This window comes from Adhaeribacter sp. (assembly GCF_057359045.1).
In genome coordinates, this window is sequence record NZ_JBMQUD010000124.1 from 115,343 (window position 1) to 230,685 (window position 115,343).

87 protein-coding genes and 1 tRNA gene (2 of these 88 running past the window's edge) are annotated in these 115,343 nt (G+C 43.8%); 54 read left to right on the top strand and 34 right to left on the bottom strand.

Translation table 11 applies throughout. From position 1 onward, the window contains the following. Both ACO1R6_RS19385 and ACO1R6_RS19390 read right to left on the bottom strand, forming a co-directional pair. Positions 1-120: the 5' portion of an ROK family transcriptional regulator gene (locus ACO1R6_RS19385; protein ID WP_486266747.1), read on the bottom strand. It extends 1,107 nt beyond the left edge of the window; the window shows 120 of its 1,227 coding nt (coding positions 1-120); the start codon lies at positions 118-120; its stop codon lies beyond the left edge, outside the window. A gap of 217 nt (positions 121-337) precedes the next feature. After that, positions 338-1,957, bottom strand: a complete 1,620-nt coding sequence (locus ACO1R6_RS19390) for a DUF4127 family protein (protein ID WP_486266749.1) — start codon at positions 1,955-1,957, stop codon at positions 338-340. A 715-nt stretch (positions 1,958-2,672) separates the two neighbouring features. On the opposite strand from ACO1R6_RS19390, the gene ACO1R6_RS19395 reads away from it, so the two are divergent. The 10 genes from ACO1R6_RS19395 to ACO1R6_RS19440 all read left to right on the top strand — a co-directional run bounded on the left by ACO1R6_RS19395 (position 2,673) and on the right by ACO1R6_RS19440 (position 19,820). Then, positions 2,673-3,869, top strand: a complete 1,197-nt coding sequence (locus ACO1R6_RS19395) for a n-acyl-d-glucosamine 2-epimerase (protein ID WP_486266750.1) — start codon at positions 2,673-2,675, stop codon at positions 3,867-3,869. Position 3,870: 1 nt separating this feature from the next. Beyond that, positions 3,871-5,130 carry a sugar MFS transporter gene (locus ACO1R6_RS19400; RefSeq protein ID WP_486266751.1) on the top strand — a complete coding sequence of 420 codons (1,260 nt, stop codon included), beginning with the start codon at positions 3,871-3,873 and terminating at the stop codon, positions 5,128-5,130. Between the two features lie 76 nt (positions 5,131-5,206). Beyond that, on the top strand, positions 5,207-5,452 hold the full coding sequence (locus tag ACO1R6_RS19405) for a hypothetical protein (RefSeq protein WP_486266753.1): 246 nt from the start codon (positions 5,207-5,209) through the stop codon (positions 5,450-5,452). Positions 5,453-5,522: 70 nt separating this feature from the next. Further along, entirely contained in the window at positions 5,523-8,630 is a 3,108-nt protein-coding gene (locus ACO1R6_RS19410) for a SusC/RagA family TonB-linked outer membrane protein (protein WP_486266755.1), read from the top strand. Positions 8,631-8,634: 4 nt separating this feature from the next. Then, positions 8,635-10,329: a RagB/SusD family nutrient uptake outer membrane protein gene (locus tag ACO1R6_RS19415; protein WP_486266756.1), complete on the top strand. Its 1,695-nt coding sequence runs from the start codon at positions 8,635-8,637 to the stop codon at positions 10,327-10,329. Between the two features lie 158 nt (positions 10,330-10,487). After that, positions 10,488-12,212, top strand: a complete 1,725-nt coding sequence (locus ACO1R6_RS19420; RefSeq protein ID WP_486266757.1) for an FAD-dependent oxidoreductase — start codon at positions 10,488-10,490, stop codon at positions 12,210-12,212. Between the two features lie 307 nt (positions 12,213-12,519). Continuing rightward, a complete protein-coding gene (locus ACO1R6_RS19425; RefSeq protein WP_486266758.1) occupies positions 12,520-14,649 on the top strand; it encodes a hypothetical protein in 2,130 nt (709 codons plus the stop codon). Positions 14,650-14,709: 60 nt separating this feature from the next. Next, positions 14,710-17,817, top strand: a complete 3,108-nt coding sequence (locus ACO1R6_RS19430; protein ID WP_486266759.1) for a PQQ-dependent sugar dehydrogenase — start codon at positions 14,710-14,712, stop codon at positions 17,815-17,817. Between the two features lie 153 nt (positions 17,818-17,970). Then, positions 17,971-18,573: a DNA-3-methyladenine glycosylase gene (locus ACO1R6_RS19435; protein WP_486266760.1), complete on the top strand. Its 603-nt coding sequence runs from the start codon at positions 17,971-17,973 to the stop codon at positions 18,571-18,573. Positions 18,574-18,809: 236 nt separating this feature from the next. Next, on the top strand, positions 18,810-19,820 hold the full coding sequence (locus ACO1R6_RS19440; protein ID WP_486266761.1) for a glycoside hydrolase family 43 protein: 1,011 nt from the start codon (positions 18,810-18,812) through the stop codon (positions 19,818-19,820). A 246-nt stretch (positions 19,821-20,066) separates the two neighbouring features. Here ACO1R6_RS19440 and ACO1R6_RS19445 read toward each other — a convergent pair whose 3' ends face one another. Then, positions 20,067-20,303: a hypothetical protein gene (locus ACO1R6_RS19445; protein WP_486266762.1), complete on the bottom strand. Its 237-nt coding sequence runs from the start codon at positions 20,301-20,303 to the stop codon at positions 20,067-20,069. Between the two features lie 176 nt (positions 20,304-20,479). Then, the gene (locus ACO1R6_RS19450; RefSeq protein ID WP_486266764.1) at positions 20,480-21,670 is read right to left on the bottom strand and encodes a class I SAM-dependent methyltransferase; all 1,191 of its coding nucleotides are present in this window, start codon (positions 21,668-21,670) and stop codon (positions 20,480-20,482) included. Between the two features lie 288 nt (positions 21,671-21,958). Here ACO1R6_RS19450 and ACO1R6_RS19455 point away from each other — a divergent pair, with 288 nt between their 5' ends. Together ACO1R6_RS19455 and ahcY are read left to right on the top strand one after the other, a co-directional pair. Then, on the top strand, positions 21,959-22,648 hold the full coding sequence (locus ACO1R6_RS19455; RefSeq protein ID WP_486266766.1) for a DUF4397 domain-containing protein: 690 nt from the start codon (positions 21,959-21,961) through the stop codon (positions 22,646-22,648). A gap of 256 nt (positions 22,649-22,904) precedes the next feature. Continuing rightward, the gene (ahcY, locus tag ACO1R6_RS19460) at positions 22,905-24,212 is read left to right on the top strand and encodes an adenosylhomocysteinase (protein WP_486266767.1); all 1,308 of its coding nucleotides are present in this window, start codon (positions 22,905-22,907) and stop codon (positions 24,210-24,212) included. 58 nt (positions 24,213-24,270) lie between these two features. Here the strand turns inward: ahcY and ACO1R6_RS19465 are convergent, their stop codons facing one another. The 3 genes from ACO1R6_RS19465 to ACO1R6_RS19475 all read right to left on the bottom strand — a co-directional run bounded on the left by ACO1R6_RS19465 (position 24,271) and on the right by ACO1R6_RS19475 (position 26,638). Then, positions 24,271-24,675, bottom strand: a complete 405-nt coding sequence (locus ACO1R6_RS19465; protein WP_486266768.1) for a hypothetical protein — start codon at positions 24,673-24,675, stop codon at positions 24,271-24,273. Between the two features lie 89 nt (positions 24,676-24,764). Continuing rightward, positions 24,765-25,859 (bottom strand): glycosyltransferase family 4 protein, encoded by a 1,095-nt coding sequence (locus ACO1R6_RS19470; protein WP_486266769.1) that lies wholly within the window; start codon positions 25,857-25,859, stop codon positions 24,765-24,767. A 5-nt stretch (positions 25,860-25,864) separates the two neighbouring features. Beyond that, entirely contained in the window at positions 25,865-26,638 is a 774-nt protein-coding gene (locus tag ACO1R6_RS19475; RefSeq protein WP_486266770.1) for a glycosyltransferase family 2 protein, read from the bottom strand. A gap of 446 nt (positions 26,639-27,084) precedes the next feature. On the opposite strand from ACO1R6_RS19475, the gene ACO1R6_RS19480 reads away from it, so the two are divergent. From ACO1R6_RS19480 to ACO1R6_RS19555, 16 genes are all read left to right on the top strand, one after another. After that, a complete protein-coding gene (locus ACO1R6_RS19480) occupies positions 27,085-27,693 on the top strand; it encodes a sigma-70 family RNA polymerase sigma factor (protein WP_486266771.1) in 609 nt (202 codons plus the stop codon). 13 nt (positions 27,694-27,706) lie between these two features. Continuing rightward, positions 27,707-27,988 carry a zf-HC2 domain-containing protein gene (locus tag ACO1R6_RS19485; RefSeq protein ID WP_486266772.1) on the top strand — a complete coding sequence of 94 codons (282 nt, stop codon included), beginning with the start codon at positions 27,707-27,709 and terminating at the stop codon, positions 27,986-27,988. Between the two features lie 6 nt (positions 27,989-27,994). Then, the gene (gene gmk, locus ACO1R6_RS19490) at positions 27,995-28,564 is read left to right on the top strand and encodes a guanylate kinase (RefSeq protein WP_486266773.1); all 570 of its coding nucleotides are present in this window, start codon (positions 27,995-27,997) and stop codon (positions 28,562-28,564) included. A gap of 8 nt (positions 28,565-28,572) precedes the next feature. Next, positions 28,573-29,145: a nicotinate (nicotinamide) nucleotide adenylyltransferase gene (nadD, locus tag ACO1R6_RS19495; RefSeq protein WP_486266774.1), complete on the top strand. Its 573-nt coding sequence runs from the start codon at positions 28,573-28,575 to the stop codon at positions 29,143-29,145. 1,077 nt (positions 29,146-30,222) lie between these two features. Beyond that, entirely contained in the window at positions 30,223-33,489 is a 3,267-nt protein-coding gene (locus ACO1R6_RS19500) for a SusC/RagA family TonB-linked outer membrane protein (protein ID WP_486266775.1), read from the top strand. A 32-nt stretch (positions 33,490-33,521) separates the two neighbouring features. Then, positions 33,522-35,123, top strand: coding sequence for a SusD/RagB family nutrient-binding outer membrane lipoprotein (locus ACO1R6_RS19505; protein ID WP_486266776.1), 1,602 nt, complete (start codon positions 33,522-33,524; stop codon positions 35,121-35,123). A 61-nt stretch (positions 35,124-35,184) separates the two neighbouring features. Then, the gene (locus ACO1R6_RS19510; protein ID WP_486266777.1) at positions 35,185-35,811 is read left to right on the top strand and encodes a hypothetical protein; all 627 of its coding nucleotides are present in this window, start codon (positions 35,185-35,187) and stop codon (positions 35,809-35,811) included. A 139-nt stretch (positions 35,812-35,950) separates the two neighbouring features. Continuing rightward, positions 35,951-38,767, top strand: coding sequence for a M14 family metallopeptidase (locus ACO1R6_RS19515; RefSeq protein ID WP_486266778.1), 2,817 nt, complete (start codon positions 35,951-35,953; stop codon positions 38,765-38,767). 151 nt (positions 38,768-38,918) lie between these two features. Next, positions 38,919-41,735, top strand: a complete 2,817-nt coding sequence (locus ACO1R6_RS19520) for a M14 family metallopeptidase (protein WP_486266779.1) — start codon at positions 38,919-38,921, stop codon at positions 41,733-41,735. A 417-nt stretch (positions 41,736-42,152) separates the two neighbouring features. After that, complete coding sequence (locus tag ACO1R6_RS19525) at positions 42,153-43,478, top strand: M20/M25/M40 family metallo-hydrolase (RefSeq protein WP_486266781.1); 1,326 nt, start codon at positions 42,153-42,155, stop codon at positions 43,476-43,478. Positions 43,479-43,518: 40 nt separating this feature from the next. Then, positions 43,519-44,961, top strand: coding sequence for an amidohydrolase (locus ACO1R6_RS19530; RefSeq protein ID WP_486266782.1), 1,443 nt, complete (start codon positions 43,519-43,521; stop codon positions 44,959-44,961). Between the two features lie 252 nt (positions 44,962-45,213). Beyond that, a complete protein-coding gene (locus tag ACO1R6_RS19535) occupies positions 45,214-45,828 on the top strand; it encodes a deoxynucleoside kinase (RefSeq protein WP_486266783.1) in 615 nt (204 codons plus the stop codon). Positions 45,829-45,990: 162 nt separating this feature from the next. After that, positions 45,991-47,829 carry a glycosyltransferase gene (locus ACO1R6_RS19540; protein ID WP_486266785.1) on the top strand — a complete coding sequence of 613 codons (1,839 nt, stop codon included), beginning with the start codon at positions 45,991-45,993 and terminating at the stop codon, positions 47,827-47,829. Positions 47,830-48,351: 522 nt separating this feature from the next. After that, positions 48,352-48,909: a YfiT family bacillithiol transferase gene (locus ACO1R6_RS19545; RefSeq protein WP_486266787.1), complete on the top strand. Its 558-nt coding sequence runs from the start codon at positions 48,352-48,354 to the stop codon at positions 48,907-48,909. Between the two features lie 196 nt (positions 48,910-49,105). After that, entirely contained in the window at positions 49,106-49,672 is a 567-nt protein-coding gene (locus tag ACO1R6_RS19550; protein WP_486266788.1) for a DUF4136 domain-containing protein, read from the top strand. Positions 49,673-49,763: 91 nt separating this feature from the next. Next, complete coding sequence (locus tag ACO1R6_RS19555) at positions 49,764-50,066, top strand: Dabb family protein (RefSeq protein WP_486266789.1); 303 nt, start codon at positions 49,764-49,766, stop codon at positions 50,064-50,066. A gap of 426 nt (positions 50,067-50,492) precedes the next feature. On the opposite strand, the gene ACO1R6_RS19560 is transcribed toward ACO1R6_RS19555, so the two are convergent. After that, positions 50,493-51,881, bottom strand: coding sequence for an ammonium transporter (locus ACO1R6_RS19560; protein WP_486266790.1), 1,389 nt, complete (start codon positions 51,879-51,881; stop codon positions 50,493-50,495). Between the two features lie 832 nt (positions 51,882-52,713). On the opposite strand from ACO1R6_RS19560, the gene ACO1R6_RS19565 reads away from it, so the two are divergent. From ACO1R6_RS19565 to fbaA, 4 genes are all read left to right on the top strand, one after another. Next, positions 52,714-53,052 carry a P-II family nitrogen regulator gene (locus tag ACO1R6_RS19565; protein ID WP_486266792.1) on the top strand — a complete coding sequence of 113 codons (339 nt, stop codon included), beginning with the start codon at positions 52,714-52,716 and terminating at the stop codon, positions 53,050-53,052. Between the two features lie 43 nt (positions 53,053-53,095). Next, the gene (locus ACO1R6_RS19570; protein WP_486266793.1) at positions 53,096-54,418 is read left to right on the top strand and encodes an ammonium transporter; all 1,323 of its coding nucleotides are present in this window, start codon (positions 53,096-53,098) and stop codon (positions 54,416-54,418) included. 157 nt (positions 54,419-54,575) lie between these two features. Further along, the gene (locus ACO1R6_RS19575; RefSeq protein WP_486266794.1) at positions 54,576-55,922 is read left to right on the top strand and encodes a lysophospholipid acyltransferase family protein; all 1,347 of its coding nucleotides are present in this window, start codon (positions 54,576-54,578) and stop codon (positions 55,920-55,922) included. Positions 55,923-56,096: 174 nt separating this feature from the next. Continuing rightward, positions 56,097-57,176 carry a class II fructose-bisphosphate aldolase gene (gene fbaA, locus ACO1R6_RS19580; RefSeq protein WP_486266795.1) on the top strand — a complete coding sequence of 360 codons (1,080 nt, stop codon included), beginning with the start codon at positions 56,097-56,099 and terminating at the stop codon, positions 57,174-57,176. Positions 57,177-57,238: 62 nt separating this feature from the next. Here fbaA and ACO1R6_RS19585 read toward each other — a convergent pair whose 3' ends face one another. After that, positions 57,239-59,713, bottom strand: a complete 2,475-nt coding sequence (locus ACO1R6_RS19585; protein WP_486266796.1) for a glycoside hydrolase family 31 protein — start codon at positions 59,711-59,713, stop codon at positions 57,239-57,241. A 296-nt stretch (positions 59,714-60,009) separates the two neighbouring features. Here ACO1R6_RS19585 and ACO1R6_RS19590 point away from each other — a divergent pair, with 296 nt between their 5' ends. The 5 genes from ACO1R6_RS19590 to ACO1R6_RS19610 all read left to right on the top strand — a co-directional run bounded on the left by ACO1R6_RS19590 (position 60,010) and on the right by ACO1R6_RS19610 (position 66,508). Next, entirely contained in the window at positions 60,010-61,068 is a 1,059-nt protein-coding gene (locus tag ACO1R6_RS19590) for a glycosyltransferase (RefSeq protein ID WP_486266797.1), read from the top strand. 430 nt (positions 61,069-61,498) lie between these two features. Then, entirely contained in the window at positions 61,499-61,753 is a 255-nt protein-coding gene (locus tag ACO1R6_RS19595) for a peptide deformylase (RefSeq protein WP_486266864.1), read from the top strand. Between the two features lie 197 nt (positions 61,754-61,950). Then, positions 61,951-62,604, top strand: coding sequence for an ABC transporter ATP-binding protein (locus ACO1R6_RS19600; protein WP_486266798.1), 654 nt, complete (start codon positions 61,951-61,953; stop codon positions 62,602-62,604). Between the two features lie 492 nt (positions 62,605-63,096). Then, entirely contained in the window at positions 63,097-63,873 is a 777-nt protein-coding gene (locus ACO1R6_RS19605) for a hypothetical protein (RefSeq protein ID WP_486266799.1), read from the top strand. Positions 63,874-64,597: 724 nt separating this feature from the next. After that, positions 64,598-66,508, top strand: coding sequence for a RecQ family ATP-dependent DNA helicase (locus tag ACO1R6_RS19610; protein ID WP_486266800.1), 1,911 nt, complete (start codon positions 64,598-64,600; stop codon positions 66,506-66,508). A 150-nt stretch (positions 66,509-66,658) separates the two neighbouring features. Here ACO1R6_RS19610 and ACO1R6_RS19615 read toward each other — a convergent pair whose 3' ends face one another. Together ACO1R6_RS19615 and ACO1R6_RS19620 are read right to left on the bottom strand one after the other, a co-directional pair. Continuing rightward, positions 66,659-67,852, bottom strand: a complete 1,194-nt coding sequence (locus ACO1R6_RS19615; RefSeq protein ID WP_486266801.1) for a phosphoglycerate kinase — start codon at positions 67,850-67,852, stop codon at positions 66,659-66,661. 113 nt (positions 67,853-67,965) lie between these two features. Further along, positions 67,966-68,901 (bottom strand): glycosyltransferase family 2 protein, encoded by a 936-nt coding sequence (locus ACO1R6_RS19620; RefSeq protein WP_486266802.1) that lies wholly within the window; start codon positions 68,899-68,901, stop codon positions 67,966-67,968. A 284-nt stretch (positions 68,902-69,185) separates the two neighbouring features. Here ACO1R6_RS19620 and ACO1R6_RS19625 point away from each other — a divergent pair, with 284 nt between their 5' ends. Further along, positions 69,186-71,567, top strand: coding sequence for a D-alanine--D-alanine ligase family protein (locus tag ACO1R6_RS19625; protein WP_486266803.1), 2,382 nt, complete (start codon positions 69,186-69,188; stop codon positions 71,565-71,567). Positions 71,568-71,668: 101 nt separating this feature from the next. Here the strand turns inward: ACO1R6_RS19625 and ACO1R6_RS19630 are convergent, their stop codons facing one another. From ACO1R6_RS19630 to ACO1R6_RS19645, 4 genes are all read right to left on the bottom strand, one after another. Continuing rightward, positions 71,669-71,929 carry a hypothetical protein gene (locus tag ACO1R6_RS19630; protein WP_486266804.1) on the bottom strand — a complete coding sequence of 87 codons (261 nt, stop codon included), beginning with the start codon at positions 71,927-71,929 and terminating at the stop codon, positions 71,669-71,671. Between the two features lie 217 nt (positions 71,930-72,146). After that, positions 72,147-72,220, bottom strand: a tRNA-Ala gene (locus tag ACO1R6_RS19635). Between the two features lie 128 nt (positions 72,221-72,348). Continuing rightward, positions 72,349-75,678 carry a TonB-dependent receptor gene (locus tag ACO1R6_RS19640; protein WP_486266805.1) on the bottom strand — a complete coding sequence of 1,110 codons (3,330 nt, stop codon included), beginning with the start codon at positions 75,676-75,678 and terminating at the stop codon, positions 72,349-72,351. 297 nt (positions 75,679-75,975) lie between these two features. Further along, positions 75,976-76,611: a C40 family peptidase gene (locus tag ACO1R6_RS19645; RefSeq protein WP_486266806.1), complete on the bottom strand. Its 636-nt coding sequence runs from the start codon at positions 76,609-76,611 to the stop codon at positions 75,976-75,978. Positions 76,612-77,092: 481 nt separating this feature from the next. Here ACO1R6_RS19645 and asnB point away from each other — a divergent pair, with 481 nt between their 5' ends. The 3 genes from asnB (at position 77,093) to ACO1R6_RS19660 (ending at position 81,444) form a co-directional block, all read left to right on the top strand. After that, a complete protein-coding gene (gene asnB / locus ACO1R6_RS19650) occupies positions 77,093-78,997 on the top strand; it encodes an asparagine synthase (glutamine-hydrolyzing) (RefSeq protein WP_486266807.1) in 1,905 nt (634 codons plus the stop codon). Between the two features lie 126 nt (positions 78,998-79,123). After that, the gene (locus ACO1R6_RS19655) at positions 79,124-80,470 is read left to right on the top strand and encodes a UDP-glucose dehydrogenase family protein (protein WP_486266808.1); all 1,347 of its coding nucleotides are present in this window, start codon (positions 79,124-79,126) and stop codon (positions 80,468-80,470) included. A gap of 5 nt (positions 80,471-80,475) precedes the next feature. After that, complete coding sequence (locus ACO1R6_RS19660; protein ID WP_486266809.1) at positions 80,476-81,444, top strand: UDP-glucuronic acid decarboxylase family protein; 969 nt, start codon at positions 80,476-80,478, stop codon at positions 81,442-81,444. A gap of 97 nt (positions 81,445-81,541) precedes the next feature. Here ACO1R6_RS19660 and surE read toward each other — a convergent pair whose 3' ends face one another. Continuing rightward, positions 81,542-82,318: a 5'/3'-nucleotidase SurE gene (gene surE / locus ACO1R6_RS19665; protein WP_486266810.1), complete on the bottom strand. Its 777-nt coding sequence runs from the start codon at positions 82,316-82,318 to the stop codon at positions 81,542-81,544. 261 nt (positions 82,319-82,579) lie between these two features. On the opposite strand from surE, the gene ACO1R6_RS19670 reads away from it, so the two are divergent. Beyond that, entirely contained in the window at positions 82,580-83,485 is a 906-nt protein-coding gene (locus tag ACO1R6_RS19670) for a magnesium transporter CorA family protein (RefSeq protein ID WP_486266811.1), read from the top strand. 179 nt (positions 83,486-83,664) lie between these two features. Here the strand turns inward: ACO1R6_RS19670 and ACO1R6_RS19675 are convergent, their stop codons facing one another. Together ACO1R6_RS19675 and ACO1R6_RS19680 are read right to left on the bottom strand one after the other, a co-directional pair. Further along, positions 83,665-84,855, bottom strand: a complete 1,191-nt coding sequence (locus ACO1R6_RS19675) for a lactonase family protein (RefSeq protein WP_486266812.1) — start codon at positions 84,853-84,855, stop codon at positions 83,665-83,667. A gap of 175 nt (positions 84,856-85,030) precedes the next feature. Continuing rightward, entirely contained in the window at positions 85,031-86,263 is a 1,233-nt protein-coding gene (locus tag ACO1R6_RS19680) for a DEAD/DEAH box helicase (RefSeq protein ID WP_486266813.1), read from the bottom strand. 388 nt (positions 86,264-86,651) lie between these two features. Here ACO1R6_RS19680 and ACO1R6_RS19685 point away from each other — a divergent pair, with 388 nt between their 5' ends. After that, positions 86,652-88,214 (top strand): PAS domain-containing hybrid sensor histidine kinase/response regulator, encoded by a 1,563-nt coding sequence (locus ACO1R6_RS19685; RefSeq protein ID WP_486266814.1) that lies wholly within the window; start codon positions 86,652-86,654, stop codon positions 88,212-88,214. A gap of 115 nt (positions 88,215-88,329) precedes the next feature. Here ACO1R6_RS19685 and ACO1R6_RS19690 read toward each other — a convergent pair whose 3' ends face one another. From ACO1R6_RS19690 to ACO1R6_RS19710, 5 genes are all read right to left on the bottom strand, one after another. Continuing rightward, positions 88,330-88,794, bottom strand: a complete 465-nt coding sequence (locus ACO1R6_RS19690; RefSeq protein ID WP_486266815.1) for a peptidylprolyl isomerase — start codon at positions 88,792-88,794, stop codon at positions 88,330-88,332. A 101-nt stretch (positions 88,795-88,895) separates the two neighbouring features. Beyond that, positions 88,896-89,834: a ribosome small subunit-dependent GTPase A gene (rsgA, locus tag ACO1R6_RS19695; RefSeq protein WP_486266816.1), complete on the bottom strand. Its 939-nt coding sequence runs from the start codon at positions 89,832-89,834 to the stop codon at positions 88,896-88,898. Then, entirely contained in the window at positions 89,816-91,066 is a 1,251-nt protein-coding gene (locus ACO1R6_RS19700; protein WP_486266817.1) for a 3-deoxy-D-manno-octulosonic acid transferase, read from the bottom strand. The genes rsgA and ACO1R6_RS19700 overlap by 19 nt, the downstream gene beginning before the upstream one ends. An 88-nt stretch (positions 91,067-91,154) precedes the next feature. After that, the gene (locus ACO1R6_RS19705) at positions 91,155-91,787 is read right to left on the bottom strand and encodes a peroxiredoxin (RefSeq protein WP_486266818.1); all 633 of its coding nucleotides are present in this window, start codon (positions 91,785-91,787) and stop codon (positions 91,155-91,157) included. Between the two features lie 808 nt (positions 91,788-92,595). Next, positions 92,596-93,024, bottom strand: a complete 429-nt coding sequence (locus tag ACO1R6_RS19710) for a winged helix-turn-helix transcriptional regulator (protein WP_486266819.1) — start codon at positions 93,022-93,024, stop codon at positions 92,596-92,598. Positions 93,025-93,150: 126 nt separating this feature from the next. On the opposite strand from ACO1R6_RS19710, the gene ACO1R6_RS19715 reads away from it, so the two are divergent. Both ACO1R6_RS19715 and ACO1R6_RS19720 read left to right on the top strand, forming a co-directional pair. Further along, complete coding sequence (locus ACO1R6_RS19715) at positions 93,151-94,044, top strand: NmrA family NAD(P)-binding protein (RefSeq protein WP_486266820.1); 894 nt, start codon at positions 93,151-93,153, stop codon at positions 94,042-94,044. A gap of 706 nt (positions 94,045-94,750) precedes the next feature. Continuing rightward, a complete protein-coding gene (locus tag ACO1R6_RS19720; RefSeq protein WP_486266821.1) occupies positions 94,751-97,741 on the top strand; it encodes a serine hydrolase domain-containing protein in 2,991 nt (996 codons plus the stop codon). Positions 97,742-97,867: 126 nt separating this feature from the next. On the opposite strand, the gene ACO1R6_RS19725 is transcribed toward ACO1R6_RS19720, so the two are convergent. Beyond that, complete coding sequence (locus tag ACO1R6_RS19725; protein WP_486266822.1) at positions 97,868-98,374, bottom strand: YciE/YciF ferroxidase family protein; 507 nt, start codon at positions 98,372-98,374, stop codon at positions 97,868-97,870. 397 nt (positions 98,375-98,771) lie between these two features. On the opposite strand from ACO1R6_RS19725, the gene ACO1R6_RS19730 reads away from it, so the two are divergent. The 4 genes from ACO1R6_RS19730 to ACO1R6_RS19745 all read left to right on the top strand — a co-directional run bounded on the left by ACO1R6_RS19730 (position 98,772) and on the right by ACO1R6_RS19745 (position 103,307). Continuing rightward, positions 98,772-99,431, top strand: coding sequence for a hypothetical protein (locus ACO1R6_RS19730; protein WP_486266823.1), 660 nt, complete (start codon positions 98,772-98,774; stop codon positions 99,429-99,431). A 286-nt stretch (positions 99,432-99,717) separates the two neighbouring features. Next, entirely contained in the window at positions 99,718-100,578 is an 861-nt protein-coding gene (locus ACO1R6_RS19735; RefSeq protein ID WP_486266824.1) for an NmrA family NAD(P)-binding protein, read from the top strand. Positions 100,579-100,738: 160 nt separating this feature from the next. After that, positions 100,739-102,457 (top strand): sensor histidine kinase, encoded by a 1,719-nt coding sequence (locus tag ACO1R6_RS19740; RefSeq protein ID WP_486266825.1) that lies wholly within the window; start codon positions 100,739-100,741, stop codon positions 102,455-102,457. Between the two features lie 100 nt (positions 102,458-102,557). Next, positions 102,558-103,307: a LytR/AlgR family response regulator transcription factor gene (locus ACO1R6_RS19745; protein WP_486266826.1), complete on the top strand. Its 750-nt coding sequence runs from the start codon at positions 102,558-102,560 to the stop codon at positions 103,305-103,307. A 144-nt stretch (positions 103,308-103,451) separates the two neighbouring features. Here the strand turns inward: ACO1R6_RS19745 and ACO1R6_RS19750 are convergent, their stop codons facing one another. Then, a complete protein-coding gene (locus ACO1R6_RS19750; RefSeq protein WP_486266827.1) occupies positions 103,452-104,729 on the bottom strand; it encodes an exo-beta-N-acetylmuramidase NamZ family protein in 1,278 nt (425 codons plus the stop codon). 55 nt (positions 104,730-104,784) lie between these two features. Next, positions 104,785-105,504, bottom strand: a complete 720-nt coding sequence (locus ACO1R6_RS19755; protein WP_486266828.1) for a hypothetical protein — start codon at positions 105,502-105,504, stop codon at positions 104,785-104,787. A 182-nt stretch (positions 105,505-105,686) separates the two neighbouring features. Here ACO1R6_RS19755 and ACO1R6_RS19760 point away from each other — a divergent pair, with 182 nt between their 5' ends. After that, positions 105,687-107,333 carry a S8 family peptidase gene (locus ACO1R6_RS19760; RefSeq protein WP_486266829.1) on the top strand — a complete coding sequence of 549 codons (1,647 nt, stop codon included), beginning with the start codon at positions 105,687-105,689 and terminating at the stop codon, positions 107,331-107,333. 134 nt (positions 107,334-107,467) lie between these two features. Here the strand turns inward: ACO1R6_RS19760 and ACO1R6_RS19765 are convergent, their stop codons facing one another. Genes ACO1R6_RS19765 through ACO1R6_RS19780 form a run of 4 tightly spaced genes read right to left on the bottom strand, consistent with a single transcriptional unit; the run spans position 107,468 to position 109,888 of the window. Further along, on the bottom strand, positions 107,468-108,136 hold the full coding sequence (locus tag ACO1R6_RS19765) for a response regulator (RefSeq protein WP_486266830.1): 669 nt from the start codon (positions 108,134-108,136) through the stop codon (positions 107,468-107,470). Between the two features lie 5 nt (positions 108,137-108,141). After that, positions 108,142-108,936 (bottom strand): sensor histidine kinase, encoded by a 795-nt coding sequence (locus ACO1R6_RS19770; protein WP_486266831.1) that lies wholly within the window; start codon positions 108,934-108,936, stop codon positions 108,142-108,144. Continuing rightward, positions 108,906-109,562: a hypothetical protein gene (locus ACO1R6_RS19775; RefSeq protein ID WP_486266832.1), complete on the bottom strand. Its 657-nt coding sequence runs from the start codon at positions 109,560-109,562 to the stop codon at positions 108,906-108,908. The genes ACO1R6_RS19770 and ACO1R6_RS19775 overlap by 31 nt, the downstream gene beginning before the upstream one ends. Before the next feature lie 35 nt (positions 109,563-109,597). Continuing rightward, entirely contained in the window at positions 109,598-109,888 is a 291-nt protein-coding gene (locus tag ACO1R6_RS19780; RefSeq protein ID WP_486266833.1) for a hypothetical protein, read from the bottom strand. Positions 109,889-110,314: 426 nt separating this feature from the next. On the opposite strand from ACO1R6_RS19780, the gene ACO1R6_RS19785 reads away from it, so the two are divergent. From ACO1R6_RS19785 to ACO1R6_RS19800, 4 genes are all read left to right on the top strand, one after another. Beyond that, the gene (locus ACO1R6_RS19785; RefSeq protein ID WP_486266834.1) at positions 110,315-111,112 is read left to right on the top strand and encodes a LuxR C-terminal-related transcriptional regulator; all 798 of its coding nucleotides are present in this window, start codon (positions 110,315-110,317) and stop codon (positions 111,110-111,112) included. Positions 111,113-111,295: 183 nt separating this feature from the next. Then, positions 111,296-111,655 (top strand): hypothetical protein, encoded by a 360-nt coding sequence (locus ACO1R6_RS19790; RefSeq protein ID WP_486266835.1) that lies wholly within the window; start codon positions 111,296-111,298, stop codon positions 111,653-111,655. A gap of 27 nt (positions 111,656-111,682) precedes the next feature. Continuing rightward, positions 111,683-111,820 carry a hypothetical protein gene (locus ACO1R6_RS19795; RefSeq protein WP_486266836.1) on the top strand — a complete coding sequence of 46 codons (138 nt, stop codon included), beginning with the start codon at positions 111,683-111,685 and terminating at the stop codon, positions 111,818-111,820. A 567-nt stretch (positions 111,821-112,387) separates the two neighbouring features. Then, entirely contained in the window at positions 112,388-112,729 is a 342-nt protein-coding gene (locus tag ACO1R6_RS19800) for a hypothetical protein (RefSeq protein WP_486266837.1), read from the top strand. 17 nt (positions 112,730-112,746) lie between these two features. On the opposite strand, the gene ACO1R6_RS19805 is transcribed toward ACO1R6_RS19800, so the two are convergent. The 4 genes from ACO1R6_RS19805 to cysC all read right to left on the bottom strand — a co-directional run. After that, a complete protein-coding gene (locus tag ACO1R6_RS19805) occupies positions 112,747-113,175 on the bottom strand; it encodes a BLUF domain-containing protein (RefSeq protein WP_486266838.1) in 429 nt (142 codons plus the stop codon). A gap of 179 nt (positions 113,176-113,354) precedes the next feature. After that, a complete protein-coding gene (locus ACO1R6_RS19810) occupies positions 113,355-113,798 on the bottom strand; it encodes a BLUF domain-containing protein (RefSeq protein ID WP_486266839.1) in 444 nt (147 codons plus the stop codon). 163 nt (positions 113,799-113,961) lie between these two features. Next, positions 113,962-115,068 carry a hypothetical protein gene (locus ACO1R6_RS19815; protein ID WP_486266840.1) on the bottom strand — a complete coding sequence of 369 codons (1,107 nt, stop codon included), beginning with the start codon at positions 115,066-115,068 and terminating at the stop codon, positions 113,962-113,964. A gap of 123 nt (positions 115,069-115,191) precedes the next feature. Further along, positions 115,192-115,343: the final stretch of an adenylyl-sulfate kinase gene (gene cysC, locus ACO1R6_RS19820; RefSeq protein WP_486266841.1), read on the bottom strand. 445 nt of this gene lie beyond the right edge of the window; the window shows 152 of its 597 coding nt (coding positions 446-597); its start codon lies off the right edge, out of view; its stop codon occupies positions 115,192-115,194.

Here is a 115,343-nt window from a genome sequence, read left to right on the forward strand (position 1 = left end):
AATGGTGGTGTTGCCGGCATTGGCAAAGTACGCCACAATGGCTTTTTTCTGGTTTAAATTTTTATAAGCTACGCCACTTACCGTTTCGGTATTCAGTTCTTCAAAAAACGTTTTATGCATAATTCAAGTGCTAAAGCTTGCCCCATACTAAAGTAAGTTGCGGCAGTTGTTGTAAAATAAGTTTTTTAGCCTGGTTGTTTACAATGCGCCAGAAAATATATAGTTGTTGGGGTGCTGAAAATAATATTTTAACCCGAAATGGCTGGCTGCCGGCATATTGGTTTAACCTGAATAGTATAAGCCAAATGGCCAGCGTAAGCCTTCCAGGTCGGGTTTGTTATTTTTGATTAGTTGTGTTACAGGTTAAGTTAAAATCAATTTCGGCTTCAAAAGTACGGTTCCAGGGTAACGTAAATTTTAAGTTTTCCGGCGAGGTACATTTTACGTTTTTCTGGATTTGGTTCGCTGCTTTGCTGTAATAATCGGGCATCAGGTTGTTTAAAGCAGTTTGCAATAATTTCGTACAATAAGCTTCGGCATCGCGGGCAGTAGTTGGTTGCAAATAATTAGAGCTGGAATTTTGCTGCTTTAAATAGGTGTTTACCTGGGCCCGGACCAAATTGTGGTAATAATAATCGTCGATGACCCGGTGCAGGGTAAACCAGTTTTGGGCCGTCCAGATGCGGGCGGCAATATTTTTATCTTTTAATAATTTGGTTTGCGCCACGCCAAAAACAATGCCTTGCGGCAGGGCTGTACCAATGGTGTTGGCGGCGGTATTCCAGGAGGCATAGCCGTTTAACTGCGACAGCACATTCTTTTTTTGCAGCGCCATGGTAAAATCGGTATCGCCGCCTTGTACGTTGCCTTTGGGGTCGATGTCGGCCACAATTACCCGCTTGCCTTGTTTTACTCTTGCTTCTATTTCATTCGCAAAGGTTTTGGCGCGGCCGGCCTCAAAGCGCGAGGCAAAAACATAAAAGAGTAAATCGGCGTCGGCTTCGGTTTCTACTTCGCGGGCACCGGTAGCTTTTATGTGGTAACTTACGGTTTGCCGCAGCGGTTTATCTTCAAAGGCCATTACGGCGTTGGCCTGATTCTCAGAAGAATAAACGGCTTTAATTTTAGGCGTTACCTGGAAATGAATATTCAGGGCGCGGGCCAGCAACAGCATGGCCACTTCGTCGGCACCCGGCTGTACGGCAATTTTCTGCGTCAGGCCCAGCCGCTTGGTTTCGGCAATTAATTTTTCACGATCGGCTACGTGAATACCATGGGGCTTGGCATCGTCTTGCGACAAAATTAAATAATCCATAATGCCGGCTTGTACCAGCGAAATAGCTTTTAAATTGGTTTTTAAATTACGTTCGCGGGCACTTTTGTAATCGGCCAGCCCTTCGGCCGGAATGTCCTTTTCCAGTTGTGCGGTTTCAGCTTTTGATTTGGCATCGGTGGCTACCGAAATTTCAGCCCAGTTAGCCAGCTTTTCGCGGTAAGCTTCGTTTTTGCCGTCGGCGGTAGGAGCCAGGCGCATAATTACGTTCTGGCCGTAAATTAAAAGTTTGGGAGCTCTTTTTTTCAGAGTGCTTATTATCTCCAGCCGGTTTAAAGCAACCTCAGATTTTACCTGGTGTACCCGCGAGCCTACCAAACCGCCGTATGCCAGCATATCCAGCGCAATAATAGCCGCATCGTATGTTTTTAAATCTTGTTTATTTAACCAGCTAATAATTTTATCAGATTGGCCCACTGTGGTATAACGGCCCAGCAATTCGCGCGGAGGCGATATTACTTCGGCATCGCCAATTAAACCCATGCGCTCGGTAAACTGCAGGCAGGGTGGACGGTCGTCGAGGGGTACCAGTAATATACGGGCTTTGTATTTAGCCGGCGTTTGCGCTATGGTTAAAAAAGGAAATAAAAGAAAGAGCAGCAAAAAGGCAGGGTAGTTTTTCATGCGTTTATTTATCTGGGTTGGATTGGGGTTAAGTGTGATATTATTGGAACATACTTTCTAAGGCAAGGAACAGGTGGCTTTAATTTAAGATATGGAACGGCTTTTAGATTTACTTAATGCTTTGAATCCTGTACGCCTGCCTGATAATGGCCAAAAAAGCACCACCTAAACATGCTTTTAGTGCTTCATGATTACAGCTGGCCCTTAAAATTTAAGCAATAGTAAAAATTATTTGTCTAAGTTATTAATTTTTTTTAAAAAGTAATATAGGTTAATAAAATATCTGCACGGTTTAGCTGCATGTGTTTAGTTTAGCGCGTCTGTTTAATATATATTTAATTTTTGCGAATTTACAATTAGTTTAAATTTGTAGATGTTTTGCTGAATTAATATCAATAGTTTGGAGATTAAGGTTAAAATTTAATAGCAGGTGGCTTTTAAATGTGTCAATATTTAAGATTGTTGTTTTAAATATACTTAAAAAATAATTTAAAAAAGTTTTGATGTTTGTTAAAATAATTCCTTATTTGAAACAACATTTAAGGCGATGCTACTTGTTTAACTTCTATAGATTGGTTGGCTATATACCAATAAGTAGAGTGAAGTAGGGTAATTGAGATGTAGATTTCTCCTGAATTGTAGCGTCTGGGCATTGGACCAATGCCGGAGGTAAATACCTGTTTTTTACTTATACAAATACAAATAATCCTACGCAATGCTTATAAAAGATTACGCGCAGCTATACAAAGAAAACTTACTCGAAGATGTTATTCCGTTTTGGCTGAAGCACTCTCCTGATACGGAGTTTGGCGGGTATTTTACGTGCCTGGACCAGACAGGAAAAGTTTTCGATACCGATAAATTTATTTGGTTGCAGGGCCGCCAGGTGTGGTGCTTTGCCATGCTCTACAATCAGGTCGAGAAAAAACAGGAGTGGCTGGACTTGGCTATTCAGGGGGCAGAATTTCTGAAAGCCCACGGCCAGGATGCCGAAGGCAACTGGTACTTTTCGCTAACCCGCGAAGGCAAACCGCTTATGCAGCCGTATAATATTTTTTCCGATTGCTTTGCCGCTATGGGTTTTGGTCAGCTTTACCAGGCTACCAATAATAAAGCTTATGGTCAACTGGCCGTAGAGACTTTTCACCGGATTTTGCGCCGGCAAGAGAATCCCAAAGGTCTTTATACCAAGGCTTATCCGGGTACGCGGCCGTTGCAGGGCTTTTCCTTGCCCATGATTTTGTGTAACCTGGTACTGGAGATGGAGCACCTGCTGGCTCCCGAATTGGTAGAAAGCACCATCCAGAAAGGTATCCAAACGGTAATGGAGGTGTTTTACCAACCCGACTTAGGCCTGATTCTGGAAAATGTAACTCCCGAAGGTAAGTTCTCTGATTCTTTTGAAGGTCGTTTGGTAAATCCGGGGCACGGTTTAGAGGCCATGTGGTTTATTATGGATTTAGCTACCCGCCGCAACGACCAGGCACTTATTAAAAAAGCGGTAGATATTGCCATTCAGTTATTGGAGTACGGCTGGGACCAAAAACACGGCGGTATTTTTTATTTTCTGGATGTAAAAGGTTATCCGCCGCAGCAACTGGAGTGGGACCAGAAATTATGGTGGGTACACATTGAAGCCATTGTAACGTTGCTCAAAGGCTACTGGCACACCGGCGACGAACGGTGCTGGCAATGGTTCGAGAAATTACATAATTATACCTGGCAGCACTTCCCCGATCCTGAAAATGGCGAATGGTTTGGTTACCTGAACCGCCAGGGCGAAGTATTGTTGCCTTTAAAAGGCGGTAAATGGAAAGGCTGTTTTCATATTCCCCGCGGTTTGTACCAAAGCTGGAAAACCCTGGAAGCCATTGCACAAAAATATCCTAATTTAACCTTGCAGGAAAAATAATATGGCAAATGCACCGCTGCAACCGGTAGTTCTGGCCGAACCCGCAGACCAAAAAAATACAAATTACACCCCGGCGCTGGTGGCGCTGGCGGTGTTGTATTTCATGAATGGGTTTATTACCTGCCTGAACGATACCCTGGTTCCTTTCTTTAAAAAAGGGTTTACCTTAACGTATTCCCAATCATCGCTCGTGCAGTTTTACTTTTTCCTGACGTATGGCCTGATGTCTTTTCCGGCTGGAAAAATTGTAGAGCGGATTGGCTATAAAAATGGCATGGTGCTGGGTTTTGCCATTGCCGCAGTGGGCGCATTATTATTTTTGCCGGCTTCATGGTTGCACCTGTACGAATTGTTTTTAGCGGCCTTGTTTATTCTGGCCATTGGTATTGTGGTATTACAAGTGGCCTCCAATCCTTACATTACCGTTTTGGGTCCGGCCCGGACCGCCTCTTCGCGGTTAACTTTAATTCAGGCGGTGGGTTCAATTGGCACTACGGCGGCGCCGTTGTTTGGTGCACATTTTATTTTGTCCCGGCTTTCTGAGTCGGCTTCATCCAGCCAGGCTTTGCAGTATCCGTACATTGGCATTGCGCTGATGCTCATTGCTATTGCCGTGGTGGTTTATAAATTAAAGCTACCGGTCGTAACCGCGGCCGCTCCGGCTAAAAATAATGCGGCTCCCACCGACCAAAAAAGTATCTTCTCTTTCCGGAATCTGAATTTTGGTACTTGGGCAATATTTGCCTTTGTGGGCGCCGAAGTTTCGATAGGAACCTTCCTGACGAATTACATCTCTGATACGCTGCAGGTGCCGGAAGAACAGGCAAACACTTACGTGGCTTTTTATTGGGGAAGTATGCTGGTGGGACGTTTAATTGGCGCTTATTTACTTAAAATTTTACGTCCGGCTTCTGTGCTGGCGGCTTGCGCGGTAATGGCTATAACTTTGGTAATCATTTCCATAAATGCTACCGGTTATGTGGCCATCTGGTCGATGATTGCGGTTGGGTTTTGCAATTCCGTTATGTTTGCGATTATCTTTTCTTTGTCGGTAAACGGCTTAGGCCGGTTCACAACCCAGGCATCCGGCATTTTATCTACAGCTATTGTGGGTGGGGCCGTTATCTCGTATGGCCAGGGTTTATTAAAAGACCATGCTACCTGGGCAATTGCTTTTATGGTACCGGTTGCCTGTTACATGTATATTTTATTTTTCAGCCTGAACGGGTATAAATCGAGATATAACAGCGATGGCGCTTAAATAATGGGGGCTAAATCCGGCAGACATTACTAAGCCAGATCAGTTGGTTAAAAAAACCTTTTGGCATTAATAAATATTGTCGAAAGGAGGAGCTGGGAAATTATATCGCAATATTTGGTTGCTAGATGGTATTTTGATGCTGGCTAATATTAACCGCTATTCCGGTACCGATTTTATGTTGGAAGCTGTTTCGTATTTCGGTTTTAAAAAGAATCGGGCGCTATTGGTGTTATCACCACCAATTCTAAAGCTTTTGCCAGACTTATGCGCTGGTGAAAACAAACACAATGGTTGCGATTTCAGCCATTTTATAAGAGGCTAAACCGCTTCTTGCATATAGATTCTTTAGTAAAAATATTTTACACCTTTTATAACCATTAATCCCTAAAACAATGCCTAAATCATTTACTCAAAGGTGGTTACTGAGTTGGCTGCTCGTAATCATGCTTATTATTTGCCAGGGAGCTACGGCCGTGGGGCAAAGCCAGACCATTAGGGGTAGGGTTACCGATGCCAATGGCGCGGCCTTACCCGGTGTAACTGTGTTGCAAAAAGGTACGGCAAATGGCGCTGCCACCGATACCGAAGGGCGTTTCCAGATGGCGGTAAGCCAGGCTAACGCTACCTTGGTATTTACCTTTGTGGGCTTCGAAACGAAAGAAGTAACGGCCAGTGGCGCCACTGAATTAAAAGTTGTTTTACAGGAATCTTCCAAAGCCCTGAGCGAAGTAGTAGTGGTGGGGTATGGTACCCAAAAGAAAGTAAACTTAACTGGTTCGGTAGCAGTGGTAGACGGCGAAGCCCTAACCAAACGCCAGGTAGCTTCTACCTCTTTGGCGCTGCAAGGTGCGGCACCCGGCGTTACGGTAACGCAGCAATCGGGGGTACCGGGCGGCGATGCCGGGGCTATCCGGATTCGGGGTATTGGTTCGATTAATGCCGGTTCTAACCCGCTGGTATTAGTTGATAACGTAGAAATGAGCTTAGATGCCATCGACCCCAATAATATCGAAAGTATTTCGGTGTTAAAAGATGCCTCGGCGGCCGCTATTTACGGTTCGCGGGCTGCTAACGGAGTAATATTAGTTACTACCAAGCGCGGTAAGCAAGGCATAAATATTAGCTATAACGCTTACCTGGCCAAACAAACGCCAACCGATATGCCCGAAAAGGTAAATGCCCTGGAGCACATGCGTTACTGGGATATTGCCCAGGCCAATAGCGGCTTACAGCCGGCATTTACGCAGCAAATTGCGGCTTACGAGGCCTCGGGACCCGATAATTTTACCCGTTTTAATACCGATTGGCAAGATCTGGTATTAACCAACAATGGGATGATGCAAAACCACAACCTGAATGTTTCGGCGGGAACCGACCGGGTGAAAATTTTTGCCTCCGGCACTTTTCTGGACCAGAATGGTTTAACAGCCAACACCGATTACCAACGCACCGACTTGCGCTTTAATACCGACGTGGCCGTAAGCAAAAAATTATCGGCTTCTATGGATTTGGTTCTAAACCGGTCTAACCGCTTGTGGCCGGGCCAATCTAACCCAACCGCCATTATCCGGTATATGCTGGGTTTGCCAGCCATTGTGCCGGGCCGTTACAATACCGGCGAGTGGGGCGAAGGGTGGTCGAATGCTAACCCGGCGGCCCAGGCCGAGGATGGCGGTTTTAGCCGCAGCATTACCGATTCCCGGATTATTAAAGGTACTTTAACGTACAAGCCCATCGAAGGCTTAGAAATATTAGGTACGTATAGCGCTAATTATTATACCGGTCATTTGCGCCAGTTTACCGACCAGTATCAGATTTATAATGCCGAGCCCAGCAACAATACCCTGGTATTTGCCCGGCCCTGGCCTGCGTTAAATTCCCTGACCGAAAACACTTCTGAAAATTATCAGAATTTATTCCGGGCGCAGGCTACTTACACCAAAGCCCTGCAAAAACATAACTTTACCGTATTGGGTGGTTTTAGTACCGAAGATTTCCGCTCTACCAATATTAATGTGTCGCGGCAAAATTTATTATCGCCCGACCGGCCTTACCTGGATAGCGGCGACCCCAACGGGCAAACCTTGAGCGGCGGCGAAAACCGGTACGCAATGGTTTCGGCGTACGGCCGCCTGAACTATAATTTCGACGAAAAATATTTGTTGGAGTTAAACGGTCGCTGGGATGCTTCGTCCCGGTTCCGCGAAAATAACTGGTGGGCTTTGTTCCCGAGCTTATCGGTGGGCTGGCGCTTATCGCAGGAAAATTTCTGGAGCGGCATTGCCAATATTGTAAACGATGCCAAAATCCGCGGTTCTTATGGTTCTTTGGGTAACCAGGCCATTGCCCGGGGCGGTGCCCAGGATTATTATCCTACCTATTCCTTGTTCCAATCGGGCGCGGCCTATAATTATTATTTCAACAATGCCGTTAACGCCGGCTACGCTTTAACGGTGGCCGCTAACCCCGAAATAAAATGGGAAACTTCTAAAGTATTGGATGTGGGTGCCGACCTGGCTTTTCTGAACAACCGCTTAACCCTTACCGCTGATTATTTCCGGCGCGAAATTGTAGATATGCTGCAAGTGGTGCCCATTCCGAGTTACGTGGGCCTGACCGCACCGTTTGTAAACGTAGGCATCATGCGCAACACAGGCTGGGAATTATCGGCAGGCTGGCGCGATAAAATAAATGATTTTAATTACCAGGTACAGGTAAACGTATCGGATGTTAAAAACAAAATTATTGATAACGGCGGCACCGACCAGATTAGCGGTTCTAAAATTACCCGCGAAGGCTACGCTTATAACTCTTACTACGGCTACATTGCCGATGGCTTGTTCCAGAGCAACGAAGAAGTAAAAGAATTCAACGCCCTCGATGGCAACCCGGCTACGCCATACCTGGCCGCCAACTCTGCGGCCGGAGATATTAAATACCGCGACGTAAGCGGACCAAACGGGGTGCCCGATGGTAGAATAGACGAAAAAGACCGGGTTATTTTGGGTAATAATTTCCCGCGTTACGAGTACAGCTTAAACCTGGGAGCACAGTGGAAAGGCTTAGACCTGACGGCTTTCTTCCAGGGCGTAGGTAAACGCGATAATTATTTGTCCGGTACCGGCTCACAGCCTTTTTACTCGGCCAGTTTCCAGGGTACCATGTTTAAATACCAGGAAGATTTCTGGTCACCCGAAAACACCGGTGCCGCTTACCCGCGCCTGACGAACAACAGTATCCCGAATAATTATTATGCCTCTTCTTACTGGATTAAATCCAGCGCTTATCTCCGCCTGAAAAACCTGGTATTGGGCTATACTTTACCTACCAGCCTGGCAAGTAAAGTAAAACTAAAATCGGCCCGGATTTATGTAAGCGGTCAGAATTTAGTTACCTGGGATAAGTTCTTCCCCGGCTTCGACCCCGAACAAATTGATACCGGCGGCGAGTTCTACCCCATCATGAAAACTTATACCCTGGGCATTAATATTAATTTATAAAATAATGAAACGTAAAATTGTATATATAGCTTCTTTATGCCTGGCCTTAACAGTAGTGCCGGGGTGTAAAGATTACCTGGCCGAAGCACCTTTAGATGCCCCGGCTACCGGCGAGTTTTTTAACAACGAAACCGAAATGAACGGCGGCTTAAACGCCGTTTATAAATCGGTTTATTGGAACACCGGTAACACGGCTTACCAGTCGATGATGGATGGTTGGACCGATATTGCTTTGATGCGGGCTGTAGACTTAGGCGAAGGTAACTTTGATACCTTCAACGGACAGGCAGCCAGTATCTGGCGTTTGGCTTACACCACCATTCAGCGGGCCAATACCATGATCGAAGGCATGGAAAAAGGCAAAGATAAAGTTTCGGCAGCCAACTATAACCGCATGCAGGCCGAAGCACGGGTACTCCGGGCCTGGGCTTACCACTATCTGGTTTTTATGTTCGGCGATGCGCCTTTAATTACCAAACCTTTGGTGCCCAGCGAATTTTATACCCAGGTGCGTGCGCCCAAAGCCGATATTATTAAATTTATTTACGACGAATTAGATGCCGCTAGCCAGGTATTGGCCTGGGCGCCTACCCAACGCGGCCGCGTAAGCAAAGCCATTGCGTTGGGTATTAAAGCCCGCACGGCTTTGTACAACAAAGAATATCCGTTGGCGGCCGAAAGCGCAAAGCAAATAATAGACAATGCAGGCTTAGGCTTAAATCCTAAATTCCAGGATTTGTTTACCAAAGCCGGGCAGGAACCCAATGCCGGTAAAGAAATTATGTGGGAAATTTTGTATACCAACGCCGATGCACCTAACCAGAACTGGGTGCCATTGGGTAGTATTTCCCGCGCCGCCGGCGGGCAGTCGGGCCGGTTCCCGCAACAGCGCCTCGTAGATATGTTTGAAGCGCGCGATGGCAAACGCATCGACGAATCGGCGGTTTACAACCCTAACAACCCGCGCGTAAACCGCGATCGGCGCTTAAAATATACTGTAGCCATGCCGGGCGATACCATCAGCATGAATTTAAATACCCTGGTGTACGATGTTTATAAAAATACCACCTCGTTCCGGAACGCCGATGGTACCTGGACCACCAAAGCCAATGCCGATTTTGACAATGCTTTTGGTCCGGCTAAAAGTGGGGTAGGCTTGCTGCACGCCAAGTACACCCAAACCAACGAAAATGCCTTTGCCGCTTACGTAAACTTTATTTTAATGCGTTACGCCGAAATATTGCTTACCTACGCCGAGGCCAAAATAGAGCAAAACCAAATAGATGCCTCGGTGGTTCAGGCCATTAACCTGGTGCGCCGCCGGGCCGGGCAACCCGAAGTAGAAGCAACCATCCAAACCAGCCAGGATAAATTGCGCCAGCTTATCCGGCGCGAGCGCGTAGCCGAGTTAGCCATGGAAGGTTTCCGGTGGTTTGATGTCCGGCGCTGGGGAATTGCCGAAGTAGTAATGCCGCAACAGGTAATGGGTATTGCCAAAAGCCCAACGGCCATGCCGCCAACGCCTAACTTTAAATTAACGCCGGTACACGATTTAAATAATATTCCAAATTATAACGGGCAGGAAAGTTTGCGTTTTACCCGCGAACAACGCTTCTGGTACCCTAAACTGGAATTGTTGCCGGTGCCGCAAACCGAAAGAGATATTAATACCAACCTGAGCCAGAATCCGGGTTGGTAAGCACTTAAAATTTTTGAATAATGCCTGCGCCCCGGTTTAAAACGGTGGCGCAGGTATATTTTTTTCTTAATCGGAACCAGATTCTTTTATTACTTACCAAAGCAATCTGATATTGCCAAAAATTACCAACTAAAAGTAGCTTATAATTTAACGTATAAATGAAGCGTAGAAATTTTATTCAACTCTTATCGGCAGGCAGCGGCGCTGTTGCTTCGGCCGGTTTAATTAGCTTGCCGGGTACGGCGCAGGCTGCCGCCGGAAGTTTTAGCGCTAAAAAAAGCCGTCAGGAGTATGCCGCCGATGTAGTAGTTGCCGGCGGTGGCCTGGGTGGGTGTGCTGCCGCTTTGGGGGCCTTGCGGAATAATTTAACCGTAATCTTAACCGAAGAAACCGATTGGATTGGTGGCCAGATTACCCAGCAAGGTGTACCGCCCGATGAGCACATGTGGATAGAAACCCACGGAGCTACCAAACTTTACCGTGATTTCCGGACAGCCGTGCGGGAATATTATATCCGGAATTATCCTTTAACCGAAGCTGCTAAAAGCCGCAAAAATTTAAACCCCGGCGACGGAACCGTTTCTAAACTTTGCCACGAGCCCCGTGTGGCGCTGGCGGTTTTACACCAAATGCTGGCCCCTTACATTAGTGCTAAAAAGTTAACCTTGTTGCTGGAGCACAAAGTGGTAAGCGCCGATGTTACCGGGAATAAAGTACGCGCATTAAAAGCCGTAGACCAGCGTAGCGGCCACGAAGCCGTACTTACCGCCCCGTATTTTGTGGATGCTACCGAACTTGGTGATTTATTGCCTTTAACCGGCACTGAGTTTGTAACCGGAGCCGAGTCGCGCCAGGAAACCGGTGAGCTGCACGCGCCGGAAAAAGCGGCCCCGGATAACCACCAGGCTTTTACGGTTTGTTATGCCATAGATTACGTGCCCGGAGCCAACAACATTATCGATAAACCCAAAGAATATAATTTCTGGCGGGATTTTACCCCTAAAATGAAAACACCTTGGGCTGGTAAATTATTAGACCTGGATTATTCTGACCCCAGAACTTTAAAACCTAAAAACCTTGGGTTTCACCCGCTGGGCGAAAAAACCGGCGATATGTTAAACCTCTGGAACTACCGCCGCATTATTAACAAAGATAATTTTACACCTGGTTTTTATCCCGGCGATATTACCATTGTAAACTGGCCGCAAAACGATTATTTTCTGGGCAACTTAACCAGCGGCGAGAAAGAATTTAAAAAACACGTAGATCGCGCCAAACAGTTAAGTTTATCGCTGCTGTATTGGCTACAGACCGAGGCCCCACGTCCGGACGGCAAACAAGGCTGGGCCGGGTTACGGTTACGGAATGATATCATGGGCACCGCCGACGGACTGGCCAAATATCCGTACGTACGCGAAGCGCGCCGCATTAAAGCCTTATTTACCGTAAAAGAAGAACACGTAGGCGCCGAAAACCGGGCTTTAATTACCGGTAAAAAAACCGGCAATACTGCCCCGGATTTCTACGACAGCGTAGGCGTGGGGTATTACCACATCGACCTGCACCCCAGCAGTGGCGGCGATAATTATATAGATTTTGGTTCTTTGCCTTTCCAGATTCCGTTAGGGGCCTTAATTCCCCAGCGCATGGAAAATATATTGCCCGCGAATAAAAATATTGGTACTACCCACCTGAGCAATGGTTGTTACCGGTTGCACCCGGTAGAGTGGAGCATCGGCGAATCGGTGGGCATGCTGGTGAGCTATGCGCTGGATAAAAAAGTAATACCACGGGCCGTGCGCGAGCAAAAATCCATGCTCGAAGATTTCCAGCGTCTGGTGCGGTCGCAGGGCATTGAAACCCACTGGCCCGAAAAAAATTAGATAAGCGCCTGCTTGGATTAAATGCCTGCCGGGAAAAACATCCGGCCCGGGTAGCCATGAATGCCATTTTTACAACACAAAATAAGTACTTTTTGTAAGGGTGTTCCGGCTAATAAATTTCCAAATAACAGGTGTTGGGTTTAATTGCCGGCACCCGCGGCTGTACAAACCATTATTTGCTTTAAATATTTAAGTAACAGGATAAAATAACCCTACACTACTTATTTATGCATAGAACTAAAAGCGAATATTTTAAAAACTTATTACTTCTTACTTAAAACTGACCACTTACTTACTTCCAGATAACATGCGTTCAGGGTATATTAAAATTTTCCTGTTATTAGTTCTTCTTAGTTTTTATGGACGCCCGGCGGTAGCTAAGACCGGCGACGAAATTATTATTTGCGCTGAAGGTAAAAATGATATTACGGCTATTCTGGAGGCAAATAATTATACGTATAAATTGTATGCTAATCCGTTGGAGGCCGTTAAAGCAGCAAAAAAAGGAAGTGGCGTATTGTTTCTGGCTGGCGGGTATCCTGAGAAAAAAGTAAGTTTGCCCGACCAAGTATGGGCGCAAGCCAACCGCAAAAAATTAAAGTTGTATGTAGAGTATCCGGCTACTACCCCTAAATTGCCCGTTACCGATTCTTTATTGCATACCCAACTGGAGCGGGGCATTATTACCACCCGTAAAATAAAAGGAGCCGATTCGCTGAGCTTGATTGGCATTCATAACAGCTCGGTGGTAAAAGCAAACAGTAAGCAGGCTTTATTGGTAGTGGGCAAAGTAGCCGGTTTTGATAAGGCGCAGTACGGTATTTCTGACGTAGAAACGTACCCGTTGTTATTTGTGCATAACAACACCTTGGTAGCTACCACTAAATTAAGCAATTCTATTACCGGCCGTTTTGGCCCGATGGATCATTTACGCCCCATTTGGGAGCATATTTTCTCGTGGCTGGCCCCAACTACGCCATGGAACTTTAAAAATTGGCCGCTGCAAGTGGCGCCCATGTTTAATGCCCAGGAAAAACTGCCCGCCAATGCTACCCAGCAGGCCATGAAAAAAGGAGTAGACTGGTTTTATAACGGCCGCTTTTTTGTGCATCCTACCTGGGAAGCCCTGTTTCTGAAAAGACAAGGCAATGGCTTGGATGTGGCCGGGCCGCCCATGGATTTATCTTTACCGTCCGGCGACGGTTCTTTGGGCGTACTGGAAGGGCATCTATCGCGTATTCAGGCCGATGGTTCGCAAATATACCGTTACTGGATGCGCGCCGATTGTAATGCCGAGGTAGCCTTTGCCTTAACCACCGTAAACGATCCTAGCCGTAAAAACAACGAAGTAGCTGCCAACTTACTCGATTATATTTTTAAGACATCTAATTTACGCGCTGGTAGTCGCAACGACAAAAACAGTGTTTCTTATGGCCTGGTGGGCTGGGCTACTACCCACCCGCACGTGTATTACGGCGACGACAATGCCCGCGTAATCTTAGGTGCCATGGGGGCTGCTGCGGGCTTAAAAGACAATCGCTGGAACCAATATATTGCCGAAGCTATTTTGGGTAACTTCCGGACTACCGGTAAAAATGGTTTCCGGGGGCCACGCCTCGACGATACAAAAATAAATAAGCAAGGACTGAAAGCCGTGCAGGAAGGAACGGTTATTAATCCGCATCCGCATTTTGAAGCCTGGATGTGGGCTTGTTACTTGTGGTTATACGATAAAACCGGCTACAAACCATTGCTCGACCAGGCCAAAAAGGCCATTGCCATTACCATGGAAAAATATCCGGATTGGAAATGGACCAACGGTATTCAGCAGGAAAGAGCCCGCATGATATTGCCGCTAGCCTGGTTGGTACGGGTAGAAGATACGCCCCAACACCGGCAGTGGCTGGCTACTGTGGCCGATCGGTTACTTCAGAATTTAGATGCATCCGGAGCTATCCGGGAAGAATTAGGCGCGGCGGGTTCGGGACAGTACGGCGCTACTAAAACCAATGCGGCTTACGGTAAGCACGAAGCACCCTTAATTGCCGAAAACGGCGACGAAGTAGCCGATATGTTATACACCACCAACTTTGCTTTTTTTGCTTTAAACGAAGCTGCCACCGCCACCAACGATAAAAAGTACCACGATGCGGTAAGTAAAATTGCGGATTTTCTGGTGCGCATACAGGTGCAAAGTAAAACCCACCCCGATCTGGATGGTGCCTGGTTCCGGGCTTTTGACTACAAACGCTGGGAATATTGGGCTTCTAACGCCGATGCGGGCTGGGGCGCCTGGGGTACCTTAACCGGCTGGACCCAAAGCTGGATTGTAAGCACACTGGCCATGAAAGACCAACAGAAAAGCCTCTGGGAAATAACCCAACATTCAACCATCAAGCAAGAAGCTTTACCGGCTATTAAAACCATGCTAAAGTAAAAGTCTGTTCTGTTGCTGCCGGTTTCTAGCATTACTGGTCTGGTTTATTATTTTTGCGAAATGAGAATAAGTTTATTATTGCTGTTGGTTGTTGCGTTTTTAACTACCTGCACTTCCGGAAACACTTTACGGAACGTAAACACCAAAGCACCGGCTACCCGGGTTTTAATTTATTATAATGCCGTAGCCCCGGAGCAGGAAAGCGAGTTGCAGGAAATAGCGGCCAAGGCGCGTTGGCAGCTGAATAAAGCCAACGACGTAAGTTATTTGGCGGAAGATTCTTTGGCCAACTACAGCAGTATTGTACTTTCTTTTTCGGCGATATCTACCCTTAACCACAAAGCCATTACTTCTTTAAAACGCTACCTGGAGGCCGGTGGGGGTGTGGTGGCCATTAAAGATACGGTTCACGCCCAAACCGGTTGGCCCTGGCTGGCTTCCTGGAATACTTTTGCAACGGGCCAGGAGTTGCGCCAGGATAACGGCAACGTGCAACTGCTGCCGCAACCGTTTACCTCTGCGCAGTTACAAAAAGCCATAACTTACACGGCAAATAAAAACGCCCGCCCGGATTACCGCCAAGCCACTACTTTACCGGTGCCCGATGCCAGCCGCTATACCTACACCGTTTTAAGCCAGGGCATGGACGAGCCGAACCAAATGGCCATTTTACCTAATTACGATGTATTATTTGTAGAGCGGAAAGGTGGGGTTAAGTTGTATGTAGCCGCTACCAAAGAAACCAAAACCATTGCCAATTTTAATGTATTCAGTGGCATCGAAGACGGATTGCTGGGCGTAACGCTCGACCCGAATTACGCCCAGAATAACTGGGTATATTTTTACTATGCCGTAGCCGGCGAGAAAGCCGTTAACCGGTTGTCGCGTATGGAATTGCGCAACGGCAATTTAATCCGCGAATCCGAAAAAATATTACTCGAAATTCCAACCCAAAGGCAGTATTGCTGCCACATGGCCGGTTACCTGGCTTTTGGCCCCGATGGTTTATTGTATTTATCGACCGGCGATAACACCAACGCCGAAGATACAGAAGGCTATATTCCGATTGATGAACGCCTGGGCCGGCAACTGGCCGACGACCAGGCAACGGCCGCCAATACGAATGATTTACGCGGTAAAATATTGCGCATTAAACCCGAGCCCGACGGCACGTATTCTATTCCGGCCGGCAATTTATTTCCGGTAGGCACGCCCAAAACCCGTCCCGAAATATATACCATGGGCCACCGCAACCCGTACCGCTTTTCCATAGACCCGAAAAATGGTTACGTATACTGGGGCGACATTGGGCCCGATACCAAAGTGCCAGCATCGGAAGGAACTTTAAGTTTCGACGAAATAAACCAGGCACGTAAACCCGGTTTTTTTGGCTGGCCTTATTTTTTGGGCAACAACGAGGTGTTTCCGTACTACGATTACGCCACCAAAAAAATCCGTCCCACGGTTTTCGACCCCAAAAAGCCGCTGAATAATTCGCCGAATAATACCGGTTTGCGTGAGTTGCCTCCGGCCCAGCCCGCTATGATTTGGTACGGCGATGGCGTTTCAAAAAAGTTTCCGTTGGTAGGCAAAGGCGGCGAAACCGCTATGGCCGGGCCGGTTTATTACAGCAGTTTGTTCGCGCAGGCCAAATACAAATTATCCGACTATTACAACGGCAAGCTGTTTATTTACGATTGGGTAAGACGCTGGTTTATGGCCGTTACCCTCGACGAGAATGATAATTATTTGCGCATGGAGCCTTTTCTGGACCACCTGACCTTTGTAGCGCCTACCGATATGCAGTTTGCGTCTGATGGTTCGATTTATATTCTGGAGTACGGCAGCAACTGGTTCGCGAAAAACGCCGATGCCCGCTTAATCCGGATAGAATACGCCGAAGGTAACCGCCGGCCGGTGGCCAATATTCAGGTAGATAAATTAAACGATGCCGTGCCTTTTAATGTAAGTTTGTCGGCGGCCGGCTCTAAAGATTACGACCCCAACGACCAATTGCAATTTAGCTGGCGTATAGATGGCCAGGAAATTACCGGCGAAAAACTTAACTACACCTTGCAAAAGCCCGGCGTGTACCCGGTAACCTTAACCGTAAAAGACAACCACGGCGAAAGCAACACGGCCACCGTGCAACTAAAAGCCGGCAATGCCCCGCCAGAAATTCAAATGGCCACTACCGCTAACCAAACTTTTTACTGGGATAACACCAAACTCGATTATAAAGTAAAAGTAAGCGATGTAGAAGATAAAAATATCGACCCCAAACGCGTACAGGTAACTTTTAATTTTATGCCGCGGGGCAAAGATATTGCCGTGGCGCTTACCAACCCCCAGGGGCCGGGCAATATGCAATATCTAAAAGGCCAAACCTTGCTCGCCAATTTAGATTGTAAAGCGTGCCATGCCTTAGATAAAGCTTCGGTTGGGCCCAGCTATACCGCCGTAGCCGCCCGGTATGCCGGCAAAACCGGTGCCACGGCCCAACTGGCCCAGAAAATTATTAAAGGTGGCAGCGGCAATTGGGGCCAGCGTACCATGTCGGCCCACCCCGATTTATCGCCAAACGACGCGCAGGAAATTGTGCAATATATTTTATCTTTAAAAGAAACAGCCGCTACTTTGCCGTTGCAGGGCACCTTACCTTTAACAGCGCATGTGGGCAAAGGCAACGAAGGCTCGTACCTGTTACTCGCCAGCTATACCGATAACGGGGCCAACGGCATAGAACCTTTGCAGGCCCGCCGCCACTTTACCTTGCGCAACCCGCTGGTGCAGATAGAAGATTTCGACGAAGGCAACGTGCGCTTAGGCACCAACACCACGCAGTTTTTAACTTATGCTACCAATATTAAGCACAACAGTTTTGTTAAATTTAACCAACTGGATTTAGCCCAGGTCAAAAATTTGAAATACCGCGTTTTAACCAGCGGCGCAGGCGGCAAAATAGAGGTGCGATTAGGTAAACCCGATGGCACTTTGGTGAGTACCCTAACTATACCGGCCGGCAAGAAAACCGAATGGCATGAATTAACCGCCCCGCTTACCGGCCTGCAAAATGGCCCGCAAACTATTTACTTTGTGTTTGCCAATCCCGAAAACAAGCAGCAAAATTTATTTAACCTCGATTGGGTATATTTCTCGAATAAATAATAACTTTTCTGGTAATAAAACCCGGCAGCTCTACAAAACTGCCGGGTTTTCTTTTTTAAGGCTATTTCTTTTTATACTGGCTATAAGGTGTTGTTAAAACTATTCAGCAAATTATCCGAATAATTCCCTTATTCACTTGCCATTTTATTTTTGATGACGAAACTCCCTGCTGAATTTTATACCCGGCCAGATGTAGTACAAATTGCCAGAGAACTTATCGGGAAGTATATATTTACTTGTATTGATGGGGTTTTAACCGGTGGCCTAATTGTAGAAACGGAAGCCTACGCTGGCGAGAACGATTTGGCTTGTCATTCGCATTCGGGTAAGCGTACCGCCCGCACCGAGATTATGTACCACCAGGGCGGCGTGGCGTATACCTATTTAATTTACGGCATTTACACCTTATTCAATATTATTACCAATGTAGCCGGCAAAGCCGATGCCGTTTTAATCCGGGCCATTGAACCCACCGAGGGTATTCCGGAAATGCTTCTGCGCCGAAACCACCTTAAAATCACGCCCAAACTTACCGCTGGTCCCGGGTTGGTAACCATAGCTTTGGGTATAAATAAAAAACATTACGGCACCAATTTAACCGGTAACCTTATCTGGCTGGAAGACCGCCAAAATATTATTTCTGATGACCAAATAATCGCCAGCCCCCGGGTAGGTGTGGCTTACGCCGGTACCGATGCGTTGCTACCCTGGCGTTTCCGGCTGCAAGATAATAAATGGACCAGCCGGGCAAAGTAAGGTTTCGTTATTAGCTATTAGTCTTTGTGGGAACATATATTGCTGATTCTTCCAACAGGTGCCTCTAGCAACTAAGTAGCTGACAAAATTAGGTATATATTTTCAGATGTGCTGAAAGCTCCCCACTGGTTTTAGGAGGGATGGTAAATTTGGGGGCATTATTTTTAACTATTTATTTCTGACGTTCAGGAAGAGAAAGAAATAAAGTACTAAATTGGGTTAAACTTTAACACACAATGGTTTATAAAAGAGTTTTACTCCTGCTAACCTTACTAAGCCTAAACCTGCCCCTGGTTTTCGCGCAAAACAGAACCCCGACCGTAAGACATGATGTGCCCTTAGACTCCATCCGGCTGAGCGACCCTTTTATAATGGCCGACCCCCAAACGCAGATGTATTATATGACCGGTACCGGCGGGATGTTGTGGAAAAGCAAAGACTTAGCAAAATGGACTGGTCCTTACCGGGTAGTACAGCATGACCCTGCGTCTTGGATGGGCAAGAACCCCATGATTTGGGCAGCAGAACTGCATCCGTACAAAGGAAAATATTATTACTTTGGCACCTTTACTAACCGGGAGGTAAAAATTGATACGGTAAAAGGAAATGTAATTGAACGCCGCGCCTGCCATGTTTTAGTGAGCGACAAACCCGACGGACCTTTTGTGCCCATGCAAGATCCTGCTTATCTGCCCGCCGACAAACCCACCCTGGATAATACCCTGTGGGTAGACAAAGACGGCAAACCTTACATGCTTTACTGTTATGAATGGCTGCAAAACTGGAATGGAACCATTGAAAAAATAGCCTTAAAACCAGATTTAAGCGGTACCGTAGGAGAGGGGAAAGTTCTTTTCCGGGCCAGTGATTCGCCGTGGAGTAAGGAGCGCAACGCCGATGGCAATAATGTACCAAACAAAGTAACGGATGGCCCTTACGTCTTTCGTACCCGAACCGGAAAACTGGGTATGATTTGGACCAGCTGGATACACGATGTTTACGCGCAAGGCGTGGCTTACTCCCAAAACGGAACTTTAGATGGCCCCTGGGTTCAGGAAAAAGAGCTGATTACGCCGCCAAATTTTGGCCATGGCATGTTGTTCCGCACTTTCTCCGGAAAATTACTAATGGCGGTTCATAGCCACAAAAGTGTCAACGGGCGTTATATCCGCATTCCCAATCTTTTTGAAGTAGACGATTCCGGCGATAAAATAGTAGTGGGTAAACCTTTTAAGGGTAGTAAATAATATTTAATGAATTTTCTAGAAACAGCGCAAAACCCGTCTGATAATTGAAGTTTACCAAAGGGTACTATTAATTTAAGGAAGAGAACATCTTCTCCTGGGCCCGTACCCCTACAGGCAGGAAGTTGGATTTGTGTTATCTTATTCTTAAGGTTTGTGAGGGCTCCATCTAAGGGTGAACGCTATTAAAATCCAATTAAGGTAAAGCCTGAACGGTGGCAGGTAGATTACGCCAATCGGAGGTTGGCTTTACAAAAATGCGTAGTGCGCTAGCGCTAACCCTACGCATAGCGGGGTAGCCTTCAGCTTTCTTTTAAGCACCACTGTTTTATCCAGGCGTTGCCCCGGTGTAACCGATTGGCTTACCAGTAAGGTTACTGCCCGTAGCCGTTCCACTACCGGTTGGGATAGCCAATATTTAAAATCTTCATCTTCCGGAATTTCTTTCATTGGCCGCGTGGTTGCCACTAACTGTATATCGCGCATATAGGCTGTATGAAGTTAATAATAAATTAAATATACGCAATTTTGGGTAAAAAAGCCAGGATGGTACTTTAAGTGCTTTCTGTAAGGCAATTTTCCTACTGGTAACTAGCTTTAGCTAGTGGTTTTGAGATTAATTATTATTTAGGGAAATAAATTTGATTTATCCTGTTCACCGCTCAAGCTTTCTCGCAAACCAATATTACCGGCTTCTGATTTAAATCGGTGGTAGCAAATAAATACATATTGCCGCCTTCTTTCAGGCCGGTTTTGGTGCGGATTTGGGCTACGGTTTCGGGGAAGTTGCGCACGGTAATGTTGGCTTTTTTGGCGGGTATTAGCGGCAGGAGTTCTTTCTTTTGGTACCGGCTAATCTGTTTTAACCGGAATATCCGGCCCGGAAAGTCGGTTACTAAATTATCGGCAGTATACAAATGGCTGTTGCGGTGCAGCTTATTTAACCCATAAGCCTGGGCCAACGATTTAAAGCCGCCGCTTTTCAGAATGGCGGCATTGGGTTCGTAAATATAAGTTTGGGGCGGGCTATAAGTTACGGTTGCGTTTTCTTCATCGGCGGAGCTAAAACCAAAATATTGGTTTTCTTTAGTTGCGGATAAATTATGCGTTTGAATGTTGGGGGTAATACCGGCTTGGGCGGTTAAATGGTAAAGTACTTCTTTTACCTCGTTTTCTACGGCTATTACGTAAATTTTATGCACCTGCGGCAAATCCAGAAGGGCCTGGTTAATATCCAGCATAGGCGAGGTTTTTAAAAGAATATTTTCCCCTTTCTGCCATAATACAGGCAATAGTGCCAGTACATCGGGTTCACAATCGGTTAGTTGATGTACTTTTTGGTTTTGGGTGTCGCGGCGGGCCGGGTCCAGGTAAATCCAGTCGGCGGAGCCATCGTAAGTATTCAAAAATGCGGTTGCCTCGGCCGTATGGAAGGTAATATTTTCAGCGCCCAATATCCCGGCATTATAGGCCGCTATGGAAGTAAGTTCCGGATTGCGCTCTACATAAATAACCTGCTTTACCTGCCGGGCGAAAAAATAACTGTCGATGCCAAAGCCGCCGGTTAAATCAATTAAAATATTACCACCTACTAAATTGGCTTTAAAAGCAGCCGTTGTTTCGGAAGAGCTTTGCTCCAGCGATAAAGTTTTGGGGTAAACAATATGTAGGTTCTGGTGCCAGGTAGGTAGCTTTAGTTTTATTTTCTGGCGGGCCTGGATGTAATGCACCAGTTCTTTTAAAGGTAAATGCCGGTAGCGGCTACCCTGCAGCAGCAATTGGGCCGGATTAGCCAGCTCGTGTTCTTTTACAAATTCCTGATCTTCTAACGTAAGCGGCTTTACCTCAGTCATTAAATAATCTTTTATTAATCAGTATTCTCTCAGAGTTGTTGTGGCTTTAGAGCCGCTCCCGATTTTATTTAAAGGCAAACCCTTTAATAGCTTCACGACAGCCTTAGAATCTCTTCACCCCACAAAATTACTTTTATAACCGATTTATAGGTAGCAATAAATAATCAAAAAGAATATGCTAAAACGATATGAATTTTTGTTTAATTATTTTTTAATAATGTTAAACAAAATAAATAGATACCGGTTCTAATTTTGTTTAATATAAATAATCAACTAAAAAATAAGATTATGAAAAAATGGTTTAAACTTTTATCACTGGTAATTTTTCCGGCTTTGTTCTTTACTGCTTGCGACGACGACGATGATACGGATGGGATGAATGCCCAAGCCCGGGTAATGGTGGTACACGCTTCGCCAAACGCGCCTGCCGTAGACGTTTTGGTAGATGATAAAAAAGTTAATTCTGCCGGTTTAACTTTCCCAAATAATTCGGGTTACCTGGCCGTAATGGCTGGTCAGCGTAATTTAAAAGTAAATGCGGCCGGTACCACCACCTCGGTTATTAACGCCAATGCCAACCTGGAAGCTGATAAAAGTTATTCGGTGTTTGCTATCAATAACCTGGCTAATATAGAAGCTTTGGTCCTGACCGATAATTTAGCGGCGCCGGCTTCGGGCAAAGCCCACGTACGGTTTGTCCATTTATCACCGGGTGCGCCGGCCGTAGATATTGCGGTTAAAAACGGGCCGGTTTTGTTTAGCAACCGCAGTTTTAAATCGGCTACCGATTTTACCCCGGTAGATGCCACCACTTATAACCTGGAAGTTAGATTAGCCGGAACTAATACGGTGGTGTTGGATTTACCCGGTGTAGCCTTGCAAAACGGAAAAATATACACCGTTTTTGCCCGCGGCTACGTGGCACCACCGGCCGGAAATACCAATACCCTGGGCGCCCAGGTAATTGTAAATAATTAACCGGCTATCTGCTGCGCTAAATATAAAACTCTGCCTGGCACAAAACCGGGTGGAGTTTTGTGTTTTATTCTGTGCAGATTAAACTCTTTTGTTTTACTTTTGTTATGAGGCTGGTTTGTAGGGACTTTAAGCAATAATATGAAAATATTAGCCAGCGTCTTGAAAGTCTATAATAAGTATTTAATTGCCTGTATATATGAGCCTTTGGAGTTCAGAACCTAATTTTGTAAATTCGCATCTCAAAAAGATAAAAACAATGGTTGAAACTTTCGTTAACTACAAAGTAAAAGATATTACGCTGGCCGAGTGGGGTCGGAAAGAAATAAGATTGGCCGAGGCTGAAATGCCGGGTCTGATGGCTATCCGGGAAGAATTTGGCGCCTCTAAACCACTGGCGGGTGCCCGTATTGCCGGTTGTTTGCACATGACTATCCAAACGGCCGTATTAATCGAAACGTTAATTGAACTGGGCGCCGAAGTTACCTGGTCGTCTTGTAATATTTTCTCTACCCAGGATCATGCTGCTGCTGCTATAGCCGCGGCCGGTATTCCGGTTTACGCCTGGAAAGGCATGAACGAAGAAGAATTTGACTGGTGTATTGAGCAAACTTTATTCTTTGGCGAAGATCGTAAGCCTTTAAACATGATTCTGGACGATGGCGGCGACTTAACCAATATGGTTTTGGATCGTTACCCGGAGTTAGCTGCTGGTATTAAAGGTATTTCGGAAGAAACCACTACCGGCGTACACCGCTTATACGAGCGCGTAAAAGCAGGTACATTGCCTTTGCCGGCTATTAATATCAACGACTCCGTTACCAAATCTAAATTCGATAACAAATACGGCTGTAAAGAATCTTTGGTAGATGCTATCCGGAGAGCTACCGACGTAATGATGGCGGGTAAAGTAGCCGTTGTAGCTGGTTACGGCGACGTAGGAAAAGGTTCGGCGGCTTCTTTACGGGGTGCTGGTGCCCGCGTAATTGTTACCGAAATTGACCCGATTTGTGCCCTGCAAGCCGCCATGGATGGTTTTGCTGTGCGGAAAATGGAAACCGCTATTAAAGAAGCTGATATTGTGGTAACGGCTACCGGTAACTGCGATATTATCCGGGAAGAGCATTTCCGTGCCCTGAAAGACAAAGCGATAGTTTGTAACATTGGCCACTTCGATAACGAAATTGATATGGCCTGGTTAAACAATAACTACGGCAGCACCAAAGACGAAATTAAGCCGCAGGTAGATATGTATACCATCGATGGCAAAAACGTGATTGTTTTGGCCGAAGGTCGTTTGGTAAACTTAGGTTGTGCCACTGGTCACCCATCGTTTGTAATGTCTAACTCTTTTACCAACCAGGTATTGGCCCAGTTAGAATTATGGACGAACAACGCCGCTTACGAAAACAAAGTGTATACTTTGCCTAAGCATTTAGATGAGAAAGTAGCCCGCCTGCACTTAGCTAAAATTGGGGTAGAGTTAGAAGAACTGAACGATAAACAAGCCAATTACATTGGGGTAGATGTTCAGGGGCCTTTTAAACCAGAATATTACCGCTACTAATTTTTGCGGATTACATATTTAAAACAGGAAAGCCAGGCATTTGCCTGGCTTTCCTGTTTTAATCCCAATCATCATCATCTGGGCAGGGTAGCTCCCAGATGCCGTTTACCATGAGTTGCGGAACATCGTAGGGTGTATAAATAGCCGGGCAGGGACCCATATCTTTTTCGTCTTCTTTTGCCAGCCGGAAAGAAAAATAGAAGGTTATACCGGGTTTGTTAAATTCAGGTGGTAAATTATTAACTTGTACCACGTTTTCAACTTCTTTTGTACCATCACCCACGGGTACTTTAACACCAATCCGGGCATTAGGGGTAAGGATTTGTACTACCGGCTTTCTGCCGCAATTGTAATCTATTATTTTTCCGCTTAAACAAACCGAAATAATGTCTTCTGTTTCGGTGCAGCCAAAAAAAGAAAGGCCAATGAGGCTAAGTAAAGCCATGCGGATTATTTTTTTCATAGAGGGGTGTGGTGTATTTACAGGTAAGAGCCCCTAGGCTACCAGAAGGTTGCACCGTAAAAAATAAATAGGTTATAATAAGAATCTAGCTACTTATTTTCTAAAATTTCCTGGTAAACGGCTAAGGTCTTAAGAGCGGTTTGTTCTTTGGTAAAGCCATTTAAGAATTCGGTGGCGTTAGATATTAACCGGGAGCGTAAGGAATCGATGGTGAGTACATTGAGGACGTGAGTGGCCAGCATATCGCTATCACGGACGGCAGCCAGCATACCGGTTTGGTTATTTTTTACAATTTCGGGAATACCCCCACCGGCCGTTGCTACCACGGGCACGCGGCAGGCAAAAGCATCCAGGATTGTGGTGCCCAAACCTTCGGTTTCAGAGGTAATTAAAAATACATCCAGTTCGGGTAATATTTCGGGAATATCGTGCCGGAAACCTAAAAACAAAATATGCTTTTGCATGTTCTTCTGCGCTACGTAGGCTTCAATTTCGGGGCGCGAAGGACCATCGCCAATAATCAGAAATTTAGCTTCTAAATCCTGGTTAATTAATTGGGTAGCGGTATCTACAAACGTAAAATAATCTTTGTGCGGCGCAATGGCCGATACGTTGCCGATTAAAAAAGTACTCAGGGGCAAATCCAGTTCTTCGTGCAGTTTGCCGTTGCGGTAACTTTCTTCAAAACGGGCTAAATCAATGCCGCTGTGGATAGTAACCAGTTTTTCCGGCTGTTTAAGCGCCGGCGCCATTACCTCCTTTATTTTATCCGATACGCAAATTATTTTCCGGATAGCGGGGTAGTTGTATTTGTAATGCGAGAGCCAGTTGCTTTTTACCGGAAAATCGACGCGCCGGCTTAGTATTATAGGTAAATGATTGCCCAATATATCGGCCCAAACACTTAGGGCATGGGAGTGCGCACTATGCACATGCACCAAATCAATGCGGTGTTGCCGGCAATAATTTTTTATTTTTTGCGCCGTAATTAAATCAACTTCATTCGCAAAAGGTAAAGCCACATGGGCAATATTATTTTCCTGGCAATATTTTTCGAATGCTGAGCCTTGCCGGCAGGCTACGTAAACTGAGATCTGGTGTTTAGGTAACTCTTGCAGCAGGTAAGCAATTTGCTGCTCGCCGCCGCGCCAGGTTTTCTCCGAACTTAAATGCAGTACTTTCATGCGCTTTATTCTTTTTCACCTTCCTGCAGGCGCCATAACTTCAGGTACCGCATAAAAACACTAACAGCCGCCATATAACTTATAATAAAACCTACTTTGCCGTCCAGAAAACCCCGAAACCACACGTAATGCCGGAAAAACCGGATAAAAGGTTTAAGAGCCAGATGGTAGAGAGTAACTTGTTCGGTTTTTTTACCGCGGTCTTTGGCCGAAAGCCAGGTATAGTGGTCCCATTTTTCTAAATATTGCCCGAGCCCGCGGTAGGTGTAGTGTTCCAATTTATTTTGCAACTGTCCTACCGCACCGGTGGCCTGTATTTCTTCGTGTACCTGCACCTCAGGATAGTGGCATTGGTCTTTCCGGAATAACCGGATAACTTTATCGTATTGCCAACCGCTGTACTTTACCTGCTGGCCCATAAAATAATTAACTCGTTTTATCCAGTAAGCTACTTTATCGGTGGCAGATTGGGTTAATATATTTTTTATTTCCGTAATTAAAGCCGTTGGTACGCGCTCGTCGGCATCTAATATAAAAACCCAATTGTGTGTAGCCTGGTTAATGGCAAAATTTTTTTGCCGGGCATGGGTATCAAAGTGCCGTTGCAGTACCCTGGCCCCCAATTGCTGCGCAATGGCTACGGTATTGTCAGTACTGTAAGAATCAATTACTAGAATTTCGTCGGCCCAATGCACCGCCTGGATGGCCTCGGCAATATTTGCTTCTTCGTTTTTAGTGGGAATAATAGCACTGATGGGTTGGCTTAAACTCGGTTGCATGCGGGGCAAAAAGTTCTGAATTGTATCAGAAATACCACAAAGGTAATTTTTAAAGCTGAACTTTCTAAATAGTGCCTTTACCTGTAACCAGAAACCAGAAATTTAAGCGGGCATGCCCAAATTTTTCAGGTTTATTAAAGTAGTCAGAAACAGGTGTTAAGGTTCCGAAAACAAAGTGGTTTTTACCGGGATTAAAAGTTTTACCAGTTATTTATAACAGCCAAGCGGGCAGATACGCTTACTTTGTTTAATTTTGCGGCAACAGGGCAAAACCGGAATAATTAGATAAAATTTACCAGCAGAGGTTTAAAATTAAAGTAAATCTTTAAATTTAAATAGAAGTTACGGTTACTAATCATAAAAATAACGTATTAGCCGTGTAATATATTTTTGTTTATTTGCGTATAGGTATCTGTTTACGTAAACTAAAGCATACATTTAACCCAATGAGCGACGAAAAAAAGAGTCAACTCAGCAAAGAAGAGAAAGATGCGCGATTTGAGGCAGAGCTTTTGCCGATCATCGATCCGCTCTATAACTTTGCTTTTCGGTTAACTTTAGACGAAGATGATGCCAACGATCTCGTCCAGGAGACCTATTTGAAGGCCTACCGGTTCTTTGAATATTTTGAACAAGGAACTAATGCCAAAGCATGGCTGTTCCGGATACTGAAGAATTCGTTTATAAACGATTTTCGGAAAAAGAGTAAACAACCAGCCAAAGTTGATTATAGTGAAGTAGAAAGTTATTATAACACCGAAGGGAACGATGGAGATGCGGAAATAGCCTCTACCTCCGATATGCGGTCCCAGAGTGTGCAGGAACTGATTGGCGATGAGGTAGCAAGTGCGCTAAATTCCTTACCCGTAGATTTCAGAACTGTAATTATTCTTTGCGATTTAGAAGGTTTTACTTATGAAGAAATGGCAAAAATTCTGGATATACCCATCGGGACGGTTCGTTCCCGATTGCACCGGGCCCGGAATTTCCTGAAAGAGAAACTGGAAGGATATGCTAAAACTATGGGATATAATAACGATGAAAATGAAGAATAACTAAACGTTAAGTATGAAGACAATTGCTACTAAGCCTAATGAAGCAACCGCCAATGCCGGTGCAAATCCAGATTGTGATAAAATAGTATCGCTGCTGGATATAATCATTGACGGGGAAGCCTCTGATGAGGATAAAACCTATTTTTTTACCCACGTTGAAACCTGCAAAGAGTGTTTTGCCGCCCACCAGAAACACGAGCAGTTGAAGCGTTTCTTGCGCGACAACATTAAGCGCAAAGTAGTGCCCACTAATTTAATGTCTTCGATCCAAACGGTTATCAAAGCCACGGTTTAAACCCTGATGCAAGGTAAAATTATACTATTTACGGCTCCTTCCGGTGCCGGCAAAACCACTATTGTAAAACATCTGCTGCAGACAATTCCAAACCTGGATTTTTCTATTTCGGCTTGTACCCGCGATAAACGCGGCCGCGCCGAAGTAAACGGCAAAGATTATTATTTTATTACCCCCGAAGAATTTCGCCAGAAAATTGAGCAGGATGCTTTTGTTGAATGGGAAGAAGTATACGAAGGGGCTTTTTACGGAACGCTTAAAACCGAAATAGAGCGCATTTGGAGCCTGGGGCACCACGCCATTTTGGATGTAGATGTAAAAGGCGGCTTAAAGATTAAAGAGTTTTACAAAGATCGGGCGCTTGCCATTTTTGTAAAGCCACCTTCTATCGAAATTTTAAGCCAACGCTTACAGGCTCGCCAAACCGATTCGGCTTCGAGCATTTCGAGCCGCGTTTTTAAAGCTAAGTTTGAGCTAAGTTTCGAAGATAAATTTGATGCGGTAATTGTAAACGAAAACCTGGCAGATGCTTTTAAAGAAGCCGAGGAGTTGGTAAATAATTTTATCAACAACTAAAGCCGGGTATGAAAGTAGGGCTGCTTTTCGGTTCGTTTAATCCCATTCATATGGGCCATTTAATTTTAGGTAATTACATGGCCTATAATACCGATTTAAGTGCCGTTTGGTACGTGGTGTCGCCGCAAAATCCGTTTAAAAAAAGCAGCAGCTTGCTGCATGAATTCGATCGGTTACACATGGCATCGCTGGCCATAGATAAAAACGACCGCCTGGGCATTTCGGATGTAGAGTTTAAAATGCCCCGCCCCAGCTATACCATCGATACCTTAACTTACCTCCAGGATAAATATCCGGGGTACCAGTTTGTATTAATTATTGGTGAAGATAATTTGCCGTCTTTCCCTAAATGGAAAAATTATGAGCGCTTGCTCGAGTTTTTCGAAGTTTACGTGTACCCGCGTGCCGGCACGCCAGCCTATACGCTGCAAGGCCATCCCAAAATAAAAATCATTCCAGCGCCCATGCTGGATATTTCGGCTACGCTAATCCGCGATTGTGTGCGCCAGCACAAATCTATTACCTATATGGTGCCGGAAGCCGTCGAGAATTACATTCATCAGAAAAAATTCTGGATTTAGTTTAAAGAAACAATATCTAAAGTTATTGCAGCTTTCCTTATTCTCTTAGGCATGTCCAGAGATAATAAGGAAAGCTGAAATAATTTAAACCCAGGTATAGTATTTATATATAATGTAAACTAAACTTTACTCCAGGTTTCTTATCTCTTTTTAAGAGCGTAGCGGCAAAAAGCTTAACCATGTAATCCTTCGATTTAGCCGTTCCTATTTATTAAATATACAGCATGATTTTATCTGGTGTTGATTCAGATTTTAAAATAATAGCGTAATATAAAATAAAGCACCAGTATGCCAGATAAGCCCAGGTTTTTGACAGCGATTAGTGTAAAAGTGATAATAAATAAAATAAATAGATTAAAAATTAATATTAATTATGGAAAATAGTTTTTTTTATGAATTATAATTATTTAATTTACTTCTGTAGTTGATTAAAAAATAAACAACAGAAATTACTTTAAGGTAGATATTTTTTAATTAAGTGTTTGCGCGCTGGTTTTCTTTAACCTTATATTTTTAAATAAATTAAGATTGGTACAAATGAAAAATATGCAGCAAAAATCCGACTTTAATTTGCTCGTTACAGAAGCAGCAAAAGTATCAGTCCCGAAAATTTTTGGAATAAGTAGTCAAAACAAAATATCTGATAATTTACCTGGATAATTTATTTATATATTTTAACTGCCTAATTTCTTAAAGAGAACCAGAAAAGTAATAAAATAAATGCCTGATGCAATTGAATCATACATTAGCGTAGGTACCAAACTGATTTTTAATTAACTGTATTTTTAAGCTTTATCAAATAAATAGAATTTTAAAGCTAGGTTATTCATTTTTTTATCGCACCCCCACCGCGGTAATTATTTAATCCAGCCAGGGAGATTGGTTTGATTAGAACTATCTTAAGCATTATCCGGAAAATGCTTTACCTGGGTATAGCCAGAAGCTTGGGTGAAAATCCATGGCTTTACTTTAACCGCAGCAACTATTACCATCATCGATTTAACCTATTGCCTTAACTGCTGGAAAAGCGGTTTAACAAGAATTTTACGTCCTTTATTTCACCCTTAAGCAATTAGTATGAAAAAAGTTTTACTTGGTTTAATAACCTTACTGCTTTGGATTGGAACCAATAACTTGCTCTTTGCCCAGGAAAAAACCATTTCGGGTAAAGTTACTTCTTCGGAAGATGGTGCAGCTTTACCAGGAGTAAGTGTATTATTAAAAGGTACAAACAATGGTACAACTTCTGATACTGATGGTAATTATAAATTAGTGGTTCCGGCTAGCGGAGGTACTTTAACTTTTTCTTTTATTGGCTACGCCTCCCGTGATATTGTTATTGGTAATCAATCGGTCATTCATGTTAAAATGGGCGAGGATACCAAACAACTCGGCGAAGTAGTAGTAACAGCGGCGGGTATTCAGCGCGAAAAGAAAGCTTTGGGTTACGCTGTAACGACGCTGGATGCAAATAAAATTGCCCAAAAATCAGAGCCGGACCCGGTGCGCTCACTTACCGGTAAAGTAGCGGGGGTAAATATTCAAAGCTCGGGTGGGGCGGCCGGAGGCGCTACCAATATTAATATCCGGGGCAATTCTTCTTTGGGTAACAATAACCAACCTTTGTTTGTAGTAGATGGGGTGCCCTTTGACAACTCTAGCTTTGGCAGCACCGACGGAACGGTAGGTGGCGCAACTATTACCAACCGGGCTTTTGACCTGGACCCGAATAATATATTAAGTATGACCGTACTGAAGGGTGCCGCTGCCGCTGCTTTGTACGGTTCGCGGGCCGCCAACGGTGCTATTATTATTACTACCAAATCTGGCAAAAAGCAAAGTCGCAAGGGCCTGGAAATTGCTTATAACACTTCTTATTCTCTGGAAACGGTGGCGGGCTTGCCGGAATATCAAACTAAATACGGCCAAGGAACAAACTTCGATTACCGGGGCGGGGTATTTGGCTCCTGGGGGCCACCTTATGCCGCTACCCAGTTTTTCCCGGGGCGGGCTACGGTACCGCATCCCTTAGCCATTAGCCGCTACGGCCAAGCCGTTTTTCCGGAGTTTTACGATGCCAATGGCATTCCTATTCAGGTGCCTTATCGATCTTTTTCTGAGACCAATGTTAAAGAGTTTTTCCGGACCGGCAGTGTGTTAGAAAATGCAATTTCTGTATCTACCGGGAGCGAAAAAGGAAATTTTACGGCAGGCTTATCCCGCACGGCCAACCAGGGCGTGGTGCCGGAAAACGAAATTACCCGCACTTCTATTAACATTGGCGGTAATGCGCAGCTGGAAAACAAATTTTATGTAAGCGGCGCCCTAAATTATGTAAATACCGACCAAACGTCGCCGCAGTTATCTACGGCAACTGCATCGGGTGGGGCGGTGGTTAACTCCATTATGGATATCCTGATGTTTGTGCCCACTAGCTACGATTTAACCGGTTTCCCGTATACCAACCCTCTTAACGGTAATAATGTGTACGATCGGGTGGGTACCGATAACCCGTATTGGTCGGTTTACAACAGCCCTTCTTTAAGTAAAGTAGACCGGTACTACGGTAACCTGGTATTAGGAGCTGATCCTTTGCCTTGGCTAAATGTGCAAAACACTATTGGGTTTAATGCCTACACCGACCGCCGCATGGTTATAAACGGTAAGGGCGGCGATTATTTCCCGAACGGGAATATTACCAGCGATAATATTTACCGCCAGGAATTAGACAATACTTTGTTGCTAACGGCTAACCAGCGGCTTACCCCAAATATTGGCTTAAAATTTATTTTGGGTAACAACATAAACCAGCGTTTAACGGAGCGGCAGGTTTCTTTTGGCGATAACATTATTTTCCGGGGCATTAACTCGCTCAACAACACCAGCACTACCATTCCGCGGTCTTTGCCTTACAACCGGAATAATTTTAAACAACGGTATTATGCTTTCTTTACCGATATTACCCTCGATTACAAAGATTTTATTTACCTGAATCTGGTAGGGCGCAACGATGTGTCTTCTACGTTGCCGGCGGATAACCGGAGTTATTTATACGGCGGGGTCAGTGCTTCTTTAATATTTACGCAGTTAATGGCTCTGCCACCTTCATTGTTGTCCTTTGGGAAAATACGGGCAGGTTACACCCGGGTAGGCAACGAGGCAACGCCTTACCAAACGCAGAATTTCTACATTGCCAACCCGGTGCTGGGGGCTGGCTCTTCTGGCAGCGGTACTATTTCGGCTCCTTTTATCGGGCAAAGTATTCTTACGCAGTCCGATTTATTGGCCAATGCCAATCTTAAACCCGAATTTATTACGGAGCTGGAGCTAGGTACCGAATTGCAGTTCCTGAATAACCGCATTGGCTTAGATGTAACGTACTATAATAAAATAAGCACGTCTCAGATCTTTACCGTTAATGCGGTGCCTTCTTCCGGCTATTCCCAAAAAGTAATTAATTTAGGTAAATCGAAGAACGAAGGCGTAGAAATAGGCTTTAATGCTACGCCCGTAAGAACTCCCAGTGGTTTTACCTGGGATATTTCCTCGGCCTTTACCCGCAACCGGAATACCGTATTAGATATAGGTTCTTTAACTGAATTGCCTTACGGCGGCTTCTCTGATTTAGGCAGCGTGCACATTGCTGGTCGGCCTTACGGCTTAATTCGGGGCTCTACCTACGCCCGCGACGATGAAGGCAATGTGCTGGTTAACCCCGCCACTGGTAAACCCATTTTAAGTGGCCGTACCGAAGCCATTGGTAACCCAAATCCGGATTTTATCTGGGGACTCACAAATACTTTCCAGTTTAAGAACTTTACCTTAAGTGCTTTATTCGATTGGAAACAAGGCGGCGATATGTACTCCTTCACGGCTTACGAATTGCTGAGCCGTGGCGTAACCCGCGATACCGAAGAACGGGAACTGATTCTGGTGGGACCGGGTGTGCTGGGTGATGTAAATACTTTACAGCCACTTCTGGATGGCGAAGGCAATAAAATTCCGAACGACATTGGAATTGCCGTGGCCGATTATTATTTCACCGGCGGCTTTGGCCCGGGCGGGGCCGACGAGGTAAATATTTTAGATGCCACGGTTTTCCGCCTGCGCGAAGTTTCGTTGGGTTACCAATTGCCCACCACCTGGCTAAGCAAAACGCCTTTTGGTTCCCTTTCCATTTCATTCAGTGGTCGCAATTTATGGTACCTGGCACCTAATTTCCCGAAATACCTCAACTTCGATCCCGAAACCAGTTCGTTGGGTGCCGGCAATTCGCAAGGCTTCGATTTTATCGGGATTCCTTCTACCAGAAGATTTGGGGTAAACCTGCGGGTAACGTTCTAACCGGTTGTTTTAACAATTAGTCTTTTGTAACGATGAAATATATTCCTAAAATAAAAATTGCTTTTTTAGTGGGTTTACTCTTTTTAGCTGGTTCGTGTAAAGATTTTGTGGATATTAACCAGGACCCGAATAACCCCACAGCCCCGGTATTGGATTTATTGTTGCCGGCTACCCAGGTATCTATGGCCGGTGCCCTGCGCGACGTAAACCAGGGTACTTCTATTCTGGTGCAACATCTGTATAGCGCTACCACCAGCCGCAACTTCCAGGACGGCACCACTTACCAGCAGTCCTGGAACGGCTTATACACCCAGACCCTGAACGATTTGGAAATAATTATTGCGCAAGGAACCACGCAGCAGCGCTGGGATTACGTGGCCATTGCCAAACTGCAAAAAGCCTATATTTATAGCCTGATGGTAGATATGTGGGGCGATGTACCGTTTTCGGAAGCTTCGCAGGGCGGAACCATTACCGACCCATCATTTGAAAACGGTGCTACCATTTACGACAGAATATTCACCCTGATCGACGAAGGTTTAGCCGATGCTAATAAAGGAGCTTTTAATATTTTGCCCGCCAGTGCCGATATTATTTACCGGGGCTCGAAAGATAATTGGATTCGGATGGGCAATTCACTAAAGCTGAAATTATTTAACCAAATTAGGTTGGTGCAAAGAGACAAAGCAGTGGCTGGAATTACAGCTTTAATTACAAGTAATGCCCCACTTATTTCTACCAATACCCAGGACTTTTCGTTCCGGTTTGGTTCTTCCGAAACGCCGGCTAACCGGCATCCCTGGCACCGCACCGAATACCAGGCCGGTAAAAATTATTACATGAGCCAGCATTTTATCGAGCGTTTATTTAATTCCGACGATCCCCGGCTTCGGTACTATTTCTTCCGGCAAACTTCTAATTATACCGTAGGGTTTACCCCAACCGGCAACGGCTACTTTGGTCGCTACACCGGCGACCCTACTGCTTCGCCGAACGATAATGCTTTAAAAGCGACCTTTGGCGTTTACCCGGCCGGCGGCCTTTACGACAGCAGCCCGATCAATAACCTTACCGCGGCCAACGTGTTTGTAACCAATAGCGGCGCCACCGGCACACCCAAAATTGTAAACAATACCGATGGTACCGGTGCTGGAGTATTCCCGTTCATTACCAACGCCATGGTAAAATTTATTTTGGCCGAAGCGACTTTAGCTTTAGGTACGCCCGGTGACCCGAAAGCGTTGTTCCAGGAAGGGATAACGGCCCATTTAAACAGCGTTAATACTATTACTACTACCTCGGGAAATTCCGCGCCTTCTATTCCGGCCGCTACTATTAATGCTTTTACAGCTAATCGGGTAGCGCAGTATGATGCAGCTGATGCGGCGGGTAAACTTAACCTGGTGATGACCCAGAAATACATTGCATTGTTTGGCAATGGCATGGAGGCATACAATGATTACCGCCGCACTGGCTTACCATTGCTACCTGCACCTCAATCGCCGCTTAATATTTTCCCGCTGCGGCTCTCTTACTCCATCACAGAATTGGCAACGAATGTGCACGTATCGGGCGATGCTTCGCAGTTGCAAACTGCCCAGCAAATCACGCCGGTATTTTGGGATCAGAATTAGAGAGCTGCTGTTTTGGGCTGTTTGCATAAATATTTCCCCCTACATAAAATTTAAATTTATCATGATAAAAAATATAGCATACTTTACTTGGTTAGGTTTGCTGGCCTTGGGGTCCTGTAAAACCAAAGATTACGAATGGGAAAATTGGTCGTACACGGCAGTACCTTTGGTAACCGTAAATACCGCCAAATCGGCATTGCCTACCGTGGCTACCGCCAATACCTCTTTTTTTAATTTAGGCGATGCCAATCTGGCCAACCAACAGTTTGAATATGTTCTGAACTGGGAAGGATTTGGCAAGGCCGAAGTACAATCAATAGAAGTGTATTTGGGTTTTAACAAAGCCCCGGCTTCTGGTAATCCGGCTTACCCGATTGTAATTTCGCAACCGGGCGGTGTTTACCCCAGTGTAACCCAATTTCCGTTACCCAGCCGGGTAGGTGCTGCCGATAAATTGTACGAGACCGTAACCGAATTTCCCAAAACTTTTACCGTAACGGCCGGGCAAATGGCGGCTTTTACCGGTACAAACCTGGGTACCGTAACACAAAATGATTATTTTCTATTTAAATTTATATTAAACTTGAAAGACGGCCGGCGGATTGTAGGTTTCCAGGAAAACGTGTGCGACGAAGCCCGGGGCGAAATTGGCGATTGCCGGGTAGGGGTGCGGTTCAGAAGACAGTAGAAGCAATAAAAAATAATTAAGCGTGCGTGCAGTAGCACTGGTAAATGTTTACCAGAGGCTATAGTATCTAGGCGCTGAACCCTTATAACAGCTTAGATTTAACTATATCTTATACTTATTTCACCTAAAAACTTTATCTATGGTTAGTAAACGATTATATATCTTGGTTCTGGTGCTATTGCTGCAAGCCGCTGCTGCCTGGGCGCAGAAAATACCTTCGCCCAAAGAGCATTTTGGCTTTAACATCGGCGACGATTACCAGCTAACCACTTATACCCAAACAGAGGCCTATTTTAAAAAGCTGGCGCAATCTCCCCGGACCAAGCTGGTCGACATTGGGCTTACGGAAGAAGGCCGCCATCAATATATGCTGATTGTTTCGTCGCCGGAGAATATTCAAAAGCTGGAGCGGTATAAAGAAATTTCCCGGAAGTTGGCGCATGCCGAAGGCTTGACCGATGAGCAGGCGCAGGCTTTAGCAGCTGAAGGCAAAGCCGTTATTTGGATTGATGGCGGTTTGCACGCTACCGAAACGGTAGGGGCGCACCAACTCATTGAAACCATGTGGCAACTGGTAAGCCGCGAAGATGCGGAAACAAAACGCATCTTGGATCAGACAATTATACTGCTAGCCCACGCTAACCCCGATGGGCAGGAACTGGTGAGTAACTGGTATATGCGCGAGCGTAAACCAGAGAAAAGAACTTTAAATCACTTGCCCCGGCCATATCAAAAATACGTGGGACACGATAATAACCGCGATTTTTATATGATGAACATGAAGGAATCGCAGAACATCAGCCGCCAGTTGTTTGTAGAATGGATTCCGCAGATTATGTACAATCACCACCAGGCGGGCCCGGCCGGCTCGGTATTGGCGGGGCCGCCTTACCGCGATCCGTTCAACTATGTTTATGACCCGCTGTTGGTAACCAGCATTGATGCGGTGGGAGCTGCCATGAATAATCGGCTGAATGCCGAAAACAAGCCCGGTTATACCCAACGGACCGGTTCTCAGTTCTCTACGTGGTGGAACGGCGGTTTACGTACGACGCCTTATTTCCACAACATGATCGGCATCCTGACTGAAATTATTGGTAGCCCTACGCCCGAGAATGTACCACTGGTACCGCATCGGCTTTATCCCAACGGAGCCACACCCAACCCGGTTACTCCCCAAAAATGGCATTTCCGACAGTCTATTGATTATTCCGTTTCTTTAAATTATGCTGTACTTAACTATGCTACCCGCCACAGCGACGAACTTCTGTACAACATTTACCGCATGGGCAAAAACTCCATCGACCGTGGTAATAAAGATTTCTGGGCCCTTTATCCTAAAAACATAGAGGCTGTTAGTGCCGCTCACACCAAAGATCAGGCAAAAGAAGCTAAGTCCAATACGGCCAATTCCAATGCAGAAGGCGATTTTTCTTTAGGGGGTGGCAGCGGTATTCCGGCTAAGTATTTTGATGAAATTATTAAAAACCCGGCCATGCGGGATCCGCGTGGTTATATTCTGCCGGCGAATCAGGCTGATTTTCCTACGGCGGTAAACTTTATAAACGCCCTGATAAAATCTGGCATACTGGTGCATAAAGCTACGGGTAGTTTTACGGTAGCCGGTAAGCAATACCCCGCAGGGTCTTATATTGTGCGTTCCAATCAGGCTTTCCGTCCGCACGTACTCGATATGTTTGAGCCCCAGCAGCATCCCAACGATTTTCAATATCCCGGCGGCCCGCCTATCCGGCCTTATGATGCCGCCGGCTGGACTTTGGCTTACCAAATGGGCGTGCAGTTCGACCGCATACTCGATAATTTTGAAGGACCTTTTCAAGCGGTGCCTTACGGTGTGTTGCAAGCGCCCAAGGGAAATATAAGTGCTTCCGGAGCCGTGGCCGGCTTTGTGTTAAACGCGCAGGTAAATAATACTTTTGTGGCGGTAAATGACTTATTGCAAGCCGGAGCTGAAGTATATCGGGTACAGAATACCGGGGCTGAGCAGGGGGCATTTTTTGTTCCTGCTTCAGATAAAGTAAAACCAATACTAGAGAAAGCTGCTGCTAATTATGGCCTGGAGATTAAAGGTATAGCGCAACGTCCGGCGGGTGCCACCACCAAGGTAGCGCCGATGCGCATTGCCCTTTGGGATAGTTATGGCGGCTTAAGGGCTTCGGGTTGGGTGCGGTGGCTGATGGAGCAATACCGGTTCCCGGTACAGGTAATTTACCCGAATGACATTGATGCCGGCGATTTGCAGAAGAAATACGATGTAATTTTGTTTGTTACCGGAGCTATTCCGGCGGTTAGCCAAGGCGCTAATGAGAACAGGAGTACTGGCCGGGGAGCATCCGAACTTAAACCGGAAGACGTTCCGGCTGAATATCGGGTCCGGCTGGGAAGAATTACCACCGATAAGTCTATTCCGGCCCTTAAAAAGTTTATGGAGGCCGGCGGAACGGTAGTTACTATTGGTACCAGCACCAACCTAGCCTATCACTTGGGTCTGCCAGTAAGCAATGCCTTGGTCGAGATGACCAATAATGGTCTGGAAAAACCGCTGCCGGCCACCAAATATTATATTCCCGGCAGTATTCTGCGCGTAAATTATGCCACTGCGCAACCGGCGACCTGGGGCATGCCCGCCGAAGGCGATGTATATTTTGATAACAGCCCGGTTTTTAAACTTACACCCAATGCCGCAGCTACCGGCAAAATAATACCACTGGCCTGGTTCTCTACCAATCAACCGCTTCGCAGTGGCTGGGCCTGGGGGCAGGCTTACCTGAAAGATGGTGTAGCTGCTTTTATGGCCCCGGTAGGTGCCGGTAAGCTCTACGCTTTTGGTCCGGAAATTACTTTCCGTGCCCAGTCGCACGGTACGTTCAAACTCCTCTTTAATCAGCTTTATTCTACGGGCAGTACCACAACGCAAACTTCACGGAGCGAATAAATTAATACCGAAAAAATACTTCTAAGTCTGGGTTGCCTGCTACACGAAGCGGCAGGCAACTTCGCTAGTTTAACACAAATAGCTGTGTGAAAAAACTGAAAAACAGCAGGCACTGGTTTACATATTAGAATATCTACTAAATCCAATATTTATGGTAACTAAACGACTACACCTGTTGGTGCTGGTGTTATTGCTGCAAACTGCTGTTGCCTGGGCGCAGAAAATATCTTCGCCCCAAGAGCATTTTGGTTTTAACATTGGCGACGATTATAAACTGGCAAATTTTACTCAAACGGAGGCCTATTTTAAAAAGTTGGCCCAATCTGACCGGACCAAACTGGTTGATATTGGGCTTACCGAAGAAGGTCGCCACCAATTTATGCTGATTGTTTCGTCGCCGGAAAATATTAAACAACTAGACCGGTATAAAGAAATATCTCAAAAGCTGGCGCGGGCCGAAGGCCTGACGGATGAGCAGGCACGGGCCTTGGCTGCCGAAGGCAAAGCCGTAGTATGGATAGATGGTGGCTTGCATGCCACCGAAGTAGTAGGTACGCACCAACTGATAGAGACGGCCTGGAACCTGGTAAGCCGCGACGATGCCGAAACAAAGCGCCTGCTAGACCAAACCATTGTGCTCCTGACCCACGCTAACCCCGACGGGCAGGAACTGGTGAGTAACTGGTATATGCAGGAAGCTGACCCCAAAAAACGGAATACTAATATTCCGCGGCTATATCAGAAATATATTGGCCACGACAATAACCGCGATTTTTACATGATGAACATGTCGGAAAGTACCAATATGAACCGGCAGTTATTCTTGGAGTGGCTTCCGCAAATTATGTACAATCACCACCAGTCGGGTCCGGCCGGCTCGGTGTTGGCCGGACCGCCTTACCGCGATCCGTTTAATTATGTTTTCGATCCGTTAATGATAACCGGTATCGATGCCTTGGGTGCAGCTATGTATAACCGCCTGAATACTGAAGGCAAACCCGGCTTTACCCGCCTGACGGGCTCTACTTTTTCTACCTGGTATAACGGCGGCTTGCGTACCACCACCCAGTTTCATAACATGATTGGCCTCTTAACCGAGATTATTGGCAGCCCAACACCCATGTCGGTGCCGCTGGTACCGGATCGCTTAATTCCTAATGGCGCTACTCCTAACCCGGTAACCCCGCAGGAGTGGCATTTCCGCCAGTCTATCGATTATTCGCTTTCGCTTAATTACGCGGTGCTCGGTTATGCTGCCCGTTACCGCGATGAGCTTTTGTTTAACATTTACCGCATGGGCAAAAATTCTATCCAAAGGGGCAGCCAAGATTACTGGACCCTTTCGCCCAAACGAGTTGATGCGATTAACCAACAGTACAAAGCCGATCAAAAAAATAATCCGCAACCAGCGCAGCCAGAAGACGAGTATAGTGCCCGGATGGCTGCTATGCGGGGTTTACCTTTAAAATATTACGATGCAGTACTAAAAGACCCAACTCTGCGCGACCCGCGGGGTTATATTCTTGCCGCTGATCAGCCCGATTTTCCGACGGCCGTTAAGTTTATAAATACTTTAATTAAAGCCGGATTGGTAGTACATAAAGCTACTGGTAATTTTACGGTGGCCGGCAAAAAATATCCGGCCGGTTCCTATGTGGTTAAGACCAACCAGGCTTTCCGCCCGCACGTACTCGACATGTTTGAACCCCAGGATCATCCTAACGATTTTCAATATCCCGGCGGGCCGCCTATCCGGCCCTACGATGCTGCCGGCTGGACTTTGGCTTACCAGATGGGCGTGCATTTCGATCGCATACTCGATGATTTTACCGGATCGTTCCAACGGGTACCTTATGGCGAGGTGCAGTCGCCGCCCAAACAACAGATTGCCGGAACCGCAAAAGCCGGCTACCTGCTTAGCGCCACCACCAACAACTCTTTTATTGCGGTAAACGATTTGCTAAAGGCAGGAGTTGAGGTGTACCGGGTAGCTAGTAATAATAAAGGCATAGCAACAGGTACTTTCTTTGTACCGGCTTCAGTAAAAGCAAAGCCCTTGGTAGAAAAATCAGCAGCGGAACTCGGCCTGAAAATTACGGGGGTTACCCGGCAACCGGCAGTCGCTAATAAAGTTACCCCCTTGCGGGTAGCACTTTGGGATAACTACGGGGGCTCTATGCCGTCCGGGTGGGTAAGATGGCTGATGGAGCAGTACCACTTTTCGGCCCAGGTAATTTACCCGCAGGATATAGATGCGGGCAATTTACGCCAGAAGTACGATGTAATTGTATTTGTAGGCGGGGCTATGCCGCCAATTGGCAATAGTGGCAGCGAACGGGGCTACATGGGGCGTGAGGTAAAACCAGAAGACGTGCCGGCAGAATTCCGGAACCGTATTGGAAAAATTACCCCCGATAAATCTATTCCGCAGCTTAAAACTTTTATGGAAGCTGGCGGCACTGTAGTAACGATTGGCAGCAGTACCAGTTTGGCTTACCACCTGGGGTTGCCCGTGAGCAATGCCTTGGTGATGAAAGATAAAGACGGAAAAGAGAAGCCATTACGCGGTGAGCAATATTATATACCCGGCAGTATTCTGCGCGCCTCTTTTGATAATACCAACCCGGCCGCCTGGGGTATGCCGACCGAAGGAGATGTTAATTTCAGCAACAGCCCGGTGTTTAAACTACAGCCTAAAGCAGCAGAAATAGGTGTAAAACCGCTGGCCTGGTACAGCAGCGACAAACCCTTACGTAGTGGCTGGGCCTGGGGGCAATCCTATCTCAAAGATGGCATAGCTGCCTTTTTAGCACCGGTTGGTTCGGGCAAGCTCTATGCTTTTGGGCCGGAAATTACCTTCCGGGGTCAGGCTCATAGCACTTTTAAATTATTGTTTAACCAGCTTTACGCAACGGACAAACCAACATCCGGCGGGAAGAATAGCGCCACGACATCCTCAGAAGATTAAACAACTAATCTAAGTCTGCCCCATGTACACGCTAATGTGGGGCATGGCTTTTATTTCTTTAAACCACTGGCGGCGGCGGTAAAGTTTTTGTTTTTATCAGTCCTACGAATCCAGTATTGTGTAAGTGCCCGATAATGGTCATGCCTTTCGTGTTAACAAAGAGCGCTTATGGCACAAAGAACAGTGGCAAATCCTGCGGAAAAAAGCTAATTGTGCTGGCCGGATTTGACCTGGAGCGCCAGAAATCTGCCAAACTTGAGCTTACTTTTGAATTTGAAAAAGTATTGGCCACAGGGAATGGCAATTCCTGTTCAGTTAATGTTCAGTTCAGGAAAATCCTGGCCCTTAAAAATGATTAATAAAGTTTTGCTTTTCATTTATTTAATGGTCTATTAATACCAACTTTGTCATTCTCCCATGAAGAAAAAACTCCTTGTATTTAGCGTTGCTCTACTATCTTTTTGCCAGCCGCCATCTCTTTTTGCCCAGGAAGGTGGCGGTGGCGAACCACCCAAAACAGCCCCTTTAAATAAAAAGTACGAAACGGAAGTAAATGCCTTGGTTAAAAATGCAAAGGTAAAAAAAGCCTTCCAGTCTATCTTGGACCAGGAACCGCAAACCAGGCAGGAGCATATTTTATTAAATGAAATTCCGGCCCCGCCCTTTAAAGAAGATGCCCGGGGCAAACAATATGCGCAAATGCTGAAAACCGCCGGGGCCGATTCGGTGTGGATAGATGAAGTAGGCAACGTAATTGGCAAGCGCAAAGGCCGCACGGGTAAACGCACTGTGGTAATAGAAGGCCACTTAGATACCGTATTTCCGGAAGGTACCGATGTAAAGGTAAAGCAGGTTGGTGATACGTTAAAAGCGCCCGGCATCGGCGATGATACCCGCGCTTTGGCGGTAGTGCTAACCATATTAAGGGCCATGGAAAAAACCAGCTTAGAAACCGATGCCGATGTATTATTTATTGGCACGGTGGGCGAAGAAGGCCTCGGCGATTTGCGGGGCGTAAAGCACTTGTTCAGCGGCAAAGGTCCCCGCATCGATTCTTACATTGCTATTGATGGCTGGAGTACGAACCGCGTAACGCACCGGGGTTTAGGTTCGCACCGCTACCGGGTTATGTACAAAGGGCCGGGCGGACATTCTTCCGGTGCCTTTGGGTTAGCCAATCCGCACAATGCTTTGGCCCGTGCCATTCATTATTTTGCCACCGATGCCGATAAATTTGTGCGGACTCCCGGCGTGCGCACTACTTATAATGTAGGCATTGTAGGCGGTGGTACCTCGGTAAACTCTATTCCTTTTGAGTCGTGGATGGAAGTAGATATGCGCTCCGAAAGCCCAGAGCGGCTAAACGGCATCGATAAATTATTGCAGGCCGCCATTCAGCGCGGCTTACAGGAAGAAAACCAAATGAAACAAAGAGGCGCTAACCTGACCGTAGACGTGAAAATGGTGGGAGATCGGCCGTCTGGTGGCAGTGAAACCACGGTGCCGCTGGTACAACGCACCATGGCTGCCATTAAAGCCATGCAAAACGAACCTTTGCTGGGCGTAGGGTCCACCAACTCCAATATTCCTATTTCGAAAGGGATACCGGCTGTAACTATTGGGAGTGGTGGTACCGGCAGCGATGCCCATGCTTTAACCGAGTGGTGGTATAACGACCAAGGGCACGTAGCCATACAGCAAGCGCTTTTAATTTTACTCGCCGAAGCCGGCTTAGCTAAATAAATTATTTTAATTTTAGCGAAAATATCATTCTTAAGATTTTATGAAGAAAACCGTTGCCCTTTTTGGTTTTTTAGCTTTAAACACCCTTACTGCCTTTGGCCAAACCGATCCGGAAAAAGATAAAATGCTGGCGGCGCTCGATAAACAAAAAGCTACTTATGCCGATGTAGCCAAAAAACTCTGGACTTACGCTGAACCCGGTTATTTAGAAACTAAAAGTTCGGCTTTGTTGCAGGAGCAATTAAAAAAAGCAGGTTTTAAAGTAACCGCCGGCGTAGCCGATATTCCGACGGCCTTTACTGCTTCTTTTGGCAGCGGCGAACCAATTATTGGCATTTTAGCCGAGTTTGATGCCTTGCCGGGTTTATCGCAGGTAGATAGTCCGGAGCAAAAAGCGGCGGTAGCCGGAGCGGCCGGGCACGGTTGCGGTCATAATTTATTTGGTGCCGGTTCAGTAGCGGCGGCCATTGCTGTAAAAGACTGGCTCAAAAGTTCCGGCACTAAGGGCACTATCCGGGTGTACGGTACGCCCGCCGAAGAAGGTGGTTCCGGTAAAGTTTACATGGTAAGAGCGGGCTTGTTTAACGATGTTAATGCCGTTTTGCATTGGCACCCCAGTAATACCAATAACGCTAGTGCTACTTCTTCTTTATCCAATGTGTCGGCTAAATTCCGATTTTACGGGGTAGCAGCGCATGCGGCGGCAGCCCCAGAACGCGGACGTTCGGCACTAGATGGGGTAGAAGCCATGAACTATATGGTAAACATGATGCGGGAACACATTCCGTCGGATACCCGCATTCACTACGTAATTACCAAAGGCGGCGAAGCCCCCAATGTAGTGCCCCATTTTGCCGAAGTGTATTATTATGTGCGCCACCCCGAAATGAGCGTGGTAAAAGATATCTGGGACCGTTTGGGCAAAGCCGCCGAAGGGGCGGCCATGGGTACGGGCACCCGCCTGGAGCAGGAAATTACCGGTGGAGTGTATAATATATTGCCCAACGAAACACTTTCGAAAGTAATGTACCAGAATTTAAAAACGGTGGGTGGCTTTAATTACTCCGACGACGAAAAAACCTTCGCTACCAAAATACAGGCAACTTTTTCCGGCGGGCATGTACCGCCTTTAGAATCTACCGCGCAGGTAGAACCTTTTAAAGTAGAAAACAAAGGCAGCGGGGGCTCTACCGATGTAGGCGACGTGAGTTGGGCGGTGCCTACGGCCGGTATGGGGGCGGCTACTTTTGTACCCGGCTCGTCGGGACACAGCTGGCAAAACGTGGCGGCGGCGGGCAGCAGCATTGGCGTAAAAGGTATGATGGTTGCAGCTAAAACCATGGCGCTTACGGCTTATGATTTGTTCAAAAGTCCGGCCATTATCACCGAAGCGAATAAAGAATTGGTGCAGAAAAGAGGCGAAGGTTTTAAGTACGAAGCCATGTTGGGTAACCGGAAGCCAGCCCTGGATTATCGTAAATAATTGCGTTAATCTTATTTTATTAAATGGATTAGCTTTTGAATCATTCACGACTTGTTTTTAAAATACCAGGTAGTGAAAGCCGGTAGTTTAATATTTTGTAAAAACACCCCAGCCAAACCTGGGGTGTTTTTTTGCTTTATACACCGGCAACAGTCTTTAGCAGGTAAGGCTTAAGCTAACGTTGATGCACAGAATAACTTTAACTTCTGGCCCTTTCCCCGTAACTTGCCGGACTTAAATTTAAATTAGCGTATGCACATTGCAATCGTCGGGAATATTGGTGCTGGCAAAACCACTTTAGCGCAAAAATTAGCGCAACATTTTAAATGGGACTTATTTCTCGAAGCCGTAGATAATAATCCTTACTTAAAAGATTTTTACGAAGACATGCCCCGTTGGGCTTTTCACCTCCAGATTTATTTCCTGAACAGCCGCTTTCAGCAGGTAAAAAATATTAACCAAAGCACGCGTCCTATTATCCAGGACCGCACCATTTACGAAGATGCCTATATATTTGCCCGTAACCTGCACCAGTCCGGGCTTATGAGCCAGCGCGATTACGATAATTATTATGGAATTTTTCAATCTATTATCAGTATGGTAAAGCCGCCGGATTTAATGATTTACCTCAAAGCCGATTTACCCAAATTAATCGGACAGATTGAAAAGCGCGGGCGCGATTACGAAAGTACCATGCGCCTGGATTACCTGCGTCACCTGAACGAACATTACGAAAGCTGGATGAAATCGTATGATCTGGGTAAACTAGTAACCATAGATGTAAATAAACTTGATTTTGTAGCCAACCCCGAAGATTTAGGTTACATTATTAATAAAATTCAGGTTGAATTATTCGGACTTTTCTAAATAATAGTTTTAATAGCTGAATAATTTTAAAAGTTTACTTTTTTCACAGCTTTCCCTGATTATTTTAAGAATTTGGCAGTATAAACTTCTGCAAGATTAACGTATAGAATAAAATCATTTCTATATATTTAGAACGAGAACCTAACCAAAACCTTTATTGCCGTGCCAGATACCAGAGACAATAATGCCGTTTTAGAAACTGCTAATACCCAAAACAGTATTTTAACTGAAGTAGCCTGGGAAGTTTGTAACCAGGTAGGAGGTATTTATACCGTTATTCGCTCCAAAGTGCCTTCTATGATGCAGCAATGGGGCAGTTGCTATTGCCTGATTGGACCGTACTTTTACCACAATGCCCAGGCTGAGTTTGAACCGACCGACGATTATAACAGTCCGTTTGGGCAAGCGGTATTGAAGATGCGCAACATGGGCTTTGAAGTTCATTTTGGGCATTGGCTGGTTACCGGTAATCCGTTGGTGGTGCTGTTAAATCCTTACAGCGTTTACGACCGGTTGGGCGAAATAAAATACAACCTCTGGGAAAACCACCACATACCTACTCCCGGCAACGACGATTTACTTAATCAGGTAGAAGCTTTTGGTTATCTGGCCAAAATATTTCTGCAACAACTGGTGCAGCCCGATGTTACCGATAAAAAAGTAATTGCGCATTTCCACGAATGGATGGTGGGTACAGCTATTCCGGATTTGCGCCGCGACCGCACCGATTTGCGCATTGTGTTTACCACGCACGCTACGTTACTAGGTCGTTACCTGGCCATGAACGACCCGCACTTCTATGACCATCTTACCTCAATAGATTGGTTGCAGGAATCGATTCATTTTAACATAGAAACCGCTGTAAAAATTGAACGGGCAGCCGCGCACGGTGCGCATATATTTTCTACGGTAAGTGATGTTACGGCCCGCGAATGTATGTTTTTGCTCGAGCGCATACCCGATGTAATATTACCCAACGGCTTAAATATTCAGCGGTTTATTGCTTTGCACGAGTTCCAGAACCTGCACCAGAAGTATAAAGAAAAAATTCACCAGTTTGTGATGGCGCATTTTTTCCAAAGCTATCCCTTCGACCTGGACCAAACGTTGTACTTCTTTACTTCCGGCCGTTACGAATACCGCAACAAAGGCTTTGATGTAACCCTCGAAGCCCTGGCCCGCCTGAACTACCGCATGCAGCAAGCCGGCATTAAAAAAACGGTGGTTATGTTTTTTATTACCAAACAACCGTACCATTCGGTGCAGCCGGCGGTGTTGCAGTCGCGGGCCATGATGGAAGAACTCCGGGAAACCTGCGTGGCTATCCAGAAAGAGATTGGAAAGAAGTTGTTTTACGCCGCCGCCTCCAGTACCGATTTTAAATTACCGCCCCTGCGCGACTTTGTAGACGATTATTGGAGTTTGCGGTACCGCCGTACCCTGCAAACCTGGAAAACCCATAATTTGCCGAGTGTGGTAACCCATAACCTGGTAAACGACCATAAAGACGAAATTCTACAGTTCTTACGGACGGCTAACCTGGTAAATAATGCCCACGACCGGGTGAAAATCGTGTATCACCCCGATTTTATTGCGACTACTAATCCATTATTTGGGTTAGATTACGGGCAGTTTGTACGGGGTTGCCACATGGGTATTTTCCCGAGCTATTACGAACCTTGGGGCTATACGCCGCTGGAATGTATTGCCCGCGGGGTTCCGGCCGTTACCAGCGATCTTTCGGGATTTGGCGATTACGTCTTAAACAAAATGACGGAACAAGTTGGGCAGGGAATGTTTGTAGTTAAGCGCCGTAACCGCAGTTTTGAAGATGCGGCCAACCAACTCGCCGATTTCTTATTTGAATACGTACAGTATAGCCAGCGCGACCGGATTGCCTTACGTAACCAGGTAGAAAGCTCTTCAGAAGAATTTGACTGGAAAAACCTAACCCGTTATTACCGCAAAGCTTATAACTTAGCAATGGAAAAACCCTTGTAGGTAAATTTTAAAGTATAAAACCAGGAAAGCCCTTGTTGTTTAAACTTAACAACAAGGGCTTTTTTATATTATAGCGAATTTCTAGCTGATTATTTAATGTAAAACTGACAAGGCAGAAGACCTTGCCAGTATTTTCAGCATTACCGTTGGGTTAAGGAATATTTATATCTCTATCTACGGCCAAATGCAGGCGCACATTTAGCGAAGCATATCTGTGGCTACATTGTACAGACCAGTTTGTGACGGGATGGCTGTTTAAAACTTCTGGGCATCGGTACTAACCTGCAGAAAACGGGCGCTCTATTCGCTTTTTTAATAATTATAATCTGGTTCTAAATTAAGCCCGAACAAAAACGTAGGTTAATCAACTTTCCTTTATATTAATTTAGATTTAAGGAACTACTTATTGATAGTTAGAAGGTTGGTTTGTTTTGGCTTTAAATAATAATATATTCAAATTCATTTTTAGGATTACTCACGCTATTAAGTAAACCAGTTCTTCAGCCTCTAACCAGAAATTTTATGTCGGTAAACGAAACAGATACTTTAATAACCCAACAACTGCTGCAATATCCTATTGGTAAGTTTAATGCTGCTCAGGAAATTAACGCTACGATTTTAGCTCAGTTTGTGGCAGAAATAACGGCTTTGCCAACCCAATTACGTCAAGTCGTGCAAAACCTAAATAATACGCAGTTAGATACAGCTTATCGCCCAGGTGGCTGGACTATACGGCAAGTGGTGCACCATATAGCTGATAGCCATCTGAATAGTTATACCAGGTTTAAATTAGCCTTAACCGAAGAGAAGCCTTTAATTAAACCTTACGCCGAAGAACGCTGGGCTGAGTTAGCTGATGCCAAAACCGAACCGGTAGAAGTATCATTGATTTTGATTGAAGCCCTGCACCACCGGTGGGTGGTTTTGTGTAAATCTCTTTCCCCAAACGAGTGGCAACGCACGTTTGTGCATCCGGAATCTGGCGAAACAACTCTGGCAAAAGCTGCTGGTATATACGCCTGGCACGGCCGACACCATTTAGCGCACATACAAAATTTGCTAAAATTAAAAAACTGGTAAATTTTCTTAAAATATTCCGATAAAATGCATCTGATTGTTAATTATTTTACGTATATTTTTCACCTGTGTAACAGCTCGTTACGCTTGTATTTCTTACTAAAATTAGCTTATTAATGTAAAAACTATACTACAGATGAAAATCAGGAAAATTTACGGGTATACAATGGCTGTGGGCCTCCTTTTGCTGTCAGGCTGCATGAACTTCTATGAAAATCGGGTAGAATCGGATTACAGTTATTCAGGTAATTTTAAGAAGTATAGAACCTTTAATTTTATGGGTTATAAAAAAACCGATTCCGACTCTTCGCACCACATGTCGATTGTGGAGAATGCAGTAAGGGCGCGGCTACAGTTACAAGGGTATAAATATTCTGATAATAAACCGGATTTGCTGGTATCGCACAAAATATTCTACGACGATTTATTGTTTAAAGGGTATAACCAAACCGATATTGATGTTTGGCTATCACAAGGCAAAGTAATTGAAGAAGAGATAGACGAAGAAACCGGCGAACAAAAGAAAGAATATGACCCGGTACGGTATAACCTAACCAAAGGTACCCTGCTTGTGGTATTAATTGATCGTAAACACAACCGGGCCATCTGGCAAGGTTACGCATCGGGGCTTTTAGGCAATAAAGAATTTAACAACGAAGCTTATTTAAAACGGTCGGTGCGTACTATTTTCGATAAATATAAAGTATTTACCGAAGGCTATTTGCTTACCAATGGCCAACAACCGTCTAAACCTTCGGATCAATAAAATAGCTGGTATTTATATGCCGGCTTTAAAAACGCATATTGGTTATCAGCGCAAAAGGCTTTATTTTGCGTGTCAAACCAAATAAGACTTTATGTTTGTCCATCACGTTTTTTTCTGGCTTAAACCTGCCAATACTCCTGAAGATAACCAAAAATTTGAGGCTGGCGTTACTTCTTTAAAGCAAATTAAAGCCGTAAAACTTGCCGAAATTGGTAAACCGGCCCCAACCGACCGACCAGTTATTGATAGATCGTATGCTTATTCGCTTTTGCTGGTGTTCGAGTCCGAAGCGGAGCATGATGTTTACCAGGTAGATCCTATTCATACCCAATTTGTAGCCGACTGTGCTCAGTACTGGGAGAAAGTACTTATTTATGATTCTGTAAGCCTCTAATTTGTTTTAATAGTAAGCGCTTAAATTTGCCTAATAGCCGTTCTGGTTTAATAACCGGAACGGCTTTATTATTTGTAAATATTGGTTAGCAATTTTAAAAATTGATTTCTCTCATTATATCAACTTAACTAGTTAAGCATTTAAATATAGGCGCGAAATGAAGCTGATTCTTTAGAATTAGTATTTAGGGCGTGCAACTAGGGCAAAGATTCAAGCTGTATCGGGTTACTAAAATTTATTCAAAAGCTATCGCATTGTTTGCTATGGTTTAATAGATGCATAATAATTAGCTTTGACAGCCTCTTAAACTTAATTATAGTAGCAAGCAGTACATATTTATTGCACTACCAGGTTTAAGTTAAGCTATAAAAAAAGAGACGGCTGCCTTTGTATAAGGCAGCCGTCTCTTTTTTTATAGCTACAATATTAAGCCATTACTTCTTTATAAGATTGCGCAGGTGTAACCACCGTAACTTCTTCTTCGATGGGGCCACCCAGGTAAAGCTTTTCTTCGTGCTGCGAAATATCCAGACCAATAACTTCTTCTTCTTTACTTACTGCCAACGGCGAAATAAGGTCGGTAATTTTAAGTAAAATAAAGCTGCCTACAAAAGAGAACGCTACTACTAAACCCAAAGCCATTACGTGAATAAAAAATAATTTAGTTTCGCCGTAAAACAAACCATTACCGGTTGTATTGCCAGCATTAATGGCTTGGTGGGCAAAAATGCCCGTCATTAGCATACCTACCATACCGCCTACTCCGTGGCAAGGAAAAACATCCAGGGTATCGTCGATGCTGGTTTTAGCCCGCCAGGTAACAACAATATTGCTGATTAAGCTGGCTACCGTACCAATAAATATACTTACTGAAATGCCCACAAAACCAGCGGCCGGGGTAATGGCTACTAACCCAACTACTACGCCAATGCAAAAGCCCATGGCCGAAGGTTTTTTGCCTTTAAAAGCATCAAATAAAATCCAGGCCATACCAGCGGCGGCGGCAGCGGTATTGGTGGTAGCAAAAGCCGAAGCGGCCAATGCACTGGCGCCTACTGCCGAACCAGCGTTAAAGCCAAACCAGCCAAACCAAAGCAAGCCAGTACCTATTAATACAAAAGGAATATTTGCCGGTGAGTGGGTAATGTTGGTATTGCGTTTGCCTAAATAAAGGGCTGCTGCTAATGCCGCACAGCCTGCCGAAATATGCACTACGGTTCCGCCGGCAAAATCCAATACGCCTAAATTAAACAAAAAGCCTTGTGGGTGCCAGGTCCAGTGCGCAATAGGCGCATAAATAAACATGCTGAACAAACAAGCAAATAATATATAAGAGGTAAAACGGATTCTTTCGGAAAAAGAACCAGTAATGAGGGCCGGAGCAATAACGGCAAATTTCAATTGGAAAAAAGCAAACAATACCAACGGAATGGTAGAAGCCATGGGCCAGGGTTTGCTTTCTAATACCCCATTAAACATAAAATAAGTACGCGGGTCGCCAATAAAACCTCCGATAGAATCGCCAAAGGCCAGGCTAAAACCAACTGTAATCCACAGAACGCTAATAATACCCATGCAGATAAAACTTTGCAGCATGGTAGAAATTACGTTTTTAGCATTTACCATACCCCCATAGAACAGGGCTAGGCCAGGAGTCATAAGTAAAACCAGAGCCGAGGCAGCTAACATCCAGGCTACATCGCCGGTGTCTATTCCTTCGGTAGAAATGGTGCCCGGAGTTCCGGAGAGAACTACGCCTAGAATACTTACCACCAACAAGATAGTAAAAGGTACGATAGATAATTTTTCTTTCATGCTTTTGGGGGGATTAAGTTGAAATCAAATAAGTTTATTCTGCAAATTTATGTCTTTTTGAATAAACTGCTTTAAAAATTAAGGCTGATTTAATAAATATACATTTTTTTTATAAAAAGACCCTAATTTTTAAATGTGTTAAAAGCTAATTGTGATCATCGAAAGGCGTTTTAATAAATTTTTAATTCTAGGCGGCTGATGTAAGTAGCGGATTTAAGATTAGACTTAATTTTTTATGTCTATTATTTGAATTTTTTCGCAATAGCCTGCTTTAGTTAGGCTTTATGAAAGGCCACTTTAATAAAACCTTAATTTTTAAATTTCTTCCATTGAAAAAAGGGAGTGTTGTTGGCAGAAGGCCCGGGGACATAAATTTTTAACTACTTATTATTTATTCGGTAGCAGAAACAATGTTTTGAGCATTAACCTAAATAAAGATTCGTTTCTGTCGGGTTAATTCTATAGTTACACCTCTCTAATAAAATCCTCGTCTGGTCAAATAAAACTGAAACATAGTTGCACCAACGGAGCATGTATTCTTCTGGATTAGTAAAATGTAGTTGTACAAACTAATCTTAGTCTATTGGCAAATTATTCCTCCTGGTACTAACCCTACTTCTAAAAAGCCTACCCTTATAGAATAGCTTAATTTTTCAGGTTACTTATTATAACATTGTATATTATTGTTGTTAATGACATGAGATTTTAGGGCATTTCATTGAATTAAATAAAAATATTTAAGAAACATGTTTATAATTTAAGGTATATGTTTAAATTTATCGCAAAATTTTATCAAAATGCTTTAAATTTTAACAGTCATAAATATAACCGTATGAAAAAAATCGAAGCTATTATCCGAACATCTAAGTTCGAAGAGGTTTACGAAGCCTTGGCTGCTATTGGCATTCCATTTATGTCGACTTATGATGTAAAGGGTTTTGGATTGGAGACATCGTCTTCTCAGGTTTACCGGGGGGCTACTTATAACACCGGCTTTATACCCCGAACTAAAATTGAACTCATTGTAAATAATGAGCAGGAGCGAGATGTGGTTTCGACCATATTAAAAGTAGCGAATACTGGTAAGGTAGGCGACGGCAAAATATTTATTCTGGATGTGGAAGAGGTAATCCGGATTAGAACCGGAGAAGTGGGCGAAATGGCATTATAAAATAACCAATCAAAACAAACTCATATACTAAACCTTTACTAAAATGTCTAAAGAATTATTTGTTGTAAACAATGTTTGGATGATGGTGGCCATCTTCCTGGTTTTTATTATGCACCTGGGATTTGCTTCCCTCGAATCCGGATTAGCCCGTTCTAAAAACACCGTAAACATTCTGTTTAAAAATAGCATGATTCCGCCAATTGGGTTATTGATGTATGCCCTGTTTGGTTTTTCGCTTATGTACCCCGGCGCCGATTTTGCCGGTAAATTCTTTGGTTTTGCTGGTTTTGGCATACCATTGCCGGAAGGCGGCGAAACCGAAGCGTACTTTAACGGACAATACACTTACTGGACCGACTTTTTGTTTCAGGGCATGTTTGCCGCTACTTGCGCTACTATTGTGTCGGGTGCCGTAGCCGAACGCGTTAAGTTATCAAGCTTTTTAATATTTAGCTTGCTTTTTGTGGGCATCTGCTATCCTATTGTGGGCATGTGGAAATGGGGTGGTGGCTTTTTGCAAACCCTAAGTACGCCCTTTTATGATTTTGCCGGTTCTACTATTGTGCACTCCGTAGGCGGTTGGGGCGCTTTGGCTGGTATTATTTTATTAGGACCCCGCATTGGTAAATACGTTGATGGTAAAGTAAGACCTATTCCGGGCCACAGCATGCCTTTAGCTACTATTGGGGTATTTATTTTGTGGTTAGGCTGGTTTGGGTTCAACGGTGGCTCCGTATTATCGGCCGACCCGGGTGCCGTTTCGCGGGTTTTGGTTATGACTAGCTTAGCTGCCGCCGCTGGCGCAGTTGGGGGGTATTTCTTTTCATTGATTATGTTTAAAACCAACGATTTTACCATGATTTTAAATGGTATTCTGGCTGGTTTGGTAGGTATTACGGCCGGTGCCGATCAAATGGGCGTTGTTGATTCTGTTTTGATTGGTTTAATATCAGGAGCCCTGGTGGTGTGTTCGGTTGTGTTTTTTGATAAACTGAAATTAGATGATCCGGTAGGAGCTTTATCGGTACATTTGGTTTGCGGAATATGGGGTACTTTGGCTGTCGGTATTTTCGGGAAACTGGCCGGAGGTGCCCAATTGGTTAGTCAGTTAATGGGTATTGGCGCAGTTGGGGTATTTACATTTGCTTTTGCCTTTGCTGTTTGGTTTATTTTAAAAGTAACTGCTGGTATCCGGGTGTCGGCGCAGGAAGAAATTGAAGGTTTAGATATCCACGAGCACAAAATGCATGCATACCCCGATATTAATGCGGCTGGTTTTGGCGTCGGTCTTCACGAAAACTATGTTCCAAATGGCGTTACCGCAGAAAAAGTTAAACCGCTTGTATCAGAAATCTCCAGTCAATAATTTAAATATTTATTTTAAACAAGAAACCAGTAGCTACACCAGCTACTGGTTTTTTATTTTAGTAAATACTGGTTGTTTTACCTAATAGGGGCGGGTAAGTAAATAATTTAACTATATTCAGGACATAAAAGCTGGTTCCTACAGTATGTTATATTATTTGCTTAAGGTAATTTTTAAAATTGCGTTACGGGTTTTCTTCCGGAAAATTGAAGTCCGAAATAAGAATTTAATTCCGGCCAAAGGGCCCTTATTACTGGCAGTAAACCATCCGAATACTTTTATGGACCCCATTGCTGTGGCGGCCCAGGTTAATCAAGAGGTTTTTTTTATTGCCAAAGGTACCTTGTTTAAGCACGCGCTTAATCGTTGGGTTTTAAGCAAAATGAATTTAATACCAGTTTACCGGCGCGAAGATGGTGCGGTAACTCCCAGCGGCAACGATGCTACTTTTCGCAAGTGTATTCAGTTTTTACACCGCCAAGGCACCTTGTTAATTTTTCCGGAAGGCAACAGTTACAACGAGCGTCGCTTGCGGCCATTAAAATCCGGCACTGCCCGGATTGCCCTCAGCGCCGAAGCCGCTAAAGACTTTACGGCCGGCATCCGGATTTTACCAGTTGGCTTAAATTACTCGGATCCTACCCAGTTCCGGAGCGACTTATTTATTAATATTGGTGAACCCATTACGTTAGCTTCTTACAAAACAGCTTATGCCGCCGACCCATTTGGTACTGCCCACGAAGTAACCGAAGAATTGCGGCGGCGCCTGTTGGCGTTAGTAGTAGATGTAGCCAAGCCCGAAGAAGACGAATTGGTAAAACAAATTGAAGCCGTTTATAAAAATAATTTAGCTGCAGACCTGGGTTTAAGCGAACGGCAGGAAGATAAATTTGTGCTAACGAAGGGCATTGTTGCTAGCCTGGCGTATTTTAACCAACAGGATCCGGAGCGGGTAAAAAGTATCCGCGATAAAATAAACCGCTACCAACAAAACCTGCAGCGGCTGGGCCTCCGGGATTATTACCTGCATCAAGCGCGGCCGAAACTTGGTTTCTGGCAAGATTCGCTAGCCACTTTGCTATTTCTGCTAATCGGCTTGCCGGTATTTTTGTGGGGCGTACTTACCAATTATTTACCTTACATTATTCCGTCCCGCATAGCCGATAAACTTACCGATGAACAAGAGTTTCGGGCACCTATTATGATGACGACCGGCATTTTTACGTTTCCGGTATTTTATTTTTTAGAGATCTGGCTCCTACAAAGTTGGGTAAGTCCGGGTTGGTATATTTTGGCGCTGGCACTTACTTTGCCCTTGAGTGGCTTGTTTGCGTTGCATTATAGTTATCGGTTATGCCTTACCCGGGGCTACTTAAAATTTATGTCGATGTTTTATAATCGGCAAGATTTAATAAGTGAAGTTATTATGCAGCGGCAGGATATAATAAATAATTTAGAAGCGGCTAAAGCCATTTATCTAAACCACACTACGCCGGCCAATTAACTGCCAAATTTAGAATTGCCTAAGGCAAGTGCTTGTTTTGTTATGAAATTTAAAGATTATCGCCTTTTTACTTTTAATTTAGCTAAATAAGATTTAGTATTGAACCTGTATATCCGGGCGATATGGGTACGGGTTATATATAGGAAATAATTTATTATTTAATACAATTAAGAGATGAGTGAAGTAACCACTAAATTCAGGCCCGGCGTATTATTCGGGGACGAAGTAACAGAACTGTTTAACTATGCCAATGCAAATAATTTTGCCCTGCCGGCTGTAAATGTAATTAATACTAATTCTATAAATGCCGTATTAGAAACCGCCCGGGCGGTAAATTCACCGGTAATTATTCAGTTTTCGCACGGCGGTGCCCAGTTTTATGCGGGTAAAGGCTTAAGTAACGACCAACAAAAAGCTGCTATTGCCGGTGCGGTATCGGGCGCACAACACGTGCACCTGATGGCCGAGGCTTACGGCGTACCGGTTATTTTGCATACCGACCATGCCGCTAAAAAATTATTGCCCTGGATAGATGGTTTGTTAGACGCCGGTGAAAAATATTATGCGCAGCACGGTAAGCCGCTGTATAGCTCGCACATGTTAGATTTATCGGAAGAAGAATTACAGGAAAATATTGATACCTGCGTTACTTACTTAAAGCGCATGGATAAATTGGGCATGACCGTTGAAATTGAGCTGGGCGTAACCGGCGGCGAAGAAGACGGCGTAGACAATTCGGATGTAGATAGCCACCATTTATACACCCAACCCGAAGAAGTAGCCATGGCTTACGAAGCTTTAAGCCAGGTGAGTAAGCGGTTTACCATTGCCGCTGCGTTTGGCAACGTGCACGGGGTTTACAAGCCCGGTAACGTAGAACTGCGTCCCGAAATCCTGAAAAATTCGCAGGAATATATTCAGCAGAAATTTGGCACCAGCGCTAATGCGGTAAACTTTGTTTTCCACGGTGGTTCTGGCTCCGAAAAACACAAAATAACAGAAGCCATTGAGTACGGTGCGGTTAAAATGAACATCGATACCGATATGCAGTGGGCTTTCTGGGAAGGCGTAAAGAATTACTACGAAGACAAAAAAGATTACCTGCAAGGCCAGATTGGTAACCCCAGCGGCGAAGATTCGCCGAACAAAAAATATTACGATCCGCGGGTTTGGTTACGCAAAGGCGAAGAAGTATTTATTGCCCGGTTAAAAGAAGCTTTTACCGATTTGAATGCCAATAACCGCAACGTATAAACCAGGCGCATTTAAGCAAATATTAAAATAGGAGAGCAGGTGGGGTAAACCCACCTGTTTTTTTATGCAATGGGTTCATCGGGTAGAGTCGTTAAAGTGGCGGTATTGGGCGCCGCTTGTAAGATTAAATATTTAAACTGCCGGTCTATAATTATTTCCTGGACCGTATCGGCGGCTTGATTATCTGGTGCCGGCAGTGGTATACTGTTGCCGTCGGCGGTGCCGGCAGCAATGGTAAAAGGTAAATGATGCAGCAATAGCCGATAGGTAGCGTAAGTGGGTACAAAATCACCTTCGGATTTTTGCGAAATAGAAATCGACGTGCTGGTGCCGGTTAACCGGAAAGTCTTATTTAAATATACACCCTGCTGGTAATCGTAGTTGTCGCCGCTGTCTTCGTACAAACAACTTGCTAAAGTGCCTTCTATATAATATAAGTGCAGGTCTAATTGAGTAATAATTTTTTCGCCTACGTATTGTTGTACCGGGTATAAAGGCAAGACAGCGCCCGCCCGTACGTACAAAGGTATCCGGTCCAGGCTGGCATCGGCCCAAACTTCTTTGCCGCCGGTTACTACGGCATCGGTCCAGTAATAATACCAGGTACCTCTGGGTAAGTACAGCCAGCGGCCATCTACTTCGGCTTGCGTAACCGGGCAAATTAACAAATTATCGCCTAAGCCAAACTCAGCCATTCGGTGGTAAGTTTCGGTATCGTCCTGGTCTAAAAAGGGTAGCGGCCGCAGTATAGGCGTGCCGTAAGTTACGTGTTGCCAGAAAGCGGTATAGAGGTACGGTAATAATTGGTAACGCAGTTGAATAAATTTTTTAGCCAGAGCCGTAATTTCGTCGCCAAAAGACCAGGGTTCCTGGTCGCCGTGGTCGCCAGAAGAATGGGTGCGGCAGTAAGGATGAAAAATACCCAGTTGCAGCCACCGGATATACAATTCGCCGGAAGGTGTTTCAATAAACCCGCCAATATCGGAACCCACAAAAGACATACCCGAAATACTTAGCCGCTGGCACTGAATATTGGCCATCCATAAATGATCCCAGGAGGCCACGTTGTCGCCGGTCCAGGTGGCCGAATACCGTTGGGTGCCGGCATATCCGGCCCGGGTAATAACCAACGGGCGGCGGGGATACAGGTATTTTTTCAAACCTAAATAACTGGCCCGGGCCATTTGCATACCATAAATATTATGGGCTTTGCGGTGGCTGCACGGGTGGCCGTCGTAATCAAACCGGACATCATCGGGAAAAGTGCCTTGTTCAAACACAGCGGGTTCGTTCATATCGTTCCAAATGCCGCTAACACCTTCCTGGACTACCAATTCCTTAAATAAATCGGCCCACCATTCCCGTACCTCGGGGCGGGTGTAATCCGGAAAATGACAGAGGCCCGGCCAAACCGAACCTTTCATATACGGCCCATCAGCTCGCCGGCAAAAATAATTGCGCGCAAAACCTTGCTGGTATACCGGGTAATTTTTATCGATTTTAATGCCCGGATCAATAATAACTACTACTTTAAACCCCGCTTCGTTCAGTTCTTTAATCATGCGTTGCGGGTCCGGAAAGTGTTTTGTGTTCCAGGTAAAGCAACGGAAACCATCCATGTAGTCTATGTCCAGGTAAAGGGCATCGCAGGGTATTTGCCGGTCCCGGAAGCCCTGGGCAATATCTTTAAATACTTTTTCGGGGTAATAGCTCCACTTGCTCTGCTGGTAACCTAAAGCCCACAGCGGCGGCAGTTCGGGGGTACCGGTTAGCATGGTATATTGCGCAGCTACACTTAGTAATTCCGGGCCGTAAAAAAAATAATAGTTCATTTCGTCACCTTGGGCCCAAAAACTCGTAACGTTAGAACGATCGTGGGCAAAGTCGAAAAAAGTACGAAAAGAATTATCGAAAAAAATACCATAAGCCATTTTTTGGTGCAGGCCAATATAGAAAGGTACACTTTTATACAAAGGGTCGGAGTTGCGGCTATAGCCGTAAGTATCGCTGCCCCAGTTCTGGACCAGCCGGCCGCGCAGGTTCATGTTGCTGGCTTTATCGCCGAGCCCATAGTAATGCTCGCCGCTTTGTACCCGCTTACTCATTTTCTCGATGTTGTTACCGGTTTGCAGGTCATACTCCCAACTGTAGCCTTTTTCGTCTTCCAGAATAAGGGTGCCTGTTTTATCGTAAATATTTACCAAAAGCCCCTTTTTCTTTATCTGGAGGGCAACCTGGGCCGTAGAAATAAGGTAGTGATCGGTAAACTCTATTAATTCTAACGTAGGTGGCGGAGGCGAAAAGTCGGGCGATAAAGCATAAGAAAAATCGGGTGCAAAATAACCATCCGAGGAAAACCGAAACCGGATTAAAGACGCCGTTAAGCAGTGTACAAATAAGACAACCGCATTATCGCAATAAAAGTAAAATTTAGTATCTTCTTGTGTGTAATGAATGACCGTGCCAGGAGCTTGATCGTCTCTTCTGCCGGTTAGACTATTTAGCATGTAACTTGCTTCTTGACTCGGGTCGGGCATAGATAAAATAATAAAAATTAAATTTTATAATAAAGCAGGTTAAATTTAGAATAAATATTAAAAACAAGCTATGTTGTAAATTATATTTTATCTAAATGAATATTTTTTTAAAAAATTTTTATTTTTTTAGCAATATTATAATTAGATTTGAAAATCAAAATAATATACGGGTAAATAGCTAAAATTCTGGTTTATTTTTTTGTAAATAACCTAATTTTAAGCACATAAGGTAGCGATATAAGCTTTTAAATTAATTTTAAACCAAAAAACAAAAACTTAAAAAAGAATAATTTTAGATGCATAGTTATAAAGTACATGTATCAACTACCGCCGAGTTTAAAAATCTAACCATAAATAATAAAATGAAAAATTTAGATGTACTGCTTTTGGGTTGGGAATTTCCGCCATTATCAGACGACGACTCGGGGGAAGCTTGTTATGCACTGGCTAAAGAAATGGCCAGCCAAGTAAATTTATCCCTTATATTACCTAAAGCTGATCCGGACTACGTTTTAACTAACGTAGATTTAACCGGATTAAACAACATTGATTTACAAGCTACTCAAAAACCGGTAACCACTCCGGCGGCATTTAGTACTTTTGCCCCTACCAACGAAGCTCCCAGTGAAATTCCACTTTACGGAGCACCCACTTATACTACCCAGGAAAATGTTTTTGTACCGGCCGTAGAATTACCCGGCGAGGCTGCTTCGGCGGGTGAGTTAGGCGATGTAAACGCGTCCTCTACCAGTGACAATAGCGTTGGCTTGGTAGAAGAGTTAAATATTTTTGGCCAAACCGATCTGAGAGCAGTAGACTATAATACCCAAGTAATTCAGTTTGCCCGGTATGCAACCCGGTTGGCTTCGCAAAAATCTTTTGATGTAATTTATGCCTACGACTGGATGACTTACCTGGCAGGCATTGAACTGAAACTGATAAGTGGAAAGCTGCTGGTCGTGCATGTACAATCGTTGAGCGATGGCCGTGGCGGCCCAGATCATAAAGGGTGGGTGTATGAAGTAGAAAAACAAGCCTTAGAAAAAGCCGATTTTATTATTGCCCAAACCGACAAACTGGCCGAACAAGTAGTGGCGGAGTACGGAATATCAGAAGGTAAAATCCGGAGCATAAACAACCTGGATGAGCCTTTGCCTTTTGAAATAATGGAAGCAGCTGAAGAAAGTGATGCGGAAACAACAACTGCTGAAGCCCCAAGCTCTATTACCGGCATTAATACTGATATAATTGCCCCGGCTAGTGCGCCCGAACCACTTCGTTGGGAAGATGCGGCGGCTAACATTGTTACTATTTTTCAGAAACTTTTAGAAGCTCCCCGCGCCGTAGCAAAATAGCAATTTTACTCCCCTGATAAATGCCCAAAAACATAAAGAAGAGCCCCCACGGCTCTTCTTGCATTTAGGTGCTACCCATAAGTTTTGGATTAATTACTTTTCTTAAAGAATGGTAACCTAAAGTTGTAACTTATGAGTAAGTAATCAGTTTTAAGTTGTAAGTGATAAGTTATTAAATATTTGTTTATTAGTAATTTATTTAATTAAAGAGTATAAGACAATTTTGGCCGGTTACTTAATCAATTATTTACAAAGTATAAAACCAGCAAGCTAGCCAACTTTTTATAGTAGATACTAAGACCACCTTTAATAACTTAGACGAAATTGATAGTAAGAATTAATTTGCAGTTGCCGATGAGGGAATAATTGAAACTTTTATCAATGCAAAAATAATTAATCAATCAGAAACTTGGTGGGAAGATGATTAAGTATTCCGGGCATAACCCAGAAAGTAACGCGGCCCTGGTCTGTTACGGTGGCGTATTACAACAGTAGTTTCCAAAAACAAGTTGAAACCTTAAGTGGCGCCACTGCCCGCATGATTCAACACGAGTATGACCATATCAAAGGAATTTTATACCTGGATTATCTTAAACCTTTAACCAAAAGAATTTTGGCCAATAAACTCCGGAAAATTTCGAAGGGGCAATTAAAAGCCCGTTGTCCGGTATTATTTTGTATGTAAATACCTAAGAGCATACATGTTATAAGAAAGGAGTTGTGCTGGGGGGCGCAATAATTTTAATAATAACCCAACCATATTTTTGATTTTCGTATTAAGAGTGCTTCCCGGTGGTGTTGGTTCGATATGATTGGCTCTTTTACCATTATTCCGGCAATCTTCGTAGATTTGAAGCATAATTATTTTACTAGGAAAGAACTTTGCTGCAAGCGATAAATATTCATAAAACCTACGGTACGCTCCAGGTGCTAAAAGGAATTGACCTGACCATAGATAAGGGGGAAGTGGTGTCGATAGTGGGGGCTTCGGGGGCCGGTAAAAGTACTTTACTGCACATACTGGGCACTTTAGACAATGCCGACAAAGGAGAAGTAAGATTTAACGGGCATTTGGTAAATAATTTTAAAAGCAACGACCTGGCCCGGTTCCGAAACCAGCATATTGGTTTTATTTTCCAGTTTCATAATTTATTGCCCGAGTTTACAGCCCTCGAAAATGTATGTTTGCCGGGCTTTATTGCCAATGCGCCCGAAGAAGAAGTAAAAAAACGGGCAGTAGATTTGCTGCAAATGCTAAACCTGGGGCATCGGCTGCACCACAAACCTTCCGAAATGTCGGGAGGGGAGCAGCAGCGCACCGCGGTAGCCCGCGCCCTAATTAATTCGCCGGAAATAATTTTTGCCGACGAGCCCAGCGGTAACCTCGATTCGGCCAATGCCCACGAACTACACGAAATATTTTTCCGCCTCCGCCAAAACCTAAACCAAACGTTTGTAATTATTACCCACAACGAGCAGTTAGCCAACATGGCCGACCGTAAACTGGTTATGAAAGACGGTTTTTTACTCGATTAGCGCCTTTATTTTGCTCAAATAATTCGCCGGCGCCGCAACCCTTTAATATTTATTTAGCTTTAAAACAAGCGTAATTGCCTATGGCTACTTTTAGCGGTTCTTAAAAGGCCTTGCTTACCCGTAAGTACCACGCATAACAATTCTCGCCTTAAAAATTACTTGCCTGCCTAAGGCAAATAAAACTAATTTATTACTGGTGCTGGTAGCCGTTTGGGGTATATAAATTTGCCCGTTGTGGCTATTTAGGGCGCGGGAATATTGGGAGAGTAACCAACCATAGCTTAGAGAAAAATCTGCTCATATTCTTACAAAACAAAATGATTCTTATGTAAGTATAAGATATTGAGAATCAGTAATTTGGTGTATTAAGAAAAATTTTCAAATTTGATTGTAAGTAATTGATAATCAGTATGTTTAATTTGCAAAAATATACTCTTATTTTGCACTTATTTATATTGCTTACTGTTTCATATTTAAAGAAATAATAACGACATGAATCAGGTAGATATGGATAACAAATTGGTAAAAAAGAACAAAATAGAGAGCTACGACATTGCTAAGTCCGACGAGACCATGCACCTGGCGATAGATCTTGCTAAGTTCATAAAAGAGAACAGACTGTATCAGAACATCCAGGGCAAAGAGTATGTAAACGTAGAAGGTTGGCAATATGCCGGCTCTCGGTTAGGTATTTTGCCGGTGGTAGAGCACGTAATTAATGTTAGTACTGATACCGAGCTTAAGTACCAGGCCAAAGTTAACCTGTTGAACCTGCGTACTGAGCAAGTTGTTGGCGCTGGATTTGCCATTTGCTCAAACAAAGAACAAGGCAAGAAATTTTACCAGGAGTTTGCTATTGCGTCTATGGCGCAAACGCGGGCTATTGGTAAAGCTTACCGCAATATATTAGCCTGGATTATTCGGGCAGCTGGTTACGAGCCTACTCCGGCCGAGGAAATGGAATATACGGGCAATGCCCAGGAAGTAAAAGCCGAGCAACCAGCAACAGCTCCGGTAAAAGAGGCGGCGCCGCAAGAAACAGTTGCGCCGGTTACGACCGAAGCGCCGGTAGCCAATGCGGTTAAGTACGCCAGTGCAAAGCAGAAAGAGGAAATTATCCGGTTATTGAATAATCCGGTTATAACCCGGCAGGAGAAAACCAAAATGCTGCTAAATATTAATAAACTTGATGAAGAGCGGGCCTCTCAAGCCATTCTTAAGCTTAAAAAAGTAATTGAAGAGCGTGAAGACCAATCGGCTGCGGCTTAATTAAATTTACTATTTTGTTTATACGTTCAAGCCTGTTTCTTTAGAGACAGGCTTTTTCCTTTTTATAAATTATCTTAAATCTATAAGAATATATCTTATTTCTAAAAGTAGTTAGTAACAAGTTTTACGTGTTTCTATTTTTGTTTTTAGGGTTTTACATAAATAGAGTAGAATTATTTTGTCCTAGTTAATTACCTAAGTTAAAACTTGTTTCGTGTTTTCTAAATAGACTAACCGCTGCCATTGGTGGTGTTATCACCGCCAATTCTAAAGCTTCTGCCCAACTACTTACTGGTGAAAACACCCTAGCCGTCAGGCTAAGGAATATTTAGCATCATTTATGTTTGCTTGCGCCAGCTTTTAGCTGGTGTGTTGTTATGAAAGAAAGTTTCTAACTTCCGACAAGTTGAAAACTGGCCATTATTAGTAGGCGCAAGTTACACTTCGCTAAACTTGCGCCACCTCGGGTAAATTAGCCTGAAAACTATAGTGAAAACGCGCGGCAAGGGCAACCATACATACCATTTCCAAAATATTAAACAGCTACTTAATTAAAGCTACTTCTTTAAAGGCTTATTCTGGCTAAAACTTACCTTAAGCAAATACTTTAGAATGGCGTAAAGCTGATTTAGGACAAAGCTTAAGATAAACCAGTAAGCAGGTATCTTAATCATTAGTTTTGTCGCTGATCGTGTATCTTTGCACTTTTAAGCGTACACTTATTTTGCACGACATTCACCAGATACTTAATCAATATTGGGGTTACGCTGCTTTCCGGCCGTTACAAGAAGATATTGTACAATCGGTTATGGCGGGCCAGGATACTTTGGCTTTACTGCCAACCGGGGGCGGCAAATCTATTTGTTTTCAGGTGCCGGCGCTAGCTAAACCGGGCTTGTGTTTGGTTGTTTCGCCGTTGGTGGCGCTTATGAAAGACCAGGTAGCCAACCTGCAGCAACGCCAAATTCCGGCGGTAGCCGTGCACGCTGGTTTGCACGCCCGCGAGATAGATATTGCCCTGGACAATGCCGTTTACGGAAATCTTAAGTTTTTGTATTTGTCGCCGGAGCGCCTCCAAACCGACTTGTTCCGGGAGCGGGTAACCCGTATGAACATAAACCTGATTGCCGTGGACGAAGCCCATTGTATTTCGCAGTGGGGTTACGAATTTAGGCCACCTTATTTGCAAATAGCCGAACTCCGCGAATTATTGCCCAACGTACCAATAATTGCGCTTACGGCTACAGCCACCCCCGAAGTAAAAGCCGATATTCAGGAAAAGTTAAAATTCCGGAACGGCGAAGTTTTTCAGAAAAGCTTTGCCCGCCCTAATTTATCTTATTCCTGCCTCCATACCGAAGATAAGCCGGGCCGTTTGTTGTCTATTTTAAAAGGAGTACCGGGTACGGCTATTGTGTACGTAGCCAGTCGTCGGCTTACCGAAGAGATAGCCAAATACCTGCGCCAGCACAAAATAATGGCGGCGGCTTATCATGCCGGTTTATCGCACGCCCAACGAAACCAGGTACAACTCGATTGGATTGAAGATAGAACCCGGGTAATAGTAGCTACCAACGCCTTTGGCATGGGCATAGATAAGCCTGATGTACGGTTGGTGGTACACCTGGATATGCCCGAAACCCTGGAAGCTTATTACCAGGAAGCGGGCCGGGCGGGCCGCGACGAAAAATATGCCTTTGCCACTTTACTGGTAGGGCCCAACGATACCGAAATATTAGAAAACAAAGTAGCCGAAGCCCATCCGCCGGTAGAGGTATTGCGCAAGGTTTACCAATGTCTGGCCAATTATTACCAGATGGCCGTAGGCAGCGGGGCTTTTCAGACGTTTGATTTTAACCTCGATGATTTTACCCGCACCTACCGTTTAAAAGCGCTGGAAACCCATTATGCCCTCCAGAAACTCCAGTCCGAAGGATTGCTGCAACTAAACGAAGCTTATTTTTCGCCGTCCAAAATATTATTAACTACCCAACACGAAGAGTTATACAAATTTCAGGTGGCCAATCCGGAGCAGGACCCCTTATTAAAAATGATTCTGCGGATTTATGGCGGCAATGTGTACACTAATTTTGTAAAAATATCGGAAAAAAGCCTGGCGGATAAGCTGAAAGTTACGGCGGTTGCCGTTAAAAAAAGTTTATCTTATTTGCACCAATGCGGTGTTTTGCTGTACGAACCTCAGCACGATGCTCCCCAGGTAGTATTTACCACCCAACGTTACGATGCGGCCAATTTACCCATCAATATTAAACGTTACAATGCTTTGCGGCAGAGTGCCCAACAAAAAGCCCAGGCGGTAATCCGGTACGTAACCACTACCAACCGTTGCCGCACCCAGCTCTTGCTGGAATATTTTGGAGAAATAAACGACGCGTATTGCCGTATTTGCGATTATTGCCTGCAACGCAAAAAAGCCGCCCGGGCTCACGAAATACAGGAAACTTTACGAAAACAAATTCAGGAATATTTAAACCATGCTACTTTACACCCGCAGGAACTGGCCCAGCAACTAGTTACCCAAGATAAGGAAATCATTTCTACAGTTATCAGCCAGTTACTAGATGTGGGGCAACTGCAATATGAGGCAGATGGCCGCCTGAAATGGGTAAAATAATATTTAGGTTGATTTAAGTAGAGGCCTCTAAAGCAAATCATATACTAAAAAGCTGTTTGGTGTTAGACAGAGGCTAAACAGTTATTCTGGCGCAGAAACAAAAAATCCCCGGAAGTAAGGCCGGGGATTTTTATTTATTAGCGCTTTAGCTTAGTCATTTTCCAGCGCGGCAACGCCGGGTAAGGTTTTGCCTTCCATGTATTCTAGTAAAGCGCCACCGCCCGTAGAAACGTACGATACATCGTTACCGTAGCCAAACTGGTTTACCGCCGCTGCCGAATCGCCGCCGCCAATTAAAGAGAACGCACCGTTGCGGGTAGCTTCTACTACTGCTTCAGCTACGGTTTGGGTACCCAGTGCAAAGTTCGACATTTCAAATACGCCCATGGGACCATTCCAAAGGATGGTGCGGGAATTGCGAATCACATCGGCAAATTGTTCGCGGGCTTCCGGACCAATATCTAAGCCCATCCAGTTGGCCGGTATATGGTGGTTAGAGGCAATATCTACATCGGCATCATTTTTAAAATCGTTGGCAATTACCGAATCGGTAGGTAAATACAGGTTTACGCCTTTTTCTTTGGCTTTGGCGATTAATTCCAAAGCCAGTTGTTGCCGGTCAGCTTCCAGTAAAGAGTTACCAATTTCACCGCCTTCGGCTTTGGAAAAAGTATACGACATACCGCCACCAATAATCAGGTTATCTACCTTATCTAACAGGCGCTCAATAATTAATATTTTATCTGATATTTTAGCCCCGCCCATAATAGCGGTATAAGGCCGTTCTACATTGTCTAACACGCGACGGGCATTTTCCAACTCGGCCTGCATCACGTAGCCGGTCATTTTAGCTTCCGGGAAAAACTGCGCAATTACGGCGGTAGAGGCATGGGCCCGGTGGGCTGTACCAAAAGCATCATTTACATAAACGTCGCCTAAATGGCTTAATTTCTCGGCAAAGGCCACGTCTCCTTTTTCTTCTTCGGGGTAAAAACGCAGGTTCTCGAGTAATAATATTTGGCCGGGCTGCAGGGTTTGCGCCAGTTCAGTAGCTTCGGTACCAATGCAATCCGGGGCAAATTTTACTTCGGTATTAAACGTGCGCGACAGGTGCGGTACCAGGTGCCGTAGCGAATATTTATCGGTAGGACCATTTTTAGGCCGGCCCAAATGCGACATCAGAATAACGGCGCCGCCATCGTTTAATATTTTCTGAATGGTAGGCACAGCGGCCCGGATGCGGGTATCATCGGTAATTTCGAATTGCTCGTTTAAAGGTACGTTAAAATCTACCCGGATGAGGGCCCGTTTACCGGCAAAATTATAATGATCTACTGTTTTCATAGTGTGGTTTTATTTTGTATTAAAACAGGTGGAATTAGCTTTTACGAGAAGCTGGGCAAATGTATAATATTTTAGGCAAAGAAGCGGTATTTCTGCTTTTGCCGGGGCAGTTGCTAGGGCTTGATATCCGGAATGTTCGATTCGTTGATCACGTACAAAGGCCGGTTGCGGATATTAGAACTAATACGGCTGATATATTCGCCAATAATGCCAATACAGATTAACTGAATACCGCCAATAAACATGACACTTAAGATAAGCGAGGTCCAGCCCTGGATATAATCTTTTAAAATAAACCGCGAATACAGCGCGTACAGCATAATCAGGAAAGCTACGCCCGATACCAAAAAGCCGGTAATTGTGGCAAATTTAAGCGGCAGGTTAGAAAAAGAAGTAATGCCATCCAGCGCCAGACGTAGCATTTTGCGGTAAGGGTAACTGGTAGCACCGGCAAATCTTTCGTCGCGGTCGTATTCTACGCAGGTTTGTTTAAAACCGGCCCAGGCAATCTGCCCCCGAATAAATTTATGCTGTTCGGGCATTTTTTTCAATACTTCTACTACTTTCCGGTCAATAATCCGGAAATCACCGGTATCAACCGGAATATTTACGGCCGTAATTCGACGGAGCAAGCGGTAAAAAAAACGAGCAGTAGCTTTTTTAAAGAAACTTTCGCCTTTGCGGGATCTTCTTTTGGCGTACACTACCTGGTAACCGTTTTTCAGCTGGGCATACAAATCCAGAATTAACTCGGGCGGGTCTTGCAAATCGGCATCCATAATTACCACAGCCTGGCCGGTGGCGTATTCCAGGCCAGCGGTTACAGCTACCTGGTGCCCGAAATTGCGGCTAAAATCAAGGTATTTAACTTGTCTGTTGGTGCTGCTAAGGTTTTTTATCAGTGGCATGGAGTTATCCTGGCTGCCGTCATTTACAAATATAATTTCAGCTGTTATGGGCAGCTTGGCCAAAACAGTTTGCAGCCGGTTATATAAAACCGGAATATTCTGGGCTTCGTTGTAAATAGGAATAACAATAGATAAATCCATAGAATATTATTGGCACCTGTTGCGGGAGCAAATTATATTTTCAAAAATACCGGTATAAAATTAAAAGTGAATATTTTATTTAGAAACCCGGTTTGGCCGGCCATAAAAACATTCAACAGAATAATAGCCAGGTAGCGTTAGGCTTGAATGTTTCGTATAAAAAAGATTTACCAGCAAAACAGCCTTGCTGGCCCGAATAAAATATTAAGATAGAACAAGCAACCCAGAATTAGCTAAGCTATATGTCCCAGAATATGCAACCCGAAAACAGGAACTTTACTCCAATGAAAATAGGTGTTTTTTTTGGCGGAACTTCCCCGAACCGCGAATTATCTTATGCCGCTGGCCGCATTGTTTATGATAGTTTAGATAAAGCCCTGTTTACCCCCGTTCCTGTATTTATCGACAGTCTCGGTAATTTTGTGTTGCTCAACTGGGCCAATATTTACCAAACCGATATTCGTAGTTTTTACCCGCCGACCGTTGCAATTCCGGAATCTAAAAATAATTTCCGGGTATATATAGAATCGTTGGGCAATTTATCTTTGGAACAGCAAACCGAAATAATAAACCAGGTTGGCCAGCCCATAACCCCAATCGATTTTAAAAAATATTTTGCTATGGCGCTGCTGGTTTTACCTGAGGGTAGTGCTGAGGAACTTAACCTGCGGGGCTTACTTGCCTGGTACCAGATACCGTTTGCCGGGCCAGATAACGTAGGAACCGCCTTAAGCACCGATTTATTCTTGCAAAGGCAAATATTTACCCGCTTTGGTTGGCCGGTAATTCCGGGCAAAATTATCTCGGCGGACAGATGGGCTACCGAGAACCAGCGGCGTAGCATTTACGCCGAAGTGCAGCAGGAACTGGGAGGGGCGGTAAGCTTAAAGTCATTGTCAGGTGCGGTTGCCGGCGAAAGCGTAATAAAACCAGAAGATGATTTTACCATTTTTGAGAAGGCCGTAGAAAAAAGCTTTGGCCGGTACCGCCTGCTTAAAACAGAATGGCAACGCCTGACCGAACCGGAACAACTTAGCCTGATAGATCAATTGAGCGACTCCAAAACCGGTTTAGGCATGCCCCTGCGCGCCGATAATAATACCCTAATTCATCATCCGGAGCAACTATTGGCGGTGGTGCAAGGTTTATTTACCCAAACCACCCGCGAAGAACTTTTACTACATGCTTTAACCAGTCAGCCGGCAATATTGGCCGAAGGCCTGGTGCCCGGTACACCATTTACCTGTTTGGTGCTGCAAAATCCGGATGGGCAGCCGGTAGCTTTGAATCCGGTGCTAACTAACTCTAAAGAAACGCATCATTATTTACCCGTATCGCCGGATAGTTTAACCAAGCCAGAGCTAACTGCCGGCCAAATAAAGCAAATCCGGGAGCATTGCCTGGAAGTAGCTAACGCTTTAAATTTTAAAGTTTTGGTGCAGCTTACTGGTGTTGTTACCGCCGGAGGGCAATTATCTTTAACGGATTGTAGCACCAGTTTAGCGCATTTACCTATTGAGGAGTTATTTGCCCAAGTGGCGCAGATAGGTCTGAATCCGACACAGTTTCTTACGTATTATTTGGCAACTTCCTTAACTGAGCGCCAGCAAACCAGGGCTTTTAAAATTAACCTGGCTGAAAAGGCAACAGCATTGACGCAAGCAAATAAAACCCGTTTAGCCACCCGCCAGCAAAAAATTAAAATTGCAATGTTAATAGGCGAGGGCGGGGAGGCTGAAGAGGCACTTATAACCAGTGGTCAGTATATTTTTAATCAGTTGGCTGCTTCGGGCAAATACCAGCCCTTATTCGTTTTGGCCACCAACTCAGAAACGCAAATTAAATTATTTATTTTGCCGCCCTATTTTTTAGCCACTACCGGCCAAAGTGCTTTACAGAGTGCCATAGTTTCTCAAAAAAACGGGCAAGAGTGGCGGTCTGGTTTAGCGGAAACATTGGATGCTGCCGAATATATTACTGCTACCTACGCCGGGCCTGTACTGCGCCAACCGCAAGCCGTTAATTTTGAGCAACTCTCTAATCTGGTAGATGGAATATTTACTGTTGTGCCGGCTAGTTGGTTTACTACTGGTACTTTGCACACCGAACTGGAAAAAGTGCATTTGCCGTATACTGGTTTGGGGCATGCTGCCTGGCAAACCATGACCGATACGAATAATATTGCCCAAAGCTTACGGACGCACAATATTCATTTTGAACCGGCAACTGCGAATATTTTTTCGGCGGGTTTGCTCACGCGATATTTACCAGATGGGCGCTTGGGTTATGAGGTTTTCATTAATCTGGATCAATTAACCAAGGCCAACGAACAACAACCAGAAAATTTGGGTAGCGGCTCAAGGTTGTTTACCGCCGACGCGGATAACTCAGAAACGGCCTTGCTTCTTCCGGAAAACATAAAAGCAGATTTGATAAAAGCGGCGCAGATATTAAATTTGGAAGGTTATGCTGTGCTTGACTTTTCGGTTAGCCAAGAAGCAGCAATTATTATCCGAAGAGTAAATGTATACCCAGCTTTAAATCCTGGCGCCACGCTGTTTAAACAAGCCCTGGCATTCGGTTATAAGCCTTACGATGTACTTGACCGTATTGTACAGTTTAGTTTAGAACGGCACAAAAAACAAGCCGGGCAATTTTTTATGTAATAAAATTTTAAGTTAAAGAAAATTGGGCCAATAATGTTTGCAGGTAAAGTATGTACCGGCAAAAAAAATATGGAATAAAAGCTTGTTGCTGCACTATACCCTTAGTTCTTTACCACCGACTCAATAACAGCGGCGATGGCTTGCAGCAGCATAATATCTACCTTAATCCCTTTTTCTAACTGGGTATTATCCAGCACAGCCCGGTAATTTCTTTCTTCGTCTGGCTCATACATGATTTGCTGACCATCTACATCAACCAATATTTTGTGGGTAAAGCCCGAGAAAAGTAACTGCGCCGGAAAAGTATATTCTTGACCTCTGTATGTAACGGGTATAAATAAAGTATTCTCTGAAGTATCCATGAAAAGGAATTTGATTAAATTAAAAATTGCGAAACAGGATAGTTGTGTCCTGATATTAAAAGCTTTTTCTTAAAAGCGAGCTTTTATAAACAAAGTCTTTAGGCATCTAGCCAAAGCAATATTTCACATGAAGTAGCAAAAGCCTTGCTTAGAACAAAGCAGAAGTACATAAAAAAAGCACTTACAGTTTTTATACCGTAAGTGCTTCATTATTTAGTGGAGAATATCGGAGTCGAACCGATGACCTCTTGCATGCCATGCAAGCGCTCTAGCCAGCTGAGCTAATCCCCCGTTTGCTAAAGTGATGCAAAAGTAAAATAAATTTTGGAAAGTACCAGCATTTGGGTAAAAAAATATTAAAAAAAAAGCCCTGGAAACGCCAGGGCTTTTTAATCTAAAGTTAGGTTTCAGGTAAAGTATTAGAAAGAATAGCGTAAACCTAACTGTAAGCTCCAGGTACTGGTAGTACTCACATTATCTTCAAATGGATCGCTTACTAAGTTGCCATTTATATTTTGTAAACGATATACAGGTTTGTTTTCGCCGTTAATACTTCTGAAAACCAGTGGTTGGTTCGTTATAAATCTGTCGCGGATACCCCAATTTTTGTTTAACAAGTTAGAGAAATTTAACACATCAGCAGTAAACTGTAAATTATGACGGGTTTTATTAGCACCGGTTTCTACAAAGAAGTCTTGTAAGAAGCGGAAATCTAACCGATTTAGCCAAGGCGTAAGGGCCGAGTTTCTACCAGCATACTGTCCCCGGTTTTTATCCAGATAAGGCGTATTATTCAGGAAAGTATTGAATGCATCTACCTGTTGTTGTACCGTATAGGTAAAAGTTTGAGAACCTACTGTTGCCGTATATGGCTCAAAGATTACTTCGGAAGCATCGTTCGGGATATACATTAAATCTGCACTATTACCATCTCCGTTTAAGTCGCCGTTTACCAGGAAGCTGTAAGTAGCCTGGTTAGATCCTTCGTAAAAAAGGGAAACGGTTGAGGCAAAATGCTTGGCGTATTCTTTCCGGTAAGAAAGGTTGGCTACTACCCGGTGAGGAATTGCATATTGCGAATTGGCTAATTCGAAGCTGTTTGAAGTACCTACGTTAGGGTTTGTATTCCAAACTGAAGAAGCTTGTGAACCTGGATTAGCAGTAACTTCTTTAGAAGATGTATAAGTATAAGCGGCAGAGCCATAGAAACCACCCGCAAAAGATTTACTTAACTGGGCCGTTAAAGAGGTGGCGTGTCCTTCATTTGTATTTTCCAGAACAACGGCTGAGGTAATGCCAGAATTTAACCGGCGATCAACGTTTTGTACAGCGCCATTGGTGCCAGTGCCAATAAAGCGGCTCCGGATATTATCTCCTTCTACAATAATGCCGGTAGGAGTTCGCTGGTTGGCGTTACGCATCCTTACAGCATTGATATCTTTAGTAAATAAACCTTCTAAAGTCAGGATTAAACCGTGGCCTAAATCTTTTTCGGCGGCCAGGTTAGTCCGGAATACCTGTGGGAATTTAAAGTCAGGGTCAATAAATACAACATTACCCGGAACTGTTGTGCCGGCGGTAGTAGGGAATAGATTAGCGTAAGCTGCCGGATTGGGGTTAAAAGTAATACCAGCCAATTGGGTTCTACCCGCCGCGCTACCATTGCTGATAGCACCACCAAACTGGTACATACCAGAGTTAGTAGGCATGTTGGTTAAGTATACAAATGGAATTCTCCCGGTAAATATACCAGTACCGCCCCGGAAAACTAAGTTATTGTTGTTAGATACATCCCATCTGAAACCTACTCTGGGTGAAAAAAGCATTGGGCTCTTTGGCCAGGAACCAGTGGTGTAGCGGGTTAACTCGCCATTGGCGTTATAGAGGTTTAGAGCCGATGCTGCTGGGTTTTCAATGGGTTGTTCGTGATAAATGGGTTGGTCACCACGAATACCAACAGTAAGCCTGAAATTAGGGGTAAAGTTAATTTCATCCTGGGCATAAATACCCAACTGACCTACTTTTAACTCCGCAGAATATACGGCATCCTTGCCCGGAACCAAAGAATAGGTATAGGCATAGTATACCGGGTTTCTTTCCTTTATAAAATCATTTAAGGAGTTATATACATAGTATCCGTTGGAGCCAGCCATAAACATGTTACCAACGCGCTGATACTCATAAGATGCACCGGCGGTTAAAGTATGTTTTCCGGCGTAGTAAGTAAAGTTATTTGTAATGCTGTAAATATTATTAATTACATCATTATTATTGGTATAGGGGTCCATACCAGCACTCATGTAGTTATTGCCCTGGCCATCGAAAATATCAATAGACGGGAAAAGTTGACCAGGAAAATCGCGGGTAGTTTTAATTCTTGTAATGGTGCCGAGTAACTGGTTCGACATTTTGCTGCCAAAAGTACTGTTCAGTTCAAAAGTACCCGTTCTGGTGATATCCTTGAACATGTAATTAGAATTGGCAAAACCCAGCGAAGTGTTACTAAACCGGTTAAATGGTAACCGGGTTTGAGAACCAGAGCGACCATCAACGGTAAAACCACCGCCGTTTGGCACACTGGTATTATTTAATTGCTGGTCGTTGGTGCTCTCAAAATCGCTATACTTTAAGGTTAAGCGATGGCCTTCCACAATATTCCAGTCTAGTTTACCTAATAATTTACGGTTCTGATTCTCAAAATTGGGGAAGTTATCAAAAGAGCCGGTTTCGTAGCTATATCTTTCCCGCAAAAAGTTAGAAAGTCTACGCAGGGAGTCGATAGGGGTAGCAGAAACGTTGCCGGAACCAGTACCACCGGTTGGATAAAAAGTTATTCCCGGCCGTGAGCCTTTTTCAAATTCGGCATTCACAAAAAAGAATAATTTGTTTTTAATAATTGGGCCACCTAAGGTACCGCCAATTATCTGGTTTTTGGAATCAATTATCTGATTGCTGATATCGGTACTGCCAACCTTAGTGCCATTAAAGCTTTGGTCGCGGTAAAATCCGTAAGCCGAGCCATGGAAAGTATTTGTACCGCTTTTGGTTACGGCATTAATACCGGCCCCGGTAAAACCAGATTGCCGTACATCAAAAGGAGCAATATTAACGGAGATCTGGTCGTAAGCATCCAGGGAAATAGGCTGGGCACCACCACCGGGCAGCGGATCATTACTTAAACCAAAGTTGTTGTTTAAGTTAGCACCATCTACCTGAATGTTGTTATAACGGGCATCGCGGCCGGCAAAGCTGTTGCCGCTCGCCTGTGGGGTAAGCCTAGTAAAATCTGTTATACTTCTGGAGATAGTAGGTAAAGTAGTCAGTTGCCGGTTATTAATGTTTGTGGCTGCACCGGTTCTGGTTGTATTAAAAGCATCAGAGCGTTCGGCATTAATCGCCACTTCTTGCAACTGGGTACCCGACTGGCTTAGAACAGCATTTAATAAAAAGGGCTGCCCTAATTGGAGTTGTACATTATTAACGTTTTGGTTCTGATAACCAATATAGCTAACTTCAATTGTGTAAGGACCGCCAACTCTAACGTTTGGAATGTTAAAACGGCCTTCAACATTGGTAGAGGCACCGTAAACAGTACCGGATGGTTGATGCGTGGCTTTTACGGTAGCACCAATTAAGGCTTCCCCGCCGGCATCTCTAACCGAACCGGTAATACTACTGGTTGTTACCTGTGCCCGCAAACCCGCTGCACAACATAACAAGATGAGTGTAGTAAGTAAGTACTTCTTCATAAAAAGATTTAAGTTTGTTTTGTTTGTTTGTATAAATAATATAAAATAAAAGGGTAATGCTAATTATAAAAACGGTTTTTAAGTAACTAAGTTTAAGATGCTTAGCTATTAATAGATAGGTTGGGCCAGTGATGGTGTATGAAGTGGTATTGTAAAACAGGCTGTATGTAAGCATAAAAACGGGTACAAAGGTAACCCGGCTTTAATAAATGAATGTTAAAAAATTGTTAACGTTTTCTTTTATTTTTTGCAAATATATGTATAAATAAGGATTTTAGATGCAAAGCTAATAAAAAATCAGATGCGGGGGCGAACGGCTTTAATGAAAATTTTCTGATAATAATTAGAATATAAATTGTCTTCTTTTACACCCAGGCTGGTTGAGGCATGAATAAAATAAACCTCGTCTTTCCCTTTTACATCGGTAACCATGCCCACGTGCGAAATCTGGCGGCTAAAACCCGCAGAAGTACCAAAAAATACCAAATCGCCGGGGCGCAGTTCGCGCGGACGCACATTGCGGCCAAACTGGCTTTGCTCGTTAGAAGTACGGGGCAGATCTACGTTTATGGCTTTAAAAGAAGTACACAGCAAACCCGAACAATCCATGCCAATGCGGGTAGTGCCCCCCCAACGGTAAGGTGTACCGCGGTAAGAACGAGCCGTCCGGATTACTTTCTGAATATCTTTGTTTACCCGGTTACGGGAGAGGCGGCTGTTGCGGCGTTCGGACCGCTCCTGGTTACGTAATACTTGTTTTTCTTTTTTCTTAAATTCCCACTCCAGTTTGCGCTGGTCGGTGTCGGCGTATTTACTATCCGAAATGCCATTAGAGCTAAAAACTGAAATGTTTCGCTTACACGAAATGGTCAGGCAGAGGGTAAGGCAAATTAACGCTAATTTAAATCGGAGAGCTAACGTATGCCAGGCCATAAGAACTGATGGTGATTGGTAACAGGCATAAAGTTAATCTAAAGAAAGTATCCAAAAAAGTTATCGTGTCTTAATTAGAATAAAAAAGTATTAACTCACTGATTGACAATTAAATAAATTTTAATGCCTCAATTATTGCATAAAGTGTTTTAGAGGTAGCTTTTCTCTGTTAAATATCCTAAAGTTTATTAAAAGTGTTAAAAATAAGCAAGAAGCAGTTAATACAAAATGGGTTTAAGCTTTGCTGGAAACAAGGCAAAGGGTATAAAATATTTCTGCTACTGTATGCTTGCCCGGCAGGCAAGGCACAACATAAATTTTAGAAAGAAAATGTTGTACCTGCGTATGGTGGTAACCCAAATAAATAATAGTTAATACCTGATACTTGCCTGATTATATAACCGGTAAGTAAATATTAATTTATAATAATAACCTAGTTTAAATTGTGCAGTATTAAGGATAATGTATTTTTACGGCAATTATGTGTGGAATATCTGGTGTTTATGCTTTCAGCGACATTGGTCGCGATTATCTTGATAAACTTAAGGCATCTACCGATGCCATTCAGCAACGGGGACCCGACTCCCAGGGCCATTTCTTTTTTGATACCTGCGGTTTAGGCCACCGGCGCTTGTCTATTCTGGACCTTTCGGCCGATGGGGCCCAACCCATGACCGATGAGTCGGGGCGGTATACCATTATTTTTAACGGCGAAATATTTAATTTTCCGCAGCTTAAAAAAGAATTGCTGCAAAACGGGTATACCTTTTTTTCGGGCACCGATACCGAAGTGCTGTTAAAACTGTATATAAAAGACGGCAAAAAATGCCTTAAAAAATTAAATGGTTTTTTTGCTTTTGCTATTTTCGATAAAGAAGAAAATACGCTGTTTGTAGCCCGCGACCGCATGGGCGTAAAGCCTTTGCTGGTATATAAAGACGAAGATAAATTTTTGTTTGCGTCGGAAATGAAAGCCATGCTGGCGTTTGGTATTGCCCGTAAAATCGATTATGTATCGCTGTTTCAGTACCTGCAGTTTAATTATATACCGGGCCCGGCCTCTATTATTAAAGGCGTAAAAAAACTGGAGCCCGGCCATTATTTATTTATTCAAAAAGACAAAGTACTTAAAAAAGCCTGGTACCGGATACCTTATAGTAAAAAGAAGGTAAAGCAAAATGTTTTAACCTACGAACAGCAGCAAGAAAAGCTGGTTAAATTACTCGATGGTGCCGTAAAACGCCGGTTAATTTCGGATGTGCCCCTTGGTGCATTTTTAAGCGGCGGTATCGATTCTTCGGTAATTGTAGCTTTAGCTTCGCGCCACACCGAGCACCTGAATACCTTTTCGATTGGCTATAAAGACGAACCTTTTTTCGATGAAACTCGTTACGCGCAACTGGTAGCCGATAAATATAAAACCAATCACACGGTTTTTTCGCTTACCAACCAGGACCTATATGACCATTTATTCCAGGTGCTCGACTACATCGATGAGCCATTTGCCGATTCTTCGGCACTGGCCGTTTATATTTTAAGCAAATATACCCGCCAACAGGTAACCGTAGCGCTTTCCGGCGATGGTGCCGACGAAATGTTTGCCGGGTATAATAAGCACATGGGCGAATTCCGGGTAAGGCAAGGTGGGGTAGCCGCCGAAGTAATTACCGGTTTAGGTCCGCTTTGGGATTTATTGCCCAAGTCGCGTAACTCGGCCTTTGGGAATAAAATCCGGCAGTTTCAAAGATTTGCCGAAGGCATGACTTCTTCGGCTAAAAACCGGTATTACCACTGGGCCACCTTTGCCGACCAATCGGAAGTGAATAGATTGTTGAGCAAAAAAAGCTGCCAGTTTTTTAACAAAGGTATTTACCGGAAACGCAAAAAACGGATATTGGAGCACATACACCAGGATGGCGACATAAACGAAGTGCTTTACACCGATATGCAATTGGTATTGCCCAACGACATGCTTACCAAAGTAGATTTAATGTCGATGGCAAACAGCCTGGAAGTACGTACCCCGTTTTTAGATTATAAAGTGGTTAATTTTGCTTTTTCATTGCCAGAGTCTTCTAAAATAGATAGTAAAATGAAGAAGAAACTGGTGCAGGATGCTTTCCGGCCGTTGCTGCCCGAAGAGTTGTACAACCGCCCCAAACATGGCTTTGAAGTGCCCTTGTTAAAATGGTTTCAGAACGAGCTCCGGTCTTTAATAAACGACGATTTACTTGCCGATGATTTTATTCAGGAGCAGGGGATTTTTGATGTAAACGAAATCCGGCAACTTAAAAATAAGATATTTTCCAATAATCCCGAAGATATTCATGCCCGCATTTGGGGGCTTATTGTTTTCCAGCACTGGTATAAAAAATATATTGTATAAATTACAATAAGTTGGTTCTTAATATTTTATAAATATTTTAATTTGTATATATAATAAACTTAGTTAAATTTGGGAGTTAAATTAAATAAATTGCCTAAATTATTAGTTGGTTTTTAAAATTTACCTATGAAGATTGCAATTGTTGGAACAGGATATGTAGGACTGGTTACCGGTACCTGCCTGGCGGAAGTAGGTATGGATGTAACTTGTATTGACATCGATACCAAAAAAATACAAAATCTAAAGCAGGGCATCCTGCCAATTTATGAGCCTGGATTAGAAGAAATGGTACTGCGCAATACCCAAAAAGAGCGCCTCCATTTCTCAGACGATATAGCCACCAGTATACAAGATGCCGACGTAGCTTTTATAGCTGTGGGTACCCCGCCCGGCGAAGATGGCAGCGCCGACCTGAAGTACGTATTGGCCGTAGCTCGGAGCATTGGCAAGCACATGAATAAATACATGGTAGTAGTTACCAAAAGCACCGTGCCGGTGGGCACCGCCCGTAAGGTAAAAGCTGCCATTGAAGAAGAAATTATTTTACGCGAAGAGCCGCTGGAATTTGACGTAGCTTCTAACCCGGAATTCCTGAAAGAAGGGGCCGCCATTGAAGACTTCCTGAAACCCGACCGGATTGTAATTGGGGTAGAATCTGAGCGGGCCGAAGATATTATGCAAAAGGTTTACAAGCCTTTCCTGCTCAACGGCCACCCCATTATTTTCATGGATATCCCTTCGGCCGAAATGACCAAGTATGCCGCTAACTCTATGCTGGCTACTAAAATCAGTTTCATGAACGATATTGCTAACCTGTGCGAAATAATGGGTGCCGATGTAAACATGGTGCGCAAAGGCATTGGCTCTGATGCCCGGATTGGCAATAAATTTATTTACCCTGGTATTGGTTACGGCGGTTCCTGCTTCCCGAAAGACGTAAAAGCCTTAATTAAAACCGCTGCCGAAAACGGTTACGAAATGAAGATTCTGAAATCGGTAGAAGATGTAAACGAAAATCAGAAATCGGTTTTATTTAATAAAATAAACACTCATTTTGAGGGCGACTTAGCCGGCAAAACCTTTGGTATCTGGGGGCTTTCTTTTAAACCCAAAACCGATGATATGCGCGAGGCCCCTTCTTTGGTAATTATAGAGAAATTATTGGCAGCAGGCTGTAAGGTTAAAGCCTACGATCCGGTAGCTATAAAAGAAGCCCAGCACATGTTAGGCGATAAAATTGAATACGCCAAAGACCAGTACGATGCCCTGATTGACGTAGATGCTTTACTGGTAATTACTGAGTGGCCCGAGTTCCGGTCGCCCAACTTTAAAGTAGTAGCCCGCCTCATGAAAGACAATGTAATTTTTGATGGCCGTAATATTTACGATATTAAAGAAATGGAAGAAAGCGGCTTTACATATTATGGCATTGGCGTTAAACCTCATTATCACTCCGCGATAGATTTAGCTTAAATAAAATGACTCAGAAACGTGTATTAATTACCGGCGGTGCCGGCTTTTTAGGGTCCCATCTTTGCGACCGTTTTATTAAAGAAGGTTACTACGTTATTGCGATGGATAACCTGATTACCGGTAACCTGAATAATATCGAGCATTTATTTAAGTTACCTAATTTTGAGTTTTACCACCACGATGTATCTAAATATGTGCACGTGCCGGGAGAACTGGATTATATCTTACACTTTGCTTCGCCGGCCAGCCCCATCGATTATTTAAAGATTCCGATCCAGACTTTAAAAGTAGGGTCGTTGGGTACGCATAACCTGTTAGGTTTAGCTAAAGCCAAAGGTGCCCGCATGCTGATTGCCTCTACCTCCGAAGTGTACGGCGACCCCGAAATTCACCCGCAGGTAGAAGAGTACTGGGGTAACGTAAATCCGGTAGGCCCGCGCGGCTGCTACGACGAAGCCAAGCGTTTCCAGGAAGCGATTACCATGGCTTACCACATGCACCACGGCGTAGAAACCCGCATTGTCCGGATATTTAATACCTACGGCCCGCGCATGCGCCTGAACGACGGCCGGGTACTGCCGGCTTTCCTGAGCCAGGCTTTACGGGGCGAAGAACTGAGCATTTTTGGCGATGGTTCGCAAACCCGCTCTTTCTGCTACGTAGATGATTTAATTGAAGGCATTTACCGTTTACTGTTTAGCGATTACGCCATGCCGGTAAATATTGGTAACCCCGCCGAGATTACCATTAAAGAGTTTGCCGAAGAAATTTGTAAGCTTACCGGCTCGCCGTTAAACTTAGGTTACCAGCCATTACCGGAAAACGATCCGCAGAAACGCCGGCCCGATATTTCCAAAGCCAAAGCCTTGTTGGGCTGGGAGCCGCAAGTATCGCGTGCCGAAGGCTTAAGAAGAACCTTAGAATATTTTAAAGAAAACATCGATACGGCCGAACCAGCCCCATTAACGTTTTAATTAAATATGTATAAAAGCTAAAAAACCGCCCTTAAAGGCGGTTTTTTAGTTTGGTTCTTAGCGGTAATTATTCTCCTGCTATTTTACCACAATAAAACTACTTACCTAATTCCCATTCGTTATTTAAGCGCGACATGGCAAAATAGGCGGTCATATCGTACTGGCAAGGCACCACCGAAACATAATTATTCGCCAGAGCAAACTCGTCGGTATCTTCGCCTTTATCGGGGTTTATAAAATTGCCGGTCAGCCAGAAATAACGACGCCCATTGGGGTCCAGGCGCTCATCAAATTCTTCTTCCCAGCGGGCTTGTGCCTGGCGGCAAACTTTAATACCCGCTATTTTTTTACCTGATTTTTTGGGGAAATTCACATTCAGAGCAGTTCCTTCGGGTATGCCGTGGGCCAGTGCCTGCCGGGCTATCAATTCTACATATTCTTCGGTGTGCGAAAAATCGGCATCGTGGCCAAACTCACACAAAGAAAAGCCAATGGCCGGCAAACCTTCAATGGCCGCTTCCATCGCCGCCGACATGGTACCGGAGTACAGCACACTTACACTGGAGTTAGAACCATGGTTAATGCCGCTAACTACCAGGGCCGGTTGCCGGTCTTTAAGTACATAATGTTTGGCCAGCTTTACGCAATCGGCGGGTGTACCCGAGCATTCCCAGGCCTCTACATCATCAAAAGCCAAAGATTTATCTAAACGCAAAGTGTTACCTACGGTTATGGCGTGTCCCATGCCAGATTGCGGGCTATCGGGAGCAACTACTACCACTTCGCCAATTTTTTTCATTACGTTTACGAGCGCCCGGATACCCGGCGCTGTAATGCCGTCGTCGTTCGAAACTAATATTAGGGGTTTTGACATTTTCTTACAGTTTAAAAGTGCCAAATTAGGCCGATTATCATACATTAACAAACGTTTGCTTACTGGCCATAACTTACACCCGCGTTAAGGTTAAGGCAAAGCATGAATATTGCTACCTTTAACCCGGTTAAATTAAATTTTGCTACCTAGCTAGTTGCGCCAACCATTTAAGTTTTACGTAAGCAGTTTAAATATTTAATGAAGCCTATATACTTTAGGCCGTAAACGTGCGTACAACGGGGCAAAAGCAAACCAGTGCCTATGGTTACCGATCTAACAAAAGCTACAACGTGCCAGTGGGATTGGATTGATGTAATTAATCCCAGCCCGGCCGATTTAGAAGAAATTTCCCGTAAATACCAATTGCATCCGGCGGCGGTTCAGGATGCATTGCAACCCAATCATTTACCCAAATACGAACAAATAGACGATACGGTATTTGCCATCATCCGGATTTTTGATAAAGAAGTAAGCAGCAAAGGCGATACGGTGCAAGACCTCACAAATAAAATAGCCATATTTTTTGCCGATAATTTTTTGATTACCATTCACCGCGAAGAATACGCTTTTTTACAGGATATAAAAACCAACCTGGTAGATACAGACCAATGCCATAGCACCCATAGTTTATTTATTTTTCTTGTAAAAGAAGTATTGCTGTCGTTTGAGGAACCCGCGCATAAATTAGCCAAAGAACTGGATTATTTTGAGTCGAAAGTTTTTTTGCGTAAAAACCAGAACTATCCGCTTACCAACGGCATTTACTGGCTTAAACGAAAAGCCGAAGTATCAAAAAGAATCTTAAACTTATCTAAAGTAATTATTGATAACCTGGCCCGCGATAAAAAGCACGACCCGTATATTCAGGATGTATCCGACATGTACCTGCGGCTGCTTACCATGTACGAAGAAGTAGACAACAGCACGAATAATTTACTCAATATTTACATTGGTTTAGCTTCGCAGCGCACGAACGAAATTATGCGGGTGCTTACCATTTTTTCGGTGTTTTTTATGCCCTTAACTTTTATTGTGGGTATTTACGGCATGAATTTTAAATACATGCCCGAACTGGAATACCCCAACGCTTACCCGCTAATTATGTTTACTATGTTGCTGATAACCTTAGGCATTTACCTGTGGTTTAAACAAAAAGGGTGGTTGTAGTAAACGAAGCTAATAATTTAAAAACAAGCTCTGCGTACAAGTTGCTAATTGAATCTGGCATATATTTAGGAATATTTTATAAAGGCAAAAGGCCCGTGAGGGCCTCTTTATTTATTCATCAGATGTAAGATTAAATATTCCTTTGTTCTACATAAACAGAGCTAATCAAGATTAACCTTTTACAAAAAATCCGGTACTACTTGTACACAAACCGGCGACGGCACTTCGGCGGAGTGGCCGGTTGGCGTGAGTTTGCCCGTTTGGTTATCAACGCGGTACGTAAAAATATTATTTGTATGCTGGTTGGCTACTAACATAAACTTGCCTGTAGGGTCGAAGCCAAAATTGCGCGGCCATTTGCCTTGCGTAGAAACATGTTCTACAGGGCTTAATTTGCCGGTACTGGGGTTAATCGAAAAAACAACAATGCTATTGTGGCCCCGGTTAGAGCCGTATAAAAACTTACCGTTCGGCGATACATGAATATCGGCGCAATAACTCTCACCGGTATATTTTACCGGCAAAGCCGAAATGGTTTGGAGTTCTTTAAAAGTACCTTTAGCTGTATCGTAAGCCAGGGCTGTAACAGTAGAATCTAATTCGTTGATCAGGTAAGCATAGCGCCCGTTCCCATGAAAAGTAAGGTGTCGCGGGCCGGCGCCCGGCCGGGTACTGTAGTCAGCATCGGGGTTGGGAACAAGTCCGCCTTGTTTAATATCTAGGCGATAGTTTTTAATTTTATCAATACCCAGGTCAATGGTAAAAGCAAATTGATTATCCGGCGAGGTGATTACACAATGGGCGTGGGCGGCTTCCTGACGTTTCGGGTCGGCGCCGCTGCCCTGGTGCTGTTGCAAAGAAGTAAAATTACCTAAGCGGCCATCAGTTTGTACGGGATAAACCACCACATTGCCGGTACCGTAGTTGGCTGCCAGCACCAGTTTATTTGTTTTATCTAAAGATACGTAACAGGGGCCAACACCCCCGGTGGCCATTTGGTTTAACATTTTCAAATCGCCGGTTTTAACATCCACGGCAAAAGCCCGCACGGCCCCGGTTTTTCGGCCATAAAATTCTTCTATTTCATTAACCGCGTACAAAAAGCGATTATCGGGCGTTAGGGTCAGAAAAGACGGATTAGCACCGGCTTTAATGGCTTTAACCTGGGTTAATTCGCCGGCTTCGTAATTTAACCGGTAAAGAAAAACACTATCGGCATCGGCCTTTTCGTAAGTGCCAATGTAAACCAAAAAGTTTTTGCTCTTTTTATAAACGTTAGGCTTGGCGTGGGCCAAGGCCAGTGGTAATCCGGTAATACCCAAAGCAACTGTTTTTATAAATCCCCGACGATTTCTTTTGTTCTTATCCATAAAATGCAGACGCTGTTAATAATCTTTCGGGTGCCAAGATAAGGACTTTAGCTTAAAGGCAGAAAATATTGACCGGAATAGCTTAGCCCAATAACAAAAAAGAAGCCCCGGATAAAGACTTGGGGCTTCTTTTTTGTTATTTAAAACCGTAATAATAATCTTAAACCATTAAGATTTATTTTTTAGACCGGCCGTACCATTTCTTCGTTTTATCGCGAGTGGCCCGGGCTTTTTCGGCGGTAGAAGGCAATATTTCGGTTTGGGTAATGCTGGTAAAATGGTAAGGATGATCGGCTACCACCGGAATATTTTTAGCAATTAGCTTATGTATATCGCGCAGGTAAGGTTTTTCTTCGGCATCGCAAAACGATAAGGCCGTACCATTGGCCCCCGCCCGGCCGGTACGCCCAATACGGTGCACATAAGTTTCAGGTACGTTGGGCAGTTCAAAATTAATGACGTGGGTTAAATCATCTACATCAATGCCCCGGGCGGCAATGTCGGTGGCTACCAGCACGCGGGTTTGCCGGCTTTTAAAATTAGTTAGCGCACGTTGCCTGGCGTTCTGAGATTTATTACCGTGAATGGCCTCGGCGGTAATGCCGGCCCGAAGCAAATCTTTGGCAACCCGGTCGGCACCGTGTTTGGTACGGGTAAAAACCAACGCTGTGGCAATAGATGTATCTTCGAGTACGTGGTTAAGCAGTTTGCGCTTGTTGTTTTTCTCTACAAAATAAACCGATTGCTGAATGGTCTCGGCGGTAGAAGAAACCGGGGTAACCTCTACTTTGGCGGGGTTGCTCAAAATGCTGTTGGCCAAATCTACAATTTCGGGCGGCATGGTAGCCGAGAAAAATAAAGATTGTCTTCTGGCAGGTAGTTTGGCAATTATCCGTTTTACATCGTGTACAAAGCCCATGTCCAGCATGCGGTCGGCTTCGTCCAGCACAAATAATTTTAAGCTATCCAGTTTAATAAAGCCCTGGTTCATTAAATCGAGCAACCGGCCGGGCGTAGCTACCAAAATATCAATGCCTTTTTGTAAAGCTGCGGTTTGGGCATGCTGCGAAACACCCCCAAAAACAACCATGTGTTTCAGGCCGGTAAATTTACCGTAAGCCGCAAAGCTTTCGTCGATTTGGATGGCCAACTCGCGGGTAGGCGTCAGAATTAATGCTCTTATATGCCGGGAGCCTTTGCCTGCGGACGCTTCGTTGGTTAATATTTGCAGAATAGGAATAGCAAAAGCGGCAGTTTTACCAGTACCGGTCTGGGCGCAACCCAGTAAATCGCGGCGTTCTAAAACTAACGGAATAGATTTTTCCTGAATAGGGGTAGGCTGGGTATAACCTTCGGCCTGAAGGGCCTGTAAAATAGGCGCAATAATATTTAAATTTTCGAATTTCATTGGTTCTGTATAAAGAGCCGATTATATTTAATTTTATTTAGTTGGTATGCTGCGGCAACTTAGTTTATCAAAAGAAAGTATTATCGGCAGGCTACGGATCATAACCGTAAATAGGGGCTAACAATTCATTTAGGAATAAATTAAATCATTATTCGTTAAGACAAGAGAAGGTGTTTCCGGCAATACCACTGCAAAGGTAACTTTTTAATTTAAACGCTAGTTTTTTAATCAGACTTAAATTATTGGGCTAAATATACTTTGTTTTGTTTGTATAATTTTTATAATGCCGGTGCCAGGCCCTTGCAGTTTATTTAGCTTTGCCTAAGCTCCGGAATTTAGCTTAAGTTATTCCAGGGTTAATAGTAGCACCGGAAGATAAAAGAACCAGATGAATTACGAAGCTTTTTTGGAGGAGAGTGCCGCCGACCTTTACGATCGAGCACCGTGCGGCTATTTATCTTTTTCCCTCGATGGCACCATTCTTAAAATAAATAAAACTTTATTGGGTTGGCTTAAATTAAGTGCCGAAGCCGTTTTGCGCGTAAAAAAAATTAAAAGCTTTTTAACGCCGGCCAGCCAGGAAATTTACGAAGCACACTTTATTCCTTTACTTAAGCGCCAGGGTGAGGTAAAACAAATTTATGTAGAGTTTACCGACCCTAATCAGGAATATTTTCCGGCCCTGGTGAATGCCCAACAACTAAAAGATTTGGAAGGAAAGCCCCAGGTTATACGGGCCACCATTTTTAACCTCACTGAGCAGAAAAAACACGAAGCCGAATTATTAGCGGCCAAGCAAAAGGCCGAAGAGGCCAGTAAAAACAAAACCGATTTTATAGCTACGTTAAGCCACGAAATCAGAAGCCCGCTAAATGCCATTGTGGGCGTTACCACCCTGTTATCCAAAAAACAGGAGCCGGCCCAGCAAGCCGAATTTCTGGAGGTGTTAAAATATGCTTCGGAAAGTCTTTTAAACCTGATTAATGATATTCTGGATTTAAGCAAAATAGAGGCGGGCCGGACCGAGTTAATTTCTAAACCCTTTAATATCCGGCAGCTTGTCCGGCAAATAGGAATTATTCAGAATATTAAAGCCACCGAAAAAGGTATTTCGGTACAGGTAGTACTCGACGACAATTTGCCACAGTGGTTATTGGGCGACGAAACAAAAATCGGGCAGGTACTTACCAATCTGGTAAGTAATGCGGTAAAATTTACCCAAAAAGGCTTTGTAAAACTGCAACTGGTGGTGAGCGGTATTCAAAAAAACGAGTACGCCATATTATTTAAAGTAACTGATACCGGAATTGGCATCCCGCCCGAGCGGATTAATACCATTTTTGAAGAATTTACCCAGGCCAGCAACGATACCAGCCAGCAATACGGGGGTACCGGGCTGGGGCTTACCATTAGTAAACGTATTCTGGATTTATACGGGAGCAAAATAAACGTTAAAAGTAAACCAGGCGAAGGCACTGAATTTAGTTTTACATTGCACCTCCGCAAAAACGGAACGCCAACACCCCAGCCAGCCGGCAATTTGCCCAAAGTAACACCCAACCAAGATTTATTAAAGGGAGTAAAGATTTTGCTTGTTGAAGACAGCAAGGTTAATATTATGGTGGTAGAGCAGTACCTGAAGAATTGGGATATTATTTTCGATACGGCCCGCAATGGTTTACAAGCTGTTTCTAAAATTAACCAATCCGATTTTGATGTTATTCTGATGGATTTACAATTGCCGGTACTTGATGGTTATGCCGCCACCCGGTGGATTAGGACTTTACCGCATCCCAAATACCAGCAGCTGCCCATTATTGCTGTATCGGCGGCCAGCGAGTCTGGACCAGATATCAAGACGGCGGGCTTAACCGATTTTTTGAGCAAACCTTTTAAGCCAGAAGAACTTTTTGCCAAAATAGCTCTGTACAGCGGGCGGGTAGGGCAGTAGTAGAAAATCTGTTATCTGAGTAGAGGCGTTACCTACTATTTTAACTACAGAGATGAAGCTTTGAAAAATGTATTATGTACAAAAAAAGCCCGCTGGTGCAGCGGGCTTTTTTTATTTAAGCAGCGGTTTCGTTTACCACAATTTTTTCGATGCGGTCACCAGCTTTAATCTGGTCTATTACATCCAGGCCTTCTACTACTTTGCCAAAGCAAGTGTGGTTGCGGTCCAGGTGCGCGGTATTGCGCCGGCTGTGGCAAATAAAGAACTGCGAACCACCGGTGTTGCGGCCGGCATGCGCCATCGACAACACGCCGCGGTCGTGAAACTGGTTACCGCCGGTTAATTCACAATCAATTTTATAGCCGGGGCCGCCGGTACCCGGCGCGCCTTTAGCGCCTTCACGCGAGTTGGGGCAACCACCCTGAATCACAAAATCCGGAATAACCCGGTGAAAAGTTAAGCCATCGTAAAAGCCTTTTTGGGCTAAATCGGTAAAATTCTTAACCGTTTTGGGCGCATCTTCTTCGTAAAACTCAACTTTCATTACACCCTTGGGGGTATGTATTTCTGCTGTTTTCATATAAATAAATGTTTTTAAGTAGGGCAAAGGTAATTATTTCTGCGGAAGCCCTTTTACGTAAAGGCTTTTTTTACCGCCTTTGGTTCCTTATGCCGGCTAATTTAGCGGCGGTTGTCTTCTTCGGCCAGCATGCTGCGGTAACTATCGTAGCGGGTTAAGGCCACTTGCCCGGCTTTAACGGCGGCCACAATAGCGCAACCGGGCTCGTTTAAGTGCCGGCAGTTGTGGTATTTACAGGCGTGCCGCCGCTCGCGCATTTCCGGAAAAAAAGAGGCTAATTCGTTTTCGGCAATATCTACCAGGCCCAGTTCTTTTATACCAGGCGTATCAATAATATATGACGTTGGATTAACGTCGTACATCTCGGCAAACGTAGTGGTGTGCACCCCTTTATCGGAGTAACCCGAAATTTCAGAGGTTTTCAGCGCCAAATCCGGAATTAATTTATTTATTAAAGTAGATTTGCCCACACCCGAATGGCCCGAAACCAAACTGATTTTGTTCGCCAATTCTTCTTTTATAGCTGTAATGCCAATATCTTGCTGGGCTGAGCAGGCAATGCCCGGATAACCCAACTGGTGGTACATGTGGGCTATAGCCTCCTGGTATTGCAGATCGTCGGGTCCATATAAATCTACTTTGTTGTAAATAATCGTAACCGGAATGTCGTAGGCTTCGGCGGTAACCAAGAAGCGATCGATAAAGCCAAAGGATGTACGCGGCGACACCAGGGTAACTACCAGTAAAGCTTGGTCTAAGTTGGCGGCAATTATATGGCTATAAGCCGTTTTGTGCGTAGATTTACGAATAATGTAATTCTGACGTGGCTCAATATGGGTAATAATGGCCGTATTTTCTTCGGAATTTTCCCGTTCAAACGTTACGCGGTCGCCTACTGCCAAAGGGTTACTTACTTTGGCATCTTTTAATTTAAATTTACCTCGTAACCGGCACGGGTGCAAATGTCCCGCTTCATCGCGAACCAGATACCAGGAACCCGTCGATTTTATTACTACTCCTTTCATAAGCGCTGTAGCCATTGTTTTACGTGTTGCAGGATAATATCGGTTGCCCCGGCTTGTTCCTGTACGTATTTTTGGGCAGCCCGTGCTAGCCTTTCCCGTTCTTCCGGATTATGGTAGAGGTACGTAAATTTGGTTTCCAACTCTTCGGTGCTGTGGATGGGTTTTGCTACGTTTAAATTTACCAAATCTATGGCTTCCTGAAATTTTTGGTAAGATGGGCCAAAAAACAAAGGTAAACCAAAAACGGCAGCCTCAAGCGTATTGTGCAGGCCTTTGCCAAAAGCCCCGCCAATATACGCGTACGTGCCGTAGCGGTACAAAGACGACAGCATACCAATATTATCGATAAGTAAAACCTGGTACTGGGCCACCGTGGCTAACTCGGCCTGAGAATACCGGATGGCTTGGCCATTCAGGTCTTTTACCGTTTGGTCTAACTCCGCCGGATGAATTTCGTGCGGGGCCACGATAAATTTTACTTTACCGGCGTGTTGCCGGATAAAAGGCATTAAAATAGCCATGTCTTGGGGCCAACTGCTGCCCACCGCAAATACCGGCTGATCGGAAATAAATATTTCTACCAGCGGAATATTTTTAGTCGCCGCGGCCGTTTGCAATACCCGGTCGAAGCGGGTATCGCCGGCTACGGTAACCTGGGTAAGACCAATATTTTGTAAAAGCACGGCCGAGGCTTGGTTTTGCGTAAAAATGTGCGTAAACCGTTTTAATATTTGGCGGTAAAAGCCACCATACGGTTTAAAAAATAATTGCTCTTGCCGGAAAATGGCCGAAACCGATATAGCCGGAATTTGGCGGCGATGCAATTCCTGGAGGTAATAATGCCAGAACTCATACTTTACAAAAACTGCCAGTTGGGGTTTTACCAGGTCCAGAAACTGCTGCGCATTGCGGGCACTATCTAAAGGCAGGTAGAAAATATAATGCGCACCGGCGAAGTTCTTCCGGATTTCGTAGCCCGACGGCGAAAAAAACGTGAGCACTATTTTGTACGCCGGGTAAGTTGCCGAAAATTTCTCGATCAAAGGCCGGCCTTGCTCAAATTCGCCCAAAGAAGCACAATGAAACCAAACTGTGGGCGCTTGGTTGCCGGCCAGTTTGGCGGCAATCTGCCCGAAAATATTTTTACGGCCGCTTATCATTTTACTGGCCTTTTCGTGAAAAGGAGCCCCGGCCCGCAACAGCAGGTGGTATGCTTTTAAACCAATAGCGTAAAGAAAGTCCGACAAATTATTTGGTTTAGGAATAGGTACAAAAGTAAAAAGCCCCCGCTTAAAACGGAGGCTTTTACCGGGTTTTTATTTTAACTAAAAATTACTAGTGATTGGCTAAATAATTAGAAACGCTCTCGCGCGTAGCTTGCATGGCTTCTTTGCCTTGCTCCCAGTTAGCGGGGCAAACTTCGCCTTTGGCTTCAAAATGTTGCAGCGCATCTACCATCCGGATTACTTCTTCTACGTTACGGCCTAAAGGCATATCGTTTACCAACTGATGACGCACCACGCCTTCTTTGTCAATCAGGAACAAGCCCCGGTACGCTACCGGATCGCCCGAAAATACCAGAGCACCTTCTTCGTTGTAGCTGTAAGTACCGGCTAAAACATCGTAATTGGTGGCAATGGTTTTAGAAGTATCGGCTACCAGCGGGAATGTAACGCCCTGAATACCACCTTGATCTTTGGGGGTGTTTAACCAGGCAAAATGCGAGAAGTGCGAATCGGTAGAGCAACCAATTACGGCTACGTTGCGCTCTTCAAAATCGGCTAAACGCTCCTGGAAGGCCAAGATTTCGGTGGGGCACACAAAGGTAAAATCGAAAGGCCAGAAAAATAATACTACGTATTGCTTGCCTAAATATTGATCTAAAGAAAAATCTTCTTCAAATTCTTCGCCGTTTACAACAGCAGTTGCTTTAAAAGCAGGGGCTTTTTTGCCAACTAATACAGCCATTTTATTCTTTTAATTTAGTTATACAATCAGGTTTGTTACTCAATAATTTTGTAGTGGGCGTTTGTTTTAGTTGAATTTTGCTGTAAATCAGAGATTTATGTAAGAAAATGCTGCTTGCGTTTTTTGCGCTATAATCTCCTTTTTTATCAACACAACTCAAAGAACAACGCTTGCTGCTAATAATTTTGCAAAACTAGCCGGTTTATATTAGAAAATCAAAAATATAAAATAATTATCTTAAGAGCCTTATTAGTAGTTAGATAGATATTCGGGCTTAACATGGGAAGTAATATTCTACAACATAATAGCCAGCGATAACGCCACTCGTGGCACTTGGCTGTATTTCAGGAATAATGCGGAATGGACTTAATATTTAGCTTTAAAGCTTTCGCTTTATCTGAAAAAAAGATTAGTAAAAAGCACAAATAGACAAAACGATTAAAACCGTTGCCATACAATGCTTTATCAATGTAATTTAATTTTAAAATTAAATATTTGAGTTCCGGAACAAACAAAAAAGTTCGCGTTCAAACTACTTTTCTACCCTATAAACAACGGTAATGCATTGATTATGGCACGTGTTACCATTGGGGAACAGCTAAAAATTTGGGAACAAAGTTAGAAGTTACCCCTAAAAATTGGGATTTAATATATGGAAGAGGAGGATTTAGTCCTAACTGCGAAATTCTATTATTACCTATTTTATGGTTTAGGAATATTCGGTTAGGGTAAATATTGTGATCTTACAGGAGAGCCGAAAGGATTTATAAAGAAGATAAACAAAAACATTTAACAGTAAGAACAAGGGTTAATCAATACGCGCCGCATCATCTGCCGATAGCTTATCCATTATATTTTTCAGAAATTTCGTTTTGTTCTTTTTTACTTCTTTCAGTAATGGCAAATCTTCCTCCGCGTTTGATACATATTTTCCGCCCCAAAGGGCTATTTCAATCAAAGCCGGTATTAAATCAACCCCTTTAGGACTAAGCTTATAAAGCACTTTTACTTTATTGTCCGGATAGGGTAATTTAGTAATGATGCCATTCTCTTCCAATACCTGTAATCGGTTCGCTAATATATTCGTGGCTATTTTTTCTGCGGACCTGGTAAAATCGCCGTAAGTACGGGTTTTATAAAGCATCAAATCCCGCACAATTAATAGCGACCATCTGTCTCCGAAAATATCCAGGGATGAACTGATAGGACAATCGGAGCGCTTTTCACTTGATTTCATAAAGCTTCTATTTTATTACTTGCGTATTGAAAGTAAATATTTAGTTTTGTGCTTGCAATTTAAAAGCAATAATTTTGTTTTGTACTTGCAAATAAAAAGCAAATTTAATCATTTTAAATAAAAAAGATGGCAGAGTATTCAAAAGAAGTTAGCGGTAAAATAGTAGTAACCGGCGTTACCGGTGGCGTTGGAAAAGCTACCGTAGAACATTTATTAAAAAAAGGAGTTCCCGCAGGCCAAATTATCGGACTATCCCGGAAAAAAGAAGCTACAGAAGACTTAGCTGCCCAAGGCGTTGAGGTTCATTTTGGTGATTATTTTGATTATGATTCGTTACTACGCGCCTTTGCCGGGGTTGATAAAGTAATGCTTACCAGTACCGTTGCGTTTACCGACCGATTTACCCAACATTATAATGCGATTACCGCTGCCCGCCAGGCGGGGGTTAAGCACGTAGTTTATATGGCCATTATGCGTAAAGAAGGTTCCCGACGTATTATGCCCGAGGTTACGGAATCAGACCTTTTTACGGAACAGGTACTTAAATCTTCGGGGCTTAATTATACCATTGTCTACCACCCGCCTTTTACAGATGCTTTAGCGTTCTACTATGATGCCAATCCGTATGAAAACGGCATAAAGGTTCCGGCAAAACACGGCAAAGTGGCACCAGCCACCAGAGATGAATTGGCAGAAGCCCACGCCGAAATACTTTCTATCCCCGGACACGAAAATAAAACTTACTCCCTAGGCGGCAGCGATGCGGTTTCGTTTGCGGACATAGCAAAAATTCTGGCGGAAATAAAAGGACAATCGGTTTCTTTTACCACCATTACAGCAGAAGAATATATTAATGGGATAGTGGCAAAAGGGATTCCTCGTCCGGTGGCCGAATTTATGACGAGTTGGGCGTTGGCCATTGAAGCAGGTGAATTTGAATATCAATCCGGAGATTTGGAACGGTTATTAGGCAGAAAGACAAAAACTTTCAGAGAGTACACAGAATCAACTTTGGCTTAGAATACTGCAGGGTTCGATAAACCAAGGGGCAGAGGATTTACCTTTTCAGCCACCTCGTGCATTTGTTTTAATATTTTGCTCGGTACTTAAAAATTTAGGAATAATATTTAAACCAATATCACAGTTTCCCACCATGGGGAGATTATATTAATATTTAATTTAGCAAGGAAAGGTTAAAATAAAGGGGTAAAGTACATTAGTGCTTTACCCCTTTATGTATTTAATTTGCATTGATGCTTTACAAGGTTATCAAATGAAAGTAAGTGAAGTAAGCACCATTACTAAATAGTTACCGATAGAGTTTCCTACTCTTGTATACTACTCTTTATTAGCCATTTTAGGCTATAATAATCTTTTTTATAAAAAATTAACAAACCTAAAACGGGTGTCAAAAATATTTAAGCAATTTTCTAAACCAAAAAGCAACTGTTTAGGTTGAGGCTTAAAATTACCTGGGCCGCAAAATGAGGTTAATTCTGCATATTGTAGAGGCGGTAAATAATCTATTTTAATTTAAAATTTACCAGAAAAAATATAAAACCCTATATTTGAAGAGGAGGAATTTAATTTTGAATGGTAAGTTTTAAATTTCCTTTCCGGAGTTGTACTATTTAGGCCGGGAATTTGGTTTTATTTTCTAAAATCCCGCTAAAATATTACGGCTTAACCTGTTACTTAAAAGTTAGCATAATTAGTTATTAGCATCTTGAAAAGAATTTTTTTCGCCTTAGCTTTTATTATTTTATTTATTTCCGGCGCGGCTGCCCAAACCAAAAAACCGGCTGCGGCCCCGCCCGCGGCGCCGGTGGTGCTACCGCCTTTCCTGAAAACAAATATTCAGTGGGTCGATTCGGTTTTTGCTACGTTAAGCCCCGATGAACGGATTGGCCAATTAATTATGATTGCCGCCTACTCTAACCGGAATAAACGTTTTGAAGATTCTATTGCCAATGTAATTACCCGCCATAAAGTAGGTGGACTGGTATTTTTTCAGGGTGGCCCGGTACGGCAAGCCAAACTTACCAACCGGTACCAAAGTTTATCGCGGGTGCCTTTGTTAATTGCCATGGATGCAGAGTGGGGCTTGGGCATGCGTTTGGATAGCACCATTAAATTTCCGTACCAGATGAGCATGGGGGGCATCCAGAACGAAAAAATGATTTACGAAATGGGAAGCGAAATTGCCCGCCAGTTTAAGCGCATTGGCATGCATATAAACTTTGCCCCCGTTATAGATGTAAACAACAACCCCGATAATCCGGTTATCAACTTCCGGTCGTTTGGCGAAAATAAAATTAATGTTGCCCGCAAGGGTGCGGCCTACATGAAAGGCATGCAAGACAAAGGCATTCTGGCCTGTGCCAAACACTTTCCGGGCCACGGCGATACCGATGTAGACTCGCATTATGCCCTGCCTAAAATTTATTACAACCGCAAACGTCTGGATACGCTGGAAATGTACCCATTTAAAGAGCTGATGCGGCAAGGTTTGGCATCGGTAATGGTGGCGCATTTAAATATTCCGGCCCTCGATACTACCAGTAATTTGCCTTCTACCTTATCTAAGCCCATTGTAACCGATTTGCTTAAAAACGAATTGGGTTTTAAAGGGTTGATTATTTCGGACGCCATGAACATGAAAGGCGTTACGAATAATTTCCCGAACGGCACCGCTGATGTAAAAGCCATTTTGGCCGGTAACGATATTATTGAATTCTCAGAAAATGTAGAGCAAGCCATTAAACTGATTAAAGAAGCCATTGTTCAGAAACAAATAACCCAGGAAGAAATAGACCAGCGGGTTAAAAAAATATTAGCTGCTAAATATTGGGCCGGGTTAAACAAATTTAAACCTGTAGAAATTAAAAACTTGTACGCCGACCTGAATAACCCGATGGGTACGTTTATAAACCGGAAATTATCGGAGTTGTCGGTTACGGTGCTGCGCAACCAACGTAATACATTGCCGGTACGTACCCTGGATACCTTACGCATTGCCGCCCTGGCCATTGGTACCCGCACAGTTACTCCGTTTCAGCAAATGTTAAGCCGGTACACCAACGTAGAATATTTTTATTTGCCGGCTAACGCTTCTATTGATTACCTCCGCGACCTGAAAAACAGCCTGTCCAAGTACAACCTGATTATTGCGGGTGTACACGATTTAAGCACCCGGCCTGCCGGCAACTACGGGGTAAGTGCCGAAACGGTGGTGTTTGTTAAAGAATTGGCCAAAGGACAGAAAACCATCCTGAGTATTTTTGGCAATGCGTATTCATCGGCTAAATTCCAGGAATTAGATAAACTCAATGCGGTTATTATGGCTTACCAGGAGTCGGTGAATGCGCAGGAAATTGCTGCCGAAATAATATTTGGCGGCATAAAATCGCAGGGCCAGATGCCGGTTACGGCCACCCCGGCTTTCCGGGCCAAAACCGGTTTGGCTACTACCGCGGGCGGGCACTTTAAATACAGCTCGCCAGAAGATGTAGGTTTAAGCTCCAGAACGTTTAGCCGCATCGACTCGCTGGTAAATCTGGCCATCCGGGAAAAAGCTATTCCGGGCGCCCAGGTTTTGGTAGCCAAAGGCGGTAACGTTATTTACCAGAAAGCTTTTGGGTACCACACCTACGAAAATAAAACCCCGGTTAACAATACTGATGTGTACGATTTGGCTTCGGTTACCAAAATAAGTACATCTATTGCGGCGCTCATGAAACTGCAGGACGAGGGTAAATTTGATTTTAACAAAACCGTGGGCGATTATTTGCCGGAGTTTAGAGGTTCCAGCAAAGAAAACCTGGTGTTTAAAGAAATATTGGCGCATCAGGCCCGCCTGCGAGCTTGGATCCCTTTCTGGCAGATAACAAAAAAGAAAAACGGCAAATTTAAGTGGTTTACATTTAAAGCCGATTCTTCGGCGCGGTTCCCGGTTAAAGTAGCCCAGAACCTGTATATGCACCGCAATTACCACAAAAAAATATACAAGCAAATTAAAGAATCGCCGCTGAACGAAAAAGCCGGTTATGTATACAGCGACTTGTCTTTTTACCTGTACCCGATAATTGTGGAGCGCCTGACCGGTCAGAAGTTTGAAGAATACCTGAAGAAAAACTTTTATCAGCCTTTAGGTGCCCATACGCTTACTTTTACCCCCGAAAAACATTTTCCGCACAGCCGGATTGTACCTACCGAGTATGACTCGCTGTTCCGGAAACAACTGGTACACGGTACCGTACACGACGAAGGGGCGGCCATGCTGGGAGGCGTATCCGGCCATGCCGGTTTGTTTGGCAACGCCAACGACTTGGCCAAGCTGATGCAAATGTACCTGCAAAAAGGGCAAGTAGCTGGCCGCCGCTATATCAGTGAAGCTACGCTTAATACCTATACGGGCTGCCAGTTTTGCCCCACCAACCGCCGGGCCCTGGGTTTCGACCGGATTAATTCGCCGTACGTAGAGAACGGCAATGCTGCCAAAGGTGCCAGCCCCGAAAGTTTTGGTCACTCGGGTTTTACCGGCACCTTTACCTGGGTAGATCCCAAGTACGATTTAGTGTATGTGTTTTTATCGAACCGCGTATACCCAACCCGTAACAACAATAAATTAAGCCAGCTAAACACCCGTACGGCCGTGCAACAAGTTATTTACGATGCCCTGGAAGAAGCCGCCAAAGCCCAAGCCCGCCGGCAGTAGTTTGCCTTTAAACAAAAAGAGGGATAGCTGTTGCCAGCTATCCCTTTTTTTTTATAGGTTGTACGTTCTACGTTCTACGTGTTACGTGGTACGTGTTCTTAAACGTAATACGTAACACGTAAAACATTAAGCGTTTGTTTGTTGGGCGGCTTTGCGGTTAATATTATTTTTAGCCAGATCGTTTAGCTTAGTATCGGTGTTTTGTTCTTCCTGCAGGGTTTGGCGCAGCAGGTCGGCTACAACTTTAAAGCCTAAGCCATCGGCCAGGTGGGCAGCGGTGCCGTAACCCGAAATTTCGTAATGCTCTATTTTTTGGGCTCCGCAAATCAAAGCGGCATCTAAGGCTTCGGGCGTAGCATCTTTGTGCATCACTTTTTCACCTTCGGCAATTAAACCTTTCATGCTGGGGTTTCCATCGCCTTCGTATTTAATATTTAAAAGTTCGGCCGCTTGTTTTAAGCGCTCAATCTGCTGTTTGGTTTCGTCGAGGTGCTGGGTAAAAGCAGCTTTTAAGCTACTGTCCTGGGCTTTCTCAATCATGCGGGGCAGGGCCGCTACCAGCAACTCTTCGCCGCTATATAGTACTTGTATTTCGTGAAATAATAAATCGTTTAAATCTTTCAGCTCAGCCATCGTTTTATATTTTATGGGGTTTAAATATTTATTTAGAAACCCTCCTTGTTACGGGGGCGGGCAAAGCCAGGTTAGAATAAATTTTTAATATTTTTTTGATGCTGCCAGTTCTCTTATAGCCGGATTGTGGCTTTTGGAATATAGCTGGTAAATACGTATCTTTCTCTAATTGAAAACGATAATTTGGTTGACCGGCTTGGTTTACTTGCTAAAATGGAGGTAAAATATTTTTTAATATATTTAGGTTAGCTACATTCCTGTTTTGGTTTTAAAAACAAGTGCCGCTACATGGTGGGTCATGGAAAATATGAAGGTAACAGGGCAGAGAACTAAGCGATGCATCCCAGTAGCTGGTTGGCTATTATTTTTACTGGGTTTATTTTACGCTCCGGCGATAATGGCGCAGTCAACAGAAAATGACCGGATAAAAGTTAAGGTGGGCCGGCAATTACAAAGTAAAGATTTTGCGTATGCTACTTACCGGTTCCCTACCTTCCAGAACGGAACCATTTATTACAACTCGGGCACCACCGCCACCGGAAAATTTAATTACAATTTCCTGCTCAACGAAATGCATTTTACCAGTAAGCAAGGCGATACCCTGGCTTTGGATAATTTATACCTGGTAAAATATGTAGCAGTAGGCAGTACCAAATTTTATTACGACCCCGAAAACAAAGGCTTTGGCGAAGAAATTGCTGATTTTAACACTGTAAAGCTTTTGATTAAACATAAGTTTAATCCCTCGGACCGGGAAAAGGGCGTAGCTTATGGCCAATATTCTAATGCCGCCGGTACCAAAAGTTACAGTTCTATTTCCAACAGCGGGCAAATACAAAAGCTGGATATAAATGAATACTTGGTGCTGGCGAAAAAAGCCAGTTATTTTTTAGCCGACCAGAACAATAAGTTTTATGCCGTTAGCAAAGCCAATATTTTAAAAATATTTACCAAGCACAAACCAGCCGTAGAAAAATACCTGAAAGACAACCGGCCCGATTTAAGTAAAGAAGCAGACCTGAAAAAGTTACTCAGTTTTTGTAGCCAATTAACTTAAAATATTTAGGTTAGTGTTAGCCCGGAAACCTACTATGATTAGCTGATTTTATCTAACATCCCCAAGCTTTTAAGACGGGTAATTGCTTGTATTCGGGCTGATAAGGAACAATTTCTACTTTATTCCCGGGTTCTTACAGGCTACTTTGCTCGTCAAGAATTTACCTTAAGATTTATATCTGACAAATATTAGCACATCTCTTAGCTACCCCTGACATAAGGTTGTCATCACCCCCGCTTACTTTTGTGGTATTGCAATAACGTAATTACCAAAGCAGATACAAACCATGAACGTAATTGTAGGAGCATCCGGACAAGTAGGGGCATACCTGGTTGATGAACTTAAACGCGGTGGCTTGCCGGTGAGGGCTGTTGTTAGAAATCCGGAAAAGCTTGCCGATAAAACCACTGAAACCAAAACGGCTAATTTATTTAATGCCGGGCAGCTTACCGCCGCATTTAAGGGCGGGACAACGGCTTTTGTCCTGACGCCTGAAAACCCCGCCTCTAACGATATAATTGGGGAAACCGGACAGATTGTGGCGAATTACCAGAAAGCAATCCAAGCCGCCGGTATAAAAAGAGTAGTAGGTTTATCTTGTGTGGGCGCACATTTAAACGGCAACACCGGCAATATTTTAATGTCGCGCATTTTAGAACAAGGCCTCGGCGAATTAGACGTAGAAAAAATATTTATCAGGCCAACTTATTATTTCAGTAACTGGCTAGGCTACCAAGAACCGGTAAAACAATATGGTGTTCTGCCTACTTTCTTTCCCGCAGGGTTTGCGCTAAACATGATTTCTCCTATTGATTTGGCCAAATTCATTGCCCAAATAATAACCAACCCAAACCCGGCAGAAAGCAGAACCGTTTTTGAAGTAGAAGGTCCTCGCAAATATAGTGCACATAATGTTGCTGTAGCTTTTGCCAAGTTGCTCGGGCAAGAAGTAAGCGTGCAAGCCATTCCGCCGGAAAATTGGGAAGAAACACTTTTATTGGTTGGGTTTACCAAAAATACAGCTCATCATTTAATGGCTATGACCCAGGCCGTTATTGACGGTAAAGCTGTTCCCGAACGGCCAAACGAAACGATTAAACTTTCTACCACCCTGGAAGCGTACCTGGCCGAACGCGTGAATAAATAGAAAAATCTTAATAGTTATCTAAAGTCTAAATCATAAATATTAAATTTAAATTTATACCATAAGCTATTATAAGGTTTAATTCACAGCCATAACGATCCAATTCACATTGCGCCAGAAATATATTTCTCCGGCAAGTAGATTTGCTTAAACCATAAAAATTATGAAAAAACAAATCTTACTTTTCGGTTTCCTGTTACTCTATTATTTTGCCTTAGGGCAAACAACTTATGAAATTATAGATACGATTGGTTTACCTCCTAATCCAGCCTATTTAAGTAAAGGTCCGGTAGGATTAGGCATAGATTTTTACAACGAACAGCAGCATATAAAAGAAAGGGAGCCTGATATTCTTATTTCCCAACCTACTATTATTTCTGTAGCTCAAAAAAACAGTGGAGTATTGCACGTGAAGGCCTTTGTAAATAGTGATCTTCTTAACATTGTGCTCACCAGAATAAACCAGCAAAATTACGGGTATTACAAAGCATATTTGCAGGGATATTATAACTATCAAGGCGATTTTACACTTAATCCCGAGAAAGATGTACCTCAATTTGATGAAAAACGAGCCATTGAAATCCCCATAATACCTGCCGATGGAGAGCACGTATTTACATCTTACCTGGATTACAATTCGATAAATAAAAACAAATTTGAAGGCATTAATAATTTGTTTTTTATTAAAGATATCCGAACTAACAAATTTGTATCTATCCTGGCGCTGGAATTTATTTTTCCAAAGCCCGAGCCTTTGTTTTTGTCTTTTGAACCATATATGATAGAAACATATGAAAACAGACAAGGGGAAGATCTAAGAGTTAATCAAGGTTTTCTTGCGGACATGAGAGAACAAGTAAAGGCTAGTAACTTAGCGCCAACTAATTTTAATGCTAAAACAAATTTACCCAACCAATTAATTCTACCCTCTAACAAAAACACTCTTCTTATTCAGTTTAAATCGCTAAGTTCTATCACTAATAATTACCTGGAGTATAGAATTGATGCGGATAGTACCTTTAAAACCTCCGCAAAAAACAGAAATCCCGTTATTCTTTTACGAAATCTAAAACCCGGAAAGCATACCCTACAAGTGCGGTATCCCCGCCAGGAATATGCAATATTTAAGTATGAATTTGAAGTAAAACCAGCCTTTTACCAAACTACTGCCTTTAAAGCGGGCCTTAGCGGCCTGGCAATGGTTTTGTTAGTAGGTATGGTATTTACGGTTAAAGTGCGACGTCAAAAACGCCTGCTACTGGCCGAAAGTACCAAAAGAGCTCAGATGCAAACCCAACTTTCTTCGCTCCGGGCGCAGCTAAACCCGCATTTTATTTTTAACGCGCTTAATTCTATTCAGGGGCTAATAAATAAAAATGACCAGGAAGGCGCCAATATTTATATTTCTAAACTGGGTTCGCTGATGCGCGATATTCTGGATAAAAACGAAAAAGTTACGCACCCGCTATCCCAAGAAATAAAACAGCTGGAAGATTATTTACAATTAGAACAGCTTCGGTTTAAGTTTAAGTACCAGCTATTGGTAGCGGAAACGCTAAACCCAACCGAGCTCGATTTCCCGGTAATGCTGCTACAACCCTTTGCCGAAAATGCTATAAAACATGGCATTGCGGGTAAGCAAGAAGAAGGCCATATTTCTATCTGGTTTAAACAAGATAGAGACAACCTGGTGGTTACGGTTCAGGATAATGGCAAAGGCTTTGATTTAGATAAGCCGGCAAATGGGTACGGCATTAACCTGATTAAAGATAGAATAACGGTAGTAAACCAGCTTTACCCGGAACAACCTATTATTTTTGAATTTAAATCGATTCCGGATGCTGGAACCAAAGTTACACTGGTATTAACAGATTGGCTTTAATTTTAAAATCAATTGTTGAGGAAATCAATTATTTCTTCTTTATAAGAAATTTAGGCTAATTTACCTGGGTATAATTTTATCGGAATAAAAGTAAAGGTTGATGAGTTTAACGGCCATCATTATAGATGACGAGCAGAATAATATTGATAATTTATTTGAACTCTTGGGCAGGTACTGTCCGGAAGTACAAATATTGGCAACGGCATCTCATTCGGACGAAGGCATTAAATTAATCCGGCAAACTTCACCCGAGCTCGTATTTTTAGATATTCAGATGCCCGATAAATCAGGTTTTGATGTTCTTAAAGCAGTAGCAGGGTGCAATTTTGAAGTTATTTTTGTTACTGCTTACGACCAGTATGGCTTAAAAGCCATCAAGTTCTCAGCCCTTGATTATATACTAAAACCAGTTAATATAGAAGAACTGCAAACTGCCGTTAAAAAAGCAGTGCTTAAAAGCCAGGAGAAAAGGCAAAACCATCAGCTCCAAAACCTGCTGCAGTTTTTACAACAACGCACCTCCGATACGCCCCGCATTGCTTTGCCTTTAGCCAAAGAAATTAAGTTGGTGAGGGTTAATGAAATTATTCGTTGCGAATCTTCTAACAATTATACTACCTTTTATCTTGTAGAAGGCGGGAAAGTAGTTGTATCGAAACCCATTTACGAATACGAAGAAATGCTGGAAAATTATCAGTTCATCCGTTGTCATCAATCGCATCTGGTAAATAAAAAGTTTATCAAAAGCTGGATTAAAGATGAGGGCGACTATTTATTACTGGAAGATAAAGTCCAGATTCCTGTTTCGAGGCAGAAAAGGGAATTTGTAAAAAGCATTTTATTTAAGTAAAATTCTGCAAATACCTGTAGCAATTAAATAGGCTTATACTTTGTTGGGGTCAGGGGATTACAGTGTTTCTGAGTAGTATACGGATGCCGGATGTTTTTATTAAAGTTTGATTCAAATTAGCAAGAATAGGTGGTGCCCTTACAATTAAGGATACAACAGATATTTCTCCCGCATTTTCTTGTAATTAGATAAACCTGGTTCCCAGCTTTGCCGGATTTCCGCATCCGAGATGCCCGCTATAATTTGCTTCTTCAGATTTTCGGTGCCGGCCAGTTTATCGATGTTACCAATTTCTTTACTCAGCTTAGAGTCAAAAAACTTTTCTTTGTCAGGGTAAGCCTGGTAAAGTTCCCGGAGCCATTGCAGGTTTATACGTTTGGTTTGCCGGAAAATATCTGTGTTGTAGGTGCGCAGGTCTAAACCGTAACAAACCTGGTCCTGGTGCAGTGGGGTTTCGCTCATGCCTTTAATGCTCCGGGGCGTATAAGAAAAGCTGTATTTGCCTTTTAAAGCGGGTGCGCCTAAAACCGTAAATGCGTAGTGGGTGCCGCGCCCGTGGTTCAGGTAAGTGCCTTCAAATAAACAGGTACTGGGATAAAGCAATATGGCCTGCTGGGTATTTAGGTTAGGCGAAGGCGCTACCGGCAAAACGTACGGCAATTGGTGATTGTAGTTGGCCACTTTAATAATTTGCAATTGGCATTTCATTTTATCTTTCAGCCAGCCTTGGCCGTTTACCATTTGGGCAAATTCGGCTACGGTAAGGCCGTGGGTAATGGGCAACGGAAACATGCCAATACCCGATTTGAGGTGGTCTTCCAGAATGGGCCCATCTACGTAAAAACCATTGGGGTTGGGCCGGTCCAGAATGAGCAAGGTTTTATTGTTTTCGGCGCAGGCTTCCATAACCCGTGCCAGTGTGTTAATGTACGTGTAAAAGCGCACCCCTACATCCTGGATATCAAAAACCATCAGGTCTACATCGGCCAAATCTTCCGGGCTGGGTTTGGGGTGCTTACCGTACAACGATACCACTTTTATGCCGGTGGCAGGGTCGGTAGCGTCGTCTACTTTTACGCCGGCGCTGGCATTGCCCCGGAAGCCGTGCTCCGGGCCAAATATTTTGGTAATGTTTACGCCTAATTTAAGCAAACTATCTACACTGGGCTTTTTGCCAATAATAGACGTTTGGTTAATGACCATGCCAATTCTTTTACCTTTAAGCTGGGGTACATAAAGTGTAGTTTGGTCGGCACCGGTTATAAGGGGTTGGGCTGGTTTTATTGGCGCTGCTTTTTCCGGACTCCCGGTGGCTGTATTTTCGGTTGTGTTTTGCACCTGTTTCGGCGATTTTCGGCAGGAAATACCACTTATTATTAAAACCAAAGGTAGTAACAGCAGGTAAGCAAATGTGTTTTTCATGAGTTGGGCGGCAATAAGTTTATACAGGAGCTATAAAGATACAGGTAAAAATAAATTAATCGGAGCTGGTTAATACGCCCAGCAGATTTAGTTGTAAAAGCAGCATACTGGTTTCGGAGCGGGTAAAGGTATAATCTACCGTACCGGTTGGGCTCACATTTACCTGGCCTCTTTTTACGTAAGTGGTTAAGGGGTTTTGCAAATAAATTAACCGGATGTCGCCAAAAAAGCTTTTACCGGGTGCGCCGGCAAACGCCAGTCCGGCTGCCAAACCGTAACTAAATACGGTGGTATTATGCTTGTTTACCACAATTGCATCCTGGTCGCGGAAAGCGGTAATAAAATCTTCTTTTTCTTTCGTTCGGGAGTTAAAAATGGTTATGCCGGCCAAACCATCTAGGTATGGGTTCAGGGTTGCCCGGCGCGCCGCTTTTAACCGGATTAAGGCATGCCACGGAATTAAGCTATGCGTGGTTTTAAGCACGTAAGCACTGCTGCCGCTGCCCACGGTTTGTTTTTCGATGCCATACGCCAGGTAGCTAACCTGGGTGCCCAGTTCTACCGGAGCCAAGCCAGCCTTGGGGCGTACTGTAAAACCAAAGTTGCCGCCTAAGGCATGTCCGCCCGGGTAAATTTGCCGGAAAGCGCCGGTAGGTTGGGTGTAGGTAAATCCTAAAAAAACAGAACCAACAATAGGTTTAGCTACCGGTGGCTGGGCCAGCACCGGAAAAAAAATCGCCAGCCAGGCAATAAAAAAGATAAATATACCTTTCATTAAATAACCTTAAACATATTAGGCGCGGAAAAAGAAAGCCTCCCGCTTATGGTATTTTGTTTAAATAAATTAACCCTGTTGTTAGTACAGCGTTACTATTGGTAATATTATTGCATATTAAATATTTTAATCCGTAAGAAGGATTTATATTTATAGCTTTTCTTAAAAATAGCATTTATTCTATGAAGTCAGTTTATGTTTTGGCCAGTGCTTTGTTGGTGGGCCAACTCTTTACCCCGCAGGTTAGCAGTGCCCGGGCGCAGTTGGTAACAGATAAAGGATTAGTGGCCGATACTGCTAAGAAAGCCCCGGCCGATTGGTTTAACCTGGATCCCCAGGAAAGCCGCGTGCCGGGTGTAAGCACCGAAAAAGCTTACGAGTTTCTGAAAGACCGTGCCTCTAAAACGGTGGTAGTGGCCGTAATTGATAGCGGCATTGATATTGAACACGAAGATTTAAAAGATAAAATCTGGACGAACGAAAAAGAAATTCCCGGCAACGGCGTAGACGATGACCAGAATGGTTATGTAGACGATGTGCACGGCTGGAATTTTATCGGGGGCAAAGATGGCCGCAACGTAGAATACGATACCCAGGAGCTTACCCGCCTGTATGTAGAACTGCGCGATAAATTTGCCGATGCCAACCCCGCCAAATTAAAGAAAAAACAAAAAGAGGAGTACGCCCTTTACCTCAAAACCAAAGCCGAATTTGAAAAAGAACTGAAAGAAACCCAGGCGCAATATTCCCAGTTTCAGCAGTTGCACCAGGCTTACCAGAATGCAACCAGCATTTTACAGAACCAATTGGGCAAAGACGAGTTTACCTTGCCCGAAATATTGCAGTTACAGTCTGCCAATCAGCAGGTAAACCAGGCCAAGGCCATTATATTATTTATGGCCGAAAATAATTTTTCGAAAGAATCTTTTGAAGAAGGCGAAGATTATTTTATTGGTAAACTTAAATATAACCTGAACCCCAACTATAATCCGCGCGATATTGTCGGCGACGATTACAGTAACGTAAAAGAGAAAAATTACGGCAACAACGATGTAACCGGGGCTTTTGCCGAACACGGTACCCACGTAGCCGGTATTATTGGCGCCAACCGCCAGAACAACCTGGGTATTAAAGGCATTGCCGATAATATTAAAATTATGGTGGTGCGGGCCGTACCCAACGGCGACGAACGGGACAAAGACGTAGCCAATGCCATTTATTACGCCGTAGATAACGGGGCCAAGGTTATTAACATGAGCTTTGGTAAAGCTTATTCGCCGGAGAAAGAAGCCGTAGATGCGGCCATTAAATACGCGGCCAGCAAAGGTGTTTTGTTGGTACACGCTGCCGGCAACGATGGCCAGAATATCGACCAGAACCGCAATTATCCTACCCGCCAGATTTCCAGCAACCAGGAAGTAAAAAACTGGATTGAGGTAGGCGCATCGTCGTGGAAAGATGCCACCAATTTAGTAGGCGAATTTTCGAATTATGGTAAAAAGAACGTAGATGTATTTGCCCCCGGCGTTGATATTAATTCTACCGTGCCTAAACAAGGTTATAAGAGCAATAGCGGTACCAGTATGGCCGCACCGGTAACTACCGGCATTAGTGCGTTGTTAATGTCTTATTATCCCAATTTAACGGCTGTTCAGGTCCGGGAAATTATTCTGCAATCTACGGTTAAACACAAAGATGTGATAGTAGCCAAGCCCGGCGAAGGTAAAAAGCCCGAAATGATTAAGTTCGATGCTCTATCGGTTACAGGTGGCATTGTAAACGCCTACGAAGCCGTTAAAATGGCCGAGTCTATGAGTAATAAGCAGTAGGTTATTTTAGCTGTTAGTGATTAGTTACTAGTACTTAGTGGTTGGTTGTTAACAATATTTCTGAACTAAAAACAAAAGGCTACCCATATTAGGGTAGCCTTTTTTGGATTTAAGGTTTAGTCTTGGTAATAGGGTTAGTTAATGGTTACCAAGCCGTTTTTAATGGCATATAAAACCAAGCCAACGCGGCTTTTTACGTGCAGTTTTTCAAATAAAGCTTCGCGGTAGCCATCAATGGTGCGGGGGGCCAGGCACATTTTATCGGCAATTTCTTTGTACGTCATTTCGGAACAGGCCAGCCGTAAAAAATCGCTTTCTCGGTCGTTTAGTTTTACCAGTTCGCTTTGCCGCAAATTTTCTTCCGGGCCCCGATTAATGGAGTTTACCAGCGTGCCGCTTACCAGCTCAGAGTAATAAAAACCTTTGCGGGCCAGTTCCTGCAGGGCGGCTTTAAGCTCCAGCGGTTCGGCATCTTTTAAAATATACCCTTTGGCACCCGCCCGCAGCATTTTAATAATGGGCTCTTCGTGGTCGTACATCGATAAGGCCAGTACTTTTATTTTCGGATAATTCAGCTTCAACCATTCGGCCGTTTCAAAACCATCCATTTCGGGCATATTAATATCCAGCAGCACAATATCGGGCGCTTCTCCGGTTTGCAGGCACTGAATAAATTCTTTGCCGTTATTTGCCTCCCAAATTACTTTATACCCCGAAAACCCATTAATGAGCTCAACCATTCCTTTCCGGAATAATTTATGGTCGTCGACTAAGGCTACATTTATACTGGAATTTGGTTGCATAAGCGTTAAACGTTGGTGGGTAACGACAAGCGGGTTAAGGTGCCTTGGCCCAAATGGCTATCGATAGATAAATCGGCGCCCATGAGTTTGGCCCGGTGGTAAATATTGCTGAGGCCGGTGCCTTTATCGGCATCGGCTTTCTGGAGGGCAGCTACATCAAATCCGGTTCCATCGTCTTTAATGCTCATAATAAAATGGTTAGGTAAATAATTTAAAACCACCGAAATATACTGAGCTTTGGCGTGTTTTATAATATTTTGCAGCACTTCCTGCACAATCCGGAAAATAATTATTTGCTTTTGTGGGTCTAAGGGTTCTTCCTGGCCTTCTATCTGGAGTTGGGTGGTGTACATACCGGTCCGCTGAATCAGGTCTAACTCCAGCTTTAAAGATTCCGATAATTTTTTCTGAATAATGTGTTCGGTGTTTAAAGATTTAGACAGGTTTCGTAAATCCTGAATGGCTTTGCCCACCAGTTCTTTGGTGGTGGTAATTTTAGGCGCCGCCGGATTTTCGTCTTCTAGTAAAATGGTGTTTAAATTAAGTTTTACCAGCGAAAGAATTTGCCCAATATTGTCGTGAATTTCCTGCGAAATGGTGTGCAGGGTTTTTTCTTTCATTTCTAGTTGGGCTTTTAAAATCTCCTGCAGAAAAGCGTTTTTAATATCTTCTTTTTCCTGCACGTATTTGTGGTACTGGTTGCGGTGAATAAAAATAAACACCACCACAAAAGACGTAATAAGCAACAATAACAATGTTATGGCAATTACTATTTGAATTTCTCCGGATAAGGCCTGCATAACATTCCAATAAAAAAGTAGACAAACATTATCAGAAATATAACATTATGAATTTGCCAGATAAGGGCAATGCCGTTGCTGATATTCTGGGTTAATGTAAGTTTTTTAAAAGTAATAAAAATAAAAAAACACCCGCTGTAATAAGTAAGAATACCCGTAACAAACCAAAAGTTACTCGATTTGGTAATTTTATCGGTGGCCGGAAATTTAAGTTTTTCGAGATAATACATTAGACAATAGGCTACCAGCATAAAACTGGCTACGCCGTATGCGTTGCTGTTAAACTCGTTTATAAAGTTCTCTAATTTAATAAAATCAAAAATAAGAAATAAGATAAACAGCACAAGCATTCCCCAAATGATTAATTTTTTCTTTTTTAAATGCAGTATTTGCCAGAAAAAAGCCGAAATAAGCAGAAAGGAAAGTACCCCGTTTAAATTGTATATAAACAGGTTATGCATTTTTAATAAAAACAAGATTTTGGACAGCAGGTTTAAAAGAAACTGCGCCAGAATAAACCAAAGAATGTAGTCTCGGCCGGTATTTATGCTTCCCCGGAAATAAATAAAAAGCAGCAGTAAAAACGGCGAGACTACATCTAAGTATTTAGGAATTTGGGAAAGCATAATAAAAAATTTTGGGTGGAAAAGGGCGTTTCGGTTTAACAGCCGGGAGGATAGGGGCAACCGGTAACTTCCCGCTCAGCGGCCCGGGCATCTAAACTCAGGGCCATGGTAGTGGGTGCCAGCGGCGTGCCCGCCGTTGTATTGGTGCTATCAACTAAGCCGCCGTCTAAAAATTTAACTGCTCTTAATTTAATAGCCGGGCCACTTTTGGTTTTGCCATTACCGTTTCCGTTGGGTAGATCAACGGTAATTAACACACGGTTAGCATCGGTGGCATTGTTAATCAGGTTTTGTAAATCAGTTAAGTTGATCAAGAATTGTTGCATAGTTTTATGTGTATTTGGTGTAACATGTAAGAACAGGTCTCAAATTTAACAGAACCCATTAAAATTAGAGTTAGTCTGTAAATCAGTAGTTTAGGTGAATATAAGTTAAGTATTTGAATTTTAAAATGTTGTGTATTTGGTAAGCGATCAATTACCTGCTTTTCCCCGCCAAATACGGGAAAAACCCCGTGCGGCATAGCGTTAAAACCACCAGGTAAAACGGCCTTAAAGCCCTTGTTTTGGGCTGGGTAAAAGCTTCAAATTTGTATCAACCAAAACGGTAAAGTTTTGGTGGCCGCAACCGTTTCGTTTTTACAGATTAAAGTTGCTGCCCCGTATTCCGGATGTTTCGCCTGGTTTAGGTTTTGTGTGGTAGGCGTGTGGTTCCGGTTGATTTACGCATTCGTTCTAACTTAACATACAACTATGAAAGCCACTAACCCAGAAGTTTTAACCGCTACCGATTGTGCCGAAGAACCGTTTTCTTTTTGGCAAAACCCGCCCACTGCTCCCGATAACAGCCTGGTCGATTACCGTAAATTAATGCAAGCCAATCCCGGTTTAGAAATGGTTTTAAGTTTAGGCCCTTGTCCTAGCTGGATGCTAGATATCAGAACCCAAAGTTTTGTTTTTGTAAGCAATAATATAGAAACCTTATTGGGGTATAAACCCGGTGTTTTCCGGCAAAAAGGTTTAGCCTTTTTAAACGATCTTATGCACCCCGCCGACCGCAAAACTATTTGGCAGCTTACTGCTAACCTGTGGCAGGAAGTACAAGACTTGCCAGTTAGCCAACGTAAAACTTACCGGTTTAACCGACAGTACCGGTTGCGCCAGGCCAATGGTAATTTCCTGAATATACTGGAGCAAAACAGCGTACTGCAAACCGATGGGGCCGGTAATATTACCCACCTGCTTACCCTGTTAACCGATATTTCTGACCTACGGGCTAACGAAGGCAACCCGGTATTGGTAAAAAGCGCTAGTACCAGTAGCAAAATTAAAGTAAAGCCCGAAGAACAAAAGCCGGCCACCAAGTTAAGCAAACGTGAGCGGCAAATAATAAAACTGGTAGCCGAAGGGTATAGCAGCAAACTGATTGCCGACCAGTTATTTATTAGTTACCATACGGTTAATACCCACCGCCGCAATATAATCGAAAAAACCCACAGCCGGAATGCCAGTGGTTTGGTACAGTTTGCTATTAGCAACCGCTTGATTTAACTTTTTTAGCCACCTGCCCCCAAAAGAATATTCATTTGGGTTTATAAAACATGCCAAATGCATCGCTGGTTCTTCATCAGATTACGGCTAGCATTCATTATTTCTCCAACCTTTTGCGCCTTACTGATTTTCCGTGCCCTGATTTCCTGAATAATTAAAACAACCATTAGCCAAACTAAAACTATGAAAAAGATTCCCTTATTTTTTGCGATTTGCTTATGTTCTTTAGCCTTTACCAACGTTCAGGCTCAAAACGGCCCGCGGGAAAAATACCTGAATGCCGGCTTTGGCTTGGGCGCTTATACTGCGGGCGGCATACCCATTGGTGCTTCTTTTGAAATAGGTATAAAAGAGAATATATCGGTGGGTGGATTTATTGATTACGCCCGGTACGGGTATAATTTCGGCGGGTACAAATGGCGCTACAATTTTATTTATTTCGGGGCCCGCGGGTCTTACCACTTCGGCGATTTACTGGAACTAACCAAAAGCAAACTAGACCCCTACGCCGGCGTAGCCCTGGGCGTGCGCACCGCTTCTTAATCCGATAATACTGGCTACAGCGATTTTGTGAGCCCTTACTCTACCGGGGTAATTACGGGAATACATGCCGGTGCCCGATACTACCTGAACAAAAATTTGGGCGGATTTGCCGAAGTGGGCTACGGTGTAGCTGCTTTGCGTCTGGGCGTAACCCTCAAGTTTTAATGTATTTTTACCCTAAGCAGCTTAAAAATTATCAGCATACTAAACCGAAGAACTTAGTATTAAAAGTTAAAGCCCCGCCCAGAAAAGCTCTAAGCCCAAACCTTAGCTTCTGCTGTATTCCTTTCCTGTTGGTCTTCTTTTCTGATGGTTACGGGGTGGAGAGTGCATCTTCACCCCAATATTTTTAATTCTATTATGTGGCTGCTGCATTAGGTTTAAATATTTACGACGTGGTTAATTTTTAACTGCTCTTATACCAAATAAATTATTTAAAAGAGCTATAACTTAAGCTGTAACTAAGCAAAGTGGAAAAGGATTTTAGCAGGAAGATTACCTACAACCAAACAGTTGATTCCAATGACTTAGCGACAGTTTTAAACAAAACAGATAAAATTTAATAATCAGGAAAACAGACGCTTAAATGCTTTTTTGAATAGGCTTACCAGAAAAAGTTATACAAAATAAAAGTAAATGAATAAAAATGTAATTTTTATTGTATCCTATCTGAGTAATCAACGTATGTACCCATTAAATTCGATTAATCCGCTCCGCTAGGAAGCAAAAGAGATGTATTACCACCAGATTATTGACAAACTAAACGCTACTATTCAGGAATATCATTACATTGCTATTATTCATCAGTACGAAGATGCGTTTGAAATTCCCGACCAGGTAACCAGAACCAAAGATGGCCAGATTAACCATTTATTAGCCATAACCGTGAGCCTGGTAAAGCAAGTACCCGATTCGCCGTACCTCGAAGAATTATTTGATAATTTTATGAAGGATTATCTGCACCTGGTTAATCCGGAGCTGCCGTGCCATAATGGCGAATTTTACATTAGCCACAATTTTGTGCCGGAAACCCGGACAATACCTGCCCGCAAATTAGTTTTAAACTTTGCCTGATTAGTAAAGCAGTTTATTTAAATAGAATAGCGTTGGTGCTGTAAGCGGCCATAAAACCGCTCCAGTAAAAGTATGGCCGGGTGGTTAGGCTGGCAGTTGTCTGGAAAAGTTAGTTTATCCTGCTCTAAATTAATAAAATTTAAACCTTCTTTGGCTGATTGGCTTTTAAAACCCATTTGAAAATCAGGGAAATTACGTTCTGCTAAATCGCCTTCAATCAGGGTAATAATTTTCTGATGCCGGGCATCTTTCTGAATTATCTTGTACAAAGCCTTTACGGCTGCTTGTTCTCCCTCCAATACCTGTAAATAGTGCCCGTCGATGTATAAAAGCAATCCGGTTATACCGTAATCCTGATTTTTAATAACGCACTGCTGACAAAGTGATTTAAGTTCTTCCTCGGTGGGGTTAAACCGGGCATCACTTGTATAAACCAGGTAATACATGAACAAGACTAAAATTAAAATACTCTTAATAAGAATACTTATTTAGCGGCTTAACCGCTTGATTTTTAGTCTAAATAAGTATCTGTTAAGCGTATAACTAATTCCTTGCCAGAATGGAGGAAACGGTTTAAAAAATTAAATTTTTAAAATTTCCGGATAAGATAGAGTAGTACACCGTTTTAAAGCTGGATAAACTCCTGCCCGGTATGTAGTTGTTGGTAAAAACTTTTTAAGTGCGGTAAAGCCGGGTGCGGATTAGGTGTATCGGCGTTAAATATTAATTCGTTCTCGTTTAAATTTATAAAGGCCGGTTGCGTATAGGCTTTTTCGTGGTTTACCGCTTTAAAGCCCATGGCCCAATCCGGAAAGTTACGGCCTTCTTGCTCACCTTCGGCTAAGGTACGCACGTGCTGGTGGCGGTTATCGCGGCTAATAATATCGTATAAGGTGAGTATATTTTGCTTTTCGCCTTCTATAACCTGCAAATATTGCCCATTGTGGTAAAGCAATAAACCGGTAATGCCGCGCCGGGAATTATTTACCTGACATTGTTCTAATAAACTTCTGAATTCTGTTTCGCCGGGGGTGCCATGGGCTTGGCTCGTATAAATTATAAAATACAAAGTCGTACTTTTTGGTTTAGATAATATACTTCTTTTGCCAGGATAGGTTTAGAAATAAATCAGCAAACCTGTTTTCCGGACCCGGGAAAATATTCCGGAATCCGGAAAAAACAGATCAGTATATAATCTAAAAAATTGCTCTGTTATTTACATACGAATAGAATTATTGGTACTGGATGTATAAAGGTTTGGGATTTAGTTTTAAAACCTCTTCGGGGGTCATTAATTTCCAACCGGCTTTCCGGACATCGTTTTTATAGAAAATCTTAAAGCCGGTATACTGCACGGGCTCTTTCTGGATGTATGACAGATAGGTACTTCTTTTTAAAACACGGTTGCCCCAGCCATCCATGTGCATAATAATCTGGTAGCGAGGGTCTAGCTTAATATTTTTGTAATTGGTAATCATGCGTTGGGTAAACCGGTGTACCACCAATATTTTAGGCGGAATCTGGTATTTATCTACCAGGCTGGCCAGGAAAGAAGTAGCATAATTAATATCTGCGGCATCGTAAGAGCCAATGCGGTGGCCGGGTACCTGGCCGGGTTTCATGGCAAATTCAGCATCTATACCCAGGTGCACATTGGGTAATTTGAGAAATTGCTCTAACCGTGGTATTTCTTCCTGTAAAGAGCTTTGCCCTATTTGTATATCCAGAAACACAAGGGCATTTTTTTGCTGAGCCCAGCCTATTACTTTTTCGGCTAATTTATCGGCCATCCGGAGCCGGTATTTGCCGCCGGAACCAGGCTTGCCCTGTGCGGTTACAAATATTAAATGAAAGGCGGGTTGCACCGGCGTTTCTGGATCGGCTTTTTCCCAGGCGGCTACTTCCTGATCTAATTTGGCAAACATTTGCTCGGGTTCCAGTTCGCCCAGAATACCCATGCGTTTAGACAGTGGGTTGCCATAAAAGGCTATAATGCGTTTTTCGGGTAAAATAGCGCCCGGCAAAGCCGGCGGACTTTTAACGGGCCAGCCCGCTGGTTCTTTCGCTGCTTTAACCGTGGCTGCGCTGTCTTTTGCGGCCGGCACGTCTTTGGGCGGAGTAGTTGCTTTAGCTGTTAAGGTATCTGGGGCAGGTTTGGTTGGGGGTAAGGTATCCAGTACCGGCCTTATTGTTGCCTGGGCTGCAGGCGGGGTAGCCGGTTTTTGTTTAGTCTGGCAACTGCTCCAGCTAAAGGTTATTAAAAGCAGGTAAAGAAATTTAGGGCCAAGGCCCGGAAATAATTTAATACAGAAATGCGGGGAAGAAAAATTCTTGAACACGAAGCGGATTTTATTTTAAGTACTTTTTAGGTGTTGGTTAAATTAGCGAGACATTCCGAAGCTGCAAAATATTTAATTAAATATTCTTGATGAGTCCGGCCTGAGAAAACAGAACAGGTGTTTTTAAATATCTTTAATGCGGGGCAATAAGGCCTCTAATACTTGTTGCAGGCATTCTTCCGCCGAGTGATAACTGGTGTATAATTGCAGCCAGGGGTGCCGGGGCGGTTCGTACGGAAAATCTACCCCCGATAAATTGGTAACGCCACCCCGTA

What these genes read in the sequence shown, in the direction of transcription:
- ACO1R6_RS19410 (WP_486266755.1), top strand. Translation starts at nt 5,523, where the DNA reads ATGCCTAAATCATTTACTCAAAGGTGGTTACTGAGTTGGCTGCTCGTA.
- nadD (WP_486266774.1), top strand. Translation starts at nt 28,573, where the DNA reads ATGAAAGTAGGGCTGCTTTTCGGTTCGTTTAATCCCATTCATATGGGC.
- ACO1R6_RS19525 (WP_486266781.1), top strand. Translation starts at nt 42,153, where the DNA reads ATGAAGAAAAAACTCCTTGTATTTAGCGTTGCTCTACTATCTTTTTGC.
- ACO1R6_RS19730 (WP_486266823.1), top strand. Translation starts at nt 98,772, where the DNA reads ATGGCGCAGTCAACAGAAAATGACCGGATAAAAGTTAAGGTGGGCCGG.
- ACO1R6_RS19570 (WP_486266793.1), top strand. Translation starts at nt 53,096, where the DNA reads ATGTCTAAAGAATTATTTGTTGTAAACAATGTTTGGATGATGGTGGCC.
- ACO1R6_RS19535 (WP_486266783.1), top strand. Translation starts at nt 45,214, where the DNA reads ATGCACATTGCAATCGTCGGGAATATTGGTGCTGGCAAAACCACTTTA.
- ACO1R6_RS19705 (WP_486266818.1), bottom strand. Translation starts at nt 91,787, where the DNA reads ATGGCTGTATTAGTTGGCAAAAAAGCCCCTGCTTTTAAAGCAACTGCT.
- ACO1R6_RS19545 (WP_486266787.1), top strand. Translation starts at nt 48,352, where the DNA reads ATGTCGGTAAACGAAACAGATACTTTAATAACCCAACAACTGCTGCAA.
- ACO1R6_RS19715 (WP_486266820.1), top strand. Translation starts at nt 93,151, where the DNA reads ATGGCAGAGTATTCAAAAGAAGTTAGCGGTAAAATAGTAGTAACCGGC.
- ACO1R6_RS19430 (WP_486266759.1), top strand. Translation starts at nt 14,710, where the DNA reads ATGAGAATAAGTTTATTATTGCTGTTGGTTGTTGCGTTTTTAACTACC.
- ACO1R6_RS19660 (WP_486266809.1), top strand. Translation starts at nt 80,476, where the DNA reads ATGACTCAGAAACGTGTATTAATTACCGGCGGTGCCGGCTTTTTAGGG.
- ACO1R6_RS19415 (WP_486266756.1), top strand. Translation starts at nt 8,635, where the DNA reads ATGAAACGTAAAATTGTATATATAGCTTCTTTATGCCTGGCCTTAACA.
- ACO1R6_RS19750 (WP_486266827.1), bottom strand. Translation starts at nt 104,729, where the DNA reads ATGAAAAACACATTTGCTTACCTGCTGTTACTACCTTTGGTTTTAATA.
- ACO1R6_RS19710 (WP_486266819.1), bottom strand. Translation starts at nt 93,024, where the DNA reads ATGAAATCAAGTGAAAAGCGCTCCGATTGTCCTATCAGTTCATCCCTG.
- ACO1R6_RS19400 (WP_486266751.1), top strand. Translation starts at nt 3,871, where the DNA reads ATGGCAAATGCACCGCTGCAACCGGTAGTTCTGGCCGAACCCGCAGAC.
- surE (WP_486266810.1), bottom strand. Translation starts at nt 82,318, where the DNA reads ATGTCAAAACCCCTAATATTAGTTTCGAACGACGACGGCATTACAGCG.
- ACO1R6_RS19480 (WP_486266771.1), top strand. Translation starts at nt 27,085, where the DNA reads ATGAGCGACGAAAAAAAGAGTCAACTCAGCAAAGAAGAGAAAGATGCG.
- ACO1R6_RS19590 (WP_486266797.1), top strand. Translation starts at nt 60,010, where the DNA reads ATGCATAGTTATAAAGTACATGTATCAACTACCGCCGAGTTTAAAAAT.
- ACO1R6_RS19625 (WP_486266803.1), top strand. Translation starts at nt 69,186, where the DNA reads ATGAAAATAGGTGTTTTTTTTGGCGGAACTTCCCCGAACCGCGAATTA.
- ACO1R6_RS19640 (WP_486266805.1), bottom strand. Translation starts at nt 75,678, where the DNA reads ATGAAGAAGTACTTACTTACTACACTCATCTTGTTATGTTGTGCAGCG.
- ACO1R6_RS19605 (WP_486266799.1), top strand. Translation starts at nt 63,097, where the DNA reads ATGAATCAGGTAGATATGGATAACAAATTGGTAAAAAAGAACAAAATA.
- ACO1R6_RS19805 (WP_486266838.1), bottom strand. Translation starts at nt 113,175, where the DNA reads ATGTATTACCTGGTTTATACAAGTGATGCCCGGTTTAACCCCACCGAG.
- ACO1R6_RS19585 (WP_486266796.1), bottom strand. Translation starts at nt 59,713, where the DNA reads ATGCCCGACCCGAGTCAAGAAGCAAGTTACATGCTAAATAGTCTAACC.
- ACO1R6_RS19440 (WP_486266761.1), top strand. Translation starts at nt 18,810, where the DNA reads ATGGTTTATAAAAGAGTTTTACTCCTGCTAACCTTACTAAGCCTAAAC.
- ACO1R6_RS19435 (WP_486266760.1), top strand. Translation starts at nt 17,971, where the DNA reads ATGACGAAACTCCCTGCTGAATTTTATACCCGGCCAGATGTAGTACAA.
- ACO1R6_RS19465 (WP_486266768.1), bottom strand. Translation starts at nt 24,675, where the DNA reads ATGAAAAAAATAATCCGCATGGCTTTACTTAGCCTCATTGGCCTTTCT.
- ACO1R6_RS19675 (WP_486266812.1), bottom strand. Translation starts at nt 84,855, where the DNA reads ATGGATAAGAACAAAAGAAATCGTCGGGGATTTATAAAAACAGTTGCT.
- ACO1R6_RS19425 (WP_486266758.1), top strand. Translation starts at nt 12,520, where the DNA reads ATGCGTTCAGGGTATATTAAAATTTTCCTGTTATTAGTTCTTCTTAGT.
- ACO1R6_RS19450 (WP_486266764.1), bottom strand. Translation starts at nt 21,670, where the DNA reads ATGACTGAGGTAAAGCCGCTTACGTTAGAAGATCAGGAATTTGTAAAA.
- ACO1R6_RS19500 (WP_486266775.1), top strand. Translation starts at nt 30,223, where the DNA reads ATGAAAAAAGTTTTACTTGGTTTAATAACCTTACTGCTTTGGATTGGA.
- ACO1R6_RS19515 (WP_486266778.1), top strand. Translation starts at nt 35,951, where the DNA reads ATGGTTAGTAAACGATTATATATCTTGGTTCTGGTGCTATTGCTGCAA.
- ACO1R6_RS19800 (WP_486266837.1), top strand. Translation starts at nt 112,388, where the DNA reads ATGTATTACCACCAGATTATTGACAAACTAAACGCTACTATTCAGGAA.
- asnB (WP_486266807.1), top strand. Translation starts at nt 77,093, where the DNA reads ATGTGTGGAATATCTGGTGTTTATGCTTTCAGCGACATTGGTCGCGAT.
- ACO1R6_RS19390 (WP_486266749.1), bottom strand. Translation starts at nt 1,957, where the DNA reads ATGAAAAACTACCCTGCCTTTTTGCTGCTCTTTCTTTTATTTCCTTTT.
- ACO1R6_RS19530 (WP_486266782.1), top strand. Translation starts at nt 43,519, where the DNA reads ATGAAGAAAACCGTTGCCCTTTTTGGTTTTTTAGCTTTAAACACCCTT.
- ACO1R6_RS19745 (WP_486266826.1), top strand. Translation starts at nt 102,558, where the DNA reads ATGAGTTTAACGGCCATCATTATAGATGACGAGCAGAATAATATTGAT.
- ACO1R6_RS19780 (WP_486266833.1), bottom strand. Translation starts at nt 109,888, where the DNA reads ATGCAACAATTCTTGATCAACTTAACTGATTTACAAAACCTGATTAAC.
- ACO1R6_RS19655 (WP_486266808.1), top strand. Translation starts at nt 79,124, where the DNA reads ATGAAGATTGCAATTGTTGGAACAGGATATGTAGGACTGGTTACCGGT.
- ACO1R6_RS19445 (WP_486266762.1), bottom strand. Translation starts at nt 20,303, where the DNA reads ATGCGCGATATACAGTTAGTGGCAACCACGCGGCCAATGAAAGAAATT.
- ACO1R6_RS19725 (WP_486266822.1), bottom strand. Translation starts at nt 98,374, where the DNA reads ATGGCTGAGCTGAAAGATTTAAACGATTTATTATTTCACGAAATACAA.
- ACO1R6_RS19645 (WP_486266806.1), bottom strand. Translation starts at nt 76,611, where the DNA reads ATGGCCTGGCATACGTTAGCTCTCCGATTTAAATTAGCGTTAATTTGC.
- ACO1R6_RS19685 (WP_486266814.1), top strand. Translation starts at nt 86,652, where the DNA reads ATGAATTACGAAGCTTTTTTGGAGGAGAGTGCCGCCGACCTTTACGAT.
- ACO1R6_RS19520 (WP_486266779.1), top strand. Translation starts at nt 38,919, where the DNA reads ATGGTAACTAAACGACTACACCTGTTGGTGCTGGTGTTATTGCTGCAA.
- gmk (WP_486266773.1), top strand. Translation starts at nt 27,995, where the DNA reads ATGCAAGGTAAAATTATACTATTTACGGCTCCTTCCGGTGCCGGCAAA.
- ACO1R6_RS19455 (WP_486266766.1), top strand. Translation starts at nt 21,959, where the DNA reads ATGAAAAAATGGTTTAAACTTTTATCACTGGTAATTTTTCCGGCTTTG.
- ACO1R6_RS19790 (WP_486266835.1), top strand. Translation starts at nt 111,296, where the DNA reads ATGAAAAAGATTCCCTTATTTTTTGCGATTTGCTTATGTTCTTTAGCC.
- ACO1R6_RS19560 (WP_486266790.1), bottom strand. Translation starts at nt 51,881, where the DNA reads ATGAAAGAAAAATTATCTATCGTACCTTTTACTATCTTGTTGGTGGTA.
- ahcY (WP_486266767.1), top strand. Translation starts at nt 22,905, where the DNA reads ATGGTTGAAACTTTCGTTAACTACAAAGTAAAAGATATTACGCTGGCC.
- ACO1R6_RS19765 (WP_486266830.1), bottom strand. Translation starts at nt 108,136, where the DNA reads ATGCAACCAAATTCCAGTATAAATGTAGCCTTAGTCGACGACCATAAA.
- ACO1R6_RS19760 (WP_486266829.1), top strand. Translation starts at nt 105,687, where the DNA reads ATGAAGTCAGTTTATGTTTTGGCCAGTGCTTTGTTGGTGGGCCAACTC.
- ACO1R6_RS19475 (WP_486266770.1), bottom strand. Translation starts at nt 26,638, where the DNA reads ATGCAACCGAGTTTAAGCCAACCCATCAGTGCTATTATTCCCACTAAA.
- ACO1R6_RS19550 (WP_486266788.1), top strand. Translation starts at nt 49,106, where the DNA reads ATGAACTTCTATGAAAATCGGGTAGAATCGGATTACAGTTATTCAGGT.
- ACO1R6_RS19555 (WP_486266789.1), top strand. Translation starts at nt 49,764, where the DNA reads ATGTTTGTCCATCACGTTTTTTTCTGGCTTAAACCTGCCAATACTCCT.
- ACO1R6_RS19690 (WP_486266815.1), bottom strand. Translation starts at nt 88,794, where the DNA reads ATGAAAACAGCAGAAATACATACCCCCAAGGGTGTAATGAAAGTTGAG.
- ACO1R6_RS19670 (WP_486266811.1), top strand. Translation starts at nt 82,580, where the DNA reads ATGGTTACCGATCTAACAAAAGCTACAACGTGCCAGTGGGATTGGATT.
- ACO1R6_RS19770 (WP_486266831.1), bottom strand. Translation starts at nt 108,936, where the DNA reads ATGCAGGCCTTATCCGGAGAAATTCAAATAGTAATTGCCATAACATTG.
- ACO1R6_RS19470 (WP_486266769.1), bottom strand. Translation starts at nt 25,859, where the DNA reads ATGAAAGTACTGCATTTAAGTTCGGAGAAAACCTGGCGCGGCGGCGAG.
- ACO1R6_RS19420 (WP_486266757.1), top strand. Translation starts at nt 10,488, where the DNA reads ATGAAGCGTAGAAATTTTATTCAACTCTTATCGGCAGGCAGCGGCGCT.
- rsgA (WP_486266816.1), bottom strand. Translation starts at nt 89,834, where the DNA reads ATGGCTACAGCGCTTATGAAAGGAGTAGTAATAAAATCGACGGGTTCC.
- ACO1R6_RS19630 (WP_486266804.1), bottom strand. Translation starts at nt 71,929, where the DNA reads ATGGATACTTCAGAGAATACTTTATTTATACCCGTTACATACAGAGGT.
- ACO1R6_RS19775 (WP_486266832.1), bottom strand. Translation starts at nt 109,562, where the DNA reads ATGCTTTCCCAAATTCCTAAATACTTAGATGTAGTCTCGCCGTTTTTA.
- ACO1R6_RS19565 (WP_486266792.1), top strand. Translation starts at nt 52,714, where the DNA reads ATGAAAAAAATCGAAGCTATTATCCGAACATCTAAGTTCGAAGAGGTT.
- ACO1R6_RS19740 (WP_486266825.1), top strand. Translation starts at nt 100,739, where the DNA reads ATGAAAAAACAAATCTTACTTTTCGGTTTCCTGTTACTCTATTATTTT.
- ACO1R6_RS19510 (WP_486266777.1), top strand. Translation starts at nt 35,185, where the DNA reads ATGATAAAAAATATAGCATACTTTACTTGGTTAGGTTTGCTGGCCTTG.
- ACO1R6_RS19735 (WP_486266824.1), top strand. Translation starts at nt 99,718, where the DNA reads ATGAACGTAATTGTAGGAGCATCCGGACAAGTAGGGGCATACCTGGTT.
- ACO1R6_RS19680 (WP_486266813.1), bottom strand. Translation starts at nt 86,263, where the DNA reads ATGAAATTCGAAAATTTAAATATTATTGCGCCTATTTTACAGGCCCTT.
- ACO1R6_RS19505 (WP_486266776.1), top strand. Translation starts at nt 33,522, where the DNA reads ATGAAATATATTCCTAAAATAAAAATTGCTTTTTTAGTGGGTTTACTC.
- ACO1R6_RS19620 (WP_486266802.1), bottom strand. Translation starts at nt 68,901, where the DNA reads ATGGATTTATCTATTGTTATTCCTATTTACAACGAAGCCCAGAATATT.
- ACO1R6_RS19785 (WP_486266834.1), top strand. Translation starts at nt 110,315, where the DNA reads ATGAAAGCCACTAACCCAGAAGTTTTAACCGCTACCGATTGTGCCGAA.
- ACO1R6_RS19395 (WP_486266750.1), top strand. Translation starts at nt 2,673, where the DNA reads ATGCTTATAAAAGATTACGCGCAGCTATACAAAGAAAACTTACTCGAA.
- ACO1R6_RS19755 (WP_486266828.1), bottom strand. Translation starts at nt 105,504, where the DNA reads ATGAAAGGTATATTTATCTTTTTTATTGCCTGGCTGGCGATTTTTTTT.
- ACO1R6_RS19485 (WP_486266772.1), top strand. Translation starts at nt 27,707, where the DNA reads ATGAAGACAATTGCTACTAAGCCTAATGAAGCAACCGCCAATGCCGGT.
- fbaA (WP_486266795.1), top strand. Translation starts at nt 56,097, where the DNA reads ATGAGTGAAGTAACCACTAAATTCAGGCCCGGCGTATTATTCGGGGAC.
- ACO1R6_RS19615 (WP_486266801.1), bottom strand. Translation starts at nt 67,852, where the DNA reads ATGAAAACAGTAGATCATTATAATTTTGCCGGTAAACGGGCCCTCATC.